Origin of the sequence: Methanolobus sp., from assembly GCF_016278365.1 — an archaeon.
GTDB lineage: Archaea > Halobacteriota > Methanosarcinia > Methanosarcinales > Methanosarcinaceae > Methanolobus.
Genome location: NZ_JADQBZ010000006.1, coordinates 57,347 through 172,689, shown reverse-complemented (window position 1 = coordinate 172,689; position 115,343 = coordinate 57,347). Strand labels below are relative to the sequence as shown.

The window sequence follows — 115,343 nt, the reverse complement described above, 5'->3', positions numbered from 1 at the left end:
TGAAGATTTCATGATAGAGAATCCAAACATGAGAGTGACAGTCATTGGTGGAGGTTCCGGGGTAGGGATTGCAGCACTCATTGATGGAGAGATAGAGATTGCAATGGCATCAAGAGAGATGAAGGATTCCGAGATACAGCAGGCCAGACAGAACGGAATTGAACCACTCGAGCACACTATTGCATGGGATGGCATTGCAGTTGTTGTAAATCCTGAAAACCCAGTTTCACAACTCACATATGAGCAGCTGCAGGGAATATACGATGGTAGCATCAGTAACTGGAAGGATGTCGGTGGAGAGGATCGCGAGATAGCAGTCATCACCCGCGACAGCAGTTCCGGCACTTATGAATATTTCAAAGAAGAAATACTTGTGGACAGGGAATACCGCCCTGATGCACTCGCTCAGCCAGCCACCGGAGGAATAGTTCAGGAGATATCCAGAAACAGGGGAGCAATAGGCTACATAGGATTCGCATATCTTGATGAAAGTATAAAAGCAGTCGCACTTGATGGGGGAGAAGGTTACATCGAAGCAACTGAAGAGAACATCCTCAGTGGAACATATCCTTTGTCAAGACCACTCTATTACTACACTGACGGTGAACCCCAGGGTGCTACCAAAGAATTCGTAGATTTCGTCATGAGCCCTGCCGGCCAGGCAACAGTTTCCGAGATAGGATACTTCCCGGTACAGTAAGAGCATCATAGAAGGCAGAAAGGATAATAGATGTTCAAAAGAAATGGAACGGAGAAGGGTATAGAATCACTGCTCTTTGTTTCTGCAGTAGTGGCAGTCCTAACCCTTTTCCTCCTCTGTATTTTTCTATTCAGGGATGGAATCCTGCTTTTTAAAGATTACCCCCTCAGCAGTTTCCTGACAGAGAAGAACTGGTACCCTACGGCCCTAAACCCCAGATTCGGGCTTCTGCCTTTATTGCTTGGATCGATCATCGTAACTTTTGGAGCCATTATATTTGCAGTACCCCTTGGAATTGCGTCAGCAATATACATCTCCGAACTTGCACATCCCAAGGTCGCCAGTGTACTGAAACCCGTCACAGAGATACTTGCAGGCATTCCTTCGGTGGTGTTCGGCTTCTTTGGACTTGTGGTGCTTGTTCCCCTGCTACAGGATGCACTTGACCTTCGCACCGGACAGACCGCACTTACAGGATCCATAATGCTTGGGATAATGGCACTACCTACTATTATCTCCATATCAGAGGATGCCATCAGCTCCGTTCCAAGGGCTATTAAAGAAGGATCTCTGGCCCTTGGGTCCACTAAATGGCAGACTATCCACAAAGTGACGGTACCTGCAGCACTTTCAGGTATATCTGCTGCAGTAATGCTTGGAATAGGACGAGCCATCGGCGAGACCATGACAGTTATGATGGTCACTGGAAACACTGCTATAATACCGGGATTCCCATCAGGGCTTTTCGAGCCAGTAAGGACAATGACAGCCACAATTGCACTGGAGATGGGAGAGGTTCCACAGGGAAGCGATCATTTCCATGCTCTTTTTGCAATCGGCTCAGTGTTGTTCATAACCACGTTCATCATCAACATCGTAGCCAGTCATGTTAAGAACAGGTACAAGTTCAAATTGTGATAACCATGTTTCCAAATGCAAAGATCAATGAGAAGATCGCTTTCACCCTTCTTCGGATGGCCATGGGACTTGTGGTGCTTTTTGTACTTATCATCCTGTATTATATCATCTCCAATGGCTACAGCGTCATCAGCCTGGAATTCCTGACAAGCATGCCAGCAAACAGGATGACTGCAGGCGGCATATACCCTGCACTGGTCGGGACCATCTACCTGATAATAGGTTCCATGGCGTTTGCCCTTCCTCTTGGTATTCTTGCAGCTATCTACCTGAACGAATATGCCAAACCTGGAAAGGCCACATGGACCATTGAGATGGCCATCAGCAACCTTGCAGGAACACCGTCTGTAGTATTTGGCCTGTTTGGAATTGCGATGTTTGTAAAGTACATGGGATTTGGAGCATCGATACTTGCAGCTTCCCTTACATTGGCACTGCTTATCCTGCCGGTGATAATAAGAGCAAGCCAGGAAGCCCTTATCACGGTCCCGAAAGAGTACCGTGAGGCTTCACTTGCCTTGGGCGTTACAAAATGGCAGACCATCCGTAAGGTCGTACTTCCTGCTGCCATACCGGGAATGGTAACGGGGGCTATCTTAAGCGTCGGAAGGGTAGCCGGTGAGACAGCACCAATCTTACTCACAGGTGCGGCTTATTTTCTGCCAAGGCTGCCAGACTCAGTATTCTCACAATTCATGGCGCTGCCTTACCACCTGTTCGTGCTTGCCACGGCAGGTACCAACATAGCACAGACAAGGCCTATCCAATATGGAACGGCACTGGTCCTCCTCCTCATTGTGCTCGGGGTGAATATTTTTGCCATCGGCATACGCAATCATTACAGGAGGAAGATGCACAGATGAGTCTATTGATCCGATATCCAATAAATCTAAAACAAGATATAGAGGTAACATTTAATGCCAGATAATTTTGAGAACGGCACAGAGATAGAAGTCAGGGGCCTTAACCTCTGGTACGGAGAGAATCATGCCCTGCATGATATATCTATCGACATACCGAAAAACAGCGTAACAGCTTTTATTGGCCCTTCAGGTTGTGGGAAGTCCACTTTCCTGAGATGCCTCAACAGAATGAACGACCTTATTCCAAATTGCAGGACAGAAGGTAAAGTAAATATTAGTGGCCAGGAGATATATAATAAGGATGTCGATGTGGTCGATCTGAGAAAAAAAGTGGGAATGGTATTCCAGAAACCAAACCCATTCCCCATGTCAATACACGACAATGTTGCATACGGCCCCCGAATTCACGGTGCAGCTAAGAAAGAAGTAAGCGGCATCGTTGAATATGCACTGAAGTCCGGTGCTTTGTGGGATGAGGTTTCGGGCAGGTTGAATACTTCAGCCCTTGACCTCAGTGGAGGACAGCAGCAGAGACTCTGTATCGCAAGAACCCTTGCAGTAAAACCTGAGGTCATACTCTTTGACGAACCCTGCAGTGCACTTGATCCCATATCCACGTCCAAGATCGAAGATCTGATACTTGAACTGAAAAAGCAATACACCATAGTCATTGTGACCCACAACATGCAACAGGCTGCAAGGATATCTGACCATACGGCATTCTTCCTACTGGGAGACCTGATAGAATTTGGGAAAACCGAGCAAATATTTGAGAGCCCACAAAAGAAGGAAACTGAGGATTATATTACAGGGAGATTTGGGTAAATTATGACACGCACACATTACCAGCACAGCCTGGATGTTCTTAAAACGAAAGTACTTGAGATGGGAGAAAAGTCACATAAGTTGATCGCAGATTCCATACAAGCCCTTGATCTAAAGGATATCGAGCTTGCCGAACAGGTGATCAAGGGAGATAAGGAGATCGACGATTATGACCTGATGATCGAAAGATGTGTTTCCCAGCTGATAGCTCGTGAAAGCCCCACGGCAGGAGATATGAGGTTTGTAACGTCATGTTTCAAAATATCACTGGACCTTGAGAGGATGAGCGATAACGCAGTGGATATTGCCAAAAGCACCAGATGCCTTGAGGAGGGTCATACGAAACCACCGGGCAATATTTTAAAGATGGCAGGGCTGGGGGAAGAAATGCTCAGGCAATCCATGAGAGCTTTTGACACACTAGATGAGGACCTTGCAAGAGCAACAGCCAGAGAAGATGACAAGATAGACAGGCTCTTCTATGAAACCCAGCAGGAACTCATTGAAATGATGAGCGAAGATAGAACCATAATCAACAACGCATCTTACCTCTTGTTTGTGATACGTTACCTTGAACGTATCGGAGACCATGCCTGCAACATTTGTGAGAGCGTTGTCTACATGGCATCGGGCGAAAGAGTGGACCTCAATTAAAGTTTGAGGGGAAATAAAAAGAGCAGGAGCTAGAAGTCGAACAGGGAACTCTGGGACTTGGTTGAGGGAGTGTTCTCCGACGGCTTTTCCTCTCTTTTTTTCCTATTATTTATCGGTGACTCCTTTGGCTTGTCTGAGAAATCGAACAGTCCTTTTTGTTTTGAGTCATAGTCGAGGTTTCCAATATCCACACCAAAGGCATCCAATATGCGCTCTACGGGCGGAAGTACCTGTTTTTTTATGTAATAGTCTACGTCGATAGGTACATTGTGCTCCCGAACATATTCGGGGTCTTCCGCGCGGTTGACGAAAAGATCCCTACCTGCAGTTATGACAAAGGGAATGCGTTCTCCGACAGCCGGAGGTGCGCCAGTTCGTTCTTCTATCTTTTCAACGACTGTAAGATGTGGTTGCTTGTTCTTATAACGAGAAGCGTTCTTTGAGAACATGCGCGTCATGGTAAGGTCATCGATTATATCCTTATCCTTGCGGACATCGATGTTCCTTACACGGTCCACCACTTCCCGGACATGAGCCACCGCTGCTTCCACCTTACCCTCCTTGAGGACAAGTTCAAGGACCCGGTTAAGGGTTTTGGAGGTCAGCTCACACCAGTCCCTCCGAACGGTTTCCATACCTTTGACCTTGATAGAATCGTTCCAGCCGTCGCCCGAGCGTTCGAATATCCATAGGGCATATCTCTTCTTTGCAAGGAGAAGACCTCTCTTTGCTATTGACTCGAACTCAAGCTCCATCGGATCAGGCAGAGATGCTGAGACCGTGCTTGCAATTTTACTGCCCACAAGCCCGGCATCATCAAGCGAGATAGCATCCTTTGAGGTACACTGAACGAACACACTGTCCGTATCCCCATACACTACTGAAAGTGATATCACCCTGTCACCTTCTTTGATGGCATCGACCTCCTCAGTGAAAAGGACCTGGCTATCCCGGAGTATGACCTTATTGATCTTGCCATTGATTATGGAGCGTGTGTTGAGGATATTCTCCCTGCCAAAACTTGTAACTGCATTGGCGAGTGGGAGACTATATAGCCTTGCCCTTGTGTAACCTGAATAACCATAGAAACTGTTCAGTAGTATTTTCAGTGCAAGCTGAGTGGCGTCAAGGACACGGTGCTCTTCTTCGGTAGAAGCACTTTTCATACGCTTTTTCGTTTCGCTCCTCCTGTTCAGAAGATTCTCCAGGATAGCAGGCATCACGCCCTTAAAAACCTCTGCGGGCACAAACTCCCCACCAGAAGGTGGCTTTATAGTCTCGCCTTGCGGACGGTCCTTCTCAACTACAGTTGTATAGCAGAGGTTGTGTGCCATCATTATCGTAGGGTAAAGGGACTTGTAATCCATTATAACGATGTTCTCAAGAAGTCCCTTCTTCGGCTCAAGGACCTCTCCACCCTTGAGTCCTTCACTGCTGAGATTTCTGAAGCCGACCTCATCATCGGAGGGTTTTGGAGGAATGACACGATCCCGTTTACCGTATTCCCTGAGCAGCAGGTTATCCACCATGGAGGTCTGCCCGCCATCTACTACTTCCTGTAATAGGGAGCCGCTCACCTGAGCTACCGCAATGTATTTGTCAAGCAGCCTGAGCTTTAGGAGGAGTTCCAGGGCGAGGTCCGAATCACGCTGGGCATAATCAATAAAGCGCAATATCTTCTCGCCGGAATCATTCCAGTGATCTTCCATCTCAGAGGGAGCGATATCCAGCTTTTCCCTTTCCAGGAGTTCTTTTGCTACGTTACGCAGAGTGTAGCGCTTCAGGCTGTACTGGCTCCTGACCAGAGGAAGTGCATCGACAACAACCCTGCCAGGCATTGATACCATTGTGCGGGTGCCGATCTTCCGGTAACTGAGCAACCTGCCATCTCTACCTGTAACAGGTTTGACAGTGCTTACCGGATCGTTCAGGATGCTTACCCTGTCAACGATATATGGTATGTCAAAGTCCAGGATGTTGTAGCCACCGACTATGTCAGGGTCATACTGCTGAAACACTTCAAAGAAACGATTCAGCATTTCAGCCTCGTTGACGAATGTTTCCACGTTTCCTGAAACACCCTCTACAGCTTTTGAGACAAGAACGATAGCCTCGTGCCCTTCATAAGCAGGACTGAAAGAGACACTGAGCATTATTATGGGAGATGTTTCAGGTGTTGGCATAGAGCCGCCAATTGGCAGGCATTCAATATCGAATGTGAGGTACTTCAGAGGAGCTATAAGGAGTTTTTCGGTTTCCTTTATCGAAGATGCGGTAATCACATCATCACAGGATATCTTCTGATCCGGGGAATGATCGGGTGAGGGTTCCACTGATACCCAATTCATCCCATGCAGTTCACGGTCTATGAGAAAACGGTTCCTGAAGAGGATATCGGTCTCATATATCTCTTTGACTGCAGGGATACTAGCTATTTCATCTCGTATCTCAGGCACGTTACCCGGGTCATAGGTAGTCACCTTCAGCATGGGCCTTGGAGCTGATTGATAGCCTACCGGCTCGAACTTCTTGACTATTTCCACTTTTTTTATCATTGAAGAAAAGCGCTCTTTGAGCAGTTCCCCGGCAGACTCCGGGTCACTTGTTGTATTAACATAGAAATACGGTTCGAAACCAGGCACAAAACAGCAGACGCTCCTGCCATCCTCTCCTCTACCGAAAAGCCGGATGACGGGTCCTTTGTCCTCACGGACATAATCAGCGTCCAGTATCTGGAAATTCATGGTTTCCCTTATGGCTGTACTATTCATATATGTTTTGTTTTAGCTTCCCTCCAGACCAAAGGATAACGAAAATGAATAACATACCCTCCGAGGATATCGAATTAAAGGTTGGAGAAAAATTATTTCTATCAGGCCGGAGAAAGGTTCAATCAATTACATTTGGGGATGTAAGTATTAAAGGGGGAAGTAAGTATGAACAAAGACTACATAGATTACTGGTGGGTGTTCCCTGGATTCAAAATTGAACGCGTGCTGTCAGGACTGAAATTGCCTGTGAACATTTCTTTTGTACCAAATCCAGGAGATAAAAAAAAGGATCCATTGTTTTACTTCACAGAATTATACGGCCAGGTAAAAGCAGTAACTAAAGACTATACAGTGCATACTTATGCTGAGAACCTGCTGGATTATGAGCCTACCAGTGAGTTTCCTGGCAGTGGGGAGTCCGGAGTTATAGGGATCTGTGTCGAACCCATTACAGGTGACCTTTTTATCTCGCTGGTATACAAAGAGAATGACGATACCAAAGCCAAGGTAGTAAGAACGAGCAGCAGGAATGGCCTGAAGATGGATTCATGGGGAAATATCATAGACAACATACCTTCTACACTTCGTTCCCATCAGATACAGGCTGTTACTATCGGTCCGGACAGTAAGCTTTACATTAATAATGGAGACGGCGGTGCGGCCGGAAAAGCCCAGGATGTGAATGATCTGCGGGGTAAAATACTCAGGCTGAACCTGGACGGCTCTATACCGTGGGACAACCCATATCCTGAAAATCCCGTATTTGCCATGGGCCTGAGGAATCCTTTTGGCGGAGTATGGAGGAAAAGCGATAATCACCTATACATTTCAGATAACGGGCCGCATAAAGATGATCGCCTTGCAAAGATAGAGCCTTATGGGAATTACGGATGGCCCGGAGATATGCGCAAAGGATCCATATTCTGGTGGCACCACACCCAATCTCCGACAGCGCTTGATTTTATGCAGGGAGGACAGTTCCCACCCCAGTTAAACGACCACCTGTTCGTGGCACTGTTCGGGAACACCTACAGCGAAGGAAGAGTAGACGGGAAGGGTAAGCGGATAGTTAAGATGGAGTTTAACGCGCAGGCAACTGCAGTCAGATCATATGACGATTTTGTGATATACACCGGAAAAGGGCCGGCAACTCCCTGCGGCCTAGCCTTCGGACCTGATGGGTTGTACTTTTCAGACCTTCATGGAGAAAAGGATAGCGGAGGAAATATCTACAAAATAACCATCGATGCCAGGAAACTGGAAGAACTGATAGAGTACGGAATGGAAGACCAGTATCCGGGATTCTGGACAGAACTACAGAGCTGGGCCAAAGCAAAGGGAATAGCCTGATCGTCCTGAAAATGGAGTGTAAATTAGAGAGGGGATATTAATGGAATACACAAAAATAGCAGGAACTGATGTGGAAGTATCCAGGATAGGCCTGGGAACCCAGCCCATAGGTTATTTCGACAAGGACCTTGGAATGCAGACTATCAGGAAGGCGCTTGATGAAGGCATAACCCTGATGGATACTGCACCTGTATACGGAGATGGCAGAGCGGAGGAGATCCTGGGAGATGTTTTGAAGGATTACGACCGCGAGGAAATGATCATCTCAAGCAAGACCGGAATGGAAAAGGTGAACGGAAAATCTGTACGAAATGCCAGTCCTGAACTAATGGAAAAGACACTTAAGCACTCGCTTCAAAGGCTTGGCACAGACTATATAGATATTTTCCACATACACTGGCCGGACCTGATTCAGCCTGTAGAGGAAACTGCCAGGTTCATGGGCAAACTCAAGGAAGAAGGAACGATCAGGTCTATTGGAGTCAGTAATTTCAGCTCCGAGCAAATTTATGACTTTTGCAGGTATGCCCAGGTGAATGTCTGCCAGCCCCCCTACAATTTGTTCGAGAGAGATATTGAGGTTGGAGTATTACCCTTCTGCCAGAAGAACAACATAATCCTGATGGCCTACAGGTCCCTCTGCCAAGGTCTGCTTACCGGGAAGATGAGCAGGGATGCGGACTTCAGCGACCATCCGGTCAAAAAAGCCGACCCCAAGTTCCAGCTACCCAGATACCTGCAATATCTGGAAGCTGTGGAAAAGATAGACGAGTTCATTAGAGAGAAGCATGACCGGACAGTGTTGGACCTGGCCATCCAGTGGATACTGGGCTACAATAATACTATAGCCCTCTGGGGCGGATGGAAGCCTGAACACATGGAACCTGTCAACGATGTATTTGGCTGGCAGCCTGATCAGGGAACAAGGGACCAGGTGCGGGAGATAGTCAAAAGAACAGTGAAAGATCAGGTTGGACCGGGATTCCTGGCTCCACCCACGAGATAGATGCTACTGCAAATAAAGACTTAATAGAAATCAGATAACTCATAAAGCATTGCTTAATCTTCGAAATACTGCATTGCAAAAATTGTTACATGCCCGGAGCGTGACTCGAACACGCGACCTCCAGATGTCTCAGGAGATTTGGACGCACGGTTAAATATTCCCTATGAGTCTGGCGCCCCAACCGACTAGGCTATCCGGGCAATGCAGCATGTAAAAGGGTAAGGTTATATTAAAGCGTATCGATTGGATATCGAATAGAGGAGAACAAAATTGATTTCTGGTTAAAGGGCCATTTTTCATTTCATATACTGGCTGCTTTTTGAAGTTCCTGTTCAAGACACAGATTTACGCAGATGAACACGGATTACGGAATAGAGGATTTAGAGATTCTCTGCAGGTAAAGTCCTTGCAAATCGATGTTATCCGTGCCGGAGATATAATCACAAAACAGTCCAACGAATTATTCCAGGGCTCTGTCGAAAAAATAGTAAAAAGAAAACGGATCAGTACCCGGTCACTTCTGCAAGGTTACGTATGGCTGCAGGGTCCACGGAGTTGCCGCCGACAACGATGACAAAGTTCTCGTTGTTCCAGATGTACTTGTACCTAGCGGCCTGCGTTCCGTCTGATGTTGTGTAAGTTGTGATCCTGGTTGCTCCATGATCGTTAAAGGCTTCTTCTGCAAAGCGCTCCCCCGAGGAAAGCGGTCTGAAAGTGGCCTTGTATTCTTCCACAAATCCTTCTGCTGCAGAACTGCTCTCCAATTCGACAGCATGAATATAGTAATCTACCGCATTTGTATCCTGATAGAGTCCTTCCGCTGCATCAGAAATATCCGATACTTCCACATACTGCCTGCTAACATCACTTGCAGTCATGGCTCTTGAGCCCAGGTATTCAAAACCGGATGCATTTTCAACAACCACAATATCAGCGGCATCTACTTCGGACATGTCCCCGCCATTACTGTCTATGCAGCCGGACAGTGACAAGGTGAGAATCATGACAGCAAGTGTGCTGTACACTAAAAGATTTCTGTTTAGTTTCATCTGTAAACCTCAAACTGCGAAATAATGCATTCGCCGTTATCAAATCAAAATGCATTAAAAAAAGAATTGTAGAAGGGAAAATCCCTTCTAGCGTTTATTTATTGTTGTTTAGTTCCTTCTGACAAGGTATGCGACTGCAAGGAGACCTGCAATTGCAAAGATTGCTTCAAATCCAGGAACCTCGTCGTCGCCTTCAGTGTCGTTTCCTGGAGTCTCAGGGGTCTCTGGAGTCTCTGGAGTCTCTGGAGTCTCTGGAGTCTCTGGAACATCAGTCTCGTTGCCCGGTGTTACTGGTTCTTCACCCTCATCAGGCTCGTCTGGCTGGCTTACACCGTCGTCTTCGATAGTTAGCTCAGCGAATGGGTAGTACCTGAGTGCGCTGTCGTCAGCTACCTTGAAGCTCATGCCCTGTGCAATTGAGATTGTCTTGTCCTGTGTAAGGGTTATGGAGTTAGTGTTTTCCATATTGAGAGTGCCACTTCCAATTGTCACAACTTCGAGCTTGTCGAATGTGTCATCGGTCTCGATTTCCATTACATTCTCGTAGTCCATGAGCCAGGCACCTTCGACAACTGCAAGGCTGTCAACCTGTCCCTGGAAAACATTGGTTACTGCGACCTTCATCACAATTACATCATCCTCACCGGCGACGTCATCTGCTTCATAGGTCCAGACAACTGTACCGTTGGATACATCGAGAATCTCATCTTCTACGAATTCTCCGTCCTTGGTGAACTCCATCCAGACCTTGTTACCTTCAACATCGATCTGCTTTGCAGTGAGTGCATAGCCTCCTGGGAGCTCAAGAGCTGTACCTGTCCTCAGAGTGTACTTGTCGTCAGAGTCAAGGAGCAGCTTTGAGAGCTTGTCAGGGGTTGTGCTGTCCAACGGAATGTACTTCTCTGCGAAGAGACCCATAACGTTGTACTTAGGATTGCTGGTTGTATTCAGATTGGCGCTTGCATAATCAACAGATGCAATTGAAGTGTTGTATGTAAGGGCACCTGCTGCAATGTTACGAGTGCTGATTGACGAAATATTCATTATTTCAGTTGAAATGTCGTCATCCAGATCATAGTAGAAACCTGCGAAGTTTGTAGCAGTCCACGACTGAGCACCTGTGCCTGATGCAACTTCACCGCGGATCTCATATGTGCCGGGTTCTGTGAATTCTTTCATTACATAGAATCTCGGTGTGCTGTCGTCAGCTACCTTGAAACTCATACCCTGTGCAATTGAGATTGTCTTGTCCTCTGTAAGGGTTATGGAGTTAGTATTTTCCATCTCGAGGGAAGTGGCTCCTACATTCACAAGTTCGAGCTTGTCGAATGTATCATCTGTCTCGAGTTCCATTACATTCTCGTAGTCCATGAGCCAGGCACCTTCGACAACTGCAAGGCTGTCAACCTGTCCCTGGAAAACATTGGTTACTGCGACCTTCATCACAATTACATCATCCTCACCGGCGACGTCATCTGCTTCATAGGTCCAGACAACTGTACCGTTGGATACATCGAGAATCTCATCTTCTACGAATTCTCCGTCCTTGGTGAACTCCATCCAGACCTTGTTACCTTCAACATCGATCTGCTTTGCAGTGAGTGCATAGCCTCCTGGGAGCTCAAGAGCTGTACCTGTCCTCAGAGTGTACTTGTCGTCAGAGTCAAGGAGCAGCTTTGAGAGCTTGTCAGGGGTAGTAGCAGTCAATGGGACGTACTTCTCTGCGAAGAGACCCATAACGTTGTACTTAGGGTTGCTGGTCGTATTCAGATTGGTGCTTGCATAATCAACAGATGTAAGTGTAGTGTTGTATTGAAGGCCACCTGCTGCAATGTTACGACCGCTTACCGTAATATTCATTGTCTCAGTTGATATATTGTCATCCAGGTCATAGAAGAAACCTGCGAAGTTTGTAGCATCGAGTGAGTTAGAACCTGTTAAAACAGAACTCCTTACCTCGACACTGGTAGCTGCACTTGCTGACATTATGGTTAATGCCATGAGCATAAGGGCAACTACTACAGTTGTCGTTAATTTAGTCATTTTTGTTCCTCCGTTTAGTACTAATATTAAAGAGTGAGAATCAGTGAATAAAGCACGAATTGTGCTTTATGGCTTCAGCAGGACCGGACGAATTGTCGGGTTCGTTTATTGCCGAAGGAGACTTCATCACCCTCCTAATCCCGTCATATTGGATTACAAGTGTTCTATTAAACAATTGCCGTATTAAATCTTTTGTGGTCAAATTTCGGGGAATTATCACACTGCACTGGCAAGTATCGATGCATTTGACGGTAAATGTCGAATTAAAAGGCGCCACGTTCGATAAATAACGATCGAAAATGGGAATTTGGGTTCTTTTATATGTGCTCAGATAAAAACCTATCGAACCGGTATATTGATCAGGTAAGCTCGATAGCATATGGTCTTTAGCATCTATTGTACTAAATAAATAATGCATGCAAGTAAGCAGAGACTACCAGAGTCAAGTAAATATAAATCTCATTTATATTCATTTCTCCTCAGGTTAACTGAATTTGTAGGGAACTGAGAGTATTAATTATTAGTTCCAAATTATTTCGGCTTAGAAGAGGTTATCAAATTAGAATTTTGGCTTAAAGACCTATTCTTTTTTCATTAAGGTCGATGCCTTTTCCAGATTGTTTATCAGACACGGGTTTACAGGATTAACACAGATTCAAGGCAATACCTCTACCACTAAAATAACATAAGTGTTCATCGGTGTAGAGTGATGTTAATTAGTGTTTTAAGTGTCATAAATAGGATCACTTAAGTATTTCATCAGGCTGCTACGCCGTCAAATTAAATACGGGTTTCAGGAGCTAATTTGATATCCTCTAGAAGAATAGTCCAGGACATATGTGGACTAACCATCATTATAATAAGCATCACTTCAATATATTTATATATACCATACAATAAAAGACATAGCGTTAAAATCATTCATCCAGTTTGATGCAAAACATTATTTACCTGTTACAGGGAGTTATTGACCTCATAAGGAGTGAAAAAGTAAAATGTTCGATGGAGCAGTTTCTGAAGAAATCTCAATGGAAGATGCGATAAACCGGGTCAGGACAGGCATACCCGGCTTTGATGAATTATGCGGAGGCGGACTCATCAGGGACAGGACCTATCTGATATCCGGTACATCAGGAGCAGGGAAGACAAATTTCTCGATCCAGTTTATCTATAACGGCATTACCAAGTACGGAGAGAACGGAATTATAGTCGCGACAGAAGAGCGGCCCGAGCAAATAAGGGAAAACGTCATGAAGTTCGGCTGGGACCTTGAGGCTCTCGAGGAAGAGAACAAGCTGGTCATAATAGATGCATGCTCCACCAAGATAGGCATTCCCTCACAGGAGAAGTATGTGGATGTACGGCCTTTTGACATCCGCTCCATGATGGATCAGATAATAGCCACACAGGAAGAGATCAACGCCCGCCGTGCGCTCATCGACTCCACCACATCCGTAAGCTTTTACCTGCAGGACCCCGCTAAAATAAGGATTGAGCTCCTCAAGCTCAGTACCACTCTGGAAGTCATCGGCCTCACCTCCATGATGACCTGCGAACTTGTAGAGGAGGATAACCCTTCCAGGTTCGGGGTGGAGAATTTCGTCACTGATGGGACTATAGTCCTGTATTACAAACGGCATGAGAACGTGCGTATGAGGAGCATGGAGATATACAAGATGCGCGGCTCCGACCACAGCAAAAAGATTCACCCATACGATATCACACCCGAAGGGTTCGTCATACATCCGCACGAAGAAGTATATTCGATGTTCTGAGGGAAAGCGAGCTTATTGTGGCAGACACAACACGTAATCCACAGATGGATGTATTCGAGTCCAGGCATTACTCCACGCACAATTTGCCTTCATGACATAGATACTGTACACAGACATCCAAATGAAGAACTTCCATGGCAACAGTAAGCTGTAAATAGAAGCGGTAAAATGGAAAAATTGAAAAACATCCCCTGCGGGATTGAAAGCCTTGACGAACTGTTAGGAGGCTTTAAGTCACCTTCCACACTTCTGATAGCAGGGACAGCAGGCGTAGGAAAGAGCATAATGTCCCTGCAGATGCTTTCTCAGGCAGCCAGGAACGGGGAAAAAACACTTTATATTCCGATAACCACCGAAAAGGCGCACAAGCTGAAGATGTATCATTCAACACTTGACTTCTTCGACGATTCATTCCATGTACATGCCATAAACCGCCAGATATCGGAAAAGGACCCCCTCACAACATTGATAGACATGGGCAATGTGATAGAGTCCGTCAAGCCCGACAGGCTTGTCATAGATCCGATCACACCGCTTGGCTTCGGATTCGTCGAACAGGAGCGCAGGCGCTTTTTTTATACATTGGACTCGATGCTGCAGGAGAGAGACATGCTTACCCTACTCGTAGGAGAGCTAGTAAGGGAAGAATTACACAGGTCAGTCATCAGCCACCTTTCCGACGGCATAATATATCTTTCCAGGGAAGATACCGGCTCAAGAGCAGATCACTGGCTCGAATTCATAAAAATGAGAGGGATCGATCCTGGCAAACGTTCAGAGATCACGTCCTGCAAATACCTATACGATATAACATCAAGTGGCTTTACGATTTACCCCCACCTTAAACCGGAAAAGGATTTCATGCTGGATGAGTCGCGTGTCGGAGCAGGCATTGCTGGCCTTGACAGCATGCTCGGCGGAGGAATGATCAGGTACAGCAGCACTTTGATCGCAGGAAGACCAGGCACCGGAAAAAAGATATTTGGTCTTCAGTTCATCTACCATGGCCTTCAAATCGGCGAACCGGGACTAATCGTAACCTTTGAAGATTCACCCCACCAGTTACTCATGGATGCAAAAAAGATGGGCTGGGACCTGAACCCGTATATAGAAGAAGGATTGCTTCAGTTCATCTGCACTAACCCAGGCAATACATATCCTGCTGAGCATTCTCTCCTGATAAAGAGCAATATAGAAGATGCTAGAATAACAAGAATATTCTTCGATGGCATCAACAATCTGGAGATTTCCATACCCGATCACCTGAAGTTGCGCGGATATTTGCATTCCCTCACAAGCTACCTCAAGAGCAAGAACATTACCTCACTCTTCACAACAGACACAGAATCCTGTGAGTGCCCCGGAGACGAGAAGATAGATTTTGCATATCTGATGGATTCAGTGGTGATCCTCCACAGTTCCAGCTCAAACAGCCGTATGTACATGTGCATAACGAAATCAAGGGGAACGAAACACAAAAATGCCGTGAGAGAATACTCCATCACAGAAGAGGGCATCAAACTACGCACTGATACCCTTATCGGATAGTTTTCTATTCTGGAGGATGTCCGATTAAATTTTTTATTTGAAAGTCCATTTATTTTTTCATTAAGACCATCTGTTTTTCGAACTATTGTTTAAGGCACGGATCTGCAAGATTAACACAGATTTGCAAAAAAGCTAATATTAGAGCCCCGCGAAAAAGAGAACAGTGTTAATCCGTGTCTTGGTATTTCAGGATGAATGCGGATTAGGGAATACTAAGTAACGCAGCCAAATTAGGATAAGAGTTTCAGGAGCTAATTAGATATCCCATTCCGGATGGTTAAAGCCGGGAGATATTTAAAAAAATATAGATATCAGATAGCTCGTATCCGTTTTTCTACAGAATCACCAAGCTCTGTTAAGCCATAAAACCCATTTTCCTGTTTAATGAGGCCCTTTTCCAGCATCTCATCAATTATCTTTTTGACTGAAGGAGTTGCTACATGCATATTTTTTGCCAGCCTGTCCACGTCCAGTTCATGTTTTGAACCAAGAAGAGAAAGCAATTTCTGTCTATTCTTATTACCAGTCACAAATCCGATCATATCTTCCATTTTATCCTCACTGCCAATATTGACGACATAGTATAATTATGTTCTCGCTTCTAAGCTCGTTTCCGTAATAGTGACTGCAAGGATACATTTATAAACTGTCATGTGTATGTAGGTGTGGCGGGCTAGTCCGGGTAGGCCGGCGTTACCTGTAACCCGAAATCGCCGATACGCGGGGGACGAAGCCAAGAGAAGATGCCTGGATCATTTTCAAACCTGTGATCTCAACTGAGAAGCCCCGTCCTGTTTGGATGGTGCTGGTATAAGGGCTTGTTGGAGAACTTGTTCGTATACCTTAACTGCGGGAACCAGTTCAGGACCGGAAGGGAGCAGACCTACCGTGGGCAACTATCGCTTGCAGGGCTGCGGGGTGGAGAAGAGGCCACAGATCATTTGGAGATGTGAAAGACAGCGACTTGCGGCGTGCTCGTCACTCAGATTCCACAAACATTAAATACCTTGCTTACATTTAGGGACGCATTCTGATAGTGTCGAGATAGCCAAGCCCGGTATGGCGCAGGATTGCTAATCCTGTGGTGCTCTGCATCACGGGGGTTCGAATCCCCCTCTCGTCGTCATCTTTTTTACAGGTTTCACAAAGCAGGCCGAAAATGACTAATGATATAACCTCATATTTAATACCATCATGTCAGAGAAAATTCCTCTTCCAGTATTAAACAATCGTCCGGAGAAACGGACTAACCAAAACGTATCCTGTAACTCATGCGGCACAGGAGGTTGCAGGGGCGGCTTTGGAATAAAGCAGGGTTCTGAAAAAGAAGAGGTATTCAGAGTCATCTTCCTGTACGTTGCCATGGGAATAATTATGTTTTTAGCTGCTTATGGAATAATGAAACTGCTAACATTAATCAGTGGATGAGATTTATTCCGCCTCAACTGCGATTTTCATTCGTAGGGGATTCCTTTGATTCAGCCCGGCCACCTTCCAGAAGATAACGCTGCACCCTGTTGCAGTTCATGCAGGTTATCGTCAGGCGCCCGTTTTTAAGGCGGACTCTGCAATTGCTCCCAGGGGAGAGGAAAGAGCCGCACCCTTTGCACATTTTCCGTTTCAACTCTTGAGGAAGGCTCACACGATAACGCATCCCGATCCTTTTTGCAAGAGAAACATACCTGTTACTTCGTTCAGGACTATCAGCATATTCCCTGCCTGCTACATCAAAGAGGTAGGTTATTCGTTCGTATGCTATTTCTTTTGCTACTGCTTTGTTCTTCTGCCTGTGTTTTGCCATAGGTATATTCCTCATAGCGGGTCAAGGATCGTGACATCTATATCTGGTGTTTTTGACCTGACCAGTTCTGCGAACTTTTCCGGATTCGCATCCCCGGAATCAGGGTTGTAATGCATAGGTATGACCATCTTCGGAGAAATCAAAACTGCAGCCTCAGCCGCTTTCTCATCGTCCATAGGAGATGCGCCGCCGATGGGAATAAGGGCAACATCAACTGAAAGACCATTCATCCCTGGTGTGATGCCAGTGTCACCTGTATGATATATCCTTATACCACCCACTTCTATGATGTAACCGACTCCTCCTTCAGCAGACTCGGGAATCTCTTCCCCTACATAAACAGGAACTACCTCTATCCCCACACCTTTTATGGAGAGCTCCCCTACCAGAGAATCTCCTGCAGTGACCCTTCTTGCATCTCCCCTGAATTCCAGGCTGACACTTTCAGGGACAAGGGTGGTAGCATCGGGCTTGCGGACTTTTCGTATAGAATCCGGATGGCAGTGCCCATCATACTCCTGCGTTATCAGGAGTATATCTGCCATATCCTCGAAAGGAATATCGCCGGAAGGGAGATAAGGGTCTATATAGATCACCCGGTCATCCCCTTTAATCATAAAGCCTGCATGACCTAACCACTTAATAATCACATTACCAATTGTTATACTGCTCAAATTATCACTTCATCCGATTTTGTTCCCTTAGACGACATCCGATTACAGGAGGCCATATTACAGGAGATTCTCTTACACGAAGTCTTTTTTATACACGGATAACAGCACAATATGTTTTAAATTTACTGAGTACAATTGATTGTTAATAATAATGCATGTGATAAAAAGAGTATTAAATAAATATTGGAGCAGGCATGAGTGAAAAAAAGACAAACATACTTTGTTCTTTGGCAGATGCAGCAAGCAGGAATATCAAAAGTAAACTGATCTTACTCAGGCAATGGGAAAGTGTGGAAGACCTCCCTGAATCATGGGAAGGCCTCTCCTGTGTTCTTGAAAACGAGACTCACAGGATAATAGAGATTGAGCAGCACCACATTTACCAGGACCGTATTGATGAAAAGATGAAACGACATGGATTTGATACCGACCTTATAATAGTTGCCTCCAAACATAAAAGCGGCGATGGCAGGTCAGTCCTGACATCACACTTCACCGGCAATGTTAAAAGTGCGGCTTTCGGAGGACGGCCTTTTGAGCTGTCGACACCAGCCCCCTTTATCATGTGCTCCATTCTACGGAATATGCAACACCTCGCAGAGGGGACAGGATTTGAGGTAAATATGGAATCAACACACCACGGACCTACAGATATCAGTACTCCTATGGTGTATGCTGAGATCGGGAGTGGTGAAGAACAATGGTCAGACCGGAAAGCCGCAGAAATCGTTGCAAAGGCCATACTTGGGGCATATCCTCAAAAGAAGCCTATAGCTATAGGAATTGGGGGAGGGCACTATGCAAACAGGCAGACAAAGTTGCTGCTTGAAGAAGACATTACCTTCGGACATAACTTCCCGAATCACCAGCTAGGCGACATTGACACAGACCTGATAGAACAAGCTTTTGAAAAATCAGGGGCGAATTTTGTATATTTTGACAGGAAATCCATGCCTTCCAGAGAAAAGGAAAGAATACAGAATATTGTCCGGGACCTTGGGTATATAGCCCTGCGTGAAGGAGACATTAAAGAAATAAAAGGCCTGGATTGGGACCTGTTCCTGCAAGTCCGCAATATGTCTGAAAAGCTGTGCCCGGGAGGGAAGTTCAGGATCAACGAAAGCTTCCGGACCACAGCATCTAAAGCAATTCAGGCAGGACAGAAAGTAAAGCTGTGTGCTGTCAGGATTAACGAACAGTTGTTGCAGGAGGCTTTCTCAGTTGACAGGGAAGCAATGCAGACAGTGTTGGAGAAATTTGCGCCCATATATATTGAGAGAGAGAATGGCACCATATCCGGATATATACTGGGCGTAGGGGAACAGATGGAAATAACGACGCAGGATATCATAAATGAATGCATTAAAATACTAAAAGAGCATTATGAAGTTAAATATATTCCAGAGGAGAATCTAATTTATATAGTGACGGAAAGCTTCAGTCCCGAAATGGCAAAGGGACTTGGCATAAGTCCGGGTCTCCTGTATGGAAAACTGGCTAAGAAGGAAACGATTATAGTTAATGGGAAGACTATCGGACCGGAAATGGTCCATATGCGAAAGATTAAAGAAATCCCATTGACCATTCTCTAACAATCACACCTGTAATTGAATACACGACTTCTGAGGGAAAAAAGATGAAATCCATAGTAGAAGAGGCACTGGCAAGGTCTGAACAGGAAGCACATCTTCGCAGCCCAGCTAAAACCCCTGATCACAGAGATATTAACGCTGAACTTGAAGAGATGTTGCGCGAGTTACAAACCAACATCAAGGTAATAGGTTGCGGCGGCGGCGGTTCGAACAGTACACAACGGATGGCTGACGAAGGAATAAAGGGAGCAGAACTGATAGCACTAAACACAGATGCGCAGCACCTCCTGCATATAAATGCCGACCGGAAGATACTCATTGGCAGGAAGAAGACAAGAGGCCTTGGAGCAGGCAGCCTTCCACAGATAGGAGAGGATGCAGCTATTGAGAGCGTAGATGACATTGCCAGTGTGGTACAGGGCAGTGACATGGTCTTCATCACAGCCGGACTGGGAGGAGGAACCGGAACAGGTTCAGCCCCTGTAGTTGCAGAGGCTGCAAGAGACGCAGGCGCACTGACCATTGCTGTTGTAACACTACCTTTCAGCGTAGAAGGACATGTCAGGCGCACCAATGCAGAAGCAGGTCTTGAAAGATTAAGAGACGTCGCTGATACCGTTATCGTCGTGCCGAACGACAAGCTTCTTGAAGTCGTCCCCAGATTGCCTTTGCAGGCAGCCTTCAAGGTTTCAGATGAAGTGCTGATGAGAGCCGTGAAAGGTATCACTGAACTGATCACAAAACCAGGACTTGTCAACCTCGACTTTGCTGATGTAAGGACTGTGATGCAGAACGGCGGCGTTGCCATGATAGGTCTTGGCGAGGCAGAAGGAGAGGCAAAAGCAGTAGAATCCGTACAGAAAGCACTCCGCAGCCCACTTCTGGACGTGGATATCTCAGGCGCTACATCAGCCCTTGTAAATGTTGTCGGCGGACCGGACATGACCATTGCCGAAGCAGAAAGCGTTGTCCAGGAAGTATATGACAGAATAGACCCCGAAGCAAGGCTTATATGGGGTGCCCAGGTTGACAACTCCCTTGAAAATACTGTACGCACCATGATAGTTGTGACAGGAGTGAAATCTCCGCAGATATACGGCCACGGCGGAGCAAAGAACGTGACCAGAAGATATGGAATAGACTTTGTCAAATGAGAAGTTTATCTGTTAGAAGCACACGATTGGACAGTACATAACTGCATTGTTCAATCGAAAGGTATTTTATTATGTACGCTATGTAGATGGCGCTATAAACATGTATTTGGCAGAGTGAATGGACAATATTATAATATAGTCAATCATCTATCCTTAGTTATCTCATCAAGCATAACCGGTTGTGAAGTATTTGGCAGAAGACTCGTTCGATATAAAAGAAATTAACAGTAATATAAGCCAGGCCCTGAAGTCTTATATCAGGGTACTCAAGCTGACAAAGAAACCTTCCAGGGAAGAGTTCCTAACCATAGCGAAGGTTGCCGGACTGGGAATCCTTGCAATCGGGTTTGTTGGTTTCATAATATATGCGCTACTGGTAGAAGTACCGAGAATGGTGTGAGCATGGCTGAAGATTCTGTGATATTTGTAGTTAAGACCACTGCAAATCAGGAGCGATCAGTTGCAAATATGATTACCCAGGTAGCACGCAAAGACCACTTGGACATAAGGGCGATAATAGCTCCTGACGAACTTAAGGGATACGTACTTATTGAAGCCCCCGAACCCGGTGTTGTGGAACAGGCCATCCAGACCGTCCCTCATGCAAGGACAGTTGTAAAGGGCAGATCAAGCATTGAGGAGATCTCACACTTCCTGACTCCAAAACCCACGGTTACAGGCATAACTGAAGGTGCGATCATTGAGATCACATCAGGACCGTTCAAAGGTGAGAGAGCCCGCGTCAAGAGAGTGGATGAGGGTCATGAGGAGATCACAGTTGAACTCTTCGATGCAGTCGTACCGATACCTATAACTATTCGTGGCGATACTGTAAGAGTCCTCAGGAAAGAAGAAGAAAATAATTCCTGATACAATTTATTTATAATTAAAATTTAATGGTGATGTTCAAATGGCAAATGTCGTTGAAGCACTGGTCCCAGGAGGCAAGGCAAACCCAGGACCACCACTTGGTCCGGCACTTGGTCCTCTCGGGATCAACGTAAAAGCCGTGATCGACAAGATCAATGAGAAGACAAAAGACTACAACGGAATGCAGGTCCCCGTCAAGGTAATAGTTGCCGCGGACAAGAGTTTCGAAATAGAAGTCGGTACACCCCCGACCGCTGCACTGATTCTGAAGGAAGTTGGACTTGAAAAAGGATCAGGCACCTCCGGAACCACAGTAGTGGGCGATCTCACAATACCACAGGCTGCCAAGATAGCACGCATGAAGAAGGATGATATGTTAGCATATACCTTAAAAGCGGCTGTCAAGGAAGTCCTTGGAGCATGTGTACCAATGGGTGTCACCGCAGAAGGGATGCACGCCAAAGACTGTCAGAAAGCCATTACTGAAGGCAAGTATGACGAAGTACTGGCAGGCGAATCCTGGTAACCGGACCTAGACTTCATAGAACCGATAGGTTTAAAACTGTTGTTTAAGTAAAAGGTGCCCGTCAGACAGAGTTTCAGCAATATATCTGAAACTCTAAATAAGCCGTAGTAGACCGCAACGGTCCTGCCTGAACAGTTTGTTCAAACTACGGGAGGTAAAGAATGGCAGAGCAAAGTACAATAGAAATTATTAACAGGTTATTGCAGGAGTCGCCGCAGCGCAAATTTGCTGAGAGCGTAGACCTGGCGATCAACCTGAAAAACCTTGACATGAGTCAGCCTAAAAACCGTGTCGATGAGGAAATAATATTACCGCATGGTTTAGGAAAGGACCTCACAATTGCTGTTTTTGCAAAAGGAGAAGTAGGTCTTCAGGCCAAGGAAGCAGGCGTCAAGTATGTATTCACTGATACAGACATCGCCGAACTTGGAGGAGATAAGTCACGCGCAAGAACAATTGCCAATGAATGTGACTTCTTCATTGCTGAAGTTCAGTACATGGCCCAGATCGGTAAGAACCTGGGTGCAATCCTTGGTCCCAGAGGAAAGATGCCAATACCCTTGCCACCTGGCAAGAATGTTGGGGATGTCGTGAACAACGCAAGGAACTCCATCAGGATCAGGTCCAAAGACAAGCTTACATTCCACGTTTCAATCGGACGGCAGGATATGGATGTCAAGAAACTGGCAGAGAACATAGAAACGGTCATGAGCAGAGTTGAGCAATCTCTTGAAAAAGGGAAGCATAACATAAAGTCAATTTATGTTACAACGACAATGGGCAAATCCGTGAAGGTGGTATAAATGGAAGACATTCACCACGCAGAGCATGTTCCTCAATGGAAGAAACAGGAAGTTGAGGAAATCAAGGAACTTGTCAAGAAGTATCCTCTGTTCGGAGTAGTGGGCGTCGCCGGAATCCCCGCCAAGCAACTTCAAAAGATGAGAAGGAGCCTCCAAGGTACCGCATTTTTGAAGGTTGCAAGGAACACACTTATAAAAAGGGCATTTGACGAGTCTAGCGAAGATATCCAGAAAATGGATGATTATATTGATGAGCAGACTGCCCTGATATTCACCGAACAAAACCCGTTCAGATTATATAAAGTGCTTGAACAGAGCAAAAGTCCCTCACCCATAAAGGGAGGAACTGTTGCACCGAAAGACATAATTGTTCAGGCAGGTCCGACAGGTTTCCCACCCGGCCCCATACTCGGGGAAATGCAGGCGGTAGGAATACCTGCAGCCATAGATGGCGGGAAAGTAGTTGTCAGGGAAACAAAGACGGTTGCAAAGGAAGGAGAGGTCGTCTCACAGAAACTGGCAGCCATGCTTACAAGACTTGAGGTCTACCCCATGATAGTGGGCCTTGATCTGAGAGCAGTCCTTGAAGCAGGTTCTATCTTTACACCGGATGTCCTGGCAATCGATGAGACAAAGTTCTTATCAGACATTATGCTGGCAGCCCGGCAGGCACTCAACTTATCAGTCAGTGCAGCATACCCGACCGCAGACAATATCCGCACTATCATCGCAAAGGCTACAACAGAATCACGCAACCTTGGTATTTACGCAGTTGTGCTTGAGCCGGACATCATGGATGCCCTGCTTGGAAAAGCATACTCACAGATGCTTGCAGTTGCATCTGCAGCCTCCGATGTTAACGAGGAAGCAATTGACGATGAACTGAAAGAGACCCTTGGAGCAAGGGCTTCTTCAGCAGCGGTCGCAACCGAATCAACTGTAACTGAAACAGTTGAAGAGAAGGAAGAAGAGGAAGAGAACAGCGAAGAAGAAGGGATGGCTGGCCTCGGAGCACTCTTTGGATGAACAAGACGGACATAATTACAACATTTACATTAACAAACAAAAGGTGATTTCACATGGAATACATATACGCAGCACTTTTATTGCACAAAGCAGGTAAAGAGATTTCAGAAGCAACAGTTACTGCCGTACTTCAGGCAGCAGGCGTAGAGGTCAACGATGCACGCGCAAAGGCACTCATCGCAGCTCTTGAAGGCGTAGACATAGAGGAAGCAATGGCAACTGCAGCAGTCGCAGCAGCACCAGCAGCAGCCGCAGCACCAGCAGCAGCCGCAGCAGCACCAGCAGCAGAAACCAAGAGCGAAGAAGAAGACAAGGAAGAAGCAGAAGAGAGCGGAATGGCCGGACTCGGTGCACTCTTCGGGTAAACAAATATCAAAAATGCTCGCCTTGTGCGAGCAAATCTCTTTTTTTGGAATATCTGTTGAATATTTTACACTTTACGTTGTATTTTTATGTGTCCTTAATCATAACAAGCCTATACTCTTCACGTTATAGGAATAACTGTAGTCCAGAAGTGTGAAATGACTATTTTTACCTCAGAACACTGAGCTCCCCTGCACTGCGTATATCAGCAGTAATCTTGCAAAAAGCAGTGATTTTGCTGCCATAAAAAAGATAGAACATGTAGTTCATGTTATTCTTCAGCATACCGGCGATGACCAGCCTAAAGCAATCCTGCATTCAACATAAAGAAGTGACATGTCAGCTTTTTGTAATTGATCCACACTCTTTCATTAGGGTCTTTTAAAGAACATTATCCCAAATAATATGATAGCAGTAGTGAACCCGATTGTCCCAAGTACAGGCAGATATCCAGTTCCGCGGACTGCCAGGTAGGCAGAGGACATAAGGATTCCCAACAGGAAGACATACTTAAAGATAGTATCTATCGTCCTGTATCGTTTAATCTCACTGCTTTTTTTCTCCAGCTTCTCGATCCTGTAACCTCTGATGGTCTCGATGACATCGTTAACACCCTGCGGAAGGTTCTTGATTATATCAAGGTATCTGTCCCCTTCCAATTGCAGGTATTCAGCTGCCTCGAAGGGAGAATATCGCTTTACAAAAACCTGCATTATGACAGGCTTGGCATCTTCCAGCAGATTGAACTTCGGGTCAAGTTCCAAGCAATTAGCCTCTATCAGTATCAAAGCCCTTTCAAGAGTCGAGAATTCGCTGGGAAGAGAGAGATTATATTTGAGTCCCAAAGTGGCATAATTATCACTCTGCCTCTCACCTACTGAATAATTCTGCTTGGATATGATATCATCAAGGTCTATCTTGAAGCGGCGGACATCAATGTCTTCTTTATTTATTCCGGATATTTTCAGAAAGGCCTCAAAGACTATGTCCACTTTCTTTTTATATATCCCATAAAAAAGGTTAAGCATATTACGGCGCAGCTCATCATCAATAGCGCCTACTGCTCCAAAATCAATGTAGGCTATTCCATCTTTCTGGATTAGTATGTTAGAACTATGCGGGTCTGCGTGATAGAACCCGTCAATATAAACCTGTTTCAGGTAACTGGTGCTGATGAGCTTTGCATACCATTTCCTTTTCTCTGCCGGAATCTGTGAAAGCTTCCTGATGGGTATGCCTTCCATGTAATCCATGATCAGGATGTTCTCATTGGAGAAGTCATCATAGACTCTCGGTACATGTATCCCCTCTACACCCTCAAAGTTGTCCCTGAAACGCTTAAGGTTCCTTGCTTCGTTCCTCAGGTCCAGTTCCCTGTTAAGGACATCCTTGAACTCGAAAAGGAAGGCAGCCATATCAAAATTACTGCCCAGGCCGAGGGCTCTAACTATGAAGGGCTTCAGGTCGTCCAGTATGGCGAGATCCTGGTTAATAGTATTGATAAGATTTGGCTTTGTTATCTTTACAGCGACCCTCTTGCCATCATATACAGCTTCATATACCTGTGCTATTGAAGCGCAGGCAATGGGGATTGTGTTAAACTCATCGAATATCGCAAGTATATCGAAATCATTTCCACCTGAATCAGCTACATTTGAAGGACTGCAACTGAGTCCGTCAAAAGCGGCTTTCATTAATCCAAAATCAACAGACCTTACATTGTCCTGCAGATGAGATAGTTCCTCCACATATACAGCAGGTACAATATCAGGTCTTTTGCTCAGCATCTGTCCGAGCTTGACAAATGTGGGCCCAAGTTCTTCAAGTGCCATTCTCAGGTTTTCAGCGTTCTTCCTGACCCTGATATCCACGACACACAAGTTGCGCCTGTTAGAAACGTAATAATCGTTAACTTCACTATAGATAATAGTAAAAAGATCATACTTGAAGAATACTCTGAAAATAGTAATGTATCTGCGGAGTTTTTTGAACATCATTTTATTATTTGTTCTGTAACTAGATATATTTTAGTGTTCTCATGCCTGTTTTGGCACACGGCCATATTATGAGGACTTTTCGAAATGATAACACTAAACAACTATTTATAACAGGCTTCTTATGTACAAGTGTACTTCTCAGTCATTCCTATTCACACAATCCAGGCAATCGATCATCATGACAGATGCACCTATTATCGAACTGAAAGATATCGTGTACTTCTATGCAAGCAGCAAAACAAAGGCTCTCGACAACGTTAGTCTCAGCATATATCCCGGGGAGAAGATAGCCATCCTCGGTGCCAACGGGGCCGGGAAATCAACTCTGTTCAGGCATATCAACGGTATACTCAGGCCAAACTCAGGGAAGGTGTTTGTAAAAGGCGAGGAAGTATCCAGAAAAAACATAAGAAAGGTAAGGCAAACTGTAGGCATAGTCTTCCAGAACCCTGACGACCAGATCCTTGCTCCTACAGTAGAGCAGGATGTGGCATTCGGTCCGATAAACATGGGCCTGTCCGAAATGGAGGTCGAGAAGCGTGTTGCAGAGGCTCTCAGACTTGTGCACATGTCAGGCTTTGAGGGCCGTTCTCCCCATCACCTGAGCGGAGGCCAGAAGAAACTGGTTGCAATTGCAGGGATACTTGCCATGAGACCCGAGGTTGTCGTACTCGATGAACCCACCGCCGGACTGGACCCCTTCACCGCCAGCCAGATCATGCGAGTAATTGAGGAAATGAATCTGGAACTTGGTATTACGGTAATACTTTCCACACACGATGTTGACATAGTTCCCCTCTTTGCTGACAGGGTGTATGTCATCCACCATGGGAAAGTCGAAGCCCAAGGCACCGCCAGGGAGATATTCAGACAGCACGAGCTCCTGGAACACGCGCATCTGAGGATGCCCAGAATAGCAGAATTATTTGAACTCCTGCAGGAAAGCGGATTGGAGGTCGATATCAAGATAACACCCGCAGATGCAAGAGATGAGATACTGCGTCTGCTTGGAATGATAATTGACCTGCAGGGGCAAAATAATGCAGATAACGCTTACTGACATCGAGAGGGAATCCTACAAGAACAGCCCGATCCACAGGCTGGACGGGCGTGTCAAGATACTTGCCACCATAGCCATCATTGTTTTTGCTGTAAGCCTCCCGCGTATAGACGAAGGTAATTTCATCCGCCTTGCAATAATTGAAGCGTATCTTTTGCTTCTGGTGCTGCTGGCAAGGCTCAACATCTTATATGTGCTTGTAAGGTTCATTGCAGTACTGCCTTTTGGTCTTTCCATGGTCCTGATACAACCCTTCGTAAGGCAGCCTTTTATTGATACGTTCAGAGTTTACGCTGAACTGCCCCTTGGGATCACGATGACCTACGAAGGCACATACTTTGGTCTGACCCTGCTTGCAAAGTACATAGTCTGTGTGACTTCAATAGTACTTCTCTCCTCCACGATGAAAATGAATGACATGGTTGTGTCTGCAAGGCGCCTGGGAATACCCCGTGAATTCACGCTTTTGCTTACAATGATGGTAAGGTATCTCTTTGTATTCTGGATAATGCTCAAGCGAATCAGGACAGCCCAGCAGACCCGCCTTTTTGATATATGGAATAAAAATGCACCGCGTCGTTGGGTGCTCGAACAGGTAGGATATACCATAAGTTCACTGTTCATCCGCTCTTATGAACAGGGAGAAAGAACCTATATCAGCATGCTATGCAGAGGTTACGGCAACGATACCAACAATATCTACATGCGCAGAAGTAAATTGAGATTGACAGATGCCGTTTTTTTCTTAAGCACAGCTATGATCCTGGTATTGCTTGCTGTTATGTAAAAGAAAAAAAAAGATTTGAGGATATGCCATCCTCCTCCAGTTTAGAAAAGTTTAAGATTATTTCTTCATTACTTTGCCAAGGCCAAAACCAATGGCCAGCACTATTAACGTACCGATGACTATAGCCATGACTTCCCCGGTCTTGCCCATGCCTTCAATGGCATAGTCAGGCATAGGAGACTCGAATACAGGGGCAAGCTCTTCCATGGCAGCCATCTTTGCTTCATCGATCACACCGAATGCTGCACTTTCAAGACCATCCGGGTCGGAAGATGCAAGAAAAGGTGCAAGTACAGATATCATCAATGCAATAGCTATGCCTGCATAAAGGAACTTCATATTCTGCTTTCCAGACATGGTCGCACTCATGCTATTACCCCCATTTGATCAGGATTCAGAAAGGAGTTCTCTAGAAGGTCCGGCCTTGATTTGCCTATAGCTGTTATCACTATGGCAGTGATAAGCCCTTCACCCACAAACCCTATGATGAGATGATACAACCCCATCATCGTCAGGCCGGCGACAAGAGGGAAAGTCCCTGCAATGTACATTTCAACAGCAGTTGCAAGAGCAGATACAAAGAGACCAAGCCATGCGCCGATAAAAGAGGAAACGCTTATACTGAGCTTGTTCTTTCGGAGAGCGACAAATGCATAGTAACCTACAAAACCGGAGATGACACCCATGTTAAGTATGTTTGCACCCATCACAGTGATGCCACCGTCTGCAAACACAAATCCCTGGACAAGCAGGACAAGGGTCAATACCAATACACCCGCCATAGGGCTTCCGAAGATAATGGCTACAAGGGCCGCTCCGACCATGTGGCCGCTGGTACCCATACCTATCGGGATATTAAGTGCCTGTATTGCAAAGATGCCGGCGGCAAGTGCTGCCAGGATCGGTACTTTGGTATCATCAAGTTCTTTACGTGCCCATCTGACGGACAGAAATATGAAAGGAAGGGCAATGACCCAATAAACAAGTGCCTGAGTTAAAGGCATAAATGAATCCGGTATATGCATTCTGGTTCCTCCGAAATTTAACTGAAATGGCTGATATGCAAGAATATGAAGTTTGTACAATATCGTAACACTCGTGCATACGGGTACAATGGTATATATTTCTTTTGGGATACAATTTTATAAATTCGTAATACTAAAAAAAGTTCTGAATCTCGCTTAAGATAGCGAAACCCACCGGCGAACTATTACATTTATCATGTAGGAAGTTATAATTCCGGCCAAACAAAGAGATCCACAATGGCAAACTTTTCACCAATAACTGCCGCAAAAGCCCTCTGGCAGATGCGAATCAAAAAAAGACCTTTTGTACTCTCCCATGCAGTTAATTCTTCATGCAACATGAGATGCAAATTCTGTGAGTACTGGAAAGAGAACGGCTCCCAGATGGAACTGCAGGAGATATTCAGGCTACTGGATGAGGCAAGGGTTTTTGGTATACAGGTGTACAACGCATGGACCGTTGAGCCGCTGCTGAGAAGTGACCTTCCGCAGATATTCGAACACGCCAAGAATCTCGGAATGACGACATCCATGATAACCAACGGCCTTTTGCTGGAAAAGAGAGCAGAGGAACTTGTTCACCTTGACTATCTCTCAGTTTCAGTCGATGGCACATCCAGCTATAGGGAAATAAGAGGGGTTGACTTTGAGAGGATAATGCCCGGCATCATCAGGGCCCGTGAAGTAATGGGCAAACCCTTGCTGTTGAACTGCGTTATCAGCGGAAAGAATCTTGATGATATCGAGGATCTCATTCTCCTTGCAAAGAACCTCGACCTGAAGATATCCTTTGAACCCATGTACGAGTTTGGTAGCATTGCCTCAGATACATGGAGGGAACTTGGCATAAGGAATATGGAAAAATATCGCAATACTGTGAACAGGATCATCGAAATGAAAAAGGAGGGTTATCCTGTTATCAATTCTCTGACATACCTCGGAATGATAAGAGATTTGAGAACTGACTATACATGTCATGCCAATGATCTGATACTATGTGTTGCATCAGACGGGAGCATTGAGAACTGCAGGGTACACAGGGAACCGATAGGCAATATCAGAGATGGCATTGCAAATGTATGGGAGAGAACACGGAAAGAAAGAAAGGACACCGCAGTAAAGTGTGAAAAATGCCTGTTCTTTGGATATGTGGAAAACAGCATGCTCTATGATTTGAATCTTGAGGTCATGAGACACTATGACTGGATGTGAGCAAAAGTCCATATATCTAAGACTAGTTTATATAATTCATAGTATAATATATGAGATATCAAAGACAGGTTGATTTCCATGATATCTCCAGACACCCGCAGAGTCCTTTTTCTAATTATAGTATCCTTTCTGCTGGCATTGCCGGCAGTGGTAGCAAATGCAAGCGCAGAAACTGTTGTGCGTATCTCCCCAGAGGTATCGCGCATCAGTGAGAATGGAAACTTTTCTTTGGCAGTAGTCATCGAACCTGACGTTGCTGTTTCAGGTGCTGAGTTTTTGCTGGCCTATGACCCTTCACTGGTTAAAATAATTCGTGTTTCTGAAGGCACCTTCCTAAAGCAGGAAAATGAGCAGTCCATATTCTCTTCCGGCAGTACTGATAATGTCAATGGTACCGTAAGCGGGATATACGGATTTATCCTGGCAGAGGAGACACTCCTTGATGCAGGCACCTTCGCAAGCATAGAATTCAGCGCTGTGGGAAAGTCAGGAATAACCCGTATAGAGCTCAGGAATGTGACAGTCACCAATTCCAGCGGGGAGAAACTGCCTATAGTAATTAATAACTCAAGGGTACTTGTTGGCAATGTAAAGGATCCTGAAGCAACCCAGCAGGCAGGTCATAGCCAGCTGGCATTCGGAATCTTTGCGCTGGCAGGGATGCTTCTGGTATCAAGCAGGAAAAGGTAAGTACCGGATGGAGAAAAGGAGTGTTTATCGACCACATTCCCCGATTAATTCAATATTGAGAGAAACTCCGTTTTTCAGGCCAAGTGATTTTGCAGCGCTGCCCTGATTCACTGCTATCTCAAAAAATCCATGACTACCTATAAGACAGATCATACAACCGGCATCAACATGAGCATATATGTCCAGGAACGGGATGTTATGACCATTTATCTTCAGGACTGTACCGGACATGATTTTCCGGTTAACGAGATTATGAGGGATATTAGTTATCACATTCCCAAAGTCGTCAATATAATTAACTTCAGCCATTATACGACTATCCTGTATTAAAGCGTCCGAAATATCAAGACCGATATAATCATCGATTCTTCTGCCGATTTCCCTGACATCCAGACCCTGTGCTATAAAAGCCCCTACGCGTGCGAAGATATCCCTGCCATGAAAAGTTGATGAGACAGTGCTTAGAAGATCCTTATTGGTAACTTCGTAGACCTCAGGATCACCCAGCTTCCCTGCTGCAGGCATCATGAGTCCATTGTCCGGACCTACGAAGTACTGTCCTCCCGAGACTATTATTATCGCTTTTCTGGAAGTGCCGACCCCAGGGTCAACAACAGCTATATGGACTGTCCCTTCCGGAAAATATTCTGCCACACTGTAGATGGCAAAGGCGCCTGCGCGTATATCAGCATGCGGGACTGAGTGTGTGATATCCACAATATCCATACCGGGACAGATACCAAGTATCACAGCTTTGAGAGAAGCAGGATAGAGGGTACCGAAATCAGTTGTAAGGGTCACGATTGCCATAATAGATGGATTTACGCAGCACTATAAAAGTTGCATGATACACAAAGAAATACTCCGGAAAGAGAGATCAATAAAAAAGAAAAAGAGTGAGAAAACAAAGTAATGCCCTCTGGGCATTACTTTAAGAGGTTGTAGCTCTTGTTGACTATCTTGAGTGCGCAGAAGTCACCGCACATTGTGCATGCGTCTTCGTCACCAGGTGCTCTGCTGTCTCTGATGCTTCTTGCGAGTACAGGGTCGAGTGCGAGTTTGTACTGTGCTTCCCAGTCAAGATTTGCGCGTGCTCTGCCCATTGCGAGGTCAACATTGCGGGCTGTTTCCGGATACTTGACCATGTCACCAACGTGAGCAGCGATCTTTGATGTCCTGACACCCTCAACTACATCCTGAAGGTTTGGAAGTGCAAGGTGTTCTGCTGGTGTTACGTAACAGAGGAAGTCACAGCCTGCTGCTGCGGAAGCTGACGCACCGATTGCTGTTACGATGTGGTCGCGGCCTGCACCGATGTCTGATACGAGTGGACCGAGCATGTAGAATGGTTTTCCATCACTCATTGCTTTCATGAGTTTGACGTTCATCTCTACCTGGTCAAGTGGTACGTGACCCGGTCCTTCTACGATTACCTGAAGGTCGTATTTGTCGTGTGCTTTCTGTGCGCATTCGGAGTTGATGATGAGCTCCTGCACCTGTGCTCTGTCGGTTGCATCGGCAACTGCACCTGCACGCATTCCGTTACCTGTTGAAAGGGTGACTTCGTGCTCTTTAAGGATCTCACAGAGATAGTCAAAATGTTCGAAAAGTGGGTTTTCCTTCTCGTTGTGGAGCATCCAGGTGCTCATGAATGCACCTCCACGGGAACAGAGACCACCGAATCTGCCATGTGCCTTCAACCTGTCAAGGACAATGTTGTTGATACCGGTGTGGATTGCCATGAAGTTAGTACCGAGTTTTGCCTGTTCCTCGGTAGCATACCAGAGATCGTCCTCTGTCATGTGGATAATGGAACCGTCCCTCTTTGCTGCGGTAATGAATGCCTGGTAAAGTGGTACTGAACCTACAGAAAGGGAAATTGCGTCACATACTTTCTTCCTGATACCAAGGAAGTCCCCGCCGGTACCGAGTTCCATAAGTGTGTCTGCGCCTGCTTCTTCTGCGGCCTTTGCCTTTGCGATTTCCATTTCTTCATCAACGATGTCTGATGATGCACCTATGGATGCATTGACCTTGGTCCTGAGTCCTTCACCGATACCACAGAGCTTGATGTCCCTGTAGGGAGTCATTGGGATGACGATCCTGCCTGAAGCGATACCGCGCCTTATGAACTCAGGGTCCTTGCCTTCATCCTTGGCTACGATCTTCATCTCTTCTGTAATTTTACCATTCTTTGCATCTGTTACTATTGTCATGATCTGTTCCTCGGTATTTGATGTACCCTACAAGAATCATATCTTATATAATACTTTTTAAAAAATTTACTTTAATGGAAATCAACTTAACTTTATTTAGCGCACCCTGGTAGAAAAGCGTACCAGATGGGACTCCATATTGTACAGAAAAGGCAATCTGGCAAGCTACCCACACAGTGGCAGGTACTTTTACTAAACTGAGGTTGCACTTATCTTAAGTTAAATTGTCTTGACTTGAGGGTAAAAAAACCTTTATACGAGCCTCTGATCAAAACCTGTATGGAACAGCAAAGAAAATAAGATGCACATGAAAAGAAAAAAAGATAAAGGGAAAATGCAGGTTCAGCCTGATATTATTTCTTATCTTCCGGATACCTGAGATCCTCTGACAATCTGCGGATCATACGCAGGTTCTCCCTGTGAAGGGAAACCGTAAGATCACTAAGCATTCCGAAAAAGAACATCTGGAAACCTGCAAGAAGAAGAATGGCGGTAAGAATTGTAAGAGGTATGCGGGTGATACCCTGCACCCATTGAAAGACCACGAACAGACCCGTAATAAAACCAGCCAGCATAAATGCAACTCCTATGATACCGAAGTAGAACATAGGATTATGCAATCTGGCCATCTTGTAGATGGTCTTGGCTATTCGTGCACCATCTTTCACAGGATGGAGCTTAGTATCAGCTTTATAATGCCTTTTAAGGTAGGATATCGGGACGACCTTTATCCTGTGATCTTTCTTGATACTGTCAATGGTCATCTCGGACTCTATTTCAAAGCCCACCTCCCTAAGTTCAAAAGACTTTACAGCTCTATGAGTGTAACCCCGGTAACCGGTCAGAATATCATCAAGCCATTCCCCGTATGCAAAACCGAATAGCTTGTTAAGCATCCGGTTGCCAAAGTGATTCAGCTTTGTAAAAGCTCCTGCTTCATAATCTGCAAACCGGTTGCCCATTACGTGATCAGCAGTGCCTTCCAGAAGGGGTTTTATGATTGCATGAACGTCGCTTGCAAGATATGTGCCGTCGCCGTCTATCATTACAACATATTTGCTATCGATAAGAATAAACGCTTCCTGGATGGCCTGGCCCTTACCTTTACCACTCTGGATGATTACACGGGCACCCTCAGCCTCCGCTATGCTTCGTGTAGCATCAGTGCTGTTGCCATCAATTACAAGGATATTGTCGAAACCCTCGGACCTGAAATCTCTTATCAGCTGTCCGATAGTAGCTTCTTCGTTCAGTGTGGGTATCAGAACACACACTTCTTCATTAGACAATTAACTCACACTTATCCGATTACAGGAGACCCATGCTGTCCAGCTGCTGCCTTACAACTTCAACACCCTGTTCACAGTTCTCAGGGGATTTGCCACCGGTGACAACCAGTTTGCCCGAACTGAAGATGAGCACTACTACCTTAGGGTCTTCAATGCGGTAGACAAGCCCCGGGAACTGCTCTGGCTCATATTCGATGTTCTCAAGACCAAGTCCTATTGCAATCGCATTCAGGTTCAGGACGGCCTGCAGATCTGCGGAAGCAACTATATTCTGCACGGTGATCTCGGGTTTCTCGATTGTCTTGATACCTATTCCGTTGAGCTTCTTGGCCATGTTGCCTATGACCGTGTGGACATCAGCTACATTCTTTGCGCCGGTGCATACCACTTTCCCAGATGTGAACACCAAGAATGCAGCCTTTGGATCAGTAACCCTGTAAACGAGACCGGGAAACTTTTGTTTGTTATACTCTGCACCCTCGAACTCGGCCTCTATTTTAGTGAGATCGAATTCTTCTGCAAGCTTTGTAGACGCTACTACATTCTCAATCTTGATATTATAATCTGACATGGTATATCCTCGTATTTAAAGCGAAGTTATATTCAGCGATTGGATATATAAACTTATACCCTCTTGCTTATATATCTTTTTAAAGAAATGCATTTTGAATTTGTCCAGGCCCACCATGATACAACAAGGCAATATCCTATATAAAGTATTCACCCTTGAATATTTTTAAGCCCTGTAAGGATTGCATCATACTTGCTGCATACCCTTTCTGTAAGAGTGCCATCAAGGCTTCTGTGGGTGGGAACAAGTATGTCGGCCCCTTCACTCACATTCACGCCCCCGGCCGAAAGACCATAGTCAGGGGCTATAACCACGCCTTCTGCAGATACTCCAAGCCGAAGGTCCTTAACGATACGGGCTACCATCTCGGTTGCCGGTTTGACCTTTTTACTGAAAACAAGAGCCTTTGAAACATATCTTTCTTCCAGATCCTCAATAAGCTCGGTGCTCTCTTTCACCTTCTCGGGGTCGGAAATGTTCTCCAGTGCCTTCATAGCTTCGATAAGGTCGCCAAATGTTGTAGATCCGACTTCGATAATCTCACCGTCATAGTACTTGCTGACGCGCTCCCTGTATCCTCTGGAGATTACAAGCTTATAGATATCAGCAAGATCTTCCAGTTCTTCCTCCGTCGGATCATATGCGTTGATGACCCTGTAGTCCCGGATGCCGCACATTCCCATAAGGGATTCATACATCGGTGTCACTCCCACAAATCTGCGTCCAAGCCATTTATTAAGGCCACTCTGCCCGCTCTGCTGCCTGGAAAGTTCGACTATCTTCTGTTTGATAACCTCAGGGTCATTGGACTCCAGCCCAAAATAATCAGCAAAAAGAGGAGTGGTACGGAGAAGCTTGGTCCTGCCATGAGGGACGGCCTCAACAAGCCCCCTTTCCTTAAGCTCACGGATATGATCATAAGCAGAGTTACCCCGCTGGTCGATCAGGTCCGATTGTACCAGCGGTTGATGATATGCGATCATCGAAAGGGTTCGCAACATAGGAGCGCTCAGTTCTTTGGGAGCGAACGGACGTACGATATCTGCATAAGCTGGCTTGACCTGCATCACATACCGTTCTCCCAGATCAAGTATCTCAATGCCGCTCTCACGTCCCGCGTAATCAGCAATAAGGCCCCTGACAACAGTGATAACCTGTTTTTTTGGCTTGTTGAGCAGCCTTGCCAGTGTCAGTGCATCGATTGCTGAACCCGCGGCAAAAAAAGCCGCTTCAATTGCTTCCCTGTCATTCATGTTTTGTCGTGCACCTCTTCAGACCGCCTTAAAGGCACCATCAAACGGATACACATAAAGCTCGCCAAAAAGCTCTTTCTGGGCCAGCCATATCTTCTTTTCAGTTGCCAGGAAAAGCAGGGATACATATGTCATTATATTCTCGGACCTGTCCTCGCCCAGAAGATCTGAGAACTTTATGAATTCCTGCTGCTGGAGATCGTGTCTGAGCTTCTCTCCAAGGCTTTTGACACGCCCCAGAATATCTTCTTCATGGGCAATGCCCAGCACTTCATCAGTAGTGACAGCAGACCTTTCCTCCAGCCTGCGACGGACATTGCGATCCTTCCTGCGTGTTTCTACTTTCTCTGCTTTCTGCAGCTCAAGTATAAGTTCATGCAGGGTGACAGGACGCGTGGCCTGGCGGCGGATGGGGAGCTTTGGCATTGGATACTCCTCTACATCATAGAAGTCCAGGTCATCTTCAAAAGCATCAAAGTCAGCATCTTCCTCTTCTTCCTGGACGATGCCTGTGGATTTCATTCTCAGGAGGATGGAAGCATACAGCAGGGTCCTGCCTGATATGCGCAGGTCCATCATTTGCATGTGCTCTATACGATCAAGGAAGATATCAGTAACACTTACGATATCAATATCCCAGGGATTGATGTCCCCGTCCTTTGCAAGATTGAGCAGTATCTCAACCGGCTCACTGAGTACATCCTCTGAAAACTCTATCCGGGAAATATCAACACCCAGTGCCCTGAGTGTTTCCATGAATTGTGGGTCTATGAATCCATGCAACGGAGACTCTATCGAAGGGATGGCCTCCACCGCCAATCCGATATCCATATCCTCGATGAGCTCGTTCATCGCAACTTCACACCTGTAATGCTTGTAATATTGTTTTCCTGCATGGCTACCCCTATAGTTCTTTCAGCAGCCTCTATCATGGGTTTTCTCAGGGAGACTACGATGAACTGAGCGTCCCTTACAGCTGTTTTCACACGCTGGGCAACCCTTCCTGCATTGGAACCGTCAAGGAACATATCAATCTCGTCAAATGCATAGAAAGGAGCAGGACGGTACTGCTGGATAGCAAATATAAATGCCAGGGCTGTAAGACTTTTTTCCCCTCCGGACATCGCTTCCAGGCGCTGCAGGGTTTTCTCCCTTGGCTGTGCCCTTAGAGTGAGCCCGCCTGAGAATGGATCTTCGAAATTATCAAGGAGCAATTCGCCAGTTCCATCGGAAAGTTCATTGAATATTTCCCGGAAGGCCCCGTTTATTCCATGGAAAGTTGCCATGAATGTCTCTTTTTTAAACTCCTCGTACTGCTGGATCCTTTCAAGTATCTGCTCCCTTTCTCGTGAAAGAGTGTCCCGCCTTGTGATAAGTTCATTGATCCTCAGTTCTACTTCATCGTACTCGTCAATAGCCCGCATGTTGACAGGCTCAAGCCTCTCCATAGCTTTTTCGATTGAGGCGATCCTTGTACGCACGGTCTCATAATTGGGAACTTCGGCACTATCATCGATGCCACGTCTCTGGAGTTCCTCTGTCAGCTCGTCTACCTGCTCTTCCAGAGCCACTTTGGTGGCATCAAGTGCCATCTTGTGCCGCTGGGCTTCTTCATGCTTTGACCGCATTGCATCGAACTGTTTCCTGGCAGCGACATGCTCTTCGTGAAGAGCAGCACGCTGTTGCTGCATTTCTTTCAACTGCCCGGCAAGTTCTTCTTCACGGAGTTTTTTCTCCCTGAGAGATTCTTCAAGCTCTTCGATCTGCTCTTTAAGCTCTTTTACACGCTGCTTGTGAGAGGATTTCTTCTCCTCCATGGTCCTGATGAGCTCTCTGTTCTCCTCCATCTTTGAGCTGGAGTAGTCCCTGTCAAGCTTCAGGGCATTTATATCTGACTCAATGTCACGAACCCTGTTGTCAAGGTGCCTGATCTCCTCATCCAGCTGCTCAGCCTGCCGGTTGAGTTCAGGGATCTGGGAGCCTGCAAGTTTTTCATCAAGCACGGAAATATCCTTTTCAAGGGATTCAACAAACAAGCTTCTTTCTTCCTTGCGGGAAACAACGCTTTCCATCTCATCCCTGAGCTGCCCTCGGGATTCTTCAATCTCTGCAAGTTCGGCATTCTTTGACTCGATAAGCTGGATAAGACGTTCCCCCCTTCCGGCAATCTCCTCAAGGTGCATCTCCTTCTTTGATATTTCCTTGTCATACTCATGGATCTCGCGGTTTACCTGGGCTATATGACCTTCTATCTGGTCGAGCTTCTTGATAGAAGTACTGCGTCTTGAATCAAACTCTGTAATCTTCTCAGCAAGCTTGACCAGTTTATCCTTTTCCGAAGCCGCAAAGGAGAGACCCGAACGCTGCTGCTTTGAGCCTCCCACCATCGCACCGCTCTTCTCAACTACATCACCTTCAAGGGTCACCATCCTCAGGCCACCCATAAGGCGGCGAGCGTTGGTCATAGTGTCAACTATAAGAGTGTCCCTGAAAACATACCAGAAAGCTGATTCGAACCTCGAATCAAAATCAATGAGATCTATAGCATACCCGACAACTCCCTGCCTGTCAGAGAGGTCCTTATAAGGTCTGCGCGGCTCCATTTTGTTCAATGGCAAGAATGTTGCCCTGCCGCCCTGTCGCTGCTTGAGATAATCAATGGCTCTCGCCGCATCCTCGTCATTCTCTACAACTACGGACTGCATCTTCCCGCCTGCCGCTATCTCAAGAGCAGTGGAATATTTATGGTCCACACTCCCAAGTTCTGCAATCGTACCATATATCCCAGGAAGTCCATGGTGCTTCTTCTCATTCATCACCATCTCGACAGCCCGGGAATAATTGCTGTGGTCCTCGGCACCCCTTACACGCACTTCAATTCGGGCATAATCCTTCTCATAATTGCGCAATTCAGTCTCAAGATCCTTTATGACGCTCTGGATCTGGGAGCGGTTACGTTCCAGGTCATCAATATCCTTAGTGAGAGAGTCTATTTTCTCATTCAGTTTCTCAATATCATATTTTACTGAAAGGGTGTCACTCTCAGAGGACTGGGACTTGGACTTAGCATCTGCTATCTCGCTTTCGATGTCTCGCACTTCAGCGGATTTCCTTCGGAGAGAATCAAGGAGGCGATCCTCATTGCGCATCAACTCGTTCTTCTCATTCTTTGCTATTTCCAGCTGAGACCTGAGCCCGGATATCTCATCCCTGGTCTGCGCGAACTTGGCATCCACATCAGCAATCTTGCTCTGCAGTATCATCCGCTGTGTCCTGCGATCCGACATCTCTGCCAGGATACTCTCCTTACGCTCGGATTCTTCGGATACCCTGGAATCAAGCACCTCAAGCTTGCCTTTAATCTCATCGATCTCGACAAAGGTTTTCCTTCGCCGGGCCTCGATATCCTCGACCTCATTATCCGCAAGCTCGATGCTGTCCCTGCAGCGGGACATTTCACCCCTTATTCCTTCAATGTCCTTCTTTATCTGGATCTGCTCATCCTCTCCGGTCTTCTGTATGGAGGATGTCAACTCCTCTAAAGCCCTTTCAAGTTTTTCCACCCTGCTTTGCCTTTCTGCAAGCGAAGTTGCCATCTTTTCAAGCACATCTTTCTTCGCTCCAATATCATCAGCCACTGAACCAAGTTCCGTCTTTGCATCCTTAAGCTTGGCAAGTAACACAAAACCCTCGAACTTCATCTTCTCAGCCTTAAGAGACTGGTACTTAAGAGCCTGATCACGTTCCTCTTTGAGTTTCTCAAGCTGCTGGCCAACTTCTCCTATGATGATGTCAACACGCTCGACCCTTTCGCGCACTATCTCAAGTTCATTCAGTGCCCTATCTTTCTTACTGTCGAATTCTGCAACTCCTGCGATCTCATCGATGATCTTGCGCCTTTCAACAGGGGTCATGTTGATAATACGGGTAACGTCACCCTGCATCACGACATTATAGCCTTCAGGGGTGACTCCCGCTTTTGCCAGATGTGTGTGCACATCAGTGAGACTTACGGCTTTGCCGTTAAAATAGAAATAGCTGTAGTAACCACTATCAGTTTCACGTATTTTCCGTGTGATAGATACTTCATCGCTTGCAACCGGCATCTTGTGGTCCGAGTTATCGAACTTGATAGTAACCTGGGCAAAGTCCGGCCTCTTTGAGCTCTCACCATTATAGATAAGGTCTGTGAGCTTCTCAGCCCTCATTGTCCTTGAGCTTGAGAGGCCCAGCACAAAAAGGATACCATCTATTATGTTAGACTTACCACTACCATTGGGTCCGGATATGGTGGTAAAACCTTCGTAGAAAGGGATTTTGACCTTTTTACCGAAAGACTTGAAGTTTATAAACTCAATTTCCTTAATATGCACGTGATTCCCCTTTCATTACAAAGGATTATTTCCTGCGGGTAACAGTTATCACTGCATCTTCATTATCGCGGGATTCGACCGTTTCGTACTCTGTCTCAGTCTGCTTACGCTTGGCCTTGTTCTCGTCTTCTGCGACAATATAATCACAGGAATTATGCGGCTCCGGGAGAGTTTTACGCATTTTCCTCTCATCATCGGTTTCTGCGACAATATACTCTGAACGGGACGGCGGTCTCTGAGGAGGCTTTGCTTCAATCTGCGGAGCTGCTTCCCTTATATTAAGGCGTACATTGGCAGGCCTGCCTACAGTACTGAAAGAATCATTACGGGACTGTTCTGTGGACCTGACAGAAACATTGGCTCTGTTTGCAGATATCGATGGCTGTGGAGGGACAAACTGCCTGACCGGGGCAGTTATGATAGGAGTAGTCGGGGGAGTGGCTCGTGGAAGTTCAGGTTCATTTTCCGGCTCAGGCCTGTATAACCTGGGTTCTGCTTTCTCGACAGGTTTCTCAACCACTTTATCAAGAGGCGCAGGTGGCTTTATTTCCTCTTTCTTCTGCCGGGGAACAGATATCTCGCTCAGGGACCGGATCATGGATTTCTGGTCGAGCAGTTCATCCATTACGCCATTGAGATTGCTGGCAAGCGACTGGACCTTGTGTTCAAGGCTGACAATTCGATTGTTAATATCAAAATCACTTTTCAGGTCACTGCGTATTTCCCGGAGGATCGAGTCGCGCAGTGTATTTTTAATATCCTCGAGCTCCGCTTCTTTTTCCTTCAACTGGCGTTCAAGTCTCTCAACGATAAAGTCTCTGTTCTCATTCATGCAAAGCCTCGCAAAAACATTCGGTCCCTCATGTGTTTCAAAAATCCTGATATATTATATGGACAATTGTATAATATAACTTATGGTTGCTTTTTTCATATAACCACTAAATAAGCCTTTTCTTCCAGCAAGGATCATTTTGCAATGATCGCCGAACTATTAGTCACAGAGTCTTTCTCCACAGCAAACACATGGTCCGCAGAATCTATCAGCGATTCATCATGCGATACTACAAGGATCTGACCAACACCGATGTCGCGCATCATGTCTATCAGCTTGATTAACTGATTGACATGCCCCTTATCAAGGAAAACTGTAGGTTCGTCCATAATAAGAGGAGGTAGCTCGGCTTTCTTGCCAGCTATACCAAGAGAGAGCAGGCGATATATGGCGCATCTCAGCACCAGATTGAACAAAGCCCTTTCCCCCCCGCTCAGCAGCCGGGGTTCAAGGGAAGTTCCGTCCTTCTCGAACACAGTAAGGTTGTAGTCCGCATCAAGCCTTACATGGGAGTAAGCGTTATTAGTATACATAAAAGTGAATATCTCATTAATGAAGGTGTCCAGGGCCCCGATATTGTTGGAGCGCAACTGTGACCGAATGCGCATATACATCGCTTCGAGCTCTTGCGCATCTGCATAGATAGCATTGAGATAATCCACTTTGTTATTCAGCTGGTCAAGAACAATTCTCAGACTTCCTAAGCGCTTAAGCTCACTTTCAATCATTCCCGCCTGTTTTGTGATTTCCTCCCGCTCCGATTGCAGCCTGACGATCTCCGATCTTATGACACCGAAGGCTTCTTCATAATCCTTGAACAGAGATTCCAGCTTAGTTATATCAAAGCCTCCAACCTTGCTGCTTATCTCACGAAGGGACTCGTTCTTTTCAGCGACCTGACCATCAAAGATAACGATCATCTCTCTGAAATTTGTGATCTTGTCCTCCATCTGCGAAATATCGGTTTTCATCCTGTCTGCCTCAAGGAGATCAGTACGGGCCTTTCGAGCTGCTTCAAGGAGTTTCAGACACTGAGAATGTCCTTTCTCAGCTACTTCCAGTTCCTGCTTCAATAGCCGGACTTTGTCCTGTAATCCCTTTACAGACTCCTCTATAAGGGACCGTCGGGAAGAAAGCTCCTCTTTCCTCTTATCATGATCAAGAAGCAGGGATTGGTATTCCAGGGCCAGCTTTTCAAGACTACGTATGTTCTCTTCAGAGGACTTTATTTCCCTGCCTGTGGACTCAATTTCATTTCTGTGAACCCTGGCTTCCCTGACGCGTCCCAGCTTGGAATCCAGAATCTCCTGTTTTTTCTTCAATGCAGCTAGTTCTGTCTGGAGCTCCTTCGCTTTCTGGGAGTCCGAAACTGTCGCCTCTTCAATGCATGAACCCTTAAGGTCCTGCATGCACGTCGGGCACTTCCCTTCGCTGAGGAGCTGAGCAGATTTTTTTATTCGTTCCTGTATTTCCGTAAACTTTGCAAAAAGCTCTTTTTCCTTGCCATGCATGCTTTTTTGCTGGTCGGTCACAAGATCGAAGATCTCCTCGATATTCTCCAGCTTTTCCAGCGTCAGTCCAAGCGGCTCAAGGTTTGAGATAACAGAAACCCTCTTTTCCTCAAGCTGTGCTATTTTGGTGCGTGATGCCTCAATATCAGACTGTATACCTGTAAGCTTTCCCTTGCTCTGGGAAACAGACTTTTCCAGCTCATGGACCTGTTTTTGGTTTTCTGCCAGCGAGTCAGCAAAGGTCGTTTGCTCTTTTTCAAGTACCGCCTTGTTTTTGCTTATATTGCTTATCCTGTCCCTCAATGAGCGCTCATTCGCATCTATTCCCGATATCACCCGTTCTATATCCGAATCATCAAAGTTGAATTCGGAACAAACATCTCTAATCTTCTTTCGTAGCTCATCCTGCCCGACTCTTGAGGAAGCGATACTCTTCTCCATGGACCCTATCTGGATATACGCCCGGTTCTTCTTTTCATCGAGCTCTTTTACCTGGGACTGGACAGAAACCTTTTTGTCTGCTAACTCCCTGAATTCGGCAATCTTTTTTGAGGTCTCGTCTTTCAATGACAGCGCACGGTCCTTCTTATCATTGAGAGAAGAAATCTCCCTTTCAAGATTCCCTGAGCGTGTGCGCAATTCTGCAAGTTTTTCAACAGGCTTTGAGTCTTCTATATCCCTGGCGGCTGAATCCGTTTCTTTGATACGGCGTTCCGTATCCTTCTGGTGGCGACCAACGCCTATGCGTGCATTTGACGCCCTCTCCCGATATTCTTCCAGTTTCCCAAGCTGCAGGAGATCGTCTATCATCTTCTGCCTGTCCTTTGGCTTGGAGTTTATCAGTATATCGATCTCACCCTGCCTTATGTAGACGCAGTTCCTGTAGGCTTCTTCATCCATGTTAAGCAATGAACGGATAGCATCATATGTACGCGTAGGCTGATCGAAAAGGATCTCAGAGTCTCTTTTGAGAATAGCACCCGTATTGGAAGCACGCCCCTTTTCAGGATCGTTCCGAAAGAACTGCTCCACAGAGTAATCATGTCCATTCTGTTCGAAATCCAGCATTATGGAAGCTTTTGTAGCACCTTTTCGGATGATGTCCGAAATGACAAAATCCTTATCAAGGGTTTTGCTTCCGAAAAGGCATGTAAAGCACGCCTCAAGCAAGCTGGATTTTCCGCTCCCGTTGACTCCGGAGACCACGGTCACTCCATCCTGGAAAGAGATGTCCAGCTGCTTATAACTTCTTATGTTCTCTATCTGCAGTCTTTTTATCCTCATAAGTAGTCACCAAGGTTGTACTGCCGTGGTTTGGAGGCAGTTTTATGGTCCCTATCCGAAGATGCTTCCGGTTCCTTTTCATGATCAGCAGCCTCGTGAGCCTTCTCTGCAGAAAAGGCATCATCGTCAGAGAATATATACTGCCGGATACCTGTATCGTGTTTCTGTTCAGCCTGACCTTTAGATACTTCGGGCACTTGAGTTATTTCAGTTGACTCGAATGCTTCTGTTGATTCAATTGATTCGGACACTTCGGTTAATTCAGTTACTTCATCTACAGCGAAAACATTTTCTTTTGCCGTAACACTCTGGTCAAAGCTCTGATCAAAGTTATCTGCTGCAATAGCCTCAACCTTACCATATTCTGTGACTAATGAAAATTCTTTAGTAACTTCATGGGAGATTACTTCCTGAGATAGTTCGACAGACTCGCCCTCAGGCAATGCTGCAACTACGGGAATCTCTATCTTGTTCGTGAAGTCCATCCTGTCGAGCAATTCACCAAGCTTGTCTTCGACCTCAGTGTCAACCCTGCTCTTTACGAGCACTGGGTCCCTGATTATCTCGTCTATCATGATGCCACCCTGTGTAAGATTCATCTTCCCCAGTTCCTCTTTAACCGCCTCATCAGGATCTGTAAAAGAGAACGACATAAAGACATCCGGCGAAACACAGCCGGTCCTCAGGTCCCTTATAGCAGGAACAAGGGCCTTGCGGGAAAACAGGAATTCCTCTATTTCACTGAACTTGATCTTTATCTCAGGATCTCCCGAGATATTCACAAATACTACCTTATCCTCAACATCACGCTCTTTGATAGCAGAGAATATTTCCTCGTAAGCCTGTGAGCCTTTGCTGAGCTTGACAGGTATAAATACAAAATCCCTTGTAGGTATTACCCTCTTACTAATCTCGACCCCATCATCGCCTGCAGTGACGATATTATAGGAGCGGGGTTCAAGTTCGGATGCGCCGTTGCGTTCGGTGCTGCCACAGTAGGTAACCCAGGTTTCCCCTACCCTGATTATCTCATGTTTATGATTATCGCCGAGAAGTACTGCATGCACATCAAAAGGAATGGAATGCAGGACTTCCTGCACATCCCAGTCACCAAAAGCAAAAGGCTTCATCATTTGATGCATTACAAGCAGATTATATTCTGCATCATCCTCATTATTGAAAACTGAATAATCGAACAGAGGAATCCGGGATTTGGGTACATGGTCAATCCCATATACCGCTACGCTGCCCAGCCTGTAAGGTGTGGCCCCAAGACGTATGACAAGCCCCATATTCTCATAAAGGTCAAGCCACTGTGTGCTTTGCTTGCTCTCATGGTTACCCACAACCGCAAGCAATGGAACCTGAGCATCCCTGAGCCTTGAGAAAAGTTTCATTGTCTCCAGAATATCATCAAGAGTCGGATTCCTTGAATCGAAAAGATCACCTGCATGTACAACAGCATCAGCCTTCATTGAAATGGCATCATCGATCACCTTTGCAAAAGCATCGAGAAAATCCTGTCTGCGTACTTCGCTGTGATACTGCCGGTAACCTAAGTGTGTATCCCCTGTGTGGATTATCTTTGTTCCATCCATCTTGAGATATGATACGCATTACCCGTTTTTAAGATTGCCTATTAAAGGCATTATTGCTGTCATCAAAATGAGATACAGTCGCTCAAGGAGAATATACAAATAAGACTTATAGTATAATATTAATAATTATAATATTAGAGGCATTTATGGACAGTAAGGGACAGATGACTATCGACTATCTGATAAGCATCATAATATTTTTGCTTGCAATGGTCTTTGTGTTCAGTTATACATCCGGGATATTCACACCGTTCCAATCCAACTCAGACGAAGTCACATTGATAGCGGACAGAGTATCCATAGCCATCGTCGAAAAGAGAATGAGCGCCGGGGATGAGGCTGTTCCTAATCTGGTCAACGAAACAAAGATGAAGTATTTCTTCACAGGACTTGATACAAATTATCAATCTACTATTGATTCACTTGGCATGAACGGCAGCTACCTGCGATATGACCTGAACGTCACTGCAGAGAACAGCAGTGGTCTTTTTTATGCTGAAGGGAAACCAATCCCACCTCAGGTGAATGTAGGACAGACTCGGAGAATAGTTCTGTGCAAAGATGAAAATTCAGAGAGCACTGAGATAATTATCCTGTCATTCAGGGTGTGGTAACATGAGAAGAAATGTGCCGCATAAACTTGAAAGAGGCGAAAATGCTCAGATGCACACCCTTGAAGCGATCATTGCATCGCTCATCATGGTCGGTATTATCATATTCACTGTACAGGCAACTTCCCTTACCCCTCTCACATCCTCCACAGCTAATGCCCACATAGAAGCCCAACTCCAGGCAATGGGACAGGACATGCTCAATGCACTTTCATATTCTCCCTACGGGCAGGATTCGGCCCTGAAGAAGGACATCCTGAAGTGGAACGGCGAGCAGTACGTCTGGAACGGCACCGTCTACAAGACAGTCAGGACACCAACTCATGAGCTTCGGTCCAGTTCACTTGCAGAGACACTGGAATTCGTTGCGGTCAAAAGAGGTATCGCTCATAATGTGCATTTCAGCTGGGTGGATGAAGAAGGCGTCACAATATCCCGAAGATACATCTATAACGGGGATCCTTCGAATAACGCTGTAGTGATATCAAAGAGAGTGCATTTATCAAATTTCGACGTCGGTAACACAACTGAATTTGCGACACGCAGCGGAATCCCGGACGCGGATCCGACAGATTTCTACAATATCGTGAATGTAAAGATGACGCTCTGGAGAATGTAGTGATCGCATGAGAAAATTAGACGATTCCGCTCAGTTGTTATTGATAGCAGGTTTTGCCATAGGAGTAGGCATAGTTGTGATTACAGTCATGCTAAGCAATGTTATATATGCCAGCAACATGGCATCGGAATCAAGCATTGATACTTCCCGCTACGATATTGCCAACGCGATCCAGACAACCACTGAAGCATACCAGGACGCTTACAGGTACTCCATACTGAGTGGGGATAACATCACCCGTTATGAAGAATATATTGACTCCTACTCCAGGAAAGCCTCACAGAACTATGCAACAGCAGGTTTTACTTTCCACCTACAGGACCATGGTTTCTCAGAACCTTATTTCACCCACAACGGGCTTGCCGGGGGGAAAGACAACTGGACCCTTGTGAGCAACGTAAACATGACTGAATCGTTCTTTATTACGCTAAACACATCCACCATGGGAAATGAATCCAATCCGCTTGTAATCGAAGCCGTCAATAATAGCGGAAGTAGCCTATGGTCAATCGGAATGTACAATTCAAGCGGGAATATAACTATAACTGTTATTGACAGTTCGCTAGTACCCAGATACAATAACGGTACTTGGACAACTCTAGAAGTCAACATAACAGGTAACCAGATCAACGGGGTTAATGTTATAACTCCATTCAATTTTCCTGCCTCTACAACGGGCCAGGATTATTCAATAAATATCTACAATGGAAGCACTACTATTGGAATTTACACAATATCCGGCAATACTTCATCCGGTCAGCCCTTCATGATTGCAAGATACAAAGTTGCGAACCCAACCCTGAGGATGGCTTCCAGCCAGATGAGCATCAATAGGACAGTGCCGATTCCCCTTCCGGGAGGGATGTCATGAGAGATCTGGCAGGCGATGAGAATGCAGTATCTATCTCAATTGGGTTCATACTTACTTTCTCCATAACAGTTCTTGTGATGGTAATTGCTCTGACATCATTTTATTCACTGATGGGACAGGCCGAGCAGACCGTGATGCGCGACGAGTTCGAAATACATGGAAGCGATATTGCGGTCCGTATAACATCTATGGATACGATGGTTGGTATGGCAAAAGATGCAGGTTCCGGTGTTGAAAGGATCAGTTACAGGCTATTTCTGCCAGACAAGATAGCAGGTAAGGAATATTCCATCGAGTTCTCAAGCAGTACAAATGAAATAATAATCATGTCTGAGGAGAGAGATGAGACAACAGTTAAAGTACCCTATTCCACCGAAGATACCAATGTTACTCCAACCATTCTTTACAGCTCAAAAGGCGAATACCTGATGGTTTACAACCCGATCACCGATACAATTGATATATCCTGAGAGTGAGTGCGCATGGACAGCAGGAAAAAGGCACGAAAAAACATTGTTGCATCCGATGATGCTGTTTCAGAAGTACTTGGTTTCAGTATCACCCTTGGAGTGATGGTTCTGTCGCTTGCAGTAATAGGCGTCGCAGGATATCCCATGCTTGAAAACATGCAGGAGAGAGGACATCTTCTGAACATAGAGCAGAGTTTCTCTGTGCTGCAACCCAACCTTAACAAAGTGGCATTCGGAAAAGCACCCTCTCAGTCCGTAGAGCTTAAAATGTACGGGAGCAGCATCTCAGTTACAGGAACCAGTTACATGAATTTGAGCATGCAGGTATGGAATAGCACCAATTCGAGTTATAATACCCCTTCCCTTGAAAGACAGATGAGGACGATAGAGAATCAATATGGTGAAAATACCGTAGCCTATGAGAACACAGGCACCTGGGTCAGGTACCCGCAAGGAAGTTCCATAGCGATTTCAAAACCGGATTTCGCGTATCATGACAACGTATTACTTATTCCCATGATAACCATTTCAGGCACAAAAAGCATTTCCGGTTCAGGGCTGACCCGTGTTGTTTCCCAGGGAGGGCAAATATCGGTTTCAGTATACGAAAATGTATCCAGGGTTGACATGACCATTAAAAGCGATTATTACGAAGGCTGGGAAAGATACCTGAATGAAACGCTGGGAATGGATATCAAACACAGAGATCCTGCAAACAGTACTATATCTGCAAGCCGGGATTATAATCCCGGCATAGATGTGCTTGTGACAGTATCTCCAATGAGTGTAACTATCGAGTAGTAGGTGCGATTATGGTCAAAAAATTTATTATTTCTGAAAAAGCTGTGTCCGCTGTTGTAGGAGTTATGATAATCCTTGCGCTCACTATTACGTCTACGAGCGTCATCCTTCTGTACTCAACCCCCACCATGAGAAATATGGAGGATATGGCCAACGCCCAGAGAGCTGAACAGGCGTTTACGGTGTTTGACTCCAGGGTAAGCAAGGTGGCACTGGGAGAATCACCCAGCCAGACCACTTCTTTCTCCATAATGGATGGCAGTGTCAATGTCAATGGGGATACTAGTGCCTATCAGAACAGCCAGATGATTGTGGTATGTACCCAGCTCAGTGAGGAAACATGGTATACTACTTTTAACAACAACAGGTTCAAATGGAACAGCTGGGAGCCTCATGTAGCCCAGCCAAACATGACTGTGTTCAATTCTTCCATGGGAAGCATTACCTATACCCAAGGAGACCGCATCATCGGCTATGAAGGGGGCGGTGTCTGGTCAAAATACCCCACCGGCAAGGCCGTTATGATATCCCCGCCGGAATTCCATTATAATGGAGAAACGCTCACACTACCTATAATGAAGATAGAAGGAAACGAGGTTTTCAGTGGAAGGACGGATGTTGCAGTGACTGTGAGCTCCGATAATATGCCTGTGGTGCTGTATCCTGACAATGTAAGCAGAGTGAATCCTCTTAATTCAGATAAAGTGCTCATCTACATAAAGAGCGAATTCTACACAGCCTGGGCCGATTATGCTAATTCCCTCACCTATGCCAGTGCAACGACCGATGACGCAAACCAGACAGCTATTGTAGAACTGGAAGTGCTCCCGGAAATGGGAAAGGATCAACTTAAACAGGCGTTCAAGATTGGTTCACTTAACCAGACGAATACTGCACCTATGTATGATTTTACGCTGAACCTGAAATCTCCTGAGAAGTCTAATGGGCTGCATTCATTAAATTACGAAATAATCGCTTCATCAGGCACAAAGTCCCTAAAATATTCTTTGCAGCGGAAGAGCGAGATATCACTGGTAATTGAGTACATTGATACTGCACTGGGTGGAGGAATCGAGGAGTGGGAAGGTGTAGGTAGCGATGATGTGTTTTCTGTAAGCGGATCAAATAAGGAGGGCGAGTACGCAGACATAGATTTATTGGATACTACTTTTAATTTGAAATACACTTCAAGCAAACCAGATTTCACATGGAAGGATACTAATATCACTACTGGAGACACAACATCTCTATACAATCTGACACAGCACTACATGAAGCTTATAACAGAAGATGGGTCAGTCATGTTCAATATCCAATCACCTGGAAATTCGGATCCTGTGGACTATTCGGAGTCAACGCTGACACTGCTATATGACGGGATGCCGGGAAGTATCACTTACCTTCATGTGAGCAGGAACGACCTTGCAATTACGCTGAGTTAAGCTTTGGATAAGGAAATTCATAGTAGACTTATATAAAGCGCATCCAAAAGTAAGTATATTATAAGGTAGTGTAATGAAGTATGCTCTGGAAAGGCAATAGCGCCGTATCGGATACTATAAAAGTTATACTCACCCTTTTTCTTTATCTGTTGCTGATCATAGCCAGCGTGTTAGCTATAAGTTTTTACCGTTGAAGTTTGGCCCATGACACAGGTTGTTGCATATTCCTGTGTGCCCTAAAGGGCTTCAAACCGGATTAAAAATGGAAGGAATATGAAATGAGCAGGTTTTACTTTCGAGATTTTAATCAGATACATTAAAAGCAAATAATATTTATATTACATTGTACATATATTATCTGCATGATAGATGAGAGAGGGCAAATTGCCGTGGATTTCCTTCTTGGGATTTCGTTGTTCCTTATTGCTCTTATGTTCATAGTACAATTCATTCCAGGTTTATTTCTTCCCAGTTCAGCAAATGAGGGGAGCCTTGACCATACAGCTTATCGTACAGCTACGGTCCTTGCTGAAGATCCCGGGTGGTGGGGGAACACCACTACAAGCAATACGGATTGGGAACACAATACTGCTAACGTTAAAAGAATTGGTCTTGCGGCGGACGATGACAGCAGTTCAAAACTGACAAATAGCCCAAACCTCATCTCAAAAAATAAAACGATTGCGATGATGCATATATATAAGACGAATAAGACAAATTTTGAGCAAAAGATGGGGTTGTATGATAACGTAAACGGCAAGTTCCTATATTATGGCTATAACATATCCCTCGTAGACACTTCATCTAACATACCAATTGTTCTTGACAACACTGCCATAACACTTGGGGGCGAGATCCCGGCAGACAGGGATGTGATTAAAATTGTGCGCATCGTCCTGATAGAAACAGGAAGGGCCGCTTACTTTGATGCAGAGGAACTTACTACACCCTATCCTGCCCTATCTAACGTGACTTCATTGAGCGTCGCCGGACCGAAGAACGAAAATGTCACTGTAGTTTTAAGCAAATTTAACGTAACAGGAACAAATCCTAAACTTGAAAGCATAGAGCTGAATGGAACCGCACTCGTCCCATCTGCTGATTTCAATGCATACAAAAGGATTAACGGCATATACTCACCTATAAACTTAAGTAATTCACTAGAGCACAATGACATGCTGCGTTTGGATCTGAACTCCAGTCTTTTTAGTGCAAATCAGACTTACCTGTTAGAACTGACATTCAATGATATCTGGTTCACAATGCCAGGAGCACCACTGGAGTATACATCAAGAGAGGAGCCTTTCTATGAGCCTGCTTACCTCAATGTGATGGTGTGGAAATGAACGATAAAGCACAACTGCATACTCTGGAAGGTCTTGCTGCTGCACTGCTGATGACATTGACGATACTGACCATTACCCAAAGTGCCATGATAATAACACCACAGAATGAACTAGTGATGGACGTCCAGCTAAAACAAATAGCATCCGATGCATTGACAGTACTGGACAGCGCACCCGAGGCAACGATCAGGAACGATCTGACTGAATGCATTGCGAGCTGGGATGAGAATGAAGCAAGCCTAGATTCAAACAATCTTGAGATGCTTGATTATGAGCTTTCATACCTTCTTCCTGATATACTCTACAATGTCAACATAGCATATGTTAATGCGACCACACAACTGACAGACAAGAAGGTTATCGTTAACGGCGCACCCACAGAAAATGCTGTTGTAGCCAGACGTTTAGTGTCACTCTCCAATTCTACGGTTTCCAGTTCTGGCGGAGAATGGAACATTGCTGATGATGAGTTGTTGATCGTGGAGGTGAGACTAACAGCATGGAGAGTTTAAGAAAGGATAACAAAGGTCAGTGGATAGTACTTTCCGGATTGGTCATATCCCTCATCCTGGTGGCGATAGCAGTGCTTGCGAACCAGGCAGTAATCAATGGTTATTACTCATCGAATGCAGTGCTGGAATTACCAAAAGAGGACATAAGGGAGCTGACATTGCAGACCAGGGAGAATACAAGGATGATCCTGGATATGTCTTATGAACTCAACCAGACAAACAACAAAACTGTGCCGGTGATATTTGAGGATATTTTCATCAACTGCAATGATCAAATGAAGGCACTTTACGCTATACGCGGACAGGCAATCGATACTAGAATAATGATGCCGATGCAGATTGCCAATGAAACAAACATGTCCGGGAAAGACATCATCTGGGTAAATATCGAATATAATGACGGCAGAACCAGATATGTTTCAAGCCCGGAAGTCATAGAGGTGGAGAAATGAGACCGCTATTGAAAAATGAGGAAGGGGTTTCAGTCATCGTAGAATATATCCTGTTGACACTGATATGTATCGGATTCTTCATGGTGATCACTGTAAATTCCTACGATATATTTCTTCAGCGCCCAAATTCTGTCGTTGTCGAAGACCAGTTCAGTGACATCGGAAACATGATGAGCACTGTGATTACGGACATGTACCTGATCCTTCCTGCCAACGGAATGATGGAAATGGAATACAGGATACCGGATAAAGCAGGACAGGAGACGTATTATATTAATGCGGATATCAATTTGGATGATGGTCCGGAAGACCAGATAATAGAAGTGGGTTCCTATTCATCAGGTCAGAAAGTAAGAGTGACTATAGGAGGAATTGCTGCAACAATGCCTATCAACGGCACGGTATCAAGCAGTTCCACACATCGTGTGATCAGCTATGACTCAACTAGATAGGAATAACTCCGCAGTCTCTGAGACTCTGGGATACATCATATTGTTCGGGATTGTGACTTTGTCGATGGGTACCATATATGCCATTGGTTATCCGGTGCTACAGTCAAATATCGATGCAAACGTATTTGAAAGTGCAGAGCAGAGTTTTATTGTTCTCCAGAGCAGCATGAAAAGGGTGTCCTTCGACCAGGCACCTGTGAAGACCCTAAAGATGAAACTCCACGGCTCCGAGATTTCAGTGAACGACCATTCATCTAACATAAGTATCAGTTATGACGGTACTCACCTCGGAACTTACCCCATGGGGGATATACAGTTCTCAAAAGGTAAAAAATCCATAAGCTATGAAATGGGAAGTGTGATAAAGAAATACTCCTCCACTTCCATGATCATGGTATCAAAGCCTCCTGTATACACCAGTACCATAGATAATAAGAGTGTGACAACTATCGGCATAGTCTCGATCAACGGAAATGCATGGCTTTCAGGCAGGGGGATTACAACAGTTATAATGAATCACAATTCCAGTAGAATGGAGATGCCATCAGGACCTACAAACGTAACAGTCCAAATAGACAGCGCACATGCTCCTGCGTGGGAAAATTATCTGGAAGATGCCGGCTTTGATATCTCCCCCGGCAGCACACTTGATATGGTTACAGCCACTAAGAATGATACAAGACTAATTGTCAGCAGACATATCGTCGATGTTAAGATGGAATGATTGCGAACACTTTGATCGCAGTTAAGAAAAAAGAGAAGAGAAAAAGGAGTATTTACTCCTTTTGGACTTATTCGTTCTTGCGCTGCATTATGAATGCAAGACCGAGGATCGCTGCAACCGGCAGGGCGATTGTCGGGAACTCAGGGATCTCCTGTTCGGGCGGGAAGTAAATTCCTGCATCTATGTCATCATAGTACTGCCCTGAGATAAGTGCAAAGCAATCTGTTTTCCCGAATTCGTCTGCATCACTGTCAATTGCTGTGCTGCCCTGCCCCTGTGGAGCAAAAACCGATCCGGTAGGCTTTACAAATTCCATATAGTAGCTGCCTGGTGCAAGTCCAGTGAATATATAGTATCCAATGCTATCTGTTGTTGTGTTTGCAACAAATTCCCCATCACACTTGTAGAGCCTGACTTCAACTTCTTCAATCGCAGGCTCACCAACATCCTGGATACCATTGTTGTTCTTGTCTTCCCATACAAAGTTACCAACACTTGCTGGCTTGTATATACCTGCATCAATGGTGCAGTTATCTTTACTATTCCTGATCTTGATAACAGAAGTCAAGCCATTTGTGCCTGCATCACTGTCTTTCTTGTCATCTGTGCCCTGGTCAATTGGGGAAAATAGATATCCTGAAGGCAGAATGAACTTGACCTTATAGTCTTTATTGTTATTAACGGCGAATTTGTAGTAACCATTAGAGTTGGTCGTAGTTGTCGCGATGGAACTCCCGCCAGTTGACTTGTAAAGTTTTACCTCTACACCCTTAATACCTGGTTCCCCAGCATCCTGGATACCATTCCCATTGAGATCATTCCATACAAGATCGCCAATATAACATGCAGATGCCGGAAGACTCATTGCCACAAATGCCACTATGGCAAGGGCCAGCACTCTGACAGGCACGTGCCTGAACACATCACTTATGATTCTTTTTACCATACTTATACCACCATATTACGTACATAATGTTTGTACTATTATGCCGGAGTTATTTTATGAGAATATAAACTTTACTAAATAGTGCAGTAAGTTGTCATGATAATCATAATGAGAAGACAACTTAATAGTGCCCGCAAAAACAGCAGAATGAGAATACAGAAGATTATCGAAAAAGATGACAGAAGAACAGTTGCGAAAAAGAATAATAATAGGAATGGATTTACAAAGACCATGTCCCACTCATTGTATAAAAAAAGAAATGGACTTTCAATAAGAGATGTTAACTGATAGTTATCATCCCCTTGGGCCTTACTAATATCAATTCGCTCTCGTTGAGCATATCACTTACATTGTTTGTATTATACGCGTAGGCAGTGATATAGGCTTTACCTGCTATCTGACTCGTGAAATTAACATGGTCTGAACCAATGACAGTAGCGTTTATGGGAGTCATACCGTACGAAGTATTATAATTGGTGAAGGATCCAAGACTTGTGTGAAGCACCACATAGGCAAAACTGGCATTCCCGGTAATATCATTTACTGTTAAGGTTATATTTGTGGATTCGCCTATCTGCAGCACGGAATGGTCAGGTACTACTAACAATTCTCCCAGAGAATACGACAAGGGACTTAAACCACCTCCTCCTCCGACAGGCATGCCTCCCGCACTGGGAATATAGATGGTGATGTTCTCACCGCTCAAATCAGTATACGTAATCGTGGATGATGGCAGTATCAGAGGCACATAACCCGCACCTTCCACTTTCATCTGATACCATATACCCCACTTGTCACCAGGACCCAGTGTCGGCAGCTTCCATTCAAAAATGGACATGGTACCGGATGTTGTGATTGCAGGCTCGGCATTGTTCCTTCCGGGAGGTATAGGGATATCGAACTGAGTCAGATTACCTGTTGTGGCATTGCTGCTTCCAGTTACATAGGTGACCTTCGCCACGGCCATTGGAGATACATAATTGTAAGGAACATGTAGGTTCAATTCCGGTCCGCCTGCCGAGAAGTTCGTAATCTGCATTGCTATTCCCGTGAAGATCTCCTTAAGGACACTTGAGTTCGGAGCGAAATAGTATTCACCACCGGTGATACTTGCAATTTCGGCAAGTATAGAGTCAACCTCAGACTCGGTGTTACCGAAACCTACTGTATAGATCGTGGTGTTGTTGGCTTTTGCCCTGTATGCTTCCTCCAGCAGGGAGTGATAACCTGCATTATCAATGCCGTCTGTCATGATGACAATCGTGGAATTGCCATCCACTGAGGAGAGTTCATTATTGGCAACGTACAATCCCTCATCTATAGCTGTCAGTCCGTCGGCAGTGATTGTATCTATCGCATTGCTCAGATGGGAAATGGAGTCATTTTCAAGGGTTGATGTGACGCCGGCAGTCCACCCACTCCAGGAGACAGGAGTACTTTCAACAGACGCTTCCTGTGTAGAGAATACAATGTCGAAACACTCGTAGTTCCATGTGGAAGAAGGTTCAACCTGCGCAGTGGAAATAAAGGAAGAGCCAGACCATTTCTGGATATTCAGATCAGTATTGCCATCAGATGTCATAAGGAATACCTCATTTGAAATCGGATCAGGAGTTAGCTGTACCCACCTGGTATAACCACTGCTGCCCAGATCAAGTGCTGATGACTCGCTGCTCCAAGAACCGGACCAAGTACGATATTTTGGAACGGTACTTCGATCACCCCATACTACTATTCCTTTACCGGTCTGTTGTTCAAATGCTACATCAAATGATCTGACATCAGTGCGGTATGTGTTATCCTCAATCCTTCCTAATTGTGAAGAAGGCCACGAAGAACCATCCCAGACACCAACATAAACATCATAAGCTTCGTCCTGAGAACCTAATATAACTCTTTCTGAATTCGGATCAGCTGCCAGTTTTATCCAGTAGACATCATTGGAGAATGAATAGAGGTCCTGTCCACTTTCCCAGGAAATACCATTCCAGATACGATATCGGACTTTATTTGAATCAGCCCATACCACCATAGCTCTGCCTGTACCTTGTTCGTAAATTACATCAAAGCACTGGTAATTTGCAGTTCTGGCATTGTTAGTTATCTGAGTAACATTGCCCCATGAGTCGCCATCCCATACCTGTGCACGTATATCTCTAGAACTGTCAAGGGTCACAAGAACCATCTCATCTGAATTTGGTTTTGCTTCAAGTCTCATCCATTGGATAGTACCTGCACCTGTGTTTGAAGAATCTACTGCAGCCTCTGAACCCCAAGAAGAGCTATTCCAGACCCTATATAATGGCACATTAGAATACTTGTTTACGTTCATATAGACTACAACAGCATCACCTGACTCTTGCTCATACTTTACGTCAAAACCCCTTCTTACGCTTGAACTCAGCTTAGTGCTAAGCTCCTGTACTGAACTCCAAGAGTTTCCGTCCCATATCTGTGCATTGACATCATTTTGATCATCACCTGTCACCATTATAATCTCATCCCTTACGGGACTTGGCTCAAGAAGCACAAAATACGGTACACCATCTATGAAATTAGAATAACTTTCCATGGACCATTGTGAACCTTCCCATGTCCTGAAACGAGGTGTACCTTTTCCACTCTCATCACTACCATCGTAGTAAGTGGTCATAATGGTATCCAGAGGAGAACTTGAAACATCAACAGTGAAATGAGTATCAGTACCCGAATAAGGACCCTTGGCTATTTCCAGAAGATAGGTTTTTCCAACATACAAAGGAGAGCTTATCTGGCAAACACCTGTGTTAATAGTTGAAGAATTCAGCAAATCTATGCCTTCATAAAGCGAAACATTCATTTCGGAGGTGTCATCCCATGAGATATCAAAAGAATAAATCCCGTTTGTCTGGACAGTGAAGTAACCAGCCCAGCTACCATTGTCAAGCAGATAACTTGCCTGGCTGTCGGTAAGTGAAACATTACCAATACTGTAAAGAGCAAGTCCTGCCTTGTCTCCGCGGCTTTCATCAAAACTGGAAATGAATGCGTGAGATGATAACTTGGCTGCGCTCATCTTATCTATGTATGTAGAAATGGTAAAATCACCTAGATCAGTGCCTTCAACAGTTACCGTCCAGTTGCCTTTTTCCACAGTATCTGCATCATCATCCGGATAAATGTAAGACAATGGCTGTATCCATATATATATGGAAGTATCGCCGTTTGAATAGTATCCGGTTGTATCATTACTTAAACCATAAACTATTCCAGATGGACTTGTTAATTGGAGAGAAAGGTCATTAACGCTGTCTTCCCAATCAAGTTGGACTTTAAGGTCATTAATCGTCTCATTAATAAGGAGTGTTTCTTCAAAGGGCTTAACTAGATTCAGGCTACATTCATAACCAAATCGACTCAGATCAGTATCTGTGGGATGATATGCAATTCTAGTACCATTCCTGAATAGCTCTACATTCCTAATCCGGCTAGTCCAGTCGCCATTACCTAAATATGCATAATAATCATAGAAAGTTACTGTGTTAGAACCTGAAGCTAGGTGAGCAGTAATATTATATTCATAATTCACCCATACATTATTGGCACTTGGAGTGTTTGATGAAGGAATCAATGTAAAGTTTGCCCCATTTATTTGAATGAGGCATTCTCCTGCACTCGAACCACCATACTGGCTCCCAGCATTGAAGACAGTATCCAAATCATACCCTTGGAATTTGAGCACATATTCCTGTATCCCAACGGATTCCTGCGGGTCTATCGAACCCTGAAAGGTATAGTCATATGGAGTAAAACCTTCTGTCCCATATTCCACGAAGCGTACATCGTAATCGCTTATTTCCTGTGCGATTGAATTGTACACCTCGCGTAGTTCTGCACTTGTGGGTGCATTATAATAAATTCCTTCAGTCTCAAAAGCTATGCGCTGAAGAACAGGCTCATCAATATAACTTGTTTCACCCAGACCGATTGTATAAATAGTGATTCCATTTGCCTTTGCGGTTGTAACGGCTGCTTGACCTTCACGATCCGAGCCAGCATTAGAGACACCGTCTGTTAAGACGATCATTACTTTTTTTGACTCCGGGCGTCCATTTATAAGCATGTTATTCGCATCTGCCATTGCATCACCCATAGCAGTTGAACCATCAGCTACTAAGACATCGATGACACCTTTTACTGAGGTCTTGTTGTTATAGGAATGGAGAAGGGTCATTCCTATGTCCATCCTGCTGGAAGTCGAGAATGATACCACTCCTGCCTGTGCATTGGATGCAAGGTTGTCTACGAATTCTCCTGCAGCTATTTTAGCGTCTGTCATTGGTTGTTCAGGGGAAGTGCCCAAGAATTTCATACTTCCCGACCTGTCAATAACAAGCACGACATCCAGAGGAGTTCCCGCATAATAGTCAGGGTCCATACTTCCTGAGCGGTCAAGGACCAGCATTGCACTTGCTGCAGGTCGTATGATCGGGAGTTCTCCTTCTATTGAGATGATCGTTGTTACGTTCACAGTACCACCGGATGTTACATTGGATGGTTTCACATCCAGTGTCACGCTCATGAAAGGCTCGGACTTCACGCTTATATTTATCGAGGTGTTGATGCTGCCACTGGTAGCCAGGATTGTCGCATTTCCGGAAACATTGCCTAAGAAGGAGGCTTTTACCTTCCCATTGGCATCTGTTGTCACATTAATAATATTCGTAGCATTGACACCACTGACTGCCAGGGTACCAACTGTCGTATTGGTATTATTGAGAGCCACAGAAATGCCAGGGAGTGCATGGCCCCATTCGTCCAGTGCGACAAGGGAGACAGTAGCTTCATGATTACCATTCAATCCCTGTGCAAGTATGGCATTTGGAACCGAATACAAGTCCAGCAGATATAAAGAGCCAGCCACAAAATAGAGAGTGGTGCTGTTTGTGAAATTAGTATAACCAGAAGCATCCCTGTAGGTCGCTGTTATTGTGAGAGACTCAACATAAGGAGTAGGACCAACTATAGTATTTGCCTGCCCCTGGTTGTTTAAAGGTATCAGCACAAGATAACCACTAGCTGTTGTGAACCGGACCAGTTCTTTAATAGGGGTTGTGCGAGGCAATATTGGATTTAAGAACTGATCTATCGGCCGGGCTGAGAGGACATAGGAATCCTTGTTATTGGAAAGAGCAAGTCCGGGATTATGTGAGAGATACAAATTATCGATCTCGTCTGCAATCCCAGTTATAGTAATGTTGCCCTGAAGTGAAGTATTCGCAACAACTATGTTAATTATGTTTGCACCTGCTCTTTTATCGGTCCTGAAAATATTGGCAAATTGCCCGCTGGGATCCGTGGTCCCATTATAATAGGCAAGTCCCGCAGAGTTATATTCCACAGGACTGTTGTAGGCAGTGTTTTCAGGAGATGTCAAACTGAAATTGAGATTGATATTTGGTGTAGGATTGTCATAGATATCATAAAGACGTACATACATACTGGAGGTCGTGTTCACTGTATATTCATCGTTGTATACAGCTCCGATCCGTGAGGGTTCCCCTGGAATGAACACCAATTCCGTAAAGTTGGAAGCTGAACCGGTTGTCGATGTGATGTTAATATTGCCTGCAATGGTAGAGTTCAGGCTCAGAACAGCATTTCCGGTTACAGGATTGGCAAGTATCTCCAGAGCGGTCCAGTTTACACCTGCTGAGCCTTCGGGAATGATTTCAAGGTGTGTTATGTTCCCGGGACTTATTGAAAGTGTTACAATTTCCGAATAGTCGCTTATGTTAATTTCCAGATATATCAGCTCACTTGAATTGGTATTGCCAAAAATATCCACAGGGGTAAAAGTAATATTTGTGATATTGCCCGCAACATTTACGGGATAATCGACATCTACCAGAATTGAACTGGCGGCCAGGGGAAGAAAAGTTATATTTGTTAGATTATACGAAGTGCCTGCGCTTGCATTGACCTGTGCGGCTCCAGACACACTGGAATTTAGCTGTATTGCCGCAATGCCGTATACGTCGGTGTACGCAGATGATGAATTGAGTATACCAAATGTAGTTGTGAAGTTTACGAGGGTGTTATTCATAGGAGTTGAATTATTTGTTACTCTCACAATGACATCCACGGGTTCACCGGAGTTACTCTGCATGTCCGTTGTAAGCATCTCGACATCCAAAGCTAAAGCGGATAGACTGATGGCAAGAAAAATGATAGAGGCATAGATAAATTTATTGGGGCACTTCATATAGACACCTGTGAGTGATTGAGCTACTGGGAATAGATTTTAATCTTTCGATTTTTGATGGTCGACACTATACTATAATATATGCATATTAAATATATAAAAAGAAGGCATATATGAGATTCAAATAAATTTGAACTATCTCTTGCACAATACTTAAATCGGTTACTTCTGTTAATCTAGCCAAAAGGTGAAACTTATGAAGAAAGCGATCATTGAAACTGAGAAAGGCAATATTGTACTGGAATTGTTCGAGAAGGATGCGCCAAAGACCGTAGAGAACTTTGAGAAACTGATAAAGAAAGGATTTTATGATGGGCTCAGTTTCCACAGGGTCCTGCCTAACTTCGTGATTCAGGGTGGATGCCCCAAGGGCGATGGTACCGGTGGACCGGGTTACAGCATCAAGTGCGAAACAAAAGGTAATCCGCGCAAGCACGGCAAGGGTGCGCTCTCAATGGCACACGCCGGCAAGGATACAGGCGGCAGCCAGTTCTTCATCACTCACTCCCCACAGCCACATCTTGACGGCATACACACTGTCTTCGGTCAGGTCATCGAAAGCATGGATGTCGTGAACAAGATTAAGCCAAAAGACGTGATGAAGAAAGTCACTGTTGTTGAAGAATAACTCTTTTTGAAGCAGCTTCGATGCTGCTACTTTTTTCAGATATTATGTTATTATATCCTTAGTATTTAGCAGACTCTCTTTTTTATATTAAAGCATACTCCTTAACTTAACAGTATCATGTTTTAGAAAAATATTTATAATAAAAAGAGGAAGATATGCGTTATGTATGACAGAACATAACGGAGATAGACCGAATCCACCGTTGTTCTGGCCAATAAAAAGAAGGATATCAGCATGGTATTAAACAAAAAACTGATTATGGCAATAGCAGTCATATTGACGATCGTACTTTTTGCAAGCGGATGCACAGATAAAGAGACAGAACAACCACAGGTCACGCTTACAGTATCCGCCGCCGCAAGCCTAACAGAGGCTTTCACTGCTATGGAGGAGGAATTTGAAACAGAGAATCCTGATATTGATGTCGTTTTCAATTTTGCGGCATCAGGTACGCTCCGGTCACAAATAGAGAGCGGAGCACCCATAGATGTGTTTGCCTCAGCCGCTCAGGATCAGATGGACATGCTCGCCTCCAGAGGTTTCATCTATAACGATACAAGAGAGGATTTCGTGGAAAACTCGTTAGTGTTAATCGTTCCAAAGGATAACGAATTTGGGATTACCGGCATGGAAAGCCTGCAAAGGCCAGAAGTGAAGAATATAGCTATCGGAAATCCAGAGACAGTACCCGCCGGCAAATATGCAAAGGAATCAATGACCAATGCAGGAATATGGAACAGCGTCTCAGGCAAGATGCTTATGGGCGAGAATGTTAAGCAGGTACTTGTCTATGTGGAACGTGGAGAAGTTGACGCCGGATTTGTATTCGGAACTGATGCGTCACCTGCTAAATCGGGCACAATTGAAGTGGTAACTTCCGTTCCAGTAAGCACCCCCATCACCTACCCCATAGCTGTAGTCTCATCCACAAGTCACCGTGAAGAATCCCAGCTCTTTATTGATTTCGTCACAGGAGAAAGAGGTAAATCCATACTGGAACAATATGGGTTCAGTATTCCTAATAACGGATAAACTCGAATGCTTGAACAGGTATGGTTTCCCCTTGTAATAACACTTAAGATAGCGGCAATATCCACTCTCATAGTGGCAATACTGGGTACCATCATATCTTATATCCTGGCCAGAAGGGAATTCATGGGAAAGTGGCTGGTCGATGTGCTGGTCACACTACCTATGGTACTCCCTCCAACAGTGACCGGCTATCTTCTCATCATGCTTCTGGGAAAGAACGGGGTCATTGGTAAAGTTCTTTTTGACCTGACAGGTATTAGTTTACTGTTCACCTGGCAAGTGGCAGTCATAGCCGCATTTGTCGTATCCCTGCCCCTCATGGTCAAGACCACCACAGCAGCCATCGAGGCCGTAGACAGGGATTTTGAATATGCCGCATTCACTCTGGGAAGAAAGGAACTTGAGACTGCGCTTTTCATCACGCTCCCTCTTGCTAAAAAGGGAATACTTGCAGGTGTAGTCCTGAGCTTTGCAAGGGCAGTGGGAGAATTCGGTGCGACCCTGATGGTCGCAGGGAACATTCCCGGAAGAACGAACACAATGGCCATCTCCATTTACAGCGCCTTTCAGGGGGGCAACAATGAGCTTGCCAACATGCTGGTGATCATACTCGTGACCGTGTCCCTGCTCTCCATGGCTATAACTGCAAGACTTGTCAACCGCTGGAAGATATGAGGTTACAATGGGAATCAAAGTGGATTTCAGAAAACGTCATTACATGAAAAAAAGTGATAAAAAGAAAGGGATAGACCCTGTTTTCATGCTTGATGCCAAATTTGAGGCAGGAAATGAGCTGGTGGTTCTTTTCGGGCGATCGGGCTCCGGGAAGACCACGGCACTGCAGTGCATCTCAGGACTGCTGGAACCCAATGGCGGCAAGATAATCGTTAACGACAAGGTCTACTTTGACTGCCATAAAAGGATTGACCTGCCGGTGCAGCAGCGAAGCCTCGGATACGTGTTCCAGAACTATGCTCTTTTTCCGCACATGGATGTGAAAAAGAACATTGCCTACGGACTGAAAGGATTCAGTGAAGAGGAAAAAGGGAGAAGGGTCGGAGAAGTGCTACGGTTGCTCCATATCGAAGGCCTTGAGGACAATTATCCTTCCCAGCTCTCAGGGGGACAGAAACAAAGAGTGGCACTGGCCCGCGCACTTGCGCCAAAGCCGGAAATACTGCTGCTTGATGAGCCTTTTTCGGCGCTTGATGCTGTCGTGCGTATGAAATTGAGAGAGATGATAAGGAGAATACAGAAGGAACTTGGCATTCCAATACTGTTCATTACTCACAATCCGGTGGAAGCTTTCACTATGGCTGACAGGATGGTTATCTTCCATAACGGCCGGGTCCAGCAAACAGGAACTCCCGAGGAGGTATTCTATCATCCTCAGAACAGTCATGTGGCTGAACTGGTAGGCATGACCAACATATTTGAAGATGTTATTGTGGGAGAGGAAGATACTGCTACAGGTACTGTCCTGCTCCGCAAGGATGAACTGCAGGTAAGCGTGATACAGCAGAAGTTGAGGGCGGGCAGGAATGTATCATGGGGTATCCGCCCCGAGAATATCTATATCTTATCAGAAGAAGGTGAAACTGATCCACAGGAAGAGAATGTATTCAGCGCATCGGTAAAGAGCATTGTTAATAAGGGTGCAAGTAAACTCATTTACATTGATATCGGGCATCATCAAAATCTTCTCATAGCGGAAACATCCAATCAGACTTTTGAGAAATTGCACCTTGAAGCAGGAGATACCTGCAGAGTGAAACTGGATAAACGAAAGATTGCGGTATTTTAGAGTATAAGAGCCTCCATCTTAGATGTAATCCATGTATAGGACTTAAAGGGTACTTCCATCAGGCTTTTAAGATAGTATTTCGTTTTTCATAATAATGAAATTTCTGGAGAATCTTTTCAGGAAAAAACCAAAGGTTGCCCCACAGGACAACTTCAGGCTGGAATTTGGAAGACTACCGGAATTGGTCAGGGCAGAATCAAAAAAAGAAGTGGACGATATAGGACCAGTTATCAGGGCGAAGTATACTGAGATAGAGACATCATTGGAAGATCTCAGGGATATCAAAAAGAGTCTCTTTCAAGCAAAACCAATAGAAAATGCAAACAAGAGAATGGAAAAGCTTGGCGATTCCAACCGGGATAATGTAGCTCATAACCTTGACCTGATCATTGAAAAGATCACTCTTCCCCGGAGTAATGACCCCCGGGATGCAATCGACCTGTATACGGATTCAAGGTCGGTTATGAAAACAGTCGTTGATAATACCCGCAGGAGCCAGATGTATATCAAATCCCTTTATCCCCAGGAATTCGGAAGGATGAAACAGGGTCTTACAGAACTTGAAAACAGATTTGGTGAGCTTCACAGTATCTTAAGGGCTGAGAAGGAAAAAATGGATGCTTTCGAGAGGCTTCCCGGTGTGATAGAGAACATTCACCTGACAGAAAAGGATATCCTGCAAACCCGGAAAAATATCCAAAGCCTTGAGTCAAAGCATCAAACTGCAAATAAAAAGCTCTCTGCCTCTATTTCGGAACTGGACGCACTTGAAAAAAGTAGCGAGTTCGAGAAGGCAAAAGCGCTTGAGGACGAAATCCATGCGCTAGAAGTAAAGATATCAGCCATCGATTCAGATATAGAACGGCTGTTTGCACCTCTTTCAAAAGCGATCTCCAGAATGGAAAAACAGGATAAGAACGAAATCCATGTATTGTCTGTAGAAAACAGGACTGTTCTTGCAGCCATTAAGGATAAGCCTGATTCGCTCACAAAAAATGAGCTTGATCCTTTCCTTGATGAACTGGCAGCACGGGTAAAAAGCAAAGACCTGGGTCTGAAAGACCAGATGTATGCCAAGATGCTCGCACATGTCAGCAAGCTAAAAGACCCGGCAACGATATCAGACCTTCGTGACAGAAAAGAAGGATATTCATCCAGAATGAATGAACTGACAGCTGAGTTGAAACAAATACAGGTTTACCGCAACAGAGAACGCCTGGTAAATGACAGGATACGGTACACAGACATGGTGAAGTCAATAGAAGAAGAGTTGACCATGGAAATAACGCAACTGGAAAGCCTTACAGAGCAGCATGACAGATCAAAAGCAGAATTGCACCATGAACTAGTGCCTGTTTTTGGGGAAAACATAGAAGTTATCTACGACGACCCACATAAACCTAAGTGATGTGGGGTTAAACAATGGGAAATAACAACTATATCCGATGGTTCAAAGACATAACTATAGAAGATGTTCCTTCAGTCGGAGGTAAAAATGCCTCTATAGGGGAGATGTACAGGGAACTGACAGGTAAAGGCATTAAAGTGCCTAACGGTTTTGCGATCACTGCGGATGCCTACTGGCATGTTCTCAAATCTGCGGGCGCGCTTGAGGAGCTAAAGCAGACCCTTCAAGGACTGGACACCGAAGATGTACGCGACCTTTCCATAAGAGGGAAAAAGGCAAGGAATGTTATTCTCAACGCAGATATGCCTGATGACCTTTGGAATGAGATCAAAGCGGCTTATGATAAACTGAGTGAGCAATACGGCCCTGATGCCGATGTGGCAGTGCGCAGCTCGGCAACCGCGGAGGACCTGCCCAATGCTTCATTTGCGGGCCAGCAGGAAACATATCTGAACATACATGGGTATCATTCCCTGAAAGATGCATGTGTCAGGTGTTTTGCTTCACTTTTCACTGACAGGGCCATTTCCTATCGTGTCAATAATAAATTTGACCATTTCAAGGTTGGGCTGTCTATAGGAGTAATGAAGATGGTGCGTTCGGACCTTGCCTCCAGCGGCGTTATGTTCACCATCGATACTGATAGCGGGTTTGAGGACGTTGTGTTCATAACTGCTGCCTACGGACTTGGAGAGAATATTGTGCAGGGACTTGTCAACCCTGACGAATTTTATGTGTTCAAGCCTACACTGAAAGAGGGTTATAAGTCAATTATCGACAAGAAACTGGGCGAAAAGGAAATAAAGATGATTTACGGGCGTGGTGATTCACGTATACTCACCCGCAATGTGGAAGTTCCGGAAACGGACCGAAAAAGTTTCTGCATCGACAATAAGGAGATACTCCTTCTCGCACAGTATGGAGTTACCATTGAGGAACATTACTCCAATAAAAATGGAAAAAAGATGCCAATGGATATCGAATGGGCGAAGGACGGTGAAACGGGAGAATTATTCATTGTGCAGGCAAGGCCTGAGACTGTGCAGTCCCAGAAAAAAAAGGATGTCCTTGAAACCTACTATCTTGACCAGAGATCTTCGGTTATTGTTACCGGCAGAAGCATCGGCCGCAAGATAGCAGCAGGCAGAGTACATGTGATCCCTGATGTTTCGAAGCTCCCGTCCTTTAAAGCCGGGGAGGTGCTTGTGGCAGATACCACAACACCTGACTGGGAGCCGATAATGAAGAAAGCTGCCGCAATCATTACAAATAAAGGCGGAAGGACCTGCCATGCAGCCATTGTCAGCCGTGAGCTGGGCATACCGGCTGTGGTGGGTGCCGCAGGCGCCACTGAGAAGTTAAAGACAGGTATGGAAGTCACTGTCAGTTGCACTGAAGGAGATGTCGGGAAGATCTATGAGGGCATACTCGATTTCCACACTGAAAGCCTTGACCTGAAGGACCTGGAGAACACCAGGACAGAAGTAATGATGAATCTCGGAAATCCGGAAGAAGCTTTTTCCCTGTCCATGATCCCAAATAGCGGTATTGGTCTTGCAAGGCTTGAGTTCATTATCTCAAGTTACATACAGGTGCATCCTATGGCACTGGTGCATCTGGAAAGAGTTGCTGATTCAAACGATGCTGAGGAAATTGAGAGACTCACAAAAGGTTACAGCAGCAAAGAAGATTATTTTGTCGAAAAGCTCTCCTTTGGGGTTGGCACCATTGCAGCTGCATTCTATCCCAATCCTGTGGTCGTGCGTATGAGCGATTTCAAATCAAACGAGTACGCAAGCCTGCTGGGAGGTAAGTACTTTGAGATAGAGGAAAGCAATCCAATGCTGGGATTCCGTGGTGCTTCACGCTATTACGATGAGCGCTACAGGGAAGGGTTCGCACTTGAGTGCAGGGCGATGAAGAGAGTGCGGGACGAGCTGGGTCTTACAAATCTGATCCTTATGATACCTTTCTGCAGACGTGTTGACGAGGCGGGTAAAGTGCTTGCGGAAATGAAAAAACACGGGCTTGAAAGAGGAAAGAATGACCTGCAGGTGTACGTGATGTGCGAGATACCTAGCAACGTGCTCCTGATAGATGAGTTCAGTAAATATTTTGATGGCTTTTCGATAGGTTCCAATGACCTCACCCAGCTCACCCTTGGAGTGGACAGGGATTCGGACATACTTGCAGAGTCCTTTGACGAAAGGGATGAGGCGGTCAAGAGAATAGTTTCCATGGCCATACAGGGAGCAAAGCGCAACGGCAAGCATAGCGGGCTATGCGGGCAGGCACCCAGCGATTTCCCGGAATTTGCGGAGTTCCTTGTAAGAGAGGGCATTGATTCAATTTCCCTTAATCCCGATTCCGTGATGCAGATAGTGCCCAGGATACTTCAGACAGAAAGAGATATGGAGAAGCAGGGGTGAACTAAGCTCTGCTATTTGTAGCGATAGATTCGCTACATATTGTTTATATTTCCCACGATTCAAAACACTTATATGCGCTCAAATAATAAGTGAATAATAGAATCGTCTCTGAATATATACTGGCGATCAGTAGTGGGGAGATAGACTGCGGTTGAATGGAGCTGAAGCTATATACATGAGCAGGAAGTTCCTTGAAGAACGCAGTTCATTTTCCCGATTAATGGAAATACTGGAGAATTGAACATCGGAAGAGGGAGAAAATGGGGAAGAAACAATATACATTACCGGACCTGCCCTATGGTTACGCAGACCTGGAGCCATTCATGTCTGAAGAACAGCTAAGGACACATCACGATAAGCATCACAGCACTTATGTCAAAAATGCTAACTCGATTATTGAGAGTGTGGAGAAGGCAATTAAAGATGGTACTGATTACAACGTCAAGACCACAGCAAAATCACTGGCATTCAACCTTGGAGGACATGTCCTGCACAGTTATTTCTGGCCGAGCATGGGACCTTCGGATAAAGTTAGCAAGGAGCCTGTGGGTGAGATTGCCGACCAGATAAAAAGTGATTTTGGAAGCTATGACCGTTTCAAGAAGGACTTCACACAGGCAGCATCAACCGTGGAAGGTTCTGGCTGGGCAGTACTGACATACTGCAATGACATTGAAAAGCTTGCAATAATGCAGGTAGAGAAGCATAATGACGTTGTTTTCCCGGAGTATCCTATTCTTATGCCGCTGGATGCATGGGAGCATGCATTCTATATAGACTACAGGAACGAAAAAGCGAAATTCTTCGATGCATTCTGGAATATCGTAAACTGGGATGAAATTGATAATAGATTCAAGGCATTGAAATAATGTCTTTCTTCTTTTTTATAGATAGAAACTGGACTTGGATTAGGTTTTGTATCCTTGCCTGATGGGAATTGCAAAGGTGAAAATGCTTCCTTTTCCCGGGACGCTTTTGACACATACCCTTCCATCATGCATTTCTACGAATTTCTTTACCAGCACCAAGCCAAGGCCGGTTCCCTCATATGCCCGGTTTGTATCAGGATCCAGTTGTTTAAATGGTTTGAACAGTTCCTTTTGCTGCAGGTCAGATATCCCTATACCATCATCCTTGACGCTGACAGACATCTCGTTCACAGTGCAATTCAAAATTACTTCGACACTGCCGCCAGACGGAGTGAATTTTATTGCGTTGCTCAGCAGGTTGTACATTACCTGCTTTATTTTTAATTTGTCAGCATGAATTTCACAACCCGGACCTTGTGCTGTAGTAAAAAGACGGATATCTTTGTGTTTTGCAAGCGGCTCCATGGTTTGCATGAGCTCTAAAAGCAATTCGGATATCCTGAAAGTCTCAGTGTTCATATCCATTTTACCGGCTTCTATCTTCGATATGTCAAGGATGTCATTTATAATATTGAGGAGATGTCTTCCGCTTCGATTGATGTTGGAAGCGTATTGTTTCTGTTTCTGATCCAGCTCTGCGAACAGTTCAGAGGCAAGTATGTCTGAAAAACCGATTATGGAATTTAAAGGCGTGCGAAGTTCATGGCTCATGTTGGCAAGGAACTGGCTCTTTGTCTGGTTAGCTGACTCAGCCATCATTTTTGCTTCCACAAGGGCGCTTTCAGCTTCCTTATTTTCAGTAATGTCGAATATGATCCCCTGCAAAGAGAGAATGTTACCTTTGATGTTACGTTTTATCAGGGTCCTCTCGTCTACCCAGCGAACCTCTCCGGATTTGGTCAATATCCTGTATTCCTGCTGGAAATCACTTTCACTTTCTTCGATTTTGCGCTTAAGTTCATTTTGGACACGTTCACGATCTTCCGGATGGACAATATCCTGGTACCATATATGACCGCTTGTCAGTTCTTTTGGATGATAGCCCAGATTCCTTATACCATTGGAAACAAGCTCTATCGGCAATTCACTGGTAAAACTATACTTGAATACTATCACAGGACTGCTGTTTACCACATTTTCCATCTCTTTCATGGATATGCTGGACTTTTCCAGAGCCTCGAGTATGTCATTCAAGCCCTGGGGAATTTCCTTAAAATCAACATCAACATCTGTATTTGCCCTGATGGTCAGTTTCCCTTGCAAAGCTTCTTTGGAAATATCCTGAAAATCGCTGACAATCCTGCTTATCGGCCTGGTTATGGAATTTGCTATCAAGAAAGCCACTCCTCCCATAAACATTATGGCAATTGCGGAAATTGTCATAAGTTGCCGTTGAAGTTCATCGGCGCCTGCAAACATCTCTTTTTCAGGCACCACAAGTACGAAGGAAGATTCACCTGACCCTACAGGCTCATAGAACATCACAGCATACTCACCTGTGGTTGGGTCGATGGTTCTTACATAGCCACTATCACCGTCCCTGATATCTGCGGCCATTTTCATAAAGCCGGGATTACCGAACTCCTGAAGTGCACTGAAGCCGATCCATTCTTTTTCCAGGGGATGGGACATCAGTATTCCCGTATTGCTGACCATGAAAGCATAGCCGGTATCAAAAATGGTTACGTTGCTGACAATACTGTCGATGTAATCAAGTGAAAGATCCACTCCCCCGATACCTATGAAAGTCCCGTTATCAATTATAGGAGAAACAAAACTTACGATCAGGGCTCCTTCATAGAAATAGGGTTCTGTGATAACATCTATGCCAGAATGCTTAGGTGCCTGATAATAATCGGAGGCCTCATAATACAAAAGAGGATCAAGCCGGACAGACCCGTTAAGCTTGTTCCAGTAAGGGATGAACCTCCCGGTTTGATCATGACCCGGAGTCCCGGCATACTCGCTATCCATACCATCAAATGCATTGGGTTCATAGCAAACATAGGTGCCGAGCAGATCAGGATTATCCATAATTATCTGCCGTAGGATATTATTTACTTCACTCCGGTTCCTTCCATCGTACTGTTTCATTGTACTTGCAATTGTGCGTGACATAGCCATACTTGCCCGCATGTCCGTGTCAAACATGTTAGCATAATTCTCAGCCGTAGTCACTGACTGCTGGTAGGCAAGCTCTGTTTGCTGGTTCCTGACAGTCGAGGTAATAGCCATTGTGGCCCCGATCATAACCACTACAGTTCCAATGGTTATAAGGAACAACAATTTAGTTTCAAGCCCTATACTTTTCCATTTCATGCCTATTTTATATGTAAAATGCTTTTAAGTCGGCTTTCAACAGTTTTTGGAAATAGAAACTGCACATTTACTATAGAAATATCTACGTGTTTATAAATATTCTGATAGACATATAAATCTGTTTCTTCTTACCAGTTCATGCATATTCAAAAAGCAGGATTGCTAGTACAATATTAGTGATGTTATCTGATAATTAGAGAATATTTAACTATTATTGCTCTGTTGCTTGGTTTCCTTGAATTGTATTAAAAATATACTCATTGAGACTTGAAAATATATAAACAAAGAATGAAGTATTAGAAGAAGTTTACAAATAAGAATTTAAAGTCACTGTTAAAAAATAAAAAGCGATCCCGAAGGGATTCGAACCCTTGACCCTCGGGTTAGAAGCCCGATGCTATATCCTGGCTAAGCCACGGGACCACTTTAGATGCTCAGAGGTACGAAATAGGCGTTTATACATAAAAGCCTTTTGTATCAACAGGAGAGGTACTTAAGCCCGGATCAGGGAATAAGACCTGCAAATAGAAATATATAATAGTTTAGCATCAATTCTACCATCAATTTGATGAGGATTTATAATGAGCGAACTACTGATCTATTATAATGGCGAGTATGTCCCAAAATCGAAGGCTACGACATCAGTCTATGACCATGGCTTCCTCTATGGAGATGGTGTCTTTGAGGGTATAAGAGCATACAACGGACGTGTTTTTAAATTACGCGAGCATGTCGACAGGCTCTATGACTCTGCAACGGCCATAGCCCTGAAAATCCCCATGACCAAGGAAGAAATGGAAGAAGCGATCCTTGAAACTCTCAGGAAGAACAATCTCAGGGATGCTTACATCAGGCCTATAGTCTCACGAGGCAACGGCGACCTTGGGCTTGATCCCAGGAAATGTCCAAAGCCCAATGTATTCATCATCAGCCAGGAATGGGGAGCAATGTACGGAGACCTTTATGAAACCGGACTTACAGGAGTCACTGTCGCGGTCAGAAGGAACGCTGCAGATGCGCTTTCACCAAACATCAAATCACTCAATTACCTCAACAACATCCTTGCCAAGATAGAAGCCAATGAAAAAGGCGGCGATGAGGCAATCTTCTTTGACAGCAACGGTTATCTTTCAGAAGGTTCCGGCGACAATATATTCATTATAAAGAACGGAAAGGTCTACACACCACCGACGGTCAACAACCTGAGAGGTATTACAAGGGCAACTGCCATCGAATTATTGGAGGAGATGGGCACTCTGGTCCATGTTGAGAACCTGGGCATGTTCGACCTGTATACGGCAGATGAGATATTCGTCACCGGAACAGCTGCCGAAGCCGCTCCGCTTGTCAAGGTTGACGGGCGTGCGATAGGCACAGGAAAGCCAGGACCTATTACAAAGAAGATGGTAGAGGCTTTCAAACATATAACCCAGAATACAGGCACCCCTATATTCAAGTGAGCTTCTGTTGGAAGGATTCTTCCTTCCACATACTTTTTTTGAATTATGTCAGGCATTAACTAATTATATACTATAACAATTATATACAAATATTATAATAATATCCTGCTGAAAACACACTGGTTTTGCAGCAAGATAGCCCGTTAATATGTATATACATTATAAAACCTGACAGAGGGATAAGAATGGAAATAACAGGAGAGAAAGGCAAAGTAGTATTGGAGAACCTCAAATATCTGAATGATTCGGTAATGGCGATACTACTGCTTATGCCTGTGACCCTTTTGATAGTCTTTGAAGCTCTTGATGACAATCCTACCTTGAAAATGCTCTCTATTCCCACGTGGGCTGTGTACCTTTTGGGGCTCTGGTATGTTACTTCAAGGATATTCAAACTTAACAAAACGCTTATAGCATATCTTGAAGAAAAGTAAGAGCACATGGAACGTAAGGAATTCAGAGAGCTAACCCCTGTGGAAGATGCAAGAAAACTGGTAAGCCGGATAAAAGTACTTCCAGGAACCGAGTATGTACATATCGGCAATGCTACCGGGCGTATCCTGGCGGAGGATGTTCCCTCAGGTGTTGATGTGCCTGCATTTAACCGTTCTGTGAAGGATGGTTACGCCCTGCGCGCCAAGGACACTTACAAGGCAACAGAGCCGGAACCTGTCGCTCTCAGACTGACGGCATCCATACCTGCAGGATGTGCTGACAGGTTCTTTGTTAATGACGGGGAAACCATAGAGATTTCAACAGGTGCACCCATCCCGGAAGGTGCTGATGCGGTCATAATGGTGGAGCAGACGAAACAGACAGAAGATACTGTTTATATTTATCAGCCGGTGCACATTGCCGAGAATATCATGCGTGCAGGCTCGGATATAATGAGAGGGGAGCGTGTGCTCAGGAAGAATACCCGCATCGGTTCAAGGGAGATAGGAGTGCTGGCATCCATTGGCAAAATGGAAGTTCCTGTAAAAAAGCTTCTCGTGGGCATTATTTCAACAGGTGACGAGCTTATAGAACCGGGAAAAGAGTTGAAACCAGGAAAGATATTTGATGCAAATTCCTACGCCATAGCCGCAAATGTAGAAGAGTGCGGTGCAATACCCAGGATGTACGGCATTGTCCCGGATGAAAGTAAATTGATGGAAGAAGCACTTGACAGGGCGATAAATGAGTGTAACATTGTCCTGACCTCTGGCAGTACTTCAGCTGGTATCGGCGATATCATGTACAGGATAATAGAGGATAAAGGAGAAACACTAACTCACGGCATTGCCATCAAACCTGGCAAACCGGTCGTCATCGGAATGATCAATGGGGTTCCCACTATCGGATTGCCAGGAAACCCTACGTCTGCACTCAGCATATTCAATGAGTTCGTGGCGCCCATCATCTATAATTCGCTTGGGGTTGCGCCGTCCTTTAAAGCAAAGGTATCAGCGGTAATGGGAACCGGTATTCGCTCCGGCGGTCGTGAGGAACTGTTCCCTGTTGGATTAGTACGTGGCAGGGTGTATCCTGCGGATAAGACATCAGGAGCTATTACAACCCTGGCGGATGCAGATGGCACTATCGAGATAAAGGCGCAGACCGAGTACATCGAAGCAGGTAGCCCTGTAGAGGTTACCATGTTCGGTAATGCCAGAAGCCCGGATCTTATGTTTGTTGGCGGGCAGTGCCTTGGTGTGGATCTACTCGAGGACATGACCGGAAAAGTGATCAGGACCCTAAACATGGGATCCAGCGCAGGGTTCACCGCAATTGCAGGGGGCACCACTGATATTGCCGGCGTCAACATGCCTGATGCAGAAGGAGTGTATAATCTGCCGGTCATTATGAAAATGAGACTTTCGGGGGTTGTGCTTGTCAAAGGATACAGACGCGAACTCGGGCTCATCTTCCGCCCGGGAATCAAGGTAGCGGGACTTGAAGATCTGCCCGGCCTGCGTATGATAAACAGGAATCGGGGATCAGGGACAAGGGCTATACTGGAAAGGGAGATAGGGAGGCTTGCGGCACAAAAGGGCATTTCCAGAGCTGAACTTACAAAAACCATTGAAGGCTACAACTCCGGATCAAAGACACATCGTTCCGTATGCGATGCAGTAAAGAGCGGAAGAGCTGATGTGGGGTTCGGCCTGAAGGCTGCGGCAGAAGAAGCAGGACTTGCTTTTCTTTCAGTGACAGAGGACGAATTCGATTTTGTGATACGCAAAGATGTGCTGGAAGCCGGGGAAATCAAATCATTCCTATCAGTGTTGAGTTCAAATGAGTTCTCAGAGAAACTTCCTGCAGGGTTACGTACTTATGAGAGAACCGGTGAGATCATATCCTCGTCTGAAATATAACGATTTGAAGGGATAATTGGGATTTATCGGGAAATCTTTTTTAGTTTAGCACGGTATTGTAGGTGCAAATGAGCATAAACGAAGAAATAATATCAGTAGAGGAAGAAATCAGAAAAACGCCATATAACAAGGCTACTTCCTTTCATATCGGAAGGCTTAAGGCCAAACTTGCCCGTCTGCGCGACGAGGTAATCAAGAAGGCGTCCAGCAAATCCGGAGGAGAAGGATACTCTGTCAGGAAGTCAGGCGACGCTACCGTTACCCTTGTAGGTTTCCCCTCGGTTGGTAAATCCACCCTGCTGAACAAGCTCACCGGAGCCAATTCACAGGTGGGCGCCTATGAGTTCACTACACTTGATGTCATCCCGGGTGTGCTTGAATACAAGAACGCAACAATCCAGATACTGGACGTGCCGGGGCTTGTAAAAGGTGCCGCAAGCGGGCGAGGAAGAGGCAAGGAAGTTATTGCGGTGGTAAGGAACTGCGACCTTGTGTTGTTCCTGATGGATGTATTCCATCCCCAACACTATCAGGTGCTCACCCAGGAGCTTTACGATGCCGGCATACGCCTCAACCAGAAACATCCGGACGTAGTCATCAAGAGACAGGACCGTGGAGGTGTGACCATCAGCAGCACCGTTGACCTGGAAATGCCTGATGAGCTCATAAAGACCATCCTTGGTGAATATAAGATACATAATGCCCACGTTCTGGTGAGAGAGAGTATCAACGTAGACCAGCTCATTGATATAATCATGGGTAACAGAGTTTATGTCCCGGCTATAGCTGTGGTCAATAAAGTGGATATGGCGGATGAATACGTACTGAAGAAATGCAAGAGAGAATTTCCTGATGCTACCTACATATCCGCAGATAAGGAAAAGAACCTGCAGGAAGTAAGGGATGTCATCTACGATGCTCTGGATTTCATAAGAATATACCTGAAACCACAGGGAGGGCCTGCAGACCTGGAGGAGCCGCTCATCGTCCGTAGCGGTACAACGATCGGAGACATCTGTGACCGACTACATCGCGATTTCAGAAGAAAGTTCAGGTACGCACTTATATGGGGTAAGTCTGCAAAGCACCCCGGCCAGAGAGCAGGTCTTGACCATGTCCTGCGAGACAAGGATCTTCTTACCCTGATAATCGCAAAGTGAGCATAGTTTTGCATAACAAATAAGTACCATTATGCATTTATTGTGCTAATCAACGTAGTCCTGTAGGGTAGTGGTCAATCCTTTCGGCCTTTGGAGCCGAAGACCGTGGTTCGAATCCGCGCAGGACTACTAATTTTGATTAAACAATGCTGCCTAAAGATTACGCCCCTTACGAATATAAGCAGTGGTTCGGACATATCATCGACCTAGTAAGCAATATCCACACAGGGTGAAGAGAATCGTTCCAAAGAGTTATGCGTAGGAATATTTCTTTCCCCAGTCTGCAAACATAAAGATCAGTGCGCTACGAGCCGTATCTTTTTCTCAATCAAATGAAGCTTGTTCACAAACTCACCTACCCTGGAGACCGAGTACACCAGAAGCATTGAGAAGAATATTACCGGTAATGCTGTTGCAATTGCAAACACTGAGGGGATAATGATCGGATCTCCTGCAGCTGTTGGTGGTTGCCAGTGGGCAGGGGCTGATAGCAGTCATCAGCCACGAAATTCACCTTTGTTATTGGATTACGTTGTTCGGTCTGTTCTCAACTAGTCAATGCATCCCCTACTTTGGCCATGATCTCATTTACACCACTTTCCTGCAGATCCAGACTTCCACCCTTTTTCATGCCAAGTTCGGTTATCACTATGCTCTTATCTACTGTGAAGCCTGCACGTTCCAGTGACTTTTTAGCACAGACCAGAGGACAACCATCGATAGCAACTATCTCATCTGTCCCTTCGGTACTTTTTATAATGCCAGGAACATCGCCTCCGATACCGGCAGTACACATGATCTTGCCTCTTCCCTGTTTAGTAAGCTCAACTGCAACTTTGTTTGCCATCTGTCCTACATTGGAGCCACCTGCACATGCATATAATCCAATGATTGCCGCTTCACATGCACATTTTGCTCCTTGCGTCATTTTTAGTTCTTCTGCCACGATATATCCTCCGTTGTTCTGATACTTATGATAACCATTCCTTTACTTTCTCTATCGTCGGAACCTTCCCTGCGATCTTTACATCACCATCGATCACAACAGCAGGCGTGATCATCACTCCATAATCCAGTGCAGCATTTATGTCCTCAACTTTAACCACTTCAGCATCGACACCAAGTTCAGCTACTGCCTGCTCAACTATTTCCTTTGTCTTCTTGCACTTTGCACAACCTGTTCCAAGAATTTCTATTTTCATCATATCACCTTTGCTTATACAATTATCATATGGGAAGTGAATTTAACTTTATTTCCCTTTTTTTAATATTGAGATCAGTTCGTCCGCATGAAGCATATTCTTCCTGATCTTGTCGAAAACTGCTTCCATATCATATCCAACTCTGATGAACTCGGCCTGTAATGTATCGGTATCAAAAACCGCGCAGCTTGCACGGATATCCCCGTCTCTGGGCTGACCCACAGAACCTGGGTTTATCAAGGTAACATCCCCTACTTTCCGCGTGAAGGGAAGATGGGAATGGCCTATGAATAGGAAATCTGCATCAACTTCTCTTATATACTCCTTTACTGTTTCTTCCGGAGTATCCGGTCTTACGTAATCATAAAAGGACAGGGGGCTGCCATGGGTAAAATATAGTTTTACCCCGTTCTCTATCCTTTCATAATTCATAGGAAGTTTGCGAAGGAAGTCTATATGTTTATCATTTAAAATATCTCTTGTGTATTTTCGCGTTGCGATGGAAAGGTGCTTGTACTCGTGACCACAGCCGCATTCCATTCCAAAAGCTACTGAATTATCATGGTTTCCCCTGATTGTTGGTATATCCTGCTCTCTGAGCAGGTCGATACATTCACCAGGTGACGGCCCATAATCCACAAGGTCACCGAGGCAGATGACATCATCATGGGGCACAGCCATAACAGCGTCAAGAGCTTCTTTGTTTCCGTGGATGTCTGAAACGATCAATAACTTCATCCTTTACACCTTTTTTCACTTACAGCATATAATAGTCGAATACGAATCCTGAGACCATTGCCATGATTACGACCAGCACAATGTATGAAAGTCCCTTTTTAATGCCCATGACCCTGCTGATCACTATCATGCTGGGAAGACTCAGTGCCGGACCGGCGAGGAGCATAGAAAGAGCGGGGCCTTTAGCCATTCCGAGGATAGTAAGAGCACTGATTATAGGAACTTCTGTAAGCGTGGAGAAATACATTAACGCAGCAGCTACAGAGGCGATGAAGTACGACATGAAATTGCCACCACCTACGTATTTTACCACTACTTCGGAAGGAAGGAGCTCTACGATGATACCTGCGAAGAAAACGCCTATGAGCAGCAGAGGAGCTATCATCTTCACAAGGAACCAGGTTTCCTGCATCCAGCTTGCCCTTTCTTCTTTGGTGTACCATTTGAACGACAGATAAACTGTCACGGCTATGAGCGGAATTTCTATAAGGGCCAGGTAGGTCCAGGATTGTATGATCTCAGGGATCACAAGTATTGCCAGTAGCAGCAGGAAAATATAGGCCGTGTGGGAATGCTCCTCTCCATTGAATGTCTTGATCCCTCTATGTTCCTCTTTATTTCTTTCATATAGCAGTGCCATTGTCAGTCCAATCACTACCGATAGCAGAATCGCTGCTATTGCCCTGGCGACTCCAATATCATATCCCAGGATCTTTGCTGTATAGACAATAGCCAGAATATTGATGGCAGGTGCTGAGAACAGGAACGTGGTGGCTGGCCCGATTCCGGCACCTCTTTTGAAGATACCCGCAAACAGAGGAAGCACAGTACAACTGCACACCGCAAGCAGACAGCCGGATACGGCCGCCACCGAGTAAGAAATGTATTTTGGTGCATCAGCACCGAAGTATTTCAGCACAGATTCCTTGGAGAAGAGTGATGCAATGGCTCCGGCAAGGAAGAATGCGGGAATCAGGCATAACAGTACGTGCAAGGCCAGGTACTCCTGGACGGATTGCAAACCGACGTTCATTAGATGTAGGAGATAATCTTGGGTCATGTATTTCAATTATATTTGAAATAAAGTACTTAAATGTTTCTGTTTCAAAATTAGTTGAAATGGAAGCATCGTGGATAACGTACAGCATTATGCTCTTTACTTTAAGTTCGTGCTCGAGGTTGCGCGTACCAAAATGTGCAGACATTGCATAAGCCGATACCCATGGCTTAAATGCCTCTACATACCTTTGCACAGCCTCGGTATCCAAAGGATATTCTTCTTCCCCGTTTGTATCATGACCACCCGAAATAAAAGTTACACGATCAACAGGATAATCTTTGTCTGCCGGGTGTTCCCCCTACTAATATCAATCCTACTGACCTGCCTGTATTCTCAAGGAGGGCGTTTGTTGAGAGGGCAGTGGATACTGAAACCAGATTAACATCTTTCAGATAGTTACTGTCCAGTGAATCTAATATGTTTTTAATTCCTTATTGTATGCCCGGGTAAGTCGGAAATTTTTTAGCATCAACGATAACTTCATCCGGCCCCATTTATAATAAAGGCATCAGTGTAGGTTCCTCCGGCATCAATTCCTAAATCATAATGCATCTTATCACTATTTTAAATCTAATTTAATGGAGCAGAGTCTTTGTTTTCATCTGACAAGATTTCATAACTTAAGGTAACTGATAATTGAGTCTAAATTTCTACTCCAAACTGGAATTTGGCTTTATTTCTCTTCATGATGCTTACCAGATGCAACATCACCGGCACTTCAACCAGCACACCTACCACAGTTGCCAGCGTCGCTCCGGAATCTATACCGAACAGTATAAGAGCCACTGCCACAGCCAGCTCAAAGAAGTTGCTGGCACCGATGAATGTGGAAGGTGCAGCTTCCTGATATGGTATCTTCAATTTCCGGGCTCCGAAGTAGCCTATATAGAATATAAGGTATGTCTGAATTATCAGGGGTATAGCTATGAGCAGGATGTGCAGCGGGTAGTTAATTATCTTATCTCCCTGAAAGATGAAGATCAGGACAAGCGTAATAAGCAGACCTGCAGGTGTTACCCATTCGATCTTCCTGATGAGGTTGCTCTCAAGCCAGGAAACGCCTTTTCTTTTTATGGCCGCATGTCTTGTGATGACCGCGAGGGACAGGGGTATTGCCACATAGAACAGCACCGAAAAGAAGACCGTCATTACAGGCACCGGGAAATCCGTGGTCACTCCTACAAGCAGTGCTCCCAGGGGTGCGAACAGCACCAGGATTATTAGATCGTTCACGGAAACCTGCACCAGCGCATAATTGATATTGCCCCTGGCAAGGTAGGTCCACACAAGCACCATGGCCGTACATGGGGCGAGCCCGAGCAGGATCATGCCTGCAATGTATTCTTCCTGAAGTGAGGGCGATATGAGGTCGGAAAAAATGACTCTCATGAACAGCCAGGCAATGAAAGCCATGGTAAAGGGCTTGATGGCCCAGTTAATAATAACTGTCAGGGTAAGAGGCTTAGAATTCTTCTTTACATTAAGTACCTCTTCAAAGTTGATCTTCAGCATGATCGGGTACATCATCACCAGCAGCACGAGTGCTACCGGGATGGAGACATTAGCCACCTCTATCCTGCTGAGAGACTGAGCGAATCCCGGGAACAGATACCCAATTGCAGTGCCCAGTACTATACAGATAGCGACCCATATGGACAGGTATTTACTAAAAAAGTCAAGCTCTCTTTCTTCCTCCATAATTTCACCTATTTTTTACGGGAACAAGCAACACTGGCTTCCTTGTTTTTCTAAGCAGACTCTCAGCCGTGCCTCCAAGCAGGATATCCTTAAGGGATCCTATTCCACGATTTGTGATTGCTATGAGAGTGATGCCCAACTCTTCTGCAAAACTATCAATCACTTCTGCAGGCTTACCTTCAATCACATAATAACTGACTTCAAGATCACCCTTAAACTTACTTCCAAGTTTGGATAGGGAGTTCAGACTTTGTTCTTTAGTTATCTCAAACTCTTCACTTTTTACATCCTCGAGTACATGAACAACAACAAGTTCATCAATTATATCTACCAGACCACTGACCTCATCCAACAGTGTACGTGAGTTCTCCGACATATCTACAGGAAGCATCACTTTTGAGAATTTAGCAGAACAGGCTTTTACATAAGACTCTTCTTCGCTTTCCCTGAGAGTGTCATATTTCTCAATCAGCACTATCTTCCCCGAGCTACGGGATATGTACTCGGTCGTCCTTCCTATGAGACGGCCCCTTACCAGGCCTGAAGTCGTCGCACCCATTACTATGCAATCCACATTCTCCTCATCTGCGACCCGTACGATCGTCTTTTTAACATCGCCATGGATAACGAGCGTGCTTGCATCCATACTTATCTCATCCAGCAATTGTCTGTATTCGACGATTCTCTTTTTTGCATTCTCCTCGAACATCGGGGCCAGACCCTGAGCCTGATAGATGTCCACAACATGCAGTAATATCACCTTCTTAAGCCCGGCATTTTTTAATTCCCCTACACAGGCAAGCAGTTCCTTGCTCTCTATTGTAAAATCGACCGGCACAAGTACAGTTTCAATCATGGATGCCTCCTTCCAATCTACCAGTACCTCTTTGATATGAACTGGATACTCTCAATTTACAATACGTAGTTTCCAAATATAATATCACAAGTTTGGTATCAAGATATCCTGATATCATAAAATTTATATCATTCTGTCTTCTCATTCAATATCATGAAATGTTGTCCAACGGATTCAAACATAAAAGAAGATTGGGAGCACGATTTAGAAAGCGAGATGAACATCGATGAAAATGAAATTAACAGGTTATGCGAAACATTTAAAGTATTAAGCAATCCGATAAGGCTTAAGATTGCTTATCATCTTCTAAAGCAGGACTATTGTGTCAATGCATTGGTCTATATGTTGCAAGAAAAGCAAAATCTTGTTTCCCATCATTTATCTATTATGAAGGAAAGTGGAGCGGTTGTTTCTTACAGGAGTTCAAGGTTTACCTATTATAGTTTAAACCAGCAAATACGACAACTTCTGAAGACAGAGTAAAGTTTCTACATCTAAATAAAATCAAAAATCATCAAGCTTCTTTTTAATCAACTTTCCTTTGCTATTTGTAGGTTATTATATTTCAACATCGGTTTAAACAAATAGTTAAATATCTGACTACAGGTTTATTTAACTATGACAGAACAAGGGAAAACTACGAGTTTCAGGTTGCCTGATGAAACACTTGTAAAACTCGATAAATTGCAGGCAGATGGCTTTATCAAAGATCGCACAGATGGTATAATTAAAGGAATTGAACACTTTTACAAAGAAAAAGAGATAGTGATCACGACATCCGGATTTTTAAACATGTTAAAAGAATTTGTTAAATATCCCAGCATAATAATAAACTGGGATAAGCTGTCGGAAGATAGTGATATCCATACTGTGAACGAATATGGCGGGTACGATCGAATACACAAGCTGGGGAAAGAACACGCAAAAATATATAGATCAACTAGTGACGAAAATATAGTTGTGACCATAACAGCTGAACATGTAGAAATTAATGAAATGAAAGAAAAATAGATCCAAAGGGCTATCACCTGTAACAAAAAGCACCGCCACTCACCTAAAAACTACACATTCAGACCTCAATTTCAAGCTTCCCGCCACCTTGATCTACCTTTCATTCTCATCTGGCTGTGCCCTGTCATATTCTTGATAATCCTGCAGTCTGGATTCCAATTAAGAAACATTGTTTCAATTGCAATAAATCCCAATAGATAGTTAGTATCATTGTACTTGACTTCAGGTTTGATATTCAGGGGTTGTTGTAAGTGGGAGCTATACAAAGGATAGCGATTGGTTTAGTGATATCTCTTTTTATTATTGGTGGCGCAAATAATGTTTTAGCACAGAGGGCTGAGGGAGTGGAGACACGCGTTTCAAATTCAATTGATTCATACAATCCGGCAATTTATGGAGATTGGATAACGTGGGATAACAGACGCGCTTTTTCCCCTGCTGAGATATACCTATATAATGTATCTTCAGGGGAAGAGCTGATCGTAACACCGGGCCATACCATGACCTCAGAGTATCCGGCAATCTGTGAAGACAGATTAGTGTGGAACGACTGGCGCCAGGACATAACGGGAGAGAAAGTGACTTGTGGCATTTACGCTTATAACATCTCTTCAGAAGAGGACTTGTTATTAATTGAGACATATTCGTTCTCCGCCCCAGTGATCTACGATGACATAATTGTGTGGCAGGACGAACGGAATTGGAACTCGGACATCTACATGTACGACATATCCACTGAGGAGGAGCGGCAGATAACAACTCATCCGTCAAACCAGACAAATCCCTCAATCCATGGCAATACAATAGGGTGGCAGGATGACCGAAATTATAACGGAACTAATACTTCCGGGATGTGGGATATTTACCTGTATGATATATCGGCCGCAGAGGAGCGGCAGATCACCACAGAAGAAGCAGACCAGATGAATCCTGCCATTCATGGAGATAAGATCGTATGGCAGGATTACAGGAACGGTAACTGGGATATCTACATGTATGATATATCTACCGAAGAAGAGACCCAGATCACAACAGATGAGTCTGATCAAAGAGAGCCTGCAATATACGGGAGCAAGATTGTCTGGGTGGATGGATACCGTGAGATCTACATGTACAACATGTCTACCGAAAAAGAATTTCAGATCACTGACTGGGCAGACCATTCCTCAATAACAGAATCAGAATGGAGAGGCCAACCTGCAATTTATGAGAATAGAATTGTATGGTCAGATGGACGCCATGGAATGGATCATTGTGATATCTACATGTTCACTCTTGCCGGGCAAGTACCAGAAGAGGCAATCGAGGGCTCGGTAGAAGATCCACTGGAAGCGATTGGGACTCAACAGGATCTCGTCAATGATTCGGGTGATTCTGACATGGAAAGTTATGGAAGTGTCAATACTGGCACTACTGACAGTAAAAAGATGAACACAATAGAAAACACAGGAGAAACTGAGCAGGTCATACTTAATTCCAGTCTGGAAGAAACTCCAGTTACTACAGATAGCAAAAATCAATCAGAAAATAATAACACAACTGTTACCAGTGCGACTGATGACTTAGAATTGGAAGATGGACGCAGCATTCCTGCGTCTGGCATCGCCATAGTCTTGCTGGCAGTGGTCTGTGCAGCTTTGTGGGTATTCCGGAGGCGAACCTGAAGAGAATATTGGGAGAGCATGCCGGAATCATCCAGCAGGAAAGATAGTATCTGGTTATCCGGTATTCCTACACTTTCCCTTCAAGTTCCTCGCTATCCCTGCACTTGCAAAAGTCACACAAGGCCAGTTCAACACCCGACTGCTTGTTCTTGACAGGACAATAATACTCGTCTCCCTGAGATGTGATCATCAGTCCGCCGGGGAAGATCATCCCTGGAGGATGTATCGTCCGTTTTGCAACAAACGCAAGATAAGGAATGACCACGGCCACAAAACGGAGGAATGCTCTTTGCCGGGGGTTATTTCCGCCTTTCTGCTGGCTTATCCTTGCAAGCAGGTCCCTGTGACCTTCGTCGTCCACAGGCTCGGCCTTATCTGCTGTTTTGCAGGTCCTGAGCTCCTGGAAAGCCTCATACAGGTAGGTAAAATAATCAGAGGAATAGGCTTTCCTGTACTTCCCGGGCAAGTCCTGCACGCTTTCAACAACTGCAGCTCTTGCCAGGCAGATATCCTCGTTCGATATTTTCCGGGCTTCTTTTTGCAGGGCATTCAGTAGGTCTGTGGAATCCATTTCAACGAATGTATTTCCTTAATTATAGATATACCTTAGACAGGAAATGAAAATATATAGTTTACAGATTCGATATTGAGTCATTCTGTTGGAACCCATCATTTATATGCGACAGCTACGGCCTTGCAGTGAGACGCCACAAAGGCAGATACAGGCCCGTACATGTCATGTGTGCAAAAGATGATACTCTTCACACCATATCCACCCCTGAGCACGATAGTATGATGTTTTGGATGGAGCATGACCTTGCGGACATTATTCCACCGGAGAACCTGATCCTGCCTGCCCTCCGCCATCATGCCTGCACCTGCGGCAGTGGGATTGCGGCTCAGTAGTCCCATGACGATCAACAGGACATTAGCCACGTGGTTCCGGGACCTCTGTGCTTTCCGGGTTAATGTCCTGACACCTTTCTCATCTACAGAGTATGATAGCATGTACCTGTTCCCATAGTAGATGAAAATGAAGACTCCTGTCAGCAGGAAAAGCAGAAAGACCATGAAAAGGAAATACCCGAATCCAGAAGTATTGGTGCCATCAGTAAGGATGGAGCCATCCATCAATGAAGGAAGCAAAATTATGGATACGATCATACCCGTGAACAAAAAAGCAATAGCCAGGGCCCTCACAACTTCAAGCATGATGAAACGGTTTGTGAGAATACTGACATCGATATCCCATTCAATGCTGTTTTTCATAATCAGGGTATGTTAAGAAAACATTAAATTGTTTCCTGTTAAATTATGATTGGTAATGAGATATCAATAAATGATGTCAATGAACTATAAGCATAGATGAGATTATAGGCAAAATAGACAGGTGACAATAATGCAGGATGATGTACAGGTAAATGATGTGAAGGGGTTCCAGCCAAGGTCGGTCCGTTATGCAAAACAGATGGATGAGGCTTTTGGTGAAGGACTTGCCGGATTTTATGGTGCGGTGTGGGCAGACAGGGAGAACGGCCTTTCAAAAAAGGATAAGCATCTGCTTGTGTTTGCCATCGCGTGCTCTAACCTCAAAACCGAGAGTGCCGTCAAAATACTCCAGAGGCTCAAGAAGTTCGGGGCGACCGCCGAGGAGATCAAGGACGCGATGATGATAGCGGCATGGACCGGAGGCATCCAGAACTTCACGGATGTATCACCGGACGTACTCAGGGAAATGGAAAAGCTGGGCTTCTGAGCCAGCCGCTTTCTTCAGACATAATCATAGTATCAGGCCGAGGATGAGCCTTCCGAAGAAATATATCTGCAATAACAGTATTAGAGGCATCCCAAACTTAAATGACATGTGACGTGTCTTATGGCGGAAGTGCTGCATTCCGGCAATCGATCCGATGCTTCCGCCAATGATAGCCCATAGGAAGAGAGTCTTCTCCGGTATCCTGCTGCCACGTTTTTTGGCTTTTTTCTTGTCTTTGCCCATCAGGTGAAAGGCAACAATGTTCACAGCCAGAAGGTAAAGAAGAACTAACAATGAGATATCCATGACCTTAGATTTAGAACATTGTTTTTAAGTTTTTCCGGTTACAGTTTTACATATTATTTAAACAACTGTGATAAATAGTCATAACCATTAATATAAAACCCGCACTCAACAGGCAATACTTTTATTAATCAGAGACATCACCATGAAATTGAGATACTATAGTATCATTAGTAAGATAGCAATATTGAAATGATAGGTGGCACTCATGAAAAGTAAATGGTTATTGTTCATTATATTGATCGCACTTGTGATGGGATCCGGGTGCGCGGACGAACAGGCAGAGGCAGATGATATGACAGAAGGACAGACTCAGGCATCTTCAGAGGAACAGGAAGCCGACGAAGTACCGATGTCAGCTGTTGAATCAGCGAAATATATGGCAAGTATGGAGTATTATGGCTTCGTACCCCTCGAACAGGAGATAAACAGGGGAGACACGGTCACTTGGAGAAATAACAACAAGCAGAAAGTATACACCCTTATAAGTGACGACGGGCTCTTCGATGATCAGGAGATGAAATATGGAAACACATTCCACCACGTCTTTGAGAGCGGCGGGACATACACATTCAGCATCGCAGACATTCCTGATATGACCATGACCGTAAATGTAAGATAAAAGTTAATGGCATCTGTTTTAAACACACTTAGAGGCCATTATTAGATGGCCTCGTTAATTACATGATCTAATTTAAATATTCATTCAATTATCTTTGTTGAAGTCAAGGGATATGGAATTCATGCAGAACCGCTCTCCTGTGGGTGCAGGACCGTCGTCGAATACATGGCCCAGATGGCTTCCACACCTGCTGCACAGCACTTCTATCCTTTTCATAAAATAGCTGTTGTCTTCATGCCGGACAATGCGGTCCTCAGAAATAGGTCTTGTGAAACTTGGCCATCCCGTACCGGAGTCATACTTTGATTCCGAACTGAAAAGTTCCTGTTTGCATGCAGCACAGAGATAAGTGCCCTTTTCCTTGGAATTGTAGTACTTGCCCGTAAATGCTGGTTCAGTGCCTTTTTGTCTCAAAACCAGATACTCGTCCTTGGAAAGTATCTGTTTCCACTCATCTTCTGATTTCTTGATTGTTTCTGGCATATTCTAACCCCTTCATTAATTCGAACTACCTGATGGTATCGGGAATATTTCAACCGGACTTCCCGCTCAGACTGAAAAGAAAATTCTCAGCTCATTAAAAGTGGCTGATAGATAGATAAATAAATAACGATAACATTAGTTTAATAATTAGATAATTATAAATATTAGTACAAAGCAATAAATATTGAGAAAACAAAATCTCATTGGGTAGTTTTGAGCTCCAGTCAGGATAGAATGCCAAGGGGGTATTAATACCGAATGGATTGCGTACTATGAACAGAACAGAAAGCAAGCATTGACCCGGATTGAGAATATGCCGCTTTCCACACGATACAGGGAGGAACTCGGCCTGTGGGTTAACAATTATCTTGACCCCTTTTTTCTGAACAGGACAATAGTGGGAAAAAAGAGTTATTCCACAGATCCGTTCGCCCTGGTTCGTACGGAAGCCGAAAAGGATCTTGAGTTCACGGTCCTCAAAGCCACAGGCAGGGACAGGAACAGAGAGGACATACTCTTTCTGGAAAGCAACCTTTTACTGCAGTTTAATTTGCTGCTGTCGCATATCAAATCATCCTGATCGTAACAAGAGAAGATGATTCTTAAATCTTCTCTTTACGATTTATTTATGTCTTATGGTTTGCAGATGAGCGAAACGCAATGCATTCATATTGGTTACATGACTCGTTTTGTTCCACCTTGCAGAAAACAACGCATTTATGAACCTTCAGGACTATTTTACTTACATGTCTCAAGTCAGAAAACCCCTTTTGCTCATGATACTTGACGGATGGGGTTATACACAGGAAACAATAGGAAACGCAGTGCTTGCCGCCAGGACACCGGTACTTGACGGCCTTATAGACAGATATCCTTCATGTCTTCTGGAGGCTGCGGGAGAGTCTGTCGGCCTGCCCATGGGACAGATGGGAAATTCAGAGGTCGGGCATCTGAATATCGGTGCAGGAAGGATTATTTACCAGGATTTTACCAGAATCAACAAGTCCATAGAGGACAGGGATTTTTTCACGAATCCAGTACTTCTTCAGGCTATCGATAATGTTAAAAAGAACAGTTCCTCGCTTCACATAATGGGGTTGTTCTCCTACGGTGGTGTACACAGCCACATGTATCATATGAGAGCCCTGATCGAGCTGGCAAAAAAAGAAGGGCTTGAGAATGTATATATCCACGCTTTCCTTGACGGCAGAGACGTGCCACCCAGAGCTGCCCTGGAAGATATGAAAGGCCACGAGGAGTTCTGCCGCTCCATCGGATTTAGCAAGGTAGCCACGGTAATGGGCAGGTACTATGCAATGGACCGTGATAAACGCTGGCAGCGAACGCAGCTTGCTTACGATGCACTCACAGTGGGAGAAGGTATTATCGCAAGGGACCCCATATCTGCCATAGAACTTGCTTATGAAAGAGGCGAGAATGACGAGTTCGTCAAACCCACGGTAATAACCGATGAGCAGGGTACGCCTGTAGCAACTGTGAAGGATGGGGATTCGCTGGTGTTCTTCAACTTCAGGCCGGACAGGGCACGCCAGCTGACATATGCATTCGTGAATGAGAACTTTGAAGGGTTTGAAAGGAAGGCGCATCCTCATGTGTTCTTTGTATGTATGACCGAGTATGACGAGACACTTGATGCTCCTATTGCCTTCCCGCCGGAGAATATAGAGAACACCCTTGGAGAGGTACTTAGCAGGGCGAACTTAAAACAGCTTAGGATTGCTGAGACTGAGAAATATGCCCATGTGACATTCTTCTTCAACGGTGGCGTGGAAAAACATAACGAAGGAGAGGAGAGATGTCTTATACCTTCTCCCCGGATAGCGACCTACGACCTCAAGCCGGAGATGAGCGCCTATGAAGTTACCGAAGAACTTGTAAAAAGAATCAGATCCGGGAAATATGATGTGATCATCCTCAATTTCGCCAACATGGATATGGTAGGTCACTCAGGTACTTTCGATGTTACGGTAAGGGGAGTAGAGGCTGTAGATGAGTGTGTTGGTAAAGTCATCGACGTGCTGGTAGACATCGGAGGAACCGCCTTTATCACAGCAGACCACGGCAATGCTGAGAAGATGATAGACTATGTTACAGGAGAATCTCACACCGCACATACTTCCAACCCTGTGAGATGCATACTTGTAAACGGTGGTGAAGGTATCACACTCAAACTCGGAAAGCTCGCTGATATAGCACCTTCCATGCTGGAACTCCTTGGCATCAGCAAGCCAGAGGAAATGACAGGTACTTCCCTGCTGGTGAGGAAATCCTGATAGACTCAATAAAGTTCAGAACCAGTTGTCAAGTGTCTTCTGGCCTTTGCCGGAAGACGACTCCAGTTTTTCTAAAGCTTTGCTGACCCTCTCACGGGAAAAGTCATGCTCATCACATAATAATTCCAGTACATATTCTGTTTTTGGTTTTTTCCAGTTAAGCCCGTAATCCTTTGTAACCGGAGGGTTCATAAAAAAATCCTTTATACTATCCAGGTCAGGAATCTCACTTCCCGTTGAAGCAAGGACCTTCTCGATGCTTCCATGCTCCTTAACAAGTTTGAGAGCCTTCTTTGGACCTATGTTCGTAAGCCCCTCATTGTAATCCGTGCCCACACAGAGTGCAATATCTATCAGCTGCTCTCGGGTCACACCAAGCCCGGCAAGAATTCCTTCCAGTTCCATAACCTCTGGATTCACATCAACATAGAGATTCTTTTTTGGCATTTTCCTCTTCCCGGATACTGTCAGGTTCCTGACAACACGAGGTGCACCGAAAAGCAAAGAATCATAGTCTTGCGAACCTGCGTAATGAGCATCTCCTTTGGTTACCATATAGGCTGCCTGGGCTTCACCTTCAGATGGAGCATCCACAAATGGGATACCCATTGCAGTCAGTAATTTCCTGGAATCTTCGACAATTGTCGCATCGATTCTTGAAGAAGCCTGAGCATACTTATACGCCTCTTCAGCAAGTCCGGCCTCCTGTGCCTGCGTCCATTTTACTTTTGCACTCTCACGAGCTTCCACACGCTTCTCGATTGTCCGGGACTTCATCTCCGGAGGCTTACCATCAAACACAAATACAGGTTTTATGCCTGCTTCCATAAGGCTTGACATCCTGTAAAGGAGGCCCGAGAGATGAGAGGTGATATTGCCCTTTGAATCCTTCAAAGGAGTGCCATCCCTCTGGCGTATAATACTGAGGAACTGATAAAGGGTGTTATAGGCGTCTATAGCAATTATTTTTGATGAAAGGTCAGGTATTCCTACCGTCTTCTTCTGCAAGAGGTCCCCTAGATCAACACCCATAAATTACCCACCCAATACATTTGCTCCCAGACCAGAAATTACTCACTCTAGCCTGACATCGATCACGGAATCATCATTAGCGTCTATCTTCCCCACTCTTAGGATGTTTCCCGCCCAATCGATAAGATTTGTTTTTGTAATCTGTACCTGATGAATATCGTTATTAACCTTATTTTTGTGTATTATAAGGAGATTGCGCCCTGTGTCTTCGTTCTTACCCATTTTTGATACGATATTCTTTATCAGTTGCTCAAATTCAGAGTATATCAGAACCTCAGAACATTTCCCAGCTTTCTTTATAATACCTACCGGCTCTAAATTAATGCGCATATACGCACCTCTATGTTAGAATGGAAAACTATCGAATCTTAATACGTCATTCGACGTATATATGGTTTTCGGATTTGTATTTAGGACAGGTAGAAAATAGTTTTAAGTTGGTGTCTATATTTATCTGTAACGGGTCCTGTCCAGAGAATTCATGACATCATCCATCCTGACAAGCACTTCACCAACTCTCTTATCGAGATTGCCTTCAACACTCTGGATATTTATCCTGAGCGAGCGTTCCTTTGCTTCCAGCATGTTATCTATCTTTCTCAGACGCATATCCACAGAAAGGATCATTGCGGCTAAGGCTCCCACCATTACCATGGCAGAAAGCACGATTAAAGCATTTGCAGGGCTGTACTGGAATCTTCCAAGCCATTCATAGGTAAGAACAAATGCAGATACTACCATTACTATAGAGAATATTATATCCCGGCTTTCCATTGCGTTCCCTCTTGCGTTATATGCGCATCCCTTGTATTTATATTATTTGTTTTTAATAAAGAGTGGCATAGCATTAAATAGTGCATATACATCTAACATATTCAATAGAAATATAAACATTTGTATTTATTAATTAATAACGGGAGTTACGACATTGAGTTCAGAAAACAAGAGCATTCAGGAATACGTTCCCATGCTTGCAATGGCAGGTATAATATTGGTGGTACAGATAGTAGCTTTACTGCTTGCAGCACCCATGGCAGCTAATGACATGAGAGCTTTCGAAAATCCGGATTCGACCGCAAACAGCATATTCTATATTATCTTCGTACTTGCCTTCACCTTTGTCCTGCTGATGGCTATCAAAAGGAATATGAAATGGATCATCCAGCTGACAATCCTGCTGGCTGTGGGCTCCACAATGTATTATGTATTCTTTGCCCTGCTCTCAATTACAAATATATCCCCCCTGGCAAACAATGCCATTTCCATTACTGTCGCAGCTGCTCTCACTATCCTGCTCTATAAGTTCCCCGAGTGGTATGTCATTAATATCATCGGGCTCATAATAGGTGCCGGAGCAAGTGCCATATTCGGCATATCCCTTTCGATACTGCCTGTAGTGGTATTGCTGGCACTACTGGCGATATACGATGCAATCGCCGTCTATAAGACAAAACATATGATCGACCTTGCGGAAGGGGTTATGGACCTGAGATTACCCATACTTTTCGTCATACCAAAACATATAAAGTATTCATTCATCGAAGACTCGTTCAAAAAAGATGAAGGTCAGAAAAGAGAGGCTTTCTTTATGGGCTTGGGGGATGCGATCATGCCGACAATACTGGTCGTATCTGCAAACGTATTCCTTGTAGAGAAATATGGAATAGAGCTTATAGCCGGTTTCATCACAATTCCTGCAATTGCAGCAATGGTTGGAACCATAATAGGATTCATAGCCCTGAGTATGCTGGTAATGAAAGGGAAGCCACAGGCAGGGCTTCCGTTCCTCAACGGCGGAGTCATTTTAGGTTATATAGCAGGTGTCCTTATAAGCGGAACACCCCTATATTGAAGCTTCCGGTATCGAAGAGGTTATTCTTCTTCAGGAAGCTGGGAAACGATACTGCAGACAGAACAATTACCATCCCTGTCTGCCATTTCAGTCTTGATGTTGTTAAGCTGGGAATCCAGGGAGCGTGTACCTTCTGCAAGTACAGCCGCGCTGGAAATGGTGGCTGCTATGAGCGTGGCACTGAACATCTCTTCTTTTGAGATTCCCAGACGTTTGGCAACTCTTACATGTGTCCTGAGACAATACTCGCACCGGAGTGCAGAAGCTACTGCTATGCTTATCAGCTCAACTGTTTTGGGATCTATGAAATCCATCTGGCGCATGACACTGTTCTCATAGATCATCCTTGAAATGAATAAGCTTGGCATATCTTTCATGAAGTTGATGATATAGGGAATCTCACCATAGCGCTCTTCCACATCCTCAAGCATTTCCGCAACAGCTTCTTCCGGTTCCTGGTCGAGAATCTTTTTGATCTTTTCAATATCCATGCATATAACCCCGATAAATCAGACCCATGAGGCTTGACCTAGATGGTGAAACCGACCTCGGATTCACGTTTGATCTTGATTAGTATATAATTTTTCATTTTTGATGGAGTTACCCTTGCAAGTTCTATCAGGCGAGTCCCTTCATCAAATTCAAGGTCTTCGACCTTCTTATGGAACTCAGCATAGGGAAGTTTTACGCGCAGACCATCCAGTTGCAGGGTGATTGGTGCAGGTGTGAGCACCTGTTCTATCTGGGGGATCTGTTCATATATCTCTTTCATGACACGAGGGGGAAGCACCGAAAGGGGATCCTTTGACATATCCTCCCTCATGACGCCAACGACCTCGGCAACCTTCTTGTTCATTATATCCAGAGAGCTCAGCTCTTCAGACTTCCGAAGACGGTGAGCCACTCTACCGATGTTCCCTACATAGACATCAGCGTTTGGGACATCTTCTGTCCTGAGGTCCGGACCTCCTGTTGCAATAATAGGTATATCTATACCTTCAAATAACTTGGGTTTTTTATTTTTGATACAATCTGCAAATGTCCCGAAAGAGAAAAGGGCGATATCATGCTCGTTGATAAGCCGTCGTTCATAGTCAGCAGAAAGTGCAACTCTCCTGCCCATCCCCCTGGCCAGGCCTATCATATTGGTGTTTGCCCCGTCCCTGCGCAGATGCTCAGCAACGTCACAGGCCGAGTGAGGGAGATGATGGGCAGCAAGTGTGGGCGAGACTACAGCTATCTCAGTACCTGTAAGAGGCGCACTGGTCAGTTTGCCAAGTAATTTCTTGCCCAGCTCCTCAATAAGAGGAACATCTTTTTTCGGAATCAGCATTATTAACGTGACTTCAGTAGCTGCGGGAATCTTCTGGATGAGGTATCCTCCCAGATCTTCAAGAAGTTCGGTGATAAGAGTATGTTTATGAATACCACCTTCGTAGATGTATGGTTCAAGCACAGCCGCCATTATTGTTCCTCCTGCAGTTCGGCAAGCATCTGGTGAGCCTGCTGTATCCACTCCGGTTTCAGCGTATCTTCGCTTGCTACAAAAATGAAACTGTTCTCTTTCATGGCATGATAACGAACCCTGAAGCCTTCGGGTGTTGACCTGATAGCCATCTCGATAAGTCTGGACTGCAGGCTCTCTTTAGGATCAGCTATAAGCATAGACCCGAGAGATTCGATCTCCTTTTCCGGGTCCTGATCCTGGCGCACTATCAGTGTGTTCCTTTCAGGCTGCAGTACCTGCCCGCGCCCATATCTGGCCCACAGTTTCTCCAGAAGTTTAGGAAGGTACTTCTCTTCCCTTATTGAGATCTTGACCTCTTTACGCTCCATGACCCCATACCCCAGGCCGGCAAAATCTGCAAGTCTGACAGGTGGCTGGCTACCTCTTAAAAGAATAGCCATCTGGAACAGTGAATCTTCCGGCCTGAGAATGATCTTTATCCGCCCTATGGCCCCACCCAGCATAAGTTCGGAGATGACATCAGCTACAATGCTCCTGTAAGCTGCAGCTTCCGCAGGAACAGCTGACTCTACAACGAATGTCTCAAGAGCTTCCATAGGGTCACTCCTCCACGAACCCGGAGGCCAGGAGAGCACTTCCCACAGCACCTATCAGATGGGAGTTCGGGGGAACAAGTACTTCTATCTTAAGAAGCTCGCTGAGCGCCTTGGGCACACCTTCAATGAGAGATGAACCACCCACGAGGATAAGAGGTTCCTTCACATCAACTTCCTGTAATTGCTGCTCGAATATCTGCTCGACCACACTATGACAGGCAGCTGCTGCAACGTCTTCAGGAGTGGCACCTTTTGCAAGGGAATTTACCAGTGACTGGATACCGAAAACGATACAGTAGCTGTTCATGTCCACTTTATTCTGCATACCTTTCACCGCCAGGGCACCAAGCTCGGTGATATCCACACCAAGTCTTTTGGCAGTCATATCCAGGAAACGTCCGGATGCTCCGGCACAAATACCCCCCATTGTGAACATGCCGGGTATGCCGTCATCAACGGATATGGCCTTGTTGTCCATACCCCCGATGTCTATAACAGTGGCAGGACCTTTCTGCTTGTTGGCAAGATAGACAGCACCCTTTGAATTAACTGTGATCTCTTCCTGCACAAGCTGGGCATTGAAATGTTCACCCACAAGAAAACGGCCATACCCTGTGGTTCCTATCGCCTGGATGTCTTCCCGCCTGACACCTGCCTGTTCAAGTGCTTTGTCAAAAGCCTCCGTTGCGCTTTCAATGACCTTGATCGTAGGCACCCATCCGGTACCGAGTATCTTGTCATCTTTCATTATAACAGCCTTGGTGGTGGTGGAACCTGAGTCTATGCCTGCGGTAAGGCCGGTCTGGTGCTCCCTTGCAAGCAGATGCTTCCTTCTTGCGATCGTGGTCAGTGCTTCCATACGGGTCATCAGGGTTGCTGCCGTTGTGCGCTCCGTGAATGAATAACTGATAACAGGAATGTCTGAATGTTTGTGGATATAACGCCTCAGCTCATTCCTTACAATGGCAGCTTCTGCGCATCTGAAACATGAAGTAATGAATACTCCGTCGACGTCTGTTATCCCTTCAACAACGGCTTTTGCCCTTGCCATCATGAGTCTCAGATCCGGGCTGGCTGCCTCTATACCAAAATCCCTGCCGATCGTATCCAGAGAAGAAACATCTATCTCCGGAAATACCAGCTTGGCATCAACGGATTTTGCTACGGATTCAAGTTCTTTATGTACACCAGCATATTCCGAACCGCATGACACCAGGGCTACCTTTACAACGGATTTGTCACTCATGCTTTATCTTCCTCTTCATCCTTGGGCAGGGACTTCAGGAACTCTGCAATCTTATAAACGAATTCCTTCGCTTCCTCGTCATTGCCCTCACGTGGATAGTCCACTTCCAGGATAGGTATCTCACGTTGCCTGATTAGGTATTTTGTCAGTTCGTTCGTCCGCGCACAACCCATGCATCCAAAAGCCATCGGAGATTCGTTGACAATGATGCCTGCCTGGGCCTCTTCTATCATAGGGCCCACTATTGCCATCCTTCCTCTTACACCAGCCGGTACTTCTACAGCTGCATACTTCAAGCCCATCTTCGGCTCTTCAGGGGTTATGTTCAATGGAGGCGAATCCACACTGACCGTTGATATCTTTTCCTTGATCTTCTCCATCATAGCAATGGGTTTATGGCCGAACCTCTCAACCATATCAGAAAGGATCAGGCTGTTTGTAGGGTATATGATGACTTTAACCATGATACTGCCTCATAATTGGGATTTGATCATATCTTCCAGTTTATCCACATCAAGCTTCTTCTTTGGCCCTGTTTCTTTAAGAGGTGCTTTCCGGTCATATGCATCAAGTGCTTTTCCGATAGTGGGCAACATCTGCACCTCATGCCTCAGGTAATGGAACCCGGGCCTTGGGCCTCCTCCACGGGATGAACGACATCTTCTCTCATCTCCCGGCAGGAAACCTCTCTCTTTTACGAAAATATGATTCCTGTCAAGGTCCACTACTTCCCTGACAACCCTGTTCACAGCATCCCTCGGACCTGTGACCATGGTCCCAAAACATGTTTCCTTGATTTCTATATTGGTATCTGACTGATATATCCTCATTGCAGCATCTATAGGCAGGACACTGTCAGAGCTTATAACCACGATTTTGGTGAGAGTATCATCCTTCCCTTCAGACATCATGATTCCTCCATGCTGCTCTCTATAATATACATGATATCGTCATCCTTGAAATTCCTGAGCTTTTCCGTCTCGATCACCCTTCCGATGATATTCGTGCTGGCGAACTTTTCGCCCGTAGGACCGAAAAGGTCATTATCCTCCAGCTTGACACCCACCATACCGGCCCTTTTGGCAGCCTGGTTAGTGACACCAAGCTCTCCTGCCGCCACTTTCACAGAGGGAGTATTCTCAGGCAGGATTTCCTTGTATTTATCAGCCTCTTTCTCTACGGCCTTAAATATATAGGTGTTATCATAGGTCATGAGGACAGCCAGAGCACCTACAGGCTTATACTGCATTCCGGTAGCATGCCTGAAGAAGTCAAGTGTCTTTGGCACAAGGTCATTATACAGTTTTACACGAACAAGATGCTCTGGGTCGACACCCTTTAATGTCACCCTGGCTTCCTTTAAAATGCCTATTGTTGTTGCAGGGTCCTGAGCCACAATGAAACCATCATCTTCCGTATAGCCAGCCCTGACAACTTCCACTCCCAGAAGCTCCATCTCTTTTTCAGCATCTACATAGCTCATTCCAAGCAGCATGATAGGATGAGGAACGCTTTCTACCATGATCTTCTGGCCTTCCTGTGCCATCTTGGCAAGCTCCAGACCCCTGACCACATGACCAACTACCGAGTGCATGATGGTCGATGTCCTGTCGTCAGTGGCAATGAACAGCTTACCTGCCCCGTATCCCACGGTCCTTACAAATACAGAACCTGCGGAACGGGATTCGAAGTTCTCGTAGGTGACAAGCTCACCCTGAAACCTGTGATCCGAGATATAAGATGAAGAAACAGCATCTATGTGAAAAGTACCATCGCGCGTTACGGCAAACAGGTGTTCTGCACCTTCAGGAGCTTCGGCATCGATCTCTATCTCCAGGTACGTGAATATCCTGGAACCGTTTTCCAGCCGTGTGGAAAGGTCTGTAGTGCATATATGTTCCCCGGCCTCTTCTGATTGGGTAACGGGTTCAATATCCAATATCCTGTCGTTCTTAGCCAGACTAAGAAGGACATGTTTTCCACTTATCACTTTTGCAAAAGTCCCTTCCTCAGGAGCTCCATATTCGGCGGAGTGCTTGTCCTTGGTAAGTATCAGATGAGTATTTGCAGGATCCGAACCCCCCGCAAACATCATCTCAAAACCTTTATGTTGGGCATTTCCTCTGACCGGAACGATCGCAGAAGCAAAAGGTCCAAAAGCAACAGCATCCCTGCTTATCCAGCGAACGGGCATGTTCCTGTACTCCGCATGATTAGCAAGCCAGGTTTTTCTTGAAGATGAGGGCATATCCTGAAGTTCTATCCTGAACTCACCTTTTGAGGTTCTGACAGTATACCTGGAGACATCTGCCACTTGTTCTCCAGTCCTTTCTATAAGGATACCTATAGCTGTACCTTTCCTGTAAAGGGCGTTTGACAACCTGATAGCATCCTCAAGGACCGAACCTTCAGGCAATTCGATCTCATTCCCATTGATTTCCACCTTTATTGTACTGCTCGTGCCAAACACCTCTTTTTAATGGCAAAACTGCCAGTTGACCCGGAACATCCGGGATGCAGTTATGAGCCTGCTGCTGCTTCCATGCGTTCTTTATCAGTGAGTTTTGAGAGAACTGCTGCAGGTGCTCCAATATCAACGATCTTCCCGTTCCTCATAAGAGCCACACGGTCACATATCTCCTCAAGGAAATCCATATCATGTGAAACGATAACAAAAGTGTCACCCATTTTTTCACGTGCCTTGAGAATGGATTTTGTGACCTCCTTCTTTGTTATGGGGTCCATCGTACCTGTAGGCTCATCCATTACTATTATCACGGGCTCCTTCATAAGGATCTGGGCAAGCGCAATCCTGTGCCTTTCTCCTTCACTAACCTCATCTGACATCTTTGATAATATAGATTTTGCCTTTTCCTCAGTAAAACCAGTAGATATCAGAGTGTTAATAGCTTTCCTTACTGCAAGCTCATAGGGTAGGTCGATGCCTATGGACTCTGTAAGATTATCGATAATGGTCCTGTGGTTATACAACCCGTACTCCTGATGGAGGATACCCATATATTTCACTGCACGACCCCTGCATTCCGGACCCGGCTTCTTCATATCCACCCATTCATCACCGACCCTTACATGCACTTCACCGCTTGTTGGCTGCACTATTCCCATCAGTATCTCAGATGTCGTGGTCTTGCCTGCTCCGCTGGTCCCTGCGAGACCAAATATCTCACCTTCCTTCACTTCAAAAGAAACACCATTTACAGCGTAGACAACTCCCCTGCTCACAGAGATGTACTTCTTGACCAGATTATCGACCTTGATAAGAGTGTCGCCGATCTCAATATCGGACTTTTTCTCCACTGCACAGACAAGTTTCATGAATTCATTTGCAATAGTTGTAGGAGAGCCCTCACTTACGATTGCCCCGTCCTCGAGCACAATAGCCTTGTCAGCAAGCTCCTCCACTACATCGCACCAGTGGGAAGTTATCACCATGGTCATCTTGTAGTCCTTAACAGCCTTCGCGATGACATCGTGCACTACTTTTGCAGTGCGGGGGTCCAGGGTGCCCGTGGGCTCATCCGCTATGAGCAGCATGGGATCCCTGACAAGCTGGCGTGCAAGGACAACCCTCTGTTTCTCACCGCCACTCAGGTCGCGTGCCACATGCATCATGCGATGGGAAAGTTCCACTTTTTCCAGCAGGTCCACAGCCTTACCCATGGCATCCTCGGTGCTGACACCAATCTCTGTCAGAGAATTTACCACATTGGCAATAACCATATCATCACCATAAAGTGCAAATGTGCGTTGAAGCATGATAGCTATTCTTCTGGTGATATCCCTTCTTCCGGGGTCATGAAGTGGGAGCTTAACAAAGTCAGCCTCAAAGGGCTTTAAGGTATCATCACATTCAGGACACTTCATTCCAGTCTTGCTTGGAGGTTCTATGTGCCCGCACTTCTCACACCGTGCAAGATGATAGATCACCTGTCCGCTTATGCCCTCATACTCTTCCACACCACGCAAAACATGCATCAATACGGTCTTGCCCGAGCCACTCCTTCCAAGGATGCCCAGAACCTCGCCTTCATTGATGGTCAGGTTAATATTCTTTAAAACTTTGACACCGTCAAATTCCAGTGAAAGGTTTTTGACTTCTATAAATACTGCCATACGATTTCCTCCGCCTACTTGATGCATGGGCGTTATTGTCCATTAGTATGTTTCTATGCATACATATGCAAATTACTTAACGGTTTTGCAGATTCTGCACAAAACTAACACCGCTGAATATTGATCAATCCCATACAACCAATCTGACAACATTCTGATGAGTTTTTTACAAATAAATATTATACTTGGATTATCAAACTCAGTACATAAACATGACGCATCGGCTTTGCGCCGTTAACTTTTGAAAAAAAGATACACTAATACTAATGCTTCAAAGATTCCTGCACCTTTGCGACACTATATTCCTTACAATATCCGTTACATCGTAGATATTGTCAATGACCCTGTCTGCAGCATCCCGCAGAACCTGTGGCCTCTCATCACCCTGCTGAGTAGTTATTATCCCGACATCTGCAGCTCTCAATGCAAGTATGTCGTTCATGCCGTCACCCACCATTACAACTGTACCATATTTAATTTTGAGTTCGAGAACGATCTTTTCCTTGTCCCTGGGTGAAGCAACGCCAAACACATCTTTCATAGGGATGCCCACAGATGCTGCAAGCTTCCCCAGATTATGATAGCCATCCCCTGAAGCAATGAATACATCCACGCCCATTCTCTTCAGCTCGGCTATTGTTGCCGGTGTTTTGGAATACATTTTTCCTCCGGTACTAAGCACATATGGAACTGTGCTTTCCTGAGCATCAACGATTATACCTGAAGCAAGATAGAACACATCAGGACAACGGCCCCTTACAACCGAGATAACATCCCTGATATCACCTACGCATACACTGCTTCCCCTTATTATTCCATAGGCTTCGTCCAGCCCGAAGGAACCGCTTGAACAACTGATCTCAATGGAGATATCGTATTTTTCAAGAAATTGGTGGAATGTCATCGGGGGGCAGGATAGGATAGTGCTCTCGAGGTCACCGTTCATGACCACAAGAGCCCTGCGGGGTTTTTGGGCCACCAGCAGAGTGGTTTGTATATTGTCAAGGATGGTGCCTGTGGCTGCCTCCTTCGCCACGCGGTACATTCGCAGCAGGGTACCTGCACTATCAAAAACTACAGCCACACGTTTTTGCATGGAAGATGCTTTGCACTGAATCGTAATTATCTTTACGGCGCGAGAAGAAGTTCCCGGGACCTGAGAGAAGAATGCCTCATCAGATATATTATGTAGGACCAGTAATACATTGTAGATAACAATGCCAGCCAACAAAAGAAAAGCATTCCTGCTTGCCATCCTGGCCCTATTATTCATCGCAGTGCTTTTTTCGCCCCCGGATAAAGTATATCCGGAATTGAACCCTGCACCCTGGGAGAACATGCCCATCAGCGTTTATATTGATGACAAGAATATTCCCCCCCACTACAGTCCCAGTTACAGGGTCCAGGTTGAAAAGGCGCTTGAATACTGGAGCAGCGGCGGGAGCGGTAAACTGGGATATATCCCTGAGTTTGAGATAGTAGAGGAAGATAATGCAGATATCCTCATCATGTGGGTGGAGAACCTGCAAAAAGATGCAGGCGTTCCTGAAGGCGTTGCGGGCTTTGCCAGACCCTACGAGGTCAATGGCAGGTATGAACGAGTTGAGATAGTACTGGAAGTAGGCAATTACCAGGGATACTCATGGAGGCAATATGGAGATGCTAACATGCGGGAAATAGCAAAGCATGAGATAGGCCATGCTCTGGGCCTTGGACACAGTACCGACAGGAATGACATAATGTTCCCGACATACGACCAGAAAGATGATATCAACCCCCTGCTCGTGCAGAAGACCCTGCCCCTGATCATCGCGGGGATATTACTTGGCTTGGCGCTTGTGTTCTATCACGGAGGCGGATGGCTGCATTCCAGGAAGAAAAGAGAAAGGCTTGAAGAAGATATTTTCGGCGAGAAGGATAAATGAAACAGAATACTGTCTTTCAGGATATATTGCGATATTTCAGCGGGGAAAAGGTGGATTTTTCCGGTTATGATCTCGACATCTGCAACCTTACGGAGTTCCAGCAAAAAGTGCTCACTGAAACCAGAAAGATCCCCTACGGGCAAACTATCACATACGCCGAACTTGCCTGCAGGATAGGGAAAGAAGGAGCTTCAAGAGCTGTTGGAAGTGCTCTTGCAAAAAATCCATATCCTATTGTCATACCATGTCACAGAGTTGTTTCAGCATCAGATATAGGTGGTTTTTGTGGAGAGACCTGCGGGGAAAAAGTAGATTTTAAAAGAAAGATGCTGGAAATGGAATCAGAGGCATTGTCAACAGACCCCAAACTCAGGGATTAGGATGCATGAGATTATTATTCATTAAAAAACTTAAGGGATGAACATGTTCGGATGGACCGGAAGGACAGTAATCATAGACCTTGGGAATAACTCGGTCACTGAATCGAGGACAACGAAAAAGTATGCAGAACAGTTCATTGGAGGGCGTGGCCTGGGATGCCGGCTCATGGCGGACCTGGCTGACCCTGGAATAGAACCCCTGAGTCCGGAAAATCCACTTATCTTCAGCACCGGACCTCTCACCGGAACCTCTGCGCCCATGTCAGGACACTTCAGCATAACAACAAAGTCACCCCTGACAGGGACTATCTTCGATTCCAATGCAGGAGGTTGCCTTGGTGCGGAGATGAAGTTTGCAGGTATGGATTCCCTGATAGTGCTGGGAAAAGCTGCGGAACCGTCCTATATTCACATAGAGGATGAGGATGTGGAGATACTCCCTGCAGACCATCTGTGGGGAAAGGACACACATGAAACTGCATTGATCCTTGCGCCAAAAGGCAAGGTGGCATGCATAGGTAAGGCGGGAGAGAGGCTGGTGCCGCTGGCGAGTATGATGAACGACGGATATCTTGCCGGCCGTGGGGGACATGGAGCGGTGGCCGGTTCAAAGAATCTCAAGGCTATTGTGATAAAAGGAAGTAATACTCCTGAGATGGCAGAGCCGGAGGTCTTTGATAGGACTGTGGAAAAAGTAAACAAACTGTTGACAGCAAATCCTCCGATATCCAAAGGCCTTGCAAATTACGGAACATCGGTCTTTTCGGACCTGATGAGCTACATGAAGATCCTGCCTGCGAACAATTTCAGGAATAAGAGCTCATCTGCGCTAAATAGTATATCAGGAGAGTTCATCAGGGAGAACTGCCAAACCGAAAAAAAACCATGCTATGCCTGCCCTGTAGGGTGCAGAAGGGATTTTGATGATGGGACCCTGGTCCCGGATTATGACTTACTCTGGGCATTTGGCCCCAATATTGGCAATGCTGACCTGGATACTATCACTTTGCTCAACAGAATGTGTGTCGACTATGGCATGGATCCCATTTCATGCGGATCTGCTGTTGCAGCATACATGGAGCTGCACTCCTCCACACCTGAGAGAGAGAAACTTGTTGCACTCGTCCGGGATATTGGGGAGGGTAGGAGCGAACTTTCTGCAGGTTCATATTCATATATGTACTCAAAAGGGATGCCGCAGAACAGTATGAGCGTCAAGAAACTTGACCTCCCGGGATATGACCCCCGGGAAATGGCAGGGATGGCTATTGCTTATGCGACATCCAACAGGGGAGGATGTCACCTGAGTGCTTTCATGGCAGCGCCGGAGATGATGGGGAAGCCGATGGCACTTGACAGGCTGAGTTTTGGTGGGAAGGCTGCACTTGTACAATATTTCCAGAACCTTGCTGCAGTAATTGATTCGTTTGTCATCTGCCCTTATGCCACTTTTGCAATGGGAGAAGTGGAACTGGCTTCCCTTCTCAGTGCTGCAACCGGAAAGACCTATACTGCCGAGGAACTGCTGCGCTCAGGAGAACGAATATACAATCTGGAGAGAATGTACAATACCAAAACTGGATTTTCGCATGAAGATGATGCATTGCCTGAAAGATTCTTCGGAGAAGGTGGCATTGACAGGGAAGTCTTCAGGAATGCCCTTACCGACTATTATCATTTCAGGGGTTGGGATGAAAGAGGAGTGCCTTCAAAGGGAAAGTTGCAGGAACTGGGTCTGCAGGAAAGATGGACAAATTGATTTATATAGTTAAATGCGTTAGTAATGCCTGCTATAAAGTATTTCCGGTTCTTGTGGGATATAGAGGTTAAATTCATATATAGAACAGGGAATTATACCCCACGAATTACGATCATAATTTAACGTTCCAATGGAGGATTATAAATGAAAGTACAAGTTGAAGTAAAGGAACTCAAAGAGGGGAAATATGTCATTGTTGATGATGAGCCCTGTGTTATCAAGAGCATAGCCAAGTCGAAACCAGGAAAGCATGGTTCAGCAAAAGCAAGGATTGATGTTATCGGACTCTTTGACAATCAGAAGAGGTCAATGGTAGGCCCTATCTCGGACAAGGCATATGTACCCATCGTAGAGAGAAAGACAGCACAGGTGCTTTCCGTTGGCGGAAACATTGCACAACTTATGGATATGGGAGACTTTTCAACTTTCGAGCTGACCATACCTGAGGAGCACAAGGACAGGGTAAAGGAAGGAGAAGAGATCACCTACCTCACAGCTATGGGCAAGATGAGGATCGACCTTAGATAAGGTTTTTTAACTCTTACTTTTGACATGTTCCATAAACCTGAGATGATGGATGCCCTGTCAGACTATGCTTCTGCCAGGTACGTTATATTCGGTGTGCCTTTTGACGGGACATCATCGTACAGGTCAGGAAGCCGATGGGCTCCGGACGCCATGAGACAGGCATCTGCAAATTTTGAAACGTACAACGCTTACTTTGACGTGGATTACGAGGATCTGCAGATACATGATGCAGGCAACCTTGAACACTACACAACAGTAGAGCAGACACTTGAAGAACTTGCTTTTGCAGTCGAGCCCATCGTTGCAGACGGAAAGATTCCTATTATGCTTGGAGGAGAGCATTCGCTTACTCTTCCCTGCGTGAAAGCATGTGCAAAACAGGCGGGCGATGACTTTGGGGTTGTGGTGCTGGATGCCCACTTCGACCTTCGTCCGGAGTACGGCGGTGTCAAATACAATCATGCATGCGTATCAAGACACATCCTGGACGAGATCACTGATAACTACGTGACGATCGGGGTGCGTAGCGGTCCAAAGGAAGAATGGGTATTTGCAAAGGATAATGATATCAGACACTATACCCCTGACGATGTTCGCGAGAAAGGTATAAAAAAGGTAATTTCAGATGTCATCGACTATCTGGATTGCTCGCAGATATACCTCTCCCTGGATATGGACGCCCTTGACCCCGCGTATGCACCCGGCCTTGGTACTCCTGAGCCTTTTGGCCTCAGCGATATTGAGGTACGTGAAGTGATACACAGGCTTGCACCTATGTCAGTGGGTTTTGATGTCATGGAAATTGCGCCGGAGTATGACAATGGACAGAGCGCACTGCTTGGTACGAAACTGCTGAGAGAGTTTATTGCGGCACATGCTGCAAGTGAGAGATAGGACAGGATAATTGCTTATCAGGATCATGGGTATCCGACCCAGAGCATCCTTTTTTGAGAGACCCCTGGATCGAGGACAGAGTTAATTATTTACGCACTCCATACAATGGATAATTGAGACTATGAGCGAAGAAGTTGAAGTAGAAGTGGTATGCCCTTCATGTTCCCCTAAGATAGAGGTGCCGCACGACTTATTGAAGTCCGGCCAGAACGTGATAGTGCGCTGCCAGGAATGCGGTACCGTACACCCCGCAACCATAGAGAGAGCAAAGGACGTCACTGTAAAGGTAATAGTCAGCAAGGGCCAGGATTCCCTCAGTTGCATTAACAAGATGACGACAGAAGATATCGTAGAAGTGGACGACGAGATAATAGTCGACGATGAGGAAGGCGATGAAGTATATCCGATCATTGTAACAGCCATTGATACGATACAGAAGAGAGTCAATGCTGCAAATGCTGCAGATATAACTACCATATGGGGAAGAGCCATCGATGAGGTTATCGTCAAGATATCCGTACACCAGGGCAAACGCACCGAAGCACTGCAAAAAAGAGTCAACGGCGGGTACCAATTCACGATAGGACAAACCGACACTGTCGGCGGCCTGGACTTTGAGATAACGAAGATCAGGAAAAGGGACGGGACCTTCTTATCCGGCAGAGGCGGAACTGTGGAGGCAAAGTATATCAAAAGGATATTTGCCGACGAGGTCAAGCGAAAAGGATGGGCAGAAGGCAGGACTGCATGGAGTATGCGCGGAAGAGGTCGCAGCTGGTAAGTTCCCTTAGCAAGATGGAAATCAGAGAAGAGATACTTAATGCGATAAACAAAGTAAAGTACCAAGGCATCTTTTCGCACCGGAGGTTCACATTGATAGTGCATATGTGGACACTCCGTTGCCCATTGCCGGCAGTCATGGCTGGACTTGTGGGAAATAAGGAGGTAGTATCTTCCATCGAGCGCATCAAGCCTCTTTTTCAATTTGCACTGAAGAATTTGAAAAGAGAACTCTGATTTAAGGGTTTGCTCTTTTTTCATTCAGGATGATGCTTTTTCGAAGCTTGTTCATCCCCCTTACAAACACTTCTAAATAGAACCTTGTTTTTAATAAGAAATTGTTTCCGGACACATTCAGATTTATTCCGTTATCAGGTATTCCGGGGAGATAGCATGCTAACAGGCAAGGTTTCAGACAAAAACGGTTCATGGGAATTCTGGATCGATCGTGGCGGGACTTTTACTGACATTGTTGCAAAGTCGCCGGAAGGAAAACTACTTACCCAAAAACTGCTCTCCGAAAATCCGGAACACTATGAGGATGCAGCCATACAGGGAATTCGAGAGATACTGGGACTCAGGCCTGAGGATGCCTTATCAGGAGGAAATATCTCGTCCGTAAAAATGGGCACGACCGTGGGGACCAATGCCCTTCTGGAACGTAAAGGTGAACCCACGGCCCTTGTCACGACAGAGGGATTCAGGGACGCATTGCGTATAGCCTACCAGAACCGTCCTGATATCTTTGCACTGGAGATCAAGCGACCGGAATTGCTCTACAGCAACGTCGTCGAAGTTAAGGGACGCTACACTGCCCGGGGAGAGGAACTGGCGCCCCCTGATATCCTTAAAGCACGGGAAGAGCTTGAGAAGCTATATGCCAGCGGCATCAGGTCTCTTGCTATCGTACTGATGCATGCTTACCGTTATCCTGACCACGAATTGCAGCTCCGGAAAATAGCAGAGGAAATAGGGTTCCCTCATATATCGCTTTCCCATGAGGTCAGCCCCCTGATGAAATTTGTCAGCAGCGGGGAAACAACAGTTGTAGACGCCTACCTGTCCCCTGTTTTGAGAAAATATATTGACAGGATGGCTGCAACACTGGAAGATGCAGGCAACAAGACGCGCCTGATGTTCATGCAGTCCGGGGGTGGCCTTACTGATGCCCGGCATTTCAGGGGCAGGGACTGTATCCTTTCCGGCCCTGCAGGCGGTATTGTCGGGGCTGTCCGGACATCGGAAATGGCAGGCTTCAGGAATATAATCACTTTTGATATGGGAGGAACATCCACGGATGTTGCACACTACAGCGGCGAATATGAAAGGAGCTTCGAGACAGAAGTTGCCGGAGTGCACCTGCGCTCCCCCATGCTCCACATCCATACTGTTGCAGCAGGAGGTGGGTCCATACTACACTTCAATTCCGGCAGGTTCCGCGTGGGTCCTGACTCTGCAGGTTCGGATCCCGGACCCGCATGTTACCGAAAAGGTGGACCGCTGACTGTCACAGACTGCAACCTCATGCTTGGCAGGATACAGCCGGAGCACTTCCCTCACGTTTTCGGCCCTGAAGCCAACCTGCCACTTGACAAAGGAATTGTCATCCGGAAGTTCAGGGAACTTGCCGCTGAGGTCGCTTCCTTCACAGGCGAGGACTATCCTGCAGAAAAAATCGCAGAGGGTTTCCTGAAAGTTGCTGTTGAGAACATGGCAAATGCCATCAAAAAAATCTCAATCCAGCGTGGTTACGACATCAAGGATTACACCCTGTGCTGCTTCGGGGGAGCAGGGGCCCAGCATGCTTGCAGGGTAGCCGACTCACTGGGACTTCGAAATGTCTTCATCCATCCCCTTGCAGGAGTACTCTCTGCATACGGCATGGGACTTGCAGACCAGAGAATTCTCAAAGAGCATGCTGTCGAGCAGGTGTTGAATGAAGAACTGCTCTTTAGTTTGAGTACTGAGTTTTTCAGGATGGAGGCAGAAGGGAAGAAAGAGATGCTAAGACAAGGGGCAATTGAGGAGAACATTACAGTACAGCACAAAGTGCATGTGAGGTATATAGGAACGAATACGCCCCTGATAGTCGATTACGCAGATTGGGATAGCATTCGGACCGCGTTTGACCATGAGCACAAAAAACGTTTCGGATTCCTTATGAAAGGCAAGGATATGGTTGTGGAAGCAATCTCGGTCGAGATCATAAGTGGCGGGGAAAAAATGCAGGAAAATGAGATGTCATCTTTTGAGAATGATCAGGATGAGTTAACATCCCGTATTCTTATGTACACATATGATCAATACCATGAAACCCCTGTCGTAAGACGAGAGAATCTTAAACCGGAAACAGAGATCTTTGGTTCTGCCATCATAGCAGAAGAGAACACAACCATTGTCATCGAGCCCGGCTGGAAGGCAAGACTTACACCCACGAACTGCCTGGTACTTACAGAAGTGCAGCAGTTCCCCGGGATGCAGGACATTAGCACCAAAGCAGACCCTGTGATGCTTGAGATATTCAATAATCGTTTCATGTCTATTGCAGAGCAGATGGGCTACACCCTTCAGAATACCGCCTACTCAGTCAACATCAAGGAAAGGCTGGATTTCTCTTGTGCAGTATTTGACGGGAAGGGGAACCTTGTGGCCAACGCACCCCATATCCCCGTGCACTTGGGCTCCATGGGAGAGAGCGTCAGATCAGTGATGGAGCAATCTAAGGACATGCAGGAGGGCGATGTATTCATGGTCAACTCCCCCTACAGGGGTGGAACGCATCTGCCGGACATTACGGTTATAACCCCGGTATTTATCGGGAACAGGATAGCATTTTATGTGGCTTCAAGAGGGCATCATGCTGATATTGGAGGAATAAGTCCTGCTTCCATGCCACCCTGCAGCAGGCATATAGAGGAAGAGGGTGCCATGACCGGCGGAACCCGGATCGTCGAAAAGGGGATATTTATGGAGGAGGATGTGAATCAATGGCTGCTGTGCGGGCGGTATCCTGCACGTACCCCCCATCAGAATATTGCAGACCTGCGTGCACAGGTGGCTGCGAACGAGAAGGGCGTGGCGGAGCTGAGAAAGCTGGTGGAACACTTTTCCCTTGAAACTGTGGAAGCATACATGATCCATGTACAGGACAATGCCGAGGAAGCCGTGAGGAGAGTCATCACATCACTGAAGGATGGAGAGTCGGTGCAGGTCTTTGATGACGGCAGTGAGATCAAGGTGAAGGTGAGCATCGACCGGGAAAGGAGAAGGGCACATGTTGACTTTACCGGAACCTCGCCCCAGCATCCAGGAAACCTCAACGCACCTGTAGCTGTGTGCAAGGCTGCTGTGCTCTATGTATTCAGGACACTTGTGCAGGAAGACATACCTCTGAACGAAGGTTGTCTCAGACCACTGGAAATTACGATACCTGAAGGTTGTATGCTCAATCCTTCATATCCTGCGGCAGTAGTTGCCGGGAATGTGGAAACTTCCCAGGCCATAGTCGATGCGCTCTTCCTGGCATTGGGTGTGATGGCAGGCTCCCAAGGTACTATGAACAACTTCACCTTTGGGAATGCAGAATTCCAGTACTACGAGACCATATGCGGCGGTTCGGGTGCAGGAAATGGTTTTAGCGGGACCGATGCAGTGCATACCCATATGACCAACTCCAGGATAACCGACCCGGAGGTGCTGGAGTGGCGCTTTCCGGTGCTCCTGGAGGAGTTCTCTATAAAGCAGGGGAGCGGCGGGAGAGGTGAATACACCGGAGGATGCGGCGTCACCAGAAAGATACGGTTTTTAGAGCCAATGAAGGCTGCCATACTCTCAGGCCACAGGAGGATACCACCTTCCGGTCTTAATGGTGGGGAGGATGGAAAAGTTGGTCGTAACTATATCGTTAAAAAGGATGGAGTACTTCTTGAACTTGGGGAAAAGGCGGAATGCACGGTAAATGCAGGAGATGTCTTTGTTATTGAGACTCCCGGAGGAGGAGGATTTGGCTATATCAAAAATATCATGAGAGTAAACCATAAAAGAGACTTGAAAGATAATCTTAAGTAATGCTGTTTGTTAATCTACTATGTGAATCGCGAACAAAGCAAAACTCTGTAAATGATATGAGCTCCAATACAAATCTGAAAGAAATCAGCATCAAAGGCGTCTTCATGATAAATATTCTGGGCAGCTCGGTCCCTTCAGTCATGCTGGAGGATAAAGAGGGGCACCTTATGCCGATACATATAGGTAATTCCGAGGCGATTTCCATTAACTCGGCACTTCGGAAGGAAACGATGCCAAGACCCATGACCCATGATCTCATGATTGCTATTCTGGAGAGACTGGACTCAAGGATCGAGAGTGTGCTTATTGATGAGAAGATCGATAATATTTACTATGCACGGCTCAAGATCATCAGGGACGGGGCAGATATGGAGTTCGATGCCCGTCCAAGCGACTGCATCGCGATGGCCCTCAGGCACAACGCACCGATCTTTATCAATGAAGAGCTCTTCATGAGCGATTCCATCAATAAGGAGAGTTTCCTGGATTCCGGGGCTGGCACTGGCATTGATTAAGCCTGTATTCACAGCAGACATGTATTTGTGATAATCATAAATACTATGAATTGTAGAAATATTCATACTATGCCACCGCTTTTTTACAACCCTTTCAAAATTGCTTTCACAATTGTTCTTACGTTGTTTCTTGCAATAGCCGTATCCATACTCTTTTTCGGGCTTGCAAGTACTGCTTTTGCCAGGATAGGCTTCTCCTGGGGGGACGCCTTTATCCTGCTATTCTTTTCCCTTGTTGGAAGCAATATCAATATCCCATTGCGGACCATCGAGTCTGAGGCATCCATTGAGGAACAGCGCCATGCAAGAATGTGCGGTGTCTCCTACAGGGTGCCCTTCAGAGATACATTCAGGACAAAGACGACGCTTGCCGTGAACGTGGGAGGCGCCCTCATCCCCGCCATGGTGTCCATTTACCTGTTGAGCCTGTTCCCCGAAGCGCTCATCTACTGCATCTATGCCACCATCATGGTGGCCGCCGTAACAAAACTGGTCGCGCGTCCCGTCAGGGGCGTGGGGATCGTCTCCCCCGCACTGGTACCTCCCATTGCAGCCGCACTTGTCTCCACCCTTATAGTCTACGTGACCCAGCTAAACCACGACCTGCTTTTCATAACCGCCTACATCAGCGGCACCATGGGCACCCTCATCGGCGCCGACCTGCTGAACCTGAAGGCGATAAGCAAGATCGGGGCGCCGGTCGCCAGTATCGGCGGGGCGGGCACGTTCGACGGGGTGTTCCTTGCGGGAGTTATTGCGGTGCTGTTGGTTTGAAAGGAAAGAGGATTTTTAAGATACTAAAAAGAAGGAATTCCTGCAGACAAGCATTTCAGAGAAATAATCTAAACAACAAGTATTAAATAAAAAATCAATGTGTTCTTATCTAAATATGCCATTTGCCAGGCTGACTGGCAGACACGAATAACACACAGCAGTGGAAGGACAAATCATAATGCTCACTAAAAGGATCATACCATGTCTTGATGTAACGCTTGATGAGGCCGGGGGAACGGTTGTCAAGGGAATAGAGTTTGTAGGCCTGCGCAAAGCAGGCGATCCCGTGGAACTTGCAAAAAGATATAACGAACAAGGCGCGGATGAACTTGTATTCCTGGATATCACGGCTTCCCATGAAGGGCGCTCAACCATGATCAACGTCATCGAGAGAACGGCAAACGAAGTGTTCATTCCCCTGACCGTAGGAGGGGGAATTAACTCTATTGAGGACGTCAGGCAGATCCTGCGTGCGGGTGCCGACAAGGTGTCCATCAACACATCCGCAGTGAAGAATCCGGAGCTTATAAAAGAAGCCTCGGAGATCTTCGGGGCGCAGTGCATCGTCACGGCCATCGACTGCAAGAGAAATACCAACATCGAGGACAATCCCGACAAGACCATACTGGAGCTTGAGGACGGCACCAAAGCATGGTATGAGGTTGTTATCTATGGCGGCCGCAAGCCTACCGGCCTTGATGCAGTGCAGTGGGCCAGGCATGTTGAAGAGCTGGGCGCGGGAGAGATACTCCTCACCAGCATGGACCGGGACGGCACCTATGACGGTTTCGATATACCCATCACAAGGAAACTCTCAGAAGAGCTGGAAATACCCATCATCGCATCCGGCGGCGTAGGAAATCCCGAGCACATGTACAAAGGATTCGTTGACGGGAAGGCAGATGCCGCACTGGCTGCAAGCATATTCCACTTCGGGGAATATACTGTCGGTGATGTCAAGGAATATCTCAAAGAGAAAAGCATACCTGTAAGGATCTGACAGGGAGTGATATTATGGAGATAGCAGAGTTCCAGCAATTGATGTCCGACCTCTACGCGCACAACGACAGGAAGCGTGGGCCTGCAGCAACCATGCTCTGGCTGGTCGAGGAAGTAGGCGAGCTTGCCGAGGCCGTGCGCAGGGATGACAGAGAAAATCTAAGGGAAGAGCTTGCGGACTGCTTTGCCTGGGTGGGAGCCCTGGCAAATCTCTATGGGATCGATCTTGAAGAGGCTTTCCTTGAGAAATATCCTGACAAGTGCCCTACGTGCGGGCAAAAGCCGTGCATCTGCACGGACTAATTTTTTGACACCGCGTTAATCAGATGAGGAAACATGACCAGAGAACTGCCTGAATGGTACTACGACGAATTCATCCAGACCGGCACTGATTACTCCGATAAGGACGAAATTCAGAGATATGACCGGAAGATGCAGAAGATCCGGAACATAAACGATGAAATTCAGACAATGCGCACGCTCATCGGCCTCCAACCAGAGGACAGATTATTGGAAATAGGGTGTGGAACCGGAGAGTTCTCCATTGAACTTTCAAGGCATTGTAAACAGGTTGTTGCCTTGGACGTTTCCGAGGGGATGCTTGAATTTGCCCGGGAAAAGGCAAAGCTGAGAAGCAGGAGTAATATTGAATTCATCAAAGGAGGTTTTCTGACATTCGAGCCTGCTGATGAGCCATTTGATGCAGTTGTGACCCAGCTGGCATTGCATCACCTTCCTGATTTCTGGAAACTCATTGCACTGAAACGTATCAATTCAATGCTTAAAGTAAGTGGCAGGTTCTATCTCAGAGATGTGATTTATTCATCAGAAATTAGTGACTTTGACTCTTTTTTCTCAAAACTACTGCAGAGCATCCCTGAAGAAGTAAAGGACGAAATGGCCAAAGATTATATCCTGCACATTAAAGAGGAATTCTCAACCTTTGACTGGGTGAGTGAAGGACTCATCGAAAAAGCAGGCTTCAGGATAGAAGAGGTTTTTCATGAGAACGGGTTCATAGCAACCTACCTGTGCATAAAAAATGAGATTTAGCTCTGCAATATGAATAAAAGTTTTTAATAATTTAAAATTGAGGGGCCGAACAAGATATACTCTCCTGACCAATTGACAGGTCATCTTTTATAGCACTGCAAGGCATATTTGTAATCATAACTCACGGGGGTTAGTTATGGGTAAATTAAAACCAGGAGAAGTAATCGAAGATTTCACGCTGTATGACCAGAATCTCAACGAAGTACATCTGCACGACCTTAAAGGCAAAAAAATATTACTCGCCTTCCATCCGCTGGCCTGGACCAGGGGGTGCACGAAGCACATGAAACTGCTTGAAGATAACTACGGAAAATTCCAGGCTGCAAATGCAGTAGCTCTTGGGATCAGTATTGATTCTGTGCACTCCAAGAAGGCCTGGGCCAGGGAACTGGAAATTGAGAATACCCTTTTCCTGGCAGACTTCTGGCCGCATGGCAAAGTGGCAAAGATGTATGGGATGTTCAATGAGGACATGGGCGTATCCGAGCGGGCCAGCATTGTTGTTGATGAGGACATGAAGGTAAGGTTCGTGAAGATATATGAGACCCGTTCGCTGCCGGATATTGAAGAGATCTTTGATGCCATGAAATAACAGCACTGAATTTATTAAGAGGCATCTTAAATTAGATGTAAAAGCCGCCTAAATTTTTAATAATGTTTAAATAATATCCCTTCTTTAATACATTGG

Annotated in this window: 113 protein-coding genes, 4 tRNA genes, 1 other RNA gene and 1 pseudogene (1 of these 119 cut by a window edge); 71 read left to right on the top strand and 48 right to left on the bottom strand. The window is 45.5% G+C overall.

The features are described from left to right. The 5 genes in view from QZZ22_RS07470 to phoU are tightly spaced (at most 54 nt apart) and all read left to right on the top strand, a layout consistent with a single transcriptional unit that may run on beyond the window. Positions 1 to 700 carry the 3' portion of a PstS family phosphate ABC transporter substrate-binding protein gene (locus QZZ22_RS07470; protein ID WP_292463789.1) on the top strand. It extends 176 nt beyond the left edge of the window, so the window shows 700 of its 876 coding nt (coding positions 177–876); its start codon lies beyond the left edge, outside the window; the stop codon is at positions 698 to 700. Positions 701 to 730: 30 nt separating this feature from the next. Continuing rightward, a complete protein-coding gene (gene pstC, locus QZZ22_RS07465; protein WP_292463788.1) occupies positions 731 to 1,618 on the top strand; it encodes a phosphate ABC transporter permease subunit PstC in 888 nt (295 codons plus the stop codon). A gap of 5 nt (positions 1,619 to 1,623) precedes the next feature. Beyond that, complete coding sequence (pstA, locus tag QZZ22_RS07460; RefSeq protein ID WP_292463787.1) at positions 1,624 to 2,481, top strand: phosphate ABC transporter permease PstA; 858 nt, start codon at positions 1,624 to 1,626, stop codon at positions 2,479 to 2,481. A gap of 54 nt (positions 2,482 to 2,535) precedes the next feature. Next, complete coding sequence (pstB, locus tag QZZ22_RS07455; protein ID WP_292463786.1) at positions 2,536 to 3,306, top strand: phosphate ABC transporter ATP-binding protein PstB; 771 nt, start codon at positions 2,536 to 2,538, stop codon at positions 3,304 to 3,306. Between the two features lie 3 nt (positions 3,307 to 3,309). Further along, a complete protein-coding gene (gene phoU, locus QZZ22_RS07450) occupies positions 3,310 to 3,960 on the top strand; it encodes a phosphate signaling complex protein PhoU (protein ID WP_292463785.1) in 651 nt (216 codons plus the stop codon). Between the two features lie 29 nt (positions 3,961 to 3,989). Here the strand turns inward: phoU and QZZ22_RS07445 are convergent, their stop codons facing one another. Further along, positions 3,990 to 6,704 carry a DNA-directed DNA polymerase gene (locus tag QZZ22_RS07445; RefSeq protein WP_292463784.1) on the bottom strand — a complete coding sequence of 905 codons (2,715 nt, stop codon included), beginning with the start codon at positions 6,702 to 6,704 and terminating at the stop codon, positions 3,990 to 3,992. A 192-nt stretch (positions 6,705 to 6,896) separates the two neighbouring features. Between QZZ22_RS07445 and QZZ22_RS07440 the strand changes: the two genes are divergently transcribed. Together QZZ22_RS07440 and QZZ22_RS07435 are read left to right on the top strand one after the other, a co-directional pair. Continuing rightward, a complete protein-coding gene (locus QZZ22_RS07440) occupies positions 6,897 to 8,081 on the top strand; it encodes a PQQ-dependent sugar dehydrogenase (protein ID WP_292463783.1) in 1,185 nt (394 codons plus the stop codon). Between the two features lie 40 nt (positions 8,082 to 8,121). Beyond that, positions 8,122 to 9,087 (top strand): aldo/keto reductase, encoded by a 966-nt coding sequence (locus tag QZZ22_RS07435; protein WP_292463782.1) that lies wholly within the window; start codon positions 8,122 to 8,124, stop codon positions 9,085 to 9,087. A 90-nt stretch (positions 9,088 to 9,177) separates the two neighbouring features. On the opposite strand, the gene QZZ22_RS07430 is transcribed toward QZZ22_RS07435, so the two are convergent. The 3 genes from QZZ22_RS07430 to QZZ22_RS07420 all read right to left on the bottom strand — a co-directional run bounded on the left by QZZ22_RS07430 (position 9,178) and on the right by QZZ22_RS07420 (position 12,179). Continuing rightward, positions 9,178 to 9,287 (bottom strand) — tRNA-Met (locus QZZ22_RS07430). 303 nt (positions 9,288 to 9,590) lie between these two features. Further along, positions 9,591 to 10,136, bottom strand: coding sequence for a hypothetical protein (locus QZZ22_RS07425; protein ID WP_292463781.1), 546 nt, complete (start codon positions 10,134 to 10,136; stop codon positions 9,591 to 9,593). A gap of 108 nt (positions 10,137 to 10,244) precedes the next feature. Further along, on the bottom strand, positions 10,245 to 12,179 hold the full coding sequence (locus QZZ22_RS07420; protein ID WP_292463780.1) for an S-layer protein domain-containing protein: 1,935 nt from the start codon (positions 12,177 to 12,179) through the stop codon (positions 10,245 to 10,247). A gap of 995 nt (positions 12,180 to 13,174) precedes the next feature. On the opposite strand from QZZ22_RS07420, the gene QZZ22_RS07415 reads away from it, so the two are divergent. After that, on the top strand, positions 13,175 to 13,954 hold the full coding sequence (locus tag QZZ22_RS07415) for an ATPase domain-containing protein (RefSeq protein ID WP_292463779.1): 780 nt from the start codon (positions 13,175 to 13,177) through the stop codon (positions 13,952 to 13,954). Positions 13,955 to 14,122: 168 nt separating this feature from the next. Then, a complete protein-coding gene (locus tag QZZ22_RS07410) occupies positions 14,123 to 15,502 on the top strand; it encodes an ATPase domain-containing protein (protein WP_292463778.1) in 1,380 nt (459 codons plus the stop codon). 311 nt (positions 15,503 to 15,813) lie between these two features. Here the strand turns inward: QZZ22_RS07410 and QZZ22_RS07405 are convergent, their stop codons facing one another. Next, positions 15,814 to 16,053 carry a MarR family transcriptional regulator gene (locus QZZ22_RS07405; RefSeq protein WP_292463777.1) on the bottom strand — a complete coding sequence of 80 codons (240 nt, stop codon included), beginning with the start codon at positions 16,051 to 16,053 and terminating at the stop codon, positions 15,814 to 15,816. Between the two features lie 115 nt (positions 16,054 to 16,168). Between QZZ22_RS07405 and ffs the strand changes: the two genes are divergently transcribed. The 3 genes from ffs (at position 16,169) to QZZ22_RS07390 (ending at position 16,930) form a co-directional block, all read left to right on the top strand. Further along, positions 16,169 to 16,483: signal recognition particle sRNA (ffs, locus tag QZZ22_RS07400), an RNA gene on the top strand. A gap of 57 nt (positions 16,484 to 16,540) precedes the next feature. Beyond that, a tRNA-Ser gene (locus QZZ22_RS07395) sits at positions 16,541 to 16,625 on the top strand. Between the two features lie 71 nt (positions 16,626 to 16,696). Next, positions 16,697 to 16,930, top strand: coding sequence for a hypothetical protein (locus tag QZZ22_RS07390; RefSeq protein WP_292463776.1), 234 nt, complete (start codon positions 16,697 to 16,699; stop codon positions 16,928 to 16,930). 13 nt (positions 16,931 to 16,943) lie between these two features. Here the strand turns inward: QZZ22_RS07390 and QZZ22_RS07385 are convergent, their stop codons facing one another. Together QZZ22_RS07385 and QZZ22_RS07380 are read right to left on the bottom strand one after the other, a co-directional pair. Continuing rightward, positions 16,944 to 17,318, bottom strand: coding sequence for a ribonuclease P protein component 4 (locus tag QZZ22_RS07385; RefSeq protein WP_292463775.1), 375 nt, complete (start codon positions 17,316 to 17,318; stop codon positions 16,944 to 16,946). Beyond that, entirely contained in the window at positions 17,315 to 17,953 is a 639-nt protein-coding gene (locus tag QZZ22_RS07380; protein WP_342765091.1) for an MBL fold metallo-hydrolase, read from the bottom strand. The genes QZZ22_RS07385 and QZZ22_RS07380 overlap by 4 nt, the downstream gene beginning before the upstream one ends. 218 nt (positions 17,954 to 18,171) lie before the next feature. Here QZZ22_RS07380 and QZZ22_RS07375 point away from each other — a divergent pair, with 218 nt between their 5' ends. From QZZ22_RS07375 to rpl12p, 8 genes are all read left to right on the top strand, one after another. Beyond that, a complete protein-coding gene (locus tag QZZ22_RS07375) occupies positions 18,172 to 19,569 on the top strand; it encodes a D-aminoacyl-tRNA deacylase (RefSeq protein ID WP_292463773.1) in 1,398 nt (465 codons plus the stop codon). 44 nt (positions 19,570 to 19,613) lie between these two features. Continuing rightward, positions 19,614 to 20,723 carry a cell division protein FtsZ gene (gene ftsZ, locus QZZ22_RS07370; protein ID WP_292463772.1) on the top strand — a complete coding sequence of 370 codons (1,110 nt, stop codon included), beginning with the start codon at positions 19,614 to 19,616 and terminating at the stop codon, positions 20,721 to 20,723. Positions 20,724 to 20,913: 190 nt separating this feature from the next. After that, complete coding sequence (locus QZZ22_RS07365; protein ID WP_292463770.1) at positions 20,914 to 21,123, top strand: protein translocase SEC61 complex subunit gamma; 210 nt, start codon at positions 20,914 to 20,916, stop codon at positions 21,121 to 21,123. A gap of 2 nt (positions 21,124 to 21,125) precedes the next feature. Continuing rightward, positions 21,126 to 21,593, top strand: coding sequence for a transcription elongation factor Spt5 (locus QZZ22_RS07360; RefSeq protein WP_292463769.1), 468 nt, complete (start codon positions 21,126 to 21,128; stop codon positions 21,591 to 21,593). A gap of 40 nt (positions 21,594 to 21,633) precedes the next feature. Then, entirely contained in the window at positions 21,634 to 22,119 is a 486-nt protein-coding gene (locus QZZ22_RS07355; protein ID WP_292463768.1) for a 50S ribosomal protein L11, read from the top strand. A gap of 161 nt (positions 22,120 to 22,280) precedes the next feature. Then, the gene (locus QZZ22_RS07350) at positions 22,281 to 22,922 is read left to right on the top strand and encodes a 50S ribosomal protein L1 (protein ID WP_292463767.1); all 642 of its coding nucleotides are present in this window, start codon (positions 22,281 to 22,283) and stop codon (positions 22,920 to 22,922) included. Then, positions 22,923 to 23,948: a 50S ribosomal protein L10 gene (locus tag QZZ22_RS07345; RefSeq protein ID WP_292463766.1), complete on the top strand. Its 1,026-nt coding sequence runs from the start codon at positions 22,923 to 22,925 to the stop codon at positions 23,946 to 23,948. Positions 23,949 to 24,001: 53 nt separating this feature from the next. Then, positions 24,002 to 24,313, top strand: a complete 312-nt coding sequence (rpl12p, locus tag QZZ22_RS07340) for a 50S ribosomal protein P1 (protein WP_292463765.1) — start codon at positions 24,002 to 24,004, stop codon at positions 24,311 to 24,313. A gap of 369 nt (positions 24,314 to 24,682) precedes the next feature. Here rpl12p and QZZ22_RS07335 read toward each other — a convergent pair whose 3' ends face one another. Beyond that, positions 24,683 to 26,305, bottom strand: a complete 1,623-nt coding sequence (locus QZZ22_RS07335; RefSeq protein ID WP_292463764.1) for a lipopolysaccharide core heptose(II) kinase RfaY — start codon at positions 26,303 to 26,305, stop codon at positions 24,683 to 24,685. Between the two features lie 181 nt (positions 26,306 to 26,486). Here QZZ22_RS07335 and QZZ22_RS07330 point away from each other — a divergent pair, with 181 nt between their 5' ends. Next, a complete protein-coding gene (locus QZZ22_RS07330) occupies positions 26,487 to 27,368 on the top strand; it encodes an ATP-binding cassette domain-containing protein (RefSeq protein WP_292463763.1) in 882 nt (293 codons plus the stop codon). Continuing rightward, a complete protein-coding gene (gene cbiQ, locus QZZ22_RS07325) occupies positions 27,349 to 28,155 on the top strand; it encodes a cobalt ECF transporter T component CbiQ (RefSeq protein ID WP_292463762.1) in 807 nt (268 codons plus the stop codon). Before QZZ22_RS07330 ends, cbiQ begins: the two co-directional genes overlap by 20 nt. 57 nt (positions 28,156 to 28,212) lie before the next feature. Here cbiQ and QZZ22_RS07320 read toward each other — a convergent pair whose 3' ends face one another. Both QZZ22_RS07320 and cbiM read right to left on the bottom strand, forming a co-directional pair. Continuing rightward, positions 28,213 to 28,524, bottom strand: coding sequence for a PDGLE domain-containing protein (locus tag QZZ22_RS07320; RefSeq protein WP_292463761.1), 312 nt, complete (start codon positions 28,522 to 28,524; stop codon positions 28,213 to 28,215). Next, positions 28,521 to 29,180, bottom strand: coding sequence for a cobalt transporter CbiM (gene cbiM, locus QZZ22_RS07315; RefSeq protein WP_292463760.1), 660 nt, complete (start codon positions 29,178 to 29,180; stop codon positions 28,521 to 28,523). Before cbiM ends, QZZ22_RS07320 begins: the two co-directional genes overlap by 4 nt. 237 nt (positions 29,181 to 29,417) lie before the next feature. On the opposite strand from cbiM, the gene QZZ22_RS07310 reads away from it, so the two are divergent. Then, on the top strand, positions 29,418 to 30,392 hold the full coding sequence (locus QZZ22_RS07310; protein WP_292463759.1) for a radical SAM protein: 975 nt from the start codon (positions 29,418 to 29,420) through the stop codon (positions 30,390 to 30,392). Between the two features lie 78 nt (positions 30,393 to 30,470). Next, a complete protein-coding gene (locus tag QZZ22_RS07305; protein WP_292463758.1) occupies positions 30,471 to 31,082 on the top strand; it encodes a cohesin domain-containing protein in 612 nt (203 codons plus the stop codon). A 24-nt stretch (positions 31,083 to 31,106) separates the two neighbouring features. On the opposite strand, the gene QZZ22_RS07300 is transcribed toward QZZ22_RS07305, so the two are convergent. The 10 genes from QZZ22_RS07300 to QZZ22_RS07255 all read right to left on the bottom strand — a co-directional run bounded on the left by QZZ22_RS07300 (position 31,107) and on the right by QZZ22_RS07255 (position 46,009). After that, positions 31,107 to 31,892, bottom strand: a complete 786-nt coding sequence (locus QZZ22_RS07300; RefSeq protein ID WP_292463757.1) for an S-adenosyl-l-methionine hydroxide adenosyltransferase family protein — start codon at positions 31,890 to 31,892, stop codon at positions 31,107 to 31,109. A gap of 116 nt (positions 31,893 to 32,008) precedes the next feature. Then, positions 32,009 to 33,298, bottom strand: a complete 1,290-nt coding sequence (gene thiC / locus QZZ22_RS07295; RefSeq protein WP_292463756.1) for a phosphomethylpyrimidine synthase ThiC — start codon at positions 33,296 to 33,298, stop codon at positions 32,009 to 32,011. A 353-nt stretch (positions 33,299 to 33,651) separates the two neighbouring features. Next, entirely contained in the window at positions 33,652 to 34,587 is a 936-nt protein-coding gene (gene aglJ / locus QZZ22_RS07290; protein ID WP_292463755.1) for an S-layer glycoprotein N-glycosyltransferase AglJ, read from the bottom strand. Between the two features lie 19 nt (positions 34,588 to 34,606). Further along, positions 34,607 to 35,158, bottom strand: a complete 552-nt coding sequence (locus QZZ22_RS07285; RefSeq protein WP_292463754.1) for a TATA-box-binding protein — start codon at positions 35,156 to 35,158, stop codon at positions 34,607 to 34,609. Between the two features lie 149 nt (positions 35,159 to 35,307). After that, positions 35,308 to 36,411, bottom strand: a complete 1,104-nt coding sequence (gene scpB, locus QZZ22_RS07280; protein ID WP_292463753.1) for an SMC-Scp complex subunit ScpB — start codon at positions 36,409 to 36,411, stop codon at positions 35,308 to 35,310. A gap of 18 nt (positions 36,412 to 36,429) precedes the next feature. Continuing rightward, a complete protein-coding gene (locus QZZ22_RS07275) occupies positions 36,430 to 37,263 on the bottom strand; it encodes a ScpA family protein (RefSeq protein ID WP_292463752.1) in 834 nt (277 codons plus the stop codon). Beyond that, positions 37,260 to 40,784 carry a chromosome segregation protein SMC gene (smc, locus tag QZZ22_RS07270; RefSeq protein ID WP_292463751.1) on the bottom strand — a complete coding sequence of 1,175 codons (3,525 nt, stop codon included), beginning with the start codon at positions 40,782 to 40,784 and terminating at the stop codon, positions 37,260 to 37,262. Before smc ends, QZZ22_RS07275 begins: the two co-directional genes overlap by 4 nt. A 25-nt stretch (positions 40,785 to 40,809) precedes the next feature. Then, positions 40,810 to 41,616, bottom strand: a complete 807-nt coding sequence (locus tag QZZ22_RS07265; protein ID WP_292463750.1) for a hypothetical protein — start codon at positions 41,614 to 41,616, stop codon at positions 40,810 to 40,812. Positions 41,617 to 41,750: 134 nt separating this feature from the next. Next, positions 41,751 to 44,411, bottom strand: coding sequence for an AAA family ATPase (locus QZZ22_RS07260; protein ID WP_292463749.1), 2,661 nt, complete (start codon positions 44,409 to 44,411; stop codon positions 41,751 to 41,753). Continuing rightward, the gene (locus tag QZZ22_RS07255) at positions 44,408 to 46,009 is read right to left on the bottom strand and encodes an exonuclease SbcCD subunit D (protein WP_292463748.1); all 1,602 of its coding nucleotides are present in this window, start codon (positions 46,007 to 46,009) and stop codon (positions 44,408 to 44,410) included. The genes QZZ22_RS07260 and QZZ22_RS07255 overlap by 4 nt, the downstream gene beginning before the upstream one ends. 146 nt (positions 46,010 to 46,155) lie before the next feature. Between QZZ22_RS07255 and QZZ22_RS07250 the strand changes: the two genes are divergently transcribed. From QZZ22_RS07250 to QZZ22_RS07200, 11 genes are all read left to right on the top strand, one after another. After that, positions 46,156 to 46,623: a hypothetical protein gene (locus QZZ22_RS07250; RefSeq protein WP_292463746.1), complete on the top strand. Its 468-nt coding sequence runs from the start codon at positions 46,156 to 46,158 to the stop codon at positions 46,621 to 46,623. Position 46,624: 1 nt separating this feature from the next. After that, positions 46,625 to 47,239 carry a hypothetical protein gene (locus tag QZZ22_RS07245; protein ID WP_292463745.1) on the top strand — a complete coding sequence of 205 codons (615 nt, stop codon included), beginning with the start codon at positions 46,625 to 46,627 and terminating at the stop codon, positions 47,237 to 47,239. A 7-nt stretch (positions 47,240 to 47,246) separates the two neighbouring features. Continuing rightward, positions 47,247 to 48,110, top strand: coding sequence for a hypothetical protein (locus QZZ22_RS07240; RefSeq protein ID WP_292463744.1), 864 nt, complete (start codon positions 47,247 to 47,249; stop codon positions 48,108 to 48,110). Further along, positions 48,107 to 48,580, top strand: coding sequence for a hypothetical protein (locus QZZ22_RS07235; protein ID WP_292463743.1), 474 nt, complete (start codon positions 48,107 to 48,109; stop codon positions 48,578 to 48,580). The genes QZZ22_RS07240 and QZZ22_RS07235 overlap by 4 nt, the downstream gene beginning before the upstream one ends. Positions 48,581 to 48,592: 12 nt before the next feature. Further along, on the top strand, positions 48,593 to 49,381 hold the full coding sequence (locus tag QZZ22_RS07230; protein ID WP_292463742.1) for a hypothetical protein: 789 nt from the start codon (positions 48,593 to 48,595) through the stop codon (positions 49,379 to 49,381). An 11-nt stretch (positions 49,382 to 49,392) separates the two neighbouring features. Further along, on the top strand, positions 49,393 to 50,823 hold the full coding sequence (locus QZZ22_RS07225) for a hypothetical protein (RefSeq protein ID WP_292463741.1): 1,431 nt from the start codon (positions 49,393 to 49,395) through the stop codon (positions 50,821 to 50,823). 362 nt (positions 50,824 to 51,185) lie between these two features. Then, a complete protein-coding gene (locus QZZ22_RS07220; RefSeq protein WP_292463740.1) occupies positions 51,186 to 52,169 on the top strand; it encodes a hypothetical protein in 984 nt (327 codons plus the stop codon). After that, a complete protein-coding gene (locus tag QZZ22_RS07215) occupies positions 52,166 to 52,681 on the top strand; it encodes a hypothetical protein (RefSeq protein ID WP_292463739.1) in 516 nt (171 codons plus the stop codon). Before QZZ22_RS07220 ends, QZZ22_RS07215 begins: the two co-directional genes overlap by 4 nt. Beyond that, positions 52,669 to 53,133, top strand: coding sequence for a hypothetical protein (locus QZZ22_RS07210; RefSeq protein WP_292463738.1), 465 nt, complete (start codon positions 52,669 to 52,671; stop codon positions 53,131 to 53,133). Before QZZ22_RS07215 ends, QZZ22_RS07210 begins: the two co-directional genes overlap by 13 nt. Next, positions 53,130 to 53,585, top strand: coding sequence for a hypothetical protein (locus QZZ22_RS07205; RefSeq protein WP_292463737.1), 456 nt, complete (start codon positions 53,130 to 53,132; stop codon positions 53,583 to 53,585). Before QZZ22_RS07210 ends, QZZ22_RS07205 begins: the two co-directional genes overlap by 4 nt. Further along, on the top strand, positions 53,569 to 54,309 hold the full coding sequence (locus QZZ22_RS07200; protein ID WP_292463736.1) for a hypothetical protein: 741 nt from the start codon (positions 53,569 to 53,571) through the stop codon (positions 54,307 to 54,309). Before QZZ22_RS07205 ends, QZZ22_RS07200 begins: the two co-directional genes overlap by 17 nt. A 67-nt stretch (positions 54,310 to 54,376) precedes the next feature. On the opposite strand, the gene QZZ22_RS07195 is transcribed toward QZZ22_RS07200, so the two are convergent. Then, positions 54,377 to 55,255 (bottom strand): SdrD B-like domain-containing protein, encoded by an 879-nt coding sequence (locus QZZ22_RS07195; protein ID WP_292463735.1) that lies wholly within the window; start codon positions 55,253 to 55,255, stop codon positions 54,377 to 54,379. A gap of 147 nt (positions 55,256 to 55,402) precedes the next feature. On the opposite strand from QZZ22_RS07195, the gene QZZ22_RS07190 reads away from it, so the two are divergent. Continuing rightward, positions 55,403 to 55,543 (top strand): hypothetical protein, encoded by a 141-nt coding sequence (locus QZZ22_RS07190; RefSeq protein ID WP_292463734.1) that lies wholly within the window; start codon positions 55,403 to 55,405, stop codon positions 55,541 to 55,543. On the opposite strand, the gene QZZ22_RS07185 is transcribed toward QZZ22_RS07190, so the two are convergent. Then, positions 55,536 to 61,499 (bottom strand): VWA domain-containing protein, encoded by a 5,964-nt coding sequence (locus tag QZZ22_RS07185; RefSeq protein ID WP_292463733.1) that lies wholly within the window; start codon positions 61,497 to 61,499, stop codon positions 55,536 to 55,538. The genes QZZ22_RS07190 and QZZ22_RS07185 overlap by 8 nt on opposite strands. Positions 61,500 to 61,695: 196 nt before the next feature. On the opposite strand from QZZ22_RS07185, the gene QZZ22_RS07180 reads away from it, so the two are divergent. From QZZ22_RS07180 to QZZ22_RS07150, 7 genes are all read left to right on the top strand, one after another. Further along, on the top strand, positions 61,696 to 62,127 hold the full coding sequence (locus tag QZZ22_RS07180; RefSeq protein WP_292463732.1) for a peptidylprolyl isomerase: 432 nt from the start codon (positions 61,696 to 61,698) through the stop codon (positions 62,125 to 62,127). A 234-nt stretch (positions 62,128 to 62,361) separates the two neighbouring features. Further along, entirely contained in the window at positions 62,362 to 63,159 is a 798-nt protein-coding gene (gene modA, locus QZZ22_RS07175) for a molybdate ABC transporter substrate-binding protein (RefSeq protein WP_292463731.1), read from the top strand. 6 nt (positions 63,160 to 63,165) lie between these two features. Next, positions 63,166 to 63,834, top strand: coding sequence for a molybdate ABC transporter permease subunit (modB, locus tag QZZ22_RS07170; RefSeq protein WP_292463730.1), 669 nt, complete (start codon positions 63,166 to 63,168; stop codon positions 63,832 to 63,834). A 7-nt stretch (positions 63,835 to 63,841) separates the two neighbouring features. Further along, complete coding sequence (locus QZZ22_RS07165) at positions 63,842 to 64,963, top strand: ABC transporter ATP-binding protein (protein WP_292463728.1); 1,122 nt, start codon at positions 63,842 to 63,844, stop codon at positions 64,961 to 64,963. 94 nt (positions 64,964 to 65,057) lie between these two features. Then, positions 65,058 to 66,371: a hypothetical protein gene (locus QZZ22_RS07160; RefSeq protein ID WP_292463727.1), complete on the top strand. Its 1,314-nt coding sequence runs from the start codon at positions 65,058 to 65,060 to the stop codon at positions 66,369 to 66,371. A gap of 14 nt (positions 66,372 to 66,385) precedes the next feature. Next, positions 66,386 to 68,800, top strand: coding sequence for a phosphoenolpyruvate synthase (ppsA, locus tag QZZ22_RS07155; RefSeq protein ID WP_292463726.1), 2,415 nt, complete (start codon positions 66,386 to 66,388; stop codon positions 68,798 to 68,800). A 260-nt stretch (positions 68,801 to 69,060) separates the two neighbouring features. Continuing rightward, a complete protein-coding gene (locus tag QZZ22_RS07150; RefSeq protein WP_292463725.1) occupies positions 69,061 to 69,669 on the top strand; it encodes a superoxide dismutase in 609 nt (202 codons plus the stop codon). A 39-nt stretch (positions 69,670 to 69,708) separates the two neighbouring features. Here the strand turns inward: QZZ22_RS07150 and QZZ22_RS07145 are convergent, their stop codons facing one another. Together QZZ22_RS07145 and QZZ22_RS07140 are read right to left on the bottom strand one after the other, a co-directional pair. Then, the gene (locus QZZ22_RS07145; protein WP_292463724.1) at positions 69,709 to 71,988 is read right to left on the bottom strand and encodes an ATP-binding protein; all 2,280 of its coding nucleotides are present in this window, start codon (positions 71,986 to 71,988) and stop codon (positions 69,709 to 69,711) included. Between the two features lie 348 nt (positions 71,989 to 72,336). Next, positions 72,337 to 72,411 (bottom strand) — tRNA-Arg (locus QZZ22_RS07140). Between the two features lie 158 nt (positions 72,412 to 72,569). Between QZZ22_RS07140 and ilvE the strand changes: the two genes are divergently transcribed. The 6 genes from ilvE (at position 72,570) to QZZ22_RS07110 (ending at position 77,520) form a co-directional block, all read left to right on the top strand. Beyond that, positions 72,570 to 73,448, top strand: a complete 879-nt coding sequence (gene ilvE / locus QZZ22_RS07135; protein ID WP_292463723.1) for a branched-chain-amino-acid transaminase — start codon at positions 72,570 to 72,572, stop codon at positions 73,446 to 73,448. Between the two features lie 185 nt (positions 73,449 to 73,633). Next, the gene (locus tag QZZ22_RS07130) at positions 73,634 to 73,882 is read left to right on the top strand and encodes a sodium:proton antiporter (RefSeq protein WP_292463722.1); all 249 of its coding nucleotides are present in this window, start codon (positions 73,634 to 73,636) and stop codon (positions 73,880 to 73,882) included. Positions 73,883 to 73,888: 6 nt separating this feature from the next. Beyond that, positions 73,889 to 75,805: a molybdopterin biosynthesis protein gene (locus tag QZZ22_RS07125; protein ID WP_292463721.1), complete on the top strand. Its 1,917-nt coding sequence runs from the start codon at positions 73,889 to 73,891 to the stop codon at positions 75,803 to 75,805. A gap of 68 nt (positions 75,806 to 75,873) precedes the next feature. Next, on the top strand, positions 75,874 to 76,965 hold the full coding sequence (locus QZZ22_RS07120) for a GTP-binding protein (RefSeq protein ID WP_292463720.1): 1,092 nt from the start codon (positions 75,874 to 75,876) through the stop codon (positions 76,963 to 76,965). A gap of 56 nt (positions 76,966 to 77,021) precedes the next feature. Then, positions 77,022 to 77,094 (top strand) — tRNA-Gln (locus QZZ22_RS07115). Positions 77,095 to 77,304: 210 nt separating this feature from the next. Further along, positions 77,305 to 77,520 (top strand): hypothetical protein, encoded by a 216-nt coding sequence (locus QZZ22_RS07110; protein WP_292463719.1) that lies wholly within the window; start codon positions 77,305 to 77,307, stop codon positions 77,518 to 77,520. Here the strand turns inward: QZZ22_RS07110 and QZZ22_RS07105 are convergent. The 8 genes and pseudogenes from QZZ22_RS07105 to QZZ22_RS07070 form a co-directional block, all read right to left on the bottom strand. Further along, entirely contained in the window at positions 77,513 to 77,893 is a 381-nt protein-coding gene (locus tag QZZ22_RS07105; protein ID WP_292463799.1) for a putative zinc-binding protein, read from the bottom strand. The genes QZZ22_RS07110 and QZZ22_RS07105 overlap by 8 nt on opposite strands. 43 nt (positions 77,894 to 77,936) lie before the next feature. After that, positions 77,937 to 78,167: a thioredoxin family protein gene (locus QZZ22_RS07100; RefSeq protein WP_292463718.1), complete on the bottom strand. Its 231-nt coding sequence runs from the start codon at positions 78,165 to 78,167 to the stop codon at positions 77,937 to 77,939. Between the two features lie 48 nt (positions 78,168 to 78,215). Next, positions 78,216 to 78,905 (bottom strand): metallophosphoesterase family protein, encoded by a 690-nt coding sequence (locus QZZ22_RS07095; RefSeq protein ID WP_292463716.1) that lies wholly within the window; start codon positions 78,903 to 78,905, stop codon positions 78,216 to 78,218. Between the two features lie 19 nt (positions 78,906 to 78,924). After that, positions 78,925 to 79,938: a permease gene (locus QZZ22_RS07090; protein WP_342765089.1), complete on the bottom strand. Its 1,014-nt coding sequence runs from the start codon at positions 79,936 to 79,938 to the stop codon at positions 78,925 to 78,927. Positions 79,939 to 80,104: 166 nt separating this feature from the next. Next, positions 80,105 to 80,215 (bottom strand): annotated as a pseudogene (locus tag QZZ22_RS07085) (hypothetical protein); the annotation flags it as partial. A gap of 13 nt (positions 80,216 to 80,228) precedes the next feature. Then, on the bottom strand, positions 80,229 to 80,342 hold the full coding sequence (locus QZZ22_RS07080; RefSeq protein WP_292463798.1) for a hypothetical protein: 114 nt from the start codon (positions 80,340 to 80,342) through the stop codon (positions 80,229 to 80,231). Positions 80,343 to 80,607: 265 nt separating this feature from the next. Continuing rightward, positions 80,608 to 81,663, bottom strand: coding sequence for an ACR3 family arsenite efflux transporter (arsB, locus tag QZZ22_RS07075; RefSeq protein WP_292463713.1), 1,056 nt, complete (start codon positions 81,661 to 81,663; stop codon positions 80,608 to 80,610). Positions 81,664 to 81,667: 4 nt separating this feature from the next. Next, entirely contained in the window at positions 81,668 to 82,519 is an 852-nt protein-coding gene (locus QZZ22_RS07070) for a universal stress protein (protein WP_292463712.1), read from the bottom strand. A 153-nt stretch (positions 82,520 to 82,672) separates the two neighbouring features. Between QZZ22_RS07070 and QZZ22_RS07065 the strand changes: the two genes are divergently transcribed. The 3 genes from QZZ22_RS07065 (at position 82,673) to QZZ22_RS07055 (ending at position 85,194) form a co-directional block, all read left to right on the top strand. Further along, positions 82,673 to 83,002: a metalloregulator ArsR/SmtB family transcription factor gene (locus QZZ22_RS07065; RefSeq protein WP_292463711.1), complete on the top strand. Its 330-nt coding sequence runs from the start codon at positions 82,673 to 82,675 to the stop codon at positions 83,000 to 83,002. Between the two features lie 135 nt (positions 83,003 to 83,137). Continuing rightward, a complete protein-coding gene (locus QZZ22_RS07060; protein ID WP_292463710.1) occupies positions 83,138 to 83,530 on the top strand; it encodes a hypothetical protein in 393 nt (130 codons plus the stop codon). 251 nt (positions 83,531 to 83,781) lie between these two features. Then, the gene (locus QZZ22_RS07055; RefSeq protein ID WP_292463709.1) at positions 83,782 to 85,194 is read left to right on the top strand and encodes a hypothetical protein; all 1,413 of its coding nucleotides are present in this window, start codon (positions 83,782 to 83,784) and stop codon (positions 85,192 to 85,194) included. A gap of 67 nt (positions 85,195 to 85,261) precedes the next feature. Here QZZ22_RS07055 and QZZ22_RS07050 read toward each other — a convergent pair whose 3' ends face one another. Together QZZ22_RS07050 and QZZ22_RS07045 are read right to left on the bottom strand one after the other, a co-directional pair. Continuing rightward, a complete protein-coding gene (locus QZZ22_RS07050; protein WP_292463708.1) occupies positions 85,262 to 85,765 on the bottom strand; it encodes a DUF2115 domain-containing protein in 504 nt (167 codons plus the stop codon). 98 nt (positions 85,766 to 85,863) lie between these two features. Further along, positions 85,864 to 86,463, bottom strand: a complete 600-nt coding sequence (locus QZZ22_RS07045; protein ID WP_292463707.1) for a hypothetical protein — start codon at positions 86,461 to 86,463, stop codon at positions 85,864 to 85,866. Between the two features lie 130 nt (positions 86,464 to 86,593). Between QZZ22_RS07045 and QZZ22_RS07040 the strand changes: the two genes are divergently transcribed. Continuing rightward, positions 86,594 to 86,950: a carboxymuconolactone decarboxylase family protein gene (locus QZZ22_RS07040; protein ID WP_292463706.1), complete on the top strand. Its 357-nt coding sequence runs from the start codon at positions 86,594 to 86,596 to the stop codon at positions 86,948 to 86,950. Between the two features lie 24 nt (positions 86,951 to 86,974). Here QZZ22_RS07040 and QZZ22_RS07035 read toward each other — a convergent pair whose 3' ends face one another. Further along, on the bottom strand, positions 86,975 to 87,256 hold the full coding sequence (locus QZZ22_RS07035; protein WP_292463705.1) for a DUF1294 domain-containing protein: 282 nt from the start codon (positions 87,254 to 87,256) through the stop codon (positions 86,975 to 86,977). Positions 87,257 to 87,461: 205 nt separating this feature from the next. Between QZZ22_RS07035 and QZZ22_RS07030 the strand changes: the two genes are divergently transcribed. Beyond that, positions 87,462 to 87,875: a hypothetical protein gene (locus QZZ22_RS07030; protein WP_292463704.1), complete on the top strand. Its 414-nt coding sequence runs from the start codon at positions 87,462 to 87,464 to the stop codon at positions 87,873 to 87,875. Between the two features lie 84 nt (positions 87,876 to 87,959). On the opposite strand, the gene msrB is transcribed toward QZZ22_RS07030, so the two are convergent. Further along, entirely contained in the window at positions 87,960 to 88,358 is a 399-nt protein-coding gene (gene msrB, locus QZZ22_RS07025) for a peptide-methionine (R)-S-oxide reductase MsrB (RefSeq protein ID WP_292463703.1), read from the bottom strand. A gap of 313 nt (positions 88,359 to 88,671) precedes the next feature. Between msrB and QZZ22_RS07020 the strand changes: the two genes are divergently transcribed. Further along, positions 88,672 to 88,938, top strand: a complete 267-nt coding sequence (locus QZZ22_RS07020) for a hypothetical protein (protein WP_292463702.1) — start codon at positions 88,672 to 88,674, stop codon at positions 88,936 to 88,938. Between the two features lie 166 nt (positions 88,939 to 89,104). Next, positions 89,105 to 90,652, top strand: a complete 1,548-nt coding sequence (gpmI, locus tag QZZ22_RS07015) for a 2,3-bisphosphoglycerate-independent phosphoglycerate mutase (RefSeq protein WP_292463701.1) — start codon at positions 89,105 to 89,107, stop codon at positions 90,650 to 90,652. A gap of 15 nt (positions 90,653 to 90,667) precedes the next feature. Here the strand turns inward: gpmI and fen are convergent, their stop codons facing one another. The 3 genes from fen to QZZ22_RS07000 form a co-directional block, all read right to left on the bottom strand. Then, the gene (fen, locus tag QZZ22_RS07010) at positions 90,668 to 91,684 is read right to left on the bottom strand and encodes a flap endonuclease-1 (RefSeq protein WP_292463700.1); all 1,017 of its coding nucleotides are present in this window, start codon (positions 91,682 to 91,684) and stop codon (positions 90,668 to 90,670) included. Positions 91,685 to 91,726: 42 nt separating this feature from the next. Then, positions 91,727 to 92,014 carry a hypothetical protein gene (locus QZZ22_RS07005; protein WP_292463699.1) on the bottom strand — a complete coding sequence of 96 codons (288 nt, stop codon included), beginning with the start codon at positions 92,012 to 92,014 and terminating at the stop codon, positions 91,727 to 91,729. Positions 92,015 to 92,134: 120 nt separating this feature from the next. Next, positions 92,135 to 92,458 carry a hypothetical protein gene (locus QZZ22_RS07000; RefSeq protein WP_292463698.1) on the bottom strand — a complete coding sequence of 108 codons (324 nt, stop codon included), beginning with the start codon at positions 92,456 to 92,458 and terminating at the stop codon, positions 92,135 to 92,137. A 154-nt stretch (positions 92,459 to 92,612) separates the two neighbouring features. Between QZZ22_RS07000 and QZZ22_RS06995 the strand changes: the two genes are divergently transcribed. Further along, positions 92,613 to 93,536 carry a presenilin family intramembrane aspartyl protease PSH gene (locus tag QZZ22_RS06995; protein ID WP_292463697.1) on the top strand — a complete coding sequence of 308 codons (924 nt, stop codon included), beginning with the start codon at positions 92,613 to 92,615 and terminating at the stop codon, positions 93,534 to 93,536. A gap of 20 nt (positions 93,537 to 93,556) precedes the next feature. Here QZZ22_RS06995 and QZZ22_RS06990 read toward each other — a convergent pair whose 3' ends face one another. From QZZ22_RS06990 to QZZ22_RS06950, 9 genes are all read right to left on the bottom strand, one after another. Further along, complete coding sequence (locus tag QZZ22_RS06990) at positions 93,557 to 94,027, bottom strand: carboxymuconolactone decarboxylase family protein (RefSeq protein ID WP_292463696.1); 471 nt, start codon at positions 94,025 to 94,027, stop codon at positions 93,557 to 93,559. A gap of 38 nt (positions 94,028 to 94,065) precedes the next feature. Next, positions 94,066 to 95,001 carry a methanogenesis marker 7 protein gene (locus QZZ22_RS06985; RefSeq protein WP_292463695.1) on the bottom strand — a complete coding sequence of 312 codons (936 nt, stop codon included), beginning with the start codon at positions 94,999 to 95,001 and terminating at the stop codon, positions 94,066 to 94,068. Continuing rightward, complete coding sequence (locus QZZ22_RS06980) at positions 95,001 to 95,600, bottom strand: methanogenesis marker 17 protein (RefSeq protein WP_292463694.1); 600 nt, start codon at positions 95,598 to 95,600, stop codon at positions 95,001 to 95,003. Before QZZ22_RS06980 ends, QZZ22_RS06985 begins: the two co-directional genes overlap by 1 nt. Before the next feature lie 4 nt (positions 95,601 to 95,604). After that, entirely contained in the window at positions 95,605 to 96,846 is a 1,242-nt protein-coding gene (locus tag QZZ22_RS06975) for a methanogenesis marker 15 protein (protein WP_292463693.1), read from the bottom strand. Beyond that, the gene (locus QZZ22_RS06970) at positions 96,843 to 97,310 is read right to left on the bottom strand and encodes a methanogenesis marker 5 protein (protein WP_292463692.1); all 468 of its coding nucleotides are present in this window, start codon (positions 97,308 to 97,310) and stop codon (positions 96,843 to 96,845) included. The genes QZZ22_RS06975 and QZZ22_RS06970 overlap by 4 nt, the downstream gene beginning before the upstream one ends. A gap of 9 nt (positions 97,311 to 97,319) precedes the next feature. Then, a complete protein-coding gene (locus QZZ22_RS06965) occupies positions 97,320 to 97,754 on the bottom strand; it encodes a methanogenesis marker 6 protein (protein WP_292463691.1) in 435 nt (144 codons plus the stop codon). Beyond that, complete coding sequence (locus QZZ22_RS06960; protein WP_292463690.1) at positions 97,754 to 99,289, bottom strand: methanogenesis marker 3 protein; 1,536 nt, start codon at positions 99,287 to 99,289, stop codon at positions 97,754 to 97,756. The genes QZZ22_RS06965 and QZZ22_RS06960 overlap by 1 nt, the downstream gene beginning before the upstream one ends. Before the next feature lie 77 nt (positions 99,290 to 99,366). Further along, positions 99,367 to 100,980: a methyl coenzyme M reductase system, component A2 gene (gene atwA, locus QZZ22_RS06955; RefSeq protein ID WP_292463689.1), complete on the bottom strand. Its 1,614-nt coding sequence runs from the start codon at positions 100,978 to 100,980 to the stop codon at positions 99,367 to 99,369. A gap of 271 nt (positions 100,981 to 101,251) precedes the next feature. After that, positions 101,252 to 102,076 (bottom strand): HAD family hydrolase, encoded by an 825-nt coding sequence (locus tag QZZ22_RS06950; RefSeq protein WP_292463688.1) that lies wholly within the window; start codon positions 102,074 to 102,076, stop codon positions 101,252 to 101,254. A gap of 121 nt (positions 102,077 to 102,197) precedes the next feature. Between QZZ22_RS06950 and QZZ22_RS06945 the strand changes: the two genes are divergently transcribed. From QZZ22_RS06945 to QZZ22_RS06880, 14 genes are all read left to right on the top strand, one after another. Further along, entirely contained in the window at positions 102,198 to 102,905 is a 708-nt protein-coding gene (locus QZZ22_RS06945) for a matrixin family metalloprotease (protein ID WP_292463687.1), read from the top strand. Then, the gene (locus QZZ22_RS06940) at positions 102,902 to 103,285 is read left to right on the top strand and encodes a methylated-DNA--[protein]-cysteine S-methyltransferase (protein ID WP_292463686.1); all 384 of its coding nucleotides are present in this window, start codon (positions 102,902 to 102,904) and stop codon (positions 103,283 to 103,285) included. The genes QZZ22_RS06945 and QZZ22_RS06940 overlap by 4 nt, the downstream gene beginning before the upstream one ends. 43 nt (positions 103,286 to 103,328) lie before the next feature. Continuing rightward, positions 103,329 to 105,044, top strand: coding sequence for an aldehyde ferredoxin oxidoreductase family protein (locus tag QZZ22_RS06935; RefSeq protein WP_292463685.1), 1,716 nt, complete (start codon positions 103,329 to 103,331; stop codon positions 105,042 to 105,044). Between the two features lie 144 nt (positions 105,045 to 105,188). Continuing rightward, positions 105,189 to 105,572 (top strand): translation initiation factor IF-5A, encoded by a 384-nt coding sequence (locus tag QZZ22_RS06930; protein ID WP_292463683.1) that lies wholly within the window; start codon positions 105,189 to 105,191, stop codon positions 105,570 to 105,572. A 24-nt stretch (positions 105,573 to 105,596) separates the two neighbouring features. Next, positions 105,597 to 106,466, top strand: a complete 870-nt coding sequence (gene speB / locus QZZ22_RS06925; protein ID WP_292463681.1) for an agmatinase — start codon at positions 105,597 to 105,599, stop codon at positions 106,464 to 106,466. 121 nt (positions 106,467 to 106,587) lie between these two features. Then, positions 106,588 to 107,247 (top strand): HVO_0476 family zinc finger protein, encoded by a 660-nt coding sequence (locus QZZ22_RS06920; RefSeq protein ID WP_292463680.1) that lies wholly within the window; start codon positions 106,588 to 106,590, stop codon positions 107,245 to 107,247. Next, positions 107,214 to 107,483 (top strand): hypothetical protein, encoded by a 270-nt coding sequence (locus QZZ22_RS06915; protein WP_292463678.1) that lies wholly within the window; start codon positions 107,214 to 107,216, stop codon positions 107,481 to 107,483. Before QZZ22_RS06920 ends, QZZ22_RS06915 begins: the two co-directional genes overlap by 34 nt. A 156-nt stretch (positions 107,484 to 107,639) precedes the next feature. Then, positions 107,640 to 111,314 carry a hydantoinase B/oxoprolinase family protein gene (locus QZZ22_RS06910; protein WP_292463677.1) on the top strand — a complete coding sequence of 1,225 codons (3,675 nt, stop codon included), beginning with the start codon at positions 107,640 to 107,642 and terminating at the stop codon, positions 111,312 to 111,314. A 56-nt stretch (positions 111,315 to 111,370) separates the two neighbouring features. Beyond that, positions 111,371 to 111,829, top strand: coding sequence for a bifunctional nuclease family protein (locus QZZ22_RS06905; protein ID WP_292463676.1), 459 nt, complete (start codon positions 111,371 to 111,373; stop codon positions 111,827 to 111,829). Positions 111,830 to 111,898: 69 nt separating this feature from the next. After that, positions 111,899 to 112,603: a DUF1614 domain-containing protein gene (locus tag QZZ22_RS06900; RefSeq protein WP_292463675.1), complete on the top strand. Its 705-nt coding sequence runs from the start codon at positions 111,899 to 111,901 to the stop codon at positions 112,601 to 112,603. A 178-nt stretch (positions 112,604 to 112,781) separates the two neighbouring features. After that, positions 112,782 to 113,603, top strand: coding sequence for an imidazole glycerol phosphate synthase subunit HisF (gene hisF, locus QZZ22_RS06895; protein ID WP_292463674.1), 822 nt, complete (start codon positions 112,782 to 112,784; stop codon positions 113,601 to 113,603). 14 nt (positions 113,604 to 113,617) lie between these two features. Continuing rightward, the gene (locus QZZ22_RS06890) at positions 113,618 to 113,905 is read left to right on the top strand and encodes a MazG nucleotide pyrophosphohydrolase domain-containing protein (protein WP_292463673.1); all 288 of its coding nucleotides are present in this window, start codon (positions 113,618 to 113,620) and stop codon (positions 113,903 to 113,905) included. A 33-nt stretch (positions 113,906 to 113,938) separates the two neighbouring features. After that, on the top strand, positions 113,939 to 114,655 hold the full coding sequence (locus QZZ22_RS06885; RefSeq protein ID WP_292463672.1) for a class I SAM-dependent methyltransferase: 717 nt from the start codon (positions 113,939 to 113,941) through the stop codon (positions 114,653 to 114,655). A gap of 136 nt (positions 114,656 to 114,791) precedes the next feature. Further along, positions 114,792 to 115,247, top strand: a complete 456-nt coding sequence (locus QZZ22_RS06880; RefSeq protein WP_292463671.1) for a redoxin domain-containing protein — start codon at positions 114,792 to 114,794, stop codon at positions 115,245 to 115,247. The last annotated feature ends 96 nt before the right edge of the window (positions 115,248 to 115,343 follow it).

Coding starts and splice junctions, on each gene's coding strand:
- QZZ22_RS06885 (WP_292463672.1), top strand. CDS start 113,939: ATGACCAGAGAACTGCCTGAATGGTACTACGACGAATTCATCCAGACC.
- modB (WP_292463730.1), top strand. CDS start 63,166: ATGCTTGAACAGGTATGGTTTCCCCTTGTAATAACACTTAAGATAGCG.
- QZZ22_RS07220 (WP_292463740.1), top strand. CDS start 51,186: ATGATAGATGAGAGAGGGCAAATTGCCGTGGATTTCCTTCTTGGGATT.
- QZZ22_RS07420 (WP_292463780.1), bottom strand. CDS start 12,179: ATGACTAAATTAACGACAACTGTAGTAGTTGCCCTTATGCTCATGGCA.
- QZZ22_RS07185 (WP_292463733.1), bottom strand. CDS start 61,499: ATGAAGTGCCCCAATAAATTTATCTATGCCTCTATCATTTTTCTTGCC.
- QZZ22_RS07215 (WP_292463739.1), top strand. CDS start 52,166: ATGAACGATAAAGCACAACTGCATACTCTGGAAGGTCTTGCTGCTGCA.
- QZZ22_RS07210 (WP_292463738.1), top strand. CDS start 52,669: ATGGAGAGTTTAAGAAAGGATAACAAAGGTCAGTGGATAGTACTTTCC.
- QZZ22_RS07130 (WP_292463722.1), top strand. CDS start 73,634: ATGGAAATAACAGGAGAGAAAGGCAAAGTAGTATTGGAGAACCTCAAA.
- QZZ22_RS07145 (WP_292463724.1), bottom strand. CDS start 71,988: ATGAAATGGAAAAGTATAGGGCTTGAAACTAAATTGTTGTTCCTTATA.
- QZZ22_RS07260 (WP_292463749.1), bottom strand. CDS start 44,411: ATGAGGATAAAAAGACTGCAGATAGAGAACATAAGAAGTTATAAGCAG.
- QZZ22_RS06930 (WP_292463683.1), top strand. CDS start 105,189: ATGAAAGTACAAGTTGAAGTAAAGGAACTCAAAGAGGGGAAATATGTC.
- QZZ22_RS07405 (WP_292463777.1), bottom strand. CDS start 16,053: ATGGAAGATATGATCGGATTTGTGACTGGTAATAAGAATAGACAGAAA.
- QZZ22_RS07030 (WP_292463704.1), top strand. CDS start 87,462: ATGAAAAGTAAATGGTTATTGTTCATTATATTGATCGCACTTGTGATG.
- QZZ22_RS07335 (WP_292463764.1), bottom strand. CDS start 26,305: ATGTTCAAAAAACTCCGCAGATACATTACTATTTTCAGAGTATTCTTC.
- QZZ22_RS07045 (WP_292463707.1), bottom strand. CDS start 86,463: ATGAAAAACAGCATTGAATGGGATATCGATGTCAGTATTCTCACAAAC.
- thiC (WP_292463756.1), bottom strand. CDS start 33,298: ATGACAATAGTAACAGATGCAAAGAATGGTAAAATTACAGAAGAGATG.
- QZZ22_RS06985 (WP_292463695.1), bottom strand. CDS start 95,001: ATGGCGGCTGTGCTTGAACCATACATCTACGAAGGTGGTATTCATAAA.
- QZZ22_RS06950 (WP_292463688.1), bottom strand. CDS start 102,076: ATGCAAAAACGTGTGGCTGTAGTTTTTGATAGTGCAGGTACCCTGCTG.
- QZZ22_RS07390 (WP_292463776.1), top strand. CDS start 16,697: ATGTCAGAGAAAATTCCTCTTCCAGTATTAAACAATCGTCCGGAGAAA.
- gpmI (WP_292463701.1), top strand. CDS start 89,105: ATGTCTCAAGTCAGAAAACCCCTTTTGCTCATGATACTTGACGGATGG.
- QZZ22_RS07360 (WP_292463769.1), top strand. CDS start 21,126: ATGGCTGAAGATTCTGTGATATTTGTAGTTAAGACCACTGCAAATCAG.
- rpl12p (WP_292463765.1), top strand. CDS start 24,002: ATGGAATACATATACGCAGCACTTTTATTGCACAAAGCAGGTAAAGAG.
- ftsZ (WP_292463772.1), top strand. CDS start 19,614: ATGAAATCCATAGTAGAAGAGGCACTGGCAAGGTCTGAACAGGAAGCA.
- QZZ22_RS07265 (WP_292463750.1), bottom strand. CDS start 41,616: ATGAATGAGAACAGAGACTTTATCGTTGAGAGACTTGAACGCCAGTTG.
- QZZ22_RS07020 (WP_292463702.1), top strand. CDS start 88,672: ATGCCGCTTTCCACACGATACAGGGAGGAACTCGGCCTGTGGGTTAAC.
- QZZ22_RS07095 (WP_292463716.1), bottom strand. CDS start 78,905: ATGAAGTTATTGATCGTTTCAGACATCCACGGAAACAAAGAAGCTCTT.
- QZZ22_RS07150 (WP_292463725.1), top strand. CDS start 69,061: ATGGGGAAGAAACAATATACATTACCGGACCTGCCCTATGGTTACGCA.
- QZZ22_RS06880 (WP_292463671.1), top strand. CDS start 114,792: ATGGGTAAATTAAAACCAGGAGAAGTAATCGAAGATTTCACGCTGTAT.
- QZZ22_RS06920 (WP_292463680.1), top strand. CDS start 106,588: ATGAGCGAAGAAGTTGAAGTAGAAGTGGTATGCCCTTCATGTTCCCCT.
- atwA (WP_292463689.1), bottom strand. CDS start 100,980: ATGGCAGTATTTATAGAAGTCAAAAACCTTTCACTGGAATTTGACGGT.
- QZZ22_RS07235 (WP_292463743.1), top strand. CDS start 48,107: ATGAGAGATCTGGCAGGCGATGAGAATGCAGTATCTATCTCAATTGGG.
- QZZ22_RS07050 (WP_292463708.1), bottom strand. CDS start 85,765: ATGGATTCCACAGACCTACTGAATGCCCTGCAAAAAGAAGCCCGGAAA.
- QZZ22_RS06890 (WP_292463673.1), top strand. CDS start 113,618: ATGGAGATAGCAGAGTTCCAGCAATTGATGTCCGACCTCTACGCGCAC.
- QZZ22_RS07065 (WP_292463711.1), top strand. CDS start 82,673: ATGAAATGTTGTCCAACGGATTCAAACATAAAAGAAGATTGGGAGCAC.
- QZZ22_RS07120 (WP_292463720.1), top strand. CDS start 75,874: ATGAGCATAAACGAAGAAATAATATCAGTAGAGGAAGAAATCAGAAAA.
- QZZ22_RS06940 (WP_292463686.1), top strand. CDS start 102,902: ATGAAACAGAATACTGTCTTTCAGGATATATTGCGATATTTCAGCGGG.
- ppsA (WP_292463726.1), top strand. CDS start 66,386: ATGGGAAATAACAACTATATCCGATGGTTCAAAGACATAACTATAGAA.
- QZZ22_RS07425 (WP_292463781.1), bottom strand. CDS start 10,136: ATGAAACTAAACAGAAATCTTTTAGTGTACAGCACACTTGCTGTCATG.
- speB (WP_292463681.1), top strand. CDS start 105,597: ATGTTCCATAAACCTGAGATGATGGATGCCCTGTCAGACTATGCTTCT.
- QZZ22_RS06945 (WP_292463687.1), top strand. CDS start 102,198: ATGCCAGCCAACAAAAGAAAAGCATTCCTGCTTGCCATCCTGGCCCTA.
- QZZ22_RS06965 (WP_292463691.1), bottom strand. CDS start 97,754: ATGTCTGAAGGGAAGGATGATACTCTCACCAAAATCGTGGTTATAAGC.
- QZZ22_RS07240 (WP_292463744.1), top strand. CDS start 47,247: ATGAGAAAATTAGACGATTCCGCTCAGTTGTTATTGATAGCAGGTTTT.
- QZZ22_RS07250 (WP_292463746.1), top strand. CDS start 46,156: ATGGACAGTAAGGGACAGATGACTATCGACTATCTGATAAGCATCATA.
- QZZ22_RS07345 (WP_292463766.1), top strand. CDS start 22,923: ATGGAAGACATTCACCACGCAGAGCATGTTCCTCAATGGAAGAAACAG.
- QZZ22_RS07230 (WP_292463742.1), top strand. CDS start 48,593: ATGGACAGCAGGAAAAAGGCACGAAAAAACATTGTTGCATCCGATGAT.
- QZZ22_RS07165 (WP_292463728.1), top strand. CDS start 63,842: ATGGGAATCAAAGTGGATTTCAGAAAACGTCATTACATGAAAAAAAGT.
- QZZ22_RS06975 (WP_292463693.1), bottom strand. CDS start 96,846: ATGAGTGACAAATCCGTTGTAAAGGTAGCCCTGGTGTCATGCGGTTCG.
- fen (WP_292463700.1), bottom strand. CDS start 91,684: ATGGGTGTTGATCTAGGGGACCTCTTGCAGAAGAAGACGGTAGGAATA.
- msrB (WP_292463703.1), bottom strand. CDS start 88,358: ATGCCAGAAACAATCAAGAAATCAGAAGATGAGTGGAAACAGATACTT.
- QZZ22_RS07100 (WP_292463718.1), bottom strand. CDS start 78,167: ATGAAAATAGAAATTCTTGGAACAGGTTGTGCAAAGTGCAAGAAGACA.
- QZZ22_RS07245 (WP_292463745.1), top strand. CDS start 46,625: ATGAGAAGAAATGTGCCGCATAAACTTGAAAGAGGCGAAAATGCTCAG.
- QZZ22_RS07305 (WP_292463758.1), top strand. CDS start 30,471: ATGATATCTCCAGACACCCGCAGAGTCCTTTTTCTAATTATAGTATCC.
- QZZ22_RS07385 (WP_292463775.1), bottom strand. CDS start 17,318: ATGAGGAATATACCTATGGCAAAACACAGGCAGAAGAACAAAGCAGTA.
- QZZ22_RS07040 (WP_292463706.1), top strand. CDS start 86,594: ATGCAGGATGATGTACAGGTAAATGATGTGAAGGGGTTCCAGCCAAGG.
- QZZ22_RS07375 (WP_292463773.1), top strand. CDS start 18,172: ATGAGTGAAAAAAAGACAAACATACTTTGTTCTTTGGCAGATGCAGCA.
- QZZ22_RS07415 (WP_292463779.1), top strand. CDS start 13,175: ATGTTCGATGGAGCAGTTTCTGAAGAAATCTCAATGGAAGATGCGATA.
- QZZ22_RS07285 (WP_292463754.1), bottom strand. CDS start 35,158: ATGTCAGATTATAATATCAAGATTGAGAATGTAGTAGCGTCTACAAAG.
- phoU (WP_292463785.1), top strand. CDS start 3,310: ATGACACGCACACATTACCAGCACAGCCTGGATGTTCTTAAAACGAAA.
- QZZ22_RS07195 (WP_292463735.1), bottom strand. CDS start 55,255: ATGGTAAAAAGAATCATAAGTGATGTGTTCAGGCACGTGCCTGTCAGA.
- pstB (WP_292463786.1), top strand. CDS start 2,536: ATGCCAGATAATTTTGAGAACGGCACAGAGATAGAAGTCAGGGGCCTT.
- QZZ22_RS07435 (WP_292463782.1), top strand. CDS start 8,122: ATGGAATACACAAAAATAGCAGGAACTGATGTGGAAGTATCCAGGATA.
- hisF (WP_292463674.1), top strand. CDS start 112,782: ATGCTCACTAAAAGGATCATACCATGTCTTGATGTAACGCTTGATGAG.
- QZZ22_RS06980 (WP_292463694.1), bottom strand. CDS start 95,600: ATGGAAGCTCTTGAGACATTCGTTGTAGAGTCAGCTGTTCCTGCGGAA.
- pstC (WP_292463788.1), top strand. CDS start 731: ATGTTCAAAAGAAATGGAACGGAGAAGGGTATAGAATCACTGCTCTTT.
- QZZ22_RS07005 (WP_292463699.1), bottom strand. CDS start 92,014: ATGCGCATTAATTTAGAGCCGGTAGGTATTATAAAGAAAGCTGGGAAA.
- QZZ22_RS07160 (WP_292463727.1), top strand. CDS start 65,058: ATGAAATTTCTGGAGAATCTTTTCAGGAAAAAACCAAAGGTTGCCCCA.
- arsB (WP_292463713.1), bottom strand. CDS start 81,663: ATGGAGGAAGAAAGAGAGCTTGACTTTTTTAGTAAATACCTGTCCATA.
- ilvE (WP_292463723.1), top strand. CDS start 72,570: ATGAGCGAACTACTGATCTATTATAATGGCGAGTATGTCCCAAAATCG.
- pstA (WP_292463787.1), top strand. CDS start 1,624: ATGTTTCCAAATGCAAAGATCAATGAGAAGATCGCTTTCACCCTTCTT.
- QZZ22_RS07350 (WP_292463767.1), top strand. CDS start 22,281: ATGGCAGAGCAAAGTACAATAGAAATTATTAACAGGTTATTGCAGGAG.
- QZZ22_RS06990 (WP_292463696.1), bottom strand. CDS start 94,027: ATGGATATTGAAAAGATCAAAAAGATTCTCGACCAGGAACCGGAAGAA.
- QZZ22_RS07205 (WP_292463737.1), top strand. CDS start 53,130: ATGAGACCGCTATTGAAAAATGAGGAAGGGGTTTCAGTCATCGTAGAA.
- modA (WP_292463731.1), top strand. CDS start 62,362: ATGGTATTAAACAAAAAACTGATTATGGCAATAGCAGTCATATTGACG.
- QZZ22_RS07105 (WP_292463799.1), bottom strand. CDS start 77,893: ATGACGCAAGGAGCAAAATGTGCATGTGAAGCGGCAATCATTGGATTA.
- QZZ22_RS07090 (WP_342765089.1), bottom strand. CDS start 79,938: ATGAACGTCGGTTTGCAATCCGTCCAGGAGTACCTGGCCTTGCACGTA.
- QZZ22_RS06915 (WP_292463678.1), top strand. CDS start 107,214: ATGGAGTATGCGCGGAAGAGGTCGCAGCTGGTAAGTTCCCTTAGCAAG.
- cbiM (WP_292463760.1), bottom strand. CDS start 29,180: ATGCATATACCGGATTCATTTATGCCTTTAACTCAGGCACTTGTTTAT.
- QZZ22_RS07125 (WP_292463721.1), top strand. CDS start 73,889: ATGGAACGTAAGGAATTCAGAGAGCTAACCCCTGTGGAAGATGCAAGA.
- QZZ22_RS06970 (WP_292463692.1), bottom strand. CDS start 97,310: ATGGTTAAAGTCATCATATACCCTACAAACAGCCTGATCCTTTCTGAT.
- QZZ22_RS07440 (WP_292463783.1), top strand. CDS start 6,897: ATGAACAAAGACTACATAGATTACTGGTGGGTGTTCCCTGGATTCAAA.
- QZZ22_RS07355 (WP_292463768.1), top strand. CDS start 21,634: ATGGCAAATGTCGTTGAAGCACTGGTCCCAGGAGGCAAGGCAAACCCA.
- QZZ22_RS07255 (WP_292463748.1), bottom strand. CDS start 46,009: ATGGATGGAACAAAGATAATCCACACAGGGGATACACACTTAGGTTAC.
- QZZ22_RS07070 (WP_292463712.1), bottom strand. CDS start 82,519: ATGATTGAAACTGTACTTGTGCCGGTCGATTTTACAATAGAGAGCAAG.
- QZZ22_RS06935 (WP_292463685.1), top strand. CDS start 103,329: ATGTTCGGATGGACCGGAAGGACAGTAATCATAGACCTTGGGAATAAC.
- QZZ22_RS07060 (WP_292463710.1), top strand. CDS start 83,138: ATGACAGAACAAGGGAAAACTACGAGTTTCAGGTTGCCTGATGAAACA.
- QZZ22_RS07180 (WP_292463732.1), top strand. CDS start 61,696: ATGAAGAAAGCGATCATTGAAACTGAGAAAGGCAATATTGTACTGGAA.
- QZZ22_RS07310 (WP_292463759.1), top strand. CDS start 29,418: ATGGCAAACTTTTCACCAATAACTGCCGCAAAAGCCCTCTGGCAGATG.
- scpB (WP_292463753.1), bottom strand. CDS start 36,411: ATGAATGACAGGGAAGCAATTGAAGCGGCTTTTTTTGCCGCGGGTTCA.
- cbiQ (WP_292463762.1), top strand. CDS start 27,349: ATGCAGATAACGCTTACTGACATCGAGAGGGAATCCTACAAGAACAGC.
- QZZ22_RS07190 (WP_292463734.1), top strand. CDS start 55,403: ATGAGAATACAGAAGATTATCGAAAAAGATGACAGAAGAACAGTTGCG.
- QZZ22_RS07330 (WP_292463763.1), top strand. CDS start 26,487: ATGACAGATGCACCTATTATCGAACTGAAAGATATCGTGTACTTCTAT.
- QZZ22_RS07445 (WP_292463784.1), bottom strand. CDS start 6,704: ATGAATTTCCAGATACTGGACGCTGATTATGTCCGTGAGGACAAAGGA.
- QZZ22_RS06910 (WP_292463677.1), top strand. CDS start 107,640: ATGCTAACAGGCAAGGTTTCAGACAAAAACGGTTCATGGGAATTCTGG.
- QZZ22_RS07035 (WP_292463705.1), bottom strand. CDS start 87,256: ATGGATATCTCATTGTTAGTTCTTCTTTACCTTCTGGCTGTGAACATT.
- QZZ22_RS07300 (WP_292463757.1), bottom strand. CDS start 31,892: ATGGCAATCGTGACCCTTACAACTGATTTCGGTACCCTCTATCCTGCT.
- QZZ22_RS07320 (WP_292463761.1), bottom strand. CDS start 28,524: ATGAGTGCGACCATGTCTGGAAAGCAGAATATGAAGTTCCTTTATGCA.
- QZZ22_RS06900 (WP_292463675.1), top strand. CDS start 111,899: ATGCCACCGCTTTTTTACAACCCTTTCAAAATTGCTTTCACAATTGTT.
- QZZ22_RS07275 (WP_292463752.1), bottom strand. CDS start 37,263: ATGAACGAGCTCATCGAGGATATGGATATCGGATTGGCGGTGGAGGCC.
- QZZ22_RS07410 (WP_292463778.1), top strand. CDS start 14,123: ATGGAAAAATTGAAAAACATCCCCTGCGGGATTGAAAGCCTTGACGAA.
- QZZ22_RS07000 (WP_292463698.1), bottom strand. CDS start 92,458: ATGGAAAGCCGGGATATAATATTCTCTATAGTAATGGTAGTATCTGCA.
- QZZ22_RS06905 (WP_292463676.1), top strand. CDS start 111,371: ATGAGCTCCAATACAAATCTGAAAGAAATCAGCATCAAAGGCGTCTTC.
- QZZ22_RS07200 (WP_292463736.1), top strand. CDS start 53,569: ATGACTCAACTAGATAGGAATAACTCCGCAGTCTCTGAGACTCTGGGA.
- QZZ22_RS07225 (WP_292463741.1), top strand. CDS start 49,393: ATGGTCAAAAAATTTATTATTTCTGAAAAAGCTGTGTCCGCTGTTGTA.